The sequence below is a fragment of the Ruegeria sp. C9 genome (assembly GCF_056537585.1).
The window spans coordinates 173,015-285,368 of record NZ_JBQFRU010000003.1 but is presented as its reverse complement, the minus strand read 5'-3'; the positions used below and the strand labels follow the sequence as shown (position 1 = coordinate 285,368).

General features: G+C 55.7%; 117 protein-coding genes and 2 pseudogenes (2 of these 119 cut by a window edge). 53 read left to right on the top strand and 66 right to left on the bottom strand.

Annotation, left to right across the window (positions count from 1 at the left end; genetic code table 11):
- The 3 genes from ACR0NE_RS09680 to ACR0NE_RS09670 all read right to left on the bottom strand — a co-directional run.
- Positions 1-160: the 5' portion of a DUF6455 family protein gene (locus ACR0NE_RS09680; protein ID WP_170420623.1), read on the bottom strand. The gene continues 92 nt to the left of window position 1, outside the view; only the first 160 of its 252 coding nucleotides appear in the window; it begins with the start codon at positions 158-160; its stop codon lies off the left edge, out of view.
- Positions 161-228: 68 nt separating this feature from the next.
- Complete coding sequence (locus ACR0NE_RS09675) at positions 229-597, bottom strand: YigZ family protein (RefSeq protein WP_170392333.1); 369 nt, start codon at positions 595-597, stop codon at positions 229-231.
- A complete protein-coding gene (locus ACR0NE_RS09670) occupies positions 597-1,298 on the bottom strand; it encodes a M48 family metallopeptidase (RefSeq protein WP_170594607.1) in 702 nt (233 codons plus the stop codon). Before ACR0NE_RS09670 ends, ACR0NE_RS09675 begins: the two co-directional genes overlap by 1 nt.
- 121 nt (positions 1,299-1,419) lie before the next feature.
- Here ACR0NE_RS09670 and ACR0NE_RS09665 point away from each other — a divergent pair, with 121 nt between their 5' ends.
- The 3 genes from ACR0NE_RS09665 (at position 1,420) to ACR0NE_RS09655 (ending at position 3,078) form a co-directional block, all read left to right on the top strand.
- The gene (locus ACR0NE_RS09665; RefSeq protein ID WP_170392337.1) at positions 1,420-1,668 is read left to right on the top strand and encodes a hypothetical protein; all 249 of its coding nucleotides are present in this window, start codon (positions 1,420-1,422) and stop codon (positions 1,666-1,668) included.
- A gap of 136 nt (positions 1,669-1,804) precedes the next feature.
- Positions 1,805-2,383: a nitroreductase family protein gene (locus ACR0NE_RS09660; protein WP_170594605.1), complete on the top strand. Its 579-nt coding sequence runs from the start codon at positions 1,805-1,807 to the stop codon at positions 2,381-2,383.
- The gene (locus ACR0NE_RS09655; protein WP_170401754.1) at positions 2,380-3,078 is read left to right on the top strand and encodes an EI24 domain-containing protein; all 699 of its coding nucleotides are present in this window, start codon (positions 2,380-2,382) and stop codon (positions 3,076-3,078) included. The genes ACR0NE_RS09660 and ACR0NE_RS09655 overlap by 4 nt, the downstream gene beginning before the upstream one ends.
- A 1-nt stretch (position 3,079) precedes the next feature.
- On the opposite strand, the gene ACR0NE_RS09650 is transcribed toward ACR0NE_RS09655, so the two are convergent.
- Positions 3,080-3,355, bottom strand: coding sequence for a DUF1467 family protein (locus ACR0NE_RS09650; protein ID WP_170392343.1), 276 nt, complete (start codon positions 3,353-3,355; stop codon positions 3,080-3,082).
- Between the two features lie 5 nt (positions 3,356-3,360).
- On the bottom strand, positions 3,361-3,765 hold the full coding sequence (mce, locus tag ACR0NE_RS09645; protein ID WP_170401757.1) for a methylmalonyl-CoA epimerase: 405 nt from the start codon (positions 3,763-3,765) through the stop codon (positions 3,361-3,363).
- A 134-nt stretch (positions 3,766-3,899) separates the two neighbouring features.
- Between mce and ACR0NE_RS09640 the strand changes: the two genes are divergently transcribed.
- Positions 3,900-4,616 (top strand): response regulator, encoded by a 717-nt coding sequence (locus ACR0NE_RS09640; protein ID WP_170401760.1) that lies wholly within the window; start codon positions 3,900-3,902, stop codon positions 4,614-4,616.
- Positions 4,617-4,848: 232 nt separating this feature from the next.
- Here the strand turns inward: ACR0NE_RS09640 and aspS are convergent, their stop codons facing one another.
- The 4 genes from aspS to ACR0NE_RS09620 all read right to left on the bottom strand — a co-directional run bounded on the left by aspS (position 4,849) and on the right by ACR0NE_RS09620 (position 9,101).
- Positions 4,849-6,624: an aspartate--tRNA ligase gene (gene aspS, locus ACR0NE_RS09635; protein ID WP_170594603.1), complete on the bottom strand. Its 1,776-nt coding sequence runs from the start codon at positions 6,622-6,624 to the stop codon at positions 4,849-4,851.
- Between the two features lie 79 nt (positions 6,625-6,703).
- Positions 6,704-7,375 carry a type II CAAX endopeptidase family protein gene (locus ACR0NE_RS09630; RefSeq protein WP_170594601.1) on the bottom strand — a complete coding sequence of 224 codons (672 nt, stop codon included), beginning with the start codon at positions 7,373-7,375 and terminating at the stop codon, positions 6,704-6,706.
- Positions 7,372-8,019: an aminotransferase class IV family protein gene (locus ACR0NE_RS09625; RefSeq protein ID WP_170392351.1), complete on the bottom strand. Its 648-nt coding sequence runs from the start codon at positions 8,017-8,019 to the stop codon at positions 7,372-7,374. Before ACR0NE_RS09625 ends, ACR0NE_RS09630 begins: the two co-directional genes overlap by 4 nt.
- The gene (locus tag ACR0NE_RS09620; protein WP_170595292.1) at positions 7,974-9,101 is read right to left on the bottom strand and encodes an aminodeoxychorismate synthase component I; all 1,128 of its coding nucleotides are present in this window, start codon (positions 9,099-9,101) and stop codon (positions 7,974-7,976) included. Before ACR0NE_RS09620 ends, ACR0NE_RS09625 begins: the two co-directional genes overlap by 46 nt.
- Positions 9,102-9,278: 177 nt before the next feature.
- Between ACR0NE_RS09620 and carB the strand changes: the two genes are divergently transcribed.
- The gene (gene carB / locus ACR0NE_RS09615) at positions 9,279-12,623 is read left to right on the top strand and encodes a carbamoyl-phosphate synthase large subunit (RefSeq protein ID WP_170594599.1); all 3,345 of its coding nucleotides are present in this window, start codon (positions 9,279-9,281) and stop codon (positions 12,621-12,623) included.
- 102 nt (positions 12,624-12,725) lie between these two features.
- Positions 12,726-13,136 (top strand): VOC family protein, encoded by a 411-nt coding sequence (locus ACR0NE_RS09610; RefSeq protein WP_170512511.1) that lies wholly within the window; start codon positions 12,726-12,728, stop codon positions 13,134-13,136.
- On the opposite strand, the gene ACR0NE_RS09605 is transcribed toward ACR0NE_RS09610, so the two are convergent.
- The 3 genes from ACR0NE_RS09605 to ACR0NE_RS09595 are packed head-to-tail and all read right to left on the bottom strand — an operon-like array spanning position 13,137 to position 17,690.
- Positions 13,137-16,178, bottom strand: coding sequence for an efflux RND transporter permease subunit (locus tag ACR0NE_RS09605; RefSeq protein WP_170594597.1), 3,042 nt, complete (start codon positions 16,176-16,178; stop codon positions 13,137-13,139).
- A gap of 10 nt (positions 16,179-16,188) precedes the next feature.
- Positions 16,189-17,226, bottom strand: a complete 1,038-nt coding sequence (locus tag ACR0NE_RS09600) for an efflux RND transporter periplasmic adaptor subunit (RefSeq protein ID WP_170392359.1) — start codon at positions 17,224-17,226, stop codon at positions 16,189-16,191.
- Positions 17,223-17,690 (bottom strand): MarR family transcriptional regulator, encoded by a 468-nt coding sequence (locus ACR0NE_RS09595; RefSeq protein WP_170564090.1) that lies wholly within the window; start codon positions 17,688-17,690, stop codon positions 17,223-17,225. The genes ACR0NE_RS09600 and ACR0NE_RS09595 overlap by 4 nt, the downstream gene beginning before the upstream one ends.
- Before the next feature lie 154 nt (positions 17,691-17,844).
- On the opposite strand from ACR0NE_RS09595, the gene ACR0NE_RS09590 reads away from it, so the two are divergent.
- Complete coding sequence (locus ACR0NE_RS09590) at positions 17,845-18,969, top strand: beta-ketoacyl-ACP synthase III (RefSeq protein WP_170594595.1); 1,125 nt, start codon at positions 17,845-17,847, stop codon at positions 18,967-18,969.
- Between the two features lie 157 nt (positions 18,970-19,126).
- A complete protein-coding gene (locus tag ACR0NE_RS09585; protein WP_170594593.1) occupies positions 19,127-19,738 on the top strand; it encodes a hypothetical protein in 612 nt (203 codons plus the stop codon).
- A 121-nt stretch (positions 19,739-19,859) separates the two neighbouring features.
- On the opposite strand, the gene ACR0NE_RS09580 is transcribed toward ACR0NE_RS09585, so the two are convergent.
- Positions 19,860-20,321: a hypothetical protein gene (locus ACR0NE_RS09580; RefSeq protein ID WP_170564099.1), complete on the bottom strand. Its 462-nt coding sequence runs from the start codon at positions 20,319-20,321 to the stop codon at positions 19,860-19,862.
- A 355-nt stretch (positions 20,322-20,676) separates the two neighbouring features.
- Here ACR0NE_RS09580 and ACR0NE_RS09575 point away from each other — a divergent pair, with 355 nt between their 5' ends.
- Positions 20,677-21,255: a thymidine kinase gene (locus tag ACR0NE_RS09575; protein WP_170594591.1), complete on the top strand. Its 579-nt coding sequence runs from the start codon at positions 20,677-20,679 to the stop codon at positions 21,253-21,255.
- Here the strand turns inward: ACR0NE_RS09575 and ACR0NE_RS09570 are convergent.
- The 5 genes from ACR0NE_RS09570 to ACR0NE_RS09550 form a co-directional block, all read right to left on the bottom strand.
- Complete coding sequence (locus tag ACR0NE_RS09570; protein ID WP_170594589.1) at positions 21,252-22,202, bottom strand: 2-hydroxyacid dehydrogenase; 951 nt, start codon at positions 22,200-22,202, stop codon at positions 21,252-21,254. The genes ACR0NE_RS09575 and ACR0NE_RS09570 overlap by 4 nt on opposite strands.
- The gene (locus ACR0NE_RS09565) at positions 22,202-22,540 is read right to left on the bottom strand and encodes a tRNA-binding protein (RefSeq protein ID WP_170392371.1); all 339 of its coding nucleotides are present in this window, start codon (positions 22,538-22,540) and stop codon (positions 22,202-22,204) included. The genes ACR0NE_RS09570 and ACR0NE_RS09565 overlap by 1 nt, the downstream gene beginning before the upstream one ends.
- Positions 22,533-23,348, bottom strand: a complete 816-nt coding sequence (gene proC / locus ACR0NE_RS09560; protein WP_170594587.1) for a pyrroline-5-carboxylate reductase — start codon at positions 23,346-23,348, stop codon at positions 22,533-22,535. The genes ACR0NE_RS09565 and proC overlap by 8 nt, the downstream gene beginning before the upstream one ends.
- Before the next feature lie 33 nt (positions 23,349-23,381).
- Positions 23,382-23,882, bottom strand: coding sequence for a type III secretion system chaperone family protein (locus ACR0NE_RS09555; RefSeq protein WP_010441802.1), 501 nt, complete (start codon positions 23,880-23,882; stop codon positions 23,382-23,384).
- A 314-nt stretch (positions 23,883-24,196) separates the two neighbouring features.
- On the bottom strand, positions 24,197-24,445 hold the full coding sequence (locus tag ACR0NE_RS09550) for an accessory factor UbiK family protein (RefSeq protein WP_170512483.1): 249 nt from the start codon (positions 24,443-24,445) through the stop codon (positions 24,197-24,199).
- A gap of 97 nt (positions 24,446-24,542) precedes the next feature.
- Between ACR0NE_RS09550 and lgt the strand changes: the two genes are divergently transcribed.
- The 4 genes from lgt to ACR0NE_RS09530 all read left to right on the top strand — a co-directional run bounded on the left by lgt (position 24,543) and on the right by ACR0NE_RS09530 (position 28,755).
- The gene (gene lgt, locus ACR0NE_RS09545) at positions 24,543-25,430 is read left to right on the top strand and encodes a prolipoprotein diacylglyceryl transferase (protein ID WP_170594585.1); all 888 of its coding nucleotides are present in this window, start codon (positions 24,543-24,545) and stop codon (positions 25,428-25,430) included.
- Complete coding sequence (locus ACR0NE_RS09540) at positions 25,427-26,494, top strand: SAM-dependent methyltransferase (RefSeq protein WP_170594582.1); 1,068 nt, start codon at positions 25,427-25,429, stop codon at positions 26,492-26,494. Before lgt ends, ACR0NE_RS09540 begins: the two co-directional genes overlap by 4 nt.
- On the top strand, positions 26,491-27,249 hold the full coding sequence (gene pgeF, locus ACR0NE_RS09535; RefSeq protein WP_170401812.1) for a peptidoglycan editing factor PgeF: 759 nt from the start codon (positions 26,491-26,493) through the stop codon (positions 27,247-27,249). Before ACR0NE_RS09540 ends, pgeF begins: the two co-directional genes overlap by 4 nt.
- Positions 27,250-27,972: 723 nt before the next feature.
- Complete coding sequence (locus tag ACR0NE_RS09530; protein ID WP_170594580.1) at positions 27,973-28,755, top strand: Hint domain-containing protein; 783 nt, start codon at positions 27,973-27,975, stop codon at positions 28,753-28,755.
- Between the two features lie 118 nt (positions 28,756-28,873).
- Here ACR0NE_RS09530 and ACR0NE_RS09525 read toward each other — a convergent pair whose 3' ends face one another.
- The gene (locus tag ACR0NE_RS09525; RefSeq protein WP_170392385.1) at positions 28,874-29,374 is read right to left on the bottom strand and encodes an Lrp/AsnC family transcriptional regulator; all 501 of its coding nucleotides are present in this window, start codon (positions 29,372-29,374) and stop codon (positions 28,874-28,876) included.
- A 227-nt stretch (positions 29,375-29,601) separates the two neighbouring features.
- On the opposite strand from ACR0NE_RS09525, the gene trxB reads away from it, so the two are divergent.
- The 4 genes from trxB (at position 29,602) to ACR0NE_RS09505 (ending at position 34,680) form a co-directional block, all read left to right on the top strand.
- Entirely contained in the window at positions 29,602-30,543 is a 942-nt protein-coding gene (trxB, locus tag ACR0NE_RS09520) for a thioredoxin-disulfide reductase (RefSeq protein ID WP_170594579.1), read from the top strand.
- Between the two features lies 1 nt (position 30,544).
- A complete protein-coding gene (locus ACR0NE_RS09515) occupies positions 30,545-31,003 on the top strand; it encodes an RES family NAD+ phosphorylase (RefSeq protein ID WP_170594577.1) in 459 nt (152 codons plus the stop codon).
- A 102-nt stretch (positions 31,004-31,105) separates the two neighbouring features.
- A complete protein-coding gene (locus ACR0NE_RS09510; protein ID WP_480459607.1) occupies positions 31,106-32,761 on the top strand; it encodes an adenylate/guanylate cyclase domain-containing protein in 1,656 nt (551 codons plus the stop codon).
- 200 nt (positions 32,762-32,961) lie between these two features.
- The gene (locus ACR0NE_RS09505) at positions 32,962-34,680 is read left to right on the top strand and encodes a bifunctional sulfate adenylyltransferase/adenylylsulfate kinase (RefSeq protein ID WP_170392393.1); all 1,719 of its coding nucleotides are present in this window, start codon (positions 32,962-32,964) and stop codon (positions 34,678-34,680) included.
- 72 nt (positions 34,681-34,752) lie between these two features.
- Here ACR0NE_RS09505 and ACR0NE_RS09500 read toward each other — a convergent pair whose 3' ends face one another.
- The 3 genes from ACR0NE_RS09500 to ACR0NE_RS09490 form a co-directional block, all read right to left on the bottom strand.
- Positions 34,753-35,631 (bottom strand): PhzF family phenazine biosynthesis protein, encoded by an 879-nt coding sequence (locus tag ACR0NE_RS09500; RefSeq protein ID WP_170594573.1) that lies wholly within the window; start codon positions 35,629-35,631, stop codon positions 34,753-34,755.
- Positions 35,632-35,714: 83 nt separating this feature from the next.
- A complete protein-coding gene (locus ACR0NE_RS09495) occupies positions 35,715-35,939 on the bottom strand; it encodes a DUF1150 family protein (RefSeq protein WP_170392397.1) in 225 nt (74 codons plus the stop codon).
- A gap of 5 nt (positions 35,940-35,944) precedes the next feature.
- On the bottom strand, positions 35,945-36,358 hold the full coding sequence (locus ACR0NE_RS09490) for an Hsp20 family protein (protein WP_010441788.1): 414 nt from the start codon (positions 36,356-36,358) through the stop codon (positions 35,945-35,947).
- Positions 36,359-36,523: 165 nt separating this feature from the next.
- On the opposite strand from ACR0NE_RS09490, the gene ACR0NE_RS09485 reads away from it, so the two are divergent.
- From ACR0NE_RS09485 to ACR0NE_RS09470, 4 genes are all read left to right on the top strand, one after another.
- Positions 36,524-36,748 carry a YdcH family protein gene (locus ACR0NE_RS09485; RefSeq protein ID WP_010441787.1) on the top strand — a complete coding sequence of 75 codons (225 nt, stop codon included), beginning with the start codon at positions 36,524-36,526 and terminating at the stop codon, positions 36,746-36,748.
- Positions 36,749-36,824: 76 nt separating this feature from the next.
- Positions 36,825-37,310: a 5-(carboxyamino)imidazole ribonucleotide mutase gene (gene purE, locus ACR0NE_RS09480; RefSeq protein ID WP_170594571.1), complete on the top strand. Its 486-nt coding sequence runs from the start codon at positions 36,825-36,827 to the stop codon at positions 37,308-37,310.
- On the top strand, positions 37,307-38,062 hold the full coding sequence (locus ACR0NE_RS09475; protein ID WP_170512502.1) for an NAD(P)-binding domain-containing protein: 756 nt from the start codon (positions 37,307-37,309) through the stop codon (positions 38,060-38,062). The genes purE and ACR0NE_RS09475 overlap by 4 nt, the downstream gene beginning before the upstream one ends.
- A 2-nt stretch (positions 38,063-38,064) precedes the next feature.
- Positions 38,065-39,132: a 5-(carboxyamino)imidazole ribonucleotide synthase gene (locus ACR0NE_RS09470; RefSeq protein WP_170594569.1), complete on the top strand. Its 1,068-nt coding sequence runs from the start codon at positions 38,065-38,067 to the stop codon at positions 39,130-39,132.
- 61 nt (positions 39,133-39,193) lie between these two features.
- Here the strand turns inward: ACR0NE_RS09470 and ACR0NE_RS09465 are convergent, their stop codons facing one another.
- The 6 genes from ACR0NE_RS09465 to ACR0NE_RS09440 form a co-directional block, all read right to left on the bottom strand.
- The gene (locus tag ACR0NE_RS09465) at positions 39,194-40,345 is read right to left on the bottom strand and encodes an alpha-D-ribose 1-methylphosphonate 5-triphosphate diphosphatase (RefSeq protein ID WP_170594567.1); all 1,152 of its coding nucleotides are present in this window, start codon (positions 40,343-40,345) and stop codon (positions 39,194-39,196) included.
- Positions 40,342-41,115: an alpha/beta fold hydrolase gene (locus ACR0NE_RS09460; RefSeq protein WP_170594565.1), complete on the bottom strand. Its 774-nt coding sequence runs from the start codon at positions 41,113-41,115 to the stop codon at positions 40,342-40,344. The genes ACR0NE_RS09465 and ACR0NE_RS09460 overlap by 4 nt, the downstream gene beginning before the upstream one ends.
- Before the next feature lie 38 nt (positions 41,116-41,153).
- Positions 41,154-41,996, bottom strand: coding sequence for a DMT family transporter (locus ACR0NE_RS09455; RefSeq protein WP_170594563.1), 843 nt, complete (start codon positions 41,994-41,996; stop codon positions 41,154-41,156).
- 182 nt (positions 41,997-42,178) lie between these two features.
- Positions 42,179-43,822: a chaperonin GroEL gene (groL, locus tag ACR0NE_RS09450; RefSeq protein WP_170392413.1), complete on the bottom strand. Its 1,644-nt coding sequence runs from the start codon at positions 43,820-43,822 to the stop codon at positions 42,179-42,181.
- Positions 43,823-43,877: 55 nt separating this feature from the next.
- Positions 43,878-44,165 (bottom strand): co-chaperone GroES, encoded by a 288-nt coding sequence (gene groES, locus ACR0NE_RS09445; RefSeq protein WP_010441779.1) that lies wholly within the window; start codon positions 44,163-44,165, stop codon positions 43,878-43,880.
- 174 nt (positions 44,166-44,339) lie between these two features.
- Entirely contained in the window at positions 44,340-45,014 is a 675-nt protein-coding gene (locus tag ACR0NE_RS09440; RefSeq protein ID WP_170594561.1) for a DUF2161 family putative PD-(D/E)XK-type phosphodiesterase, read from the bottom strand.
- A 121-nt stretch (positions 45,015-45,135) separates the two neighbouring features.
- Between ACR0NE_RS09440 and ACR0NE_RS09435 the strand changes: the two genes are divergently transcribed.
- The 7 genes from ACR0NE_RS09435 to ACR0NE_RS09405 all read left to right on the top strand — a co-directional run bounded on the left by ACR0NE_RS09435 (position 45,136) and on the right by ACR0NE_RS09405 (position 51,249).
- Positions 45,136-46,116 carry a TraB/GumN family protein gene (locus ACR0NE_RS09435; protein ID WP_170594559.1) on the top strand — a complete coding sequence of 327 codons (981 nt, stop codon included), beginning with the start codon at positions 45,136-45,138 and terminating at the stop codon, positions 46,114-46,116.
- 99 nt (positions 46,117-46,215) lie between these two features.
- The gene (locus ACR0NE_RS09430) at positions 46,216-47,136 is read left to right on the top strand and encodes a manganese-dependent inorganic pyrophosphatase (protein WP_170512514.1); all 921 of its coding nucleotides are present in this window, start codon (positions 46,216-46,218) and stop codon (positions 47,134-47,136) included.
- Between the two features lie 196 nt (positions 47,137-47,332).
- Positions 47,333-48,208: a TIGR01459 family HAD-type hydrolase gene (locus tag ACR0NE_RS09425; protein ID WP_170392423.1), complete on the top strand. Its 876-nt coding sequence runs from the start codon at positions 47,333-47,335 to the stop codon at positions 48,206-48,208.
- Positions 48,209-48,308: 100 nt separating this feature from the next.
- Positions 48,309-48,752 carry a MaoC family dehydratase gene (locus tag ACR0NE_RS09420; protein ID WP_074736482.1) on the top strand — a complete coding sequence of 148 codons (444 nt, stop codon included), beginning with the start codon at positions 48,309-48,311 and terminating at the stop codon, positions 48,750-48,752.
- 60 nt (positions 48,753-48,812) lie between these two features.
- Positions 48,813-49,745: a bifunctional riboflavin kinase/FAD synthetase gene (locus ACR0NE_RS09415; protein WP_170392424.1), complete on the top strand. Its 933-nt coding sequence runs from the start codon at positions 48,813-48,815 to the stop codon at positions 49,743-49,745.
- Positions 49,742-50,215 carry a YcgN family cysteine cluster protein gene (locus ACR0NE_RS09410; RefSeq protein WP_170512517.1) on the top strand — a complete coding sequence of 158 codons (474 nt, stop codon included), beginning with the start codon at positions 49,742-49,744 and terminating at the stop codon, positions 50,213-50,215. The genes ACR0NE_RS09415 and ACR0NE_RS09410 overlap by 4 nt, the downstream gene beginning before the upstream one ends.
- Positions 50,215-51,249, top strand: a complete 1,035-nt coding sequence (locus ACR0NE_RS09405; RefSeq protein ID WP_170512519.1) for a threonine aldolase family protein — start codon at positions 50,215-50,217, stop codon at positions 51,247-51,249. The genes ACR0NE_RS09410 and ACR0NE_RS09405 overlap by 1 nt, the downstream gene beginning before the upstream one ends.
- Before the next feature lie 19 nt (positions 51,250-51,268).
- Here the strand turns inward: ACR0NE_RS09405 and ACR0NE_RS09400 are convergent, their stop codons facing one another.
- Entirely contained in the window at positions 51,269-51,868 is a 600-nt protein-coding gene (locus tag ACR0NE_RS09400) for a 2-hydroxychromene-2-carboxylate isomerase (protein WP_170512521.1), read from the bottom strand.
- Positions 51,869-51,976: 108 nt separating this feature from the next.
- Here ACR0NE_RS09400 and ACR0NE_RS09395 point away from each other — a divergent pair, with 108 nt between their 5' ends.
- Positions 51,977-52,996: a ribose-phosphate pyrophosphokinase gene (locus ACR0NE_RS09395; RefSeq protein ID WP_170392433.1), complete on the top strand. Its 1,020-nt coding sequence runs from the start codon at positions 51,977-51,979 to the stop codon at positions 52,994-52,996.
- Between the two features lie 52 nt (positions 52,997-53,048).
- Here the strand turns inward: ACR0NE_RS09395 and ACR0NE_RS09390 are convergent, their stop codons facing one another.
- The 8 genes from ACR0NE_RS09390 to ACR0NE_RS09355 all read right to left on the bottom strand — a co-directional run bounded on the left by ACR0NE_RS09390 (position 53,049) and on the right by ACR0NE_RS09355 (position 60,208).
- Positions 53,049-53,741: a nitroreductase family protein gene (locus tag ACR0NE_RS09390; RefSeq protein WP_170594557.1), complete on the bottom strand. Its 693-nt coding sequence runs from the start codon at positions 53,739-53,741 to the stop codon at positions 53,049-53,051.
- A 103-nt stretch (positions 53,742-53,844) separates the two neighbouring features.
- The gene (locus ACR0NE_RS09385) at positions 53,845-54,195 is read right to left on the bottom strand and encodes an H-type lectin domain-containing protein (protein WP_170594556.1); all 351 of its coding nucleotides are present in this window, start codon (positions 54,193-54,195) and stop codon (positions 53,845-53,847) included.
- A 117-nt stretch (positions 54,196-54,312) separates the two neighbouring features.
- On the bottom strand, positions 54,313-54,723 hold the full coding sequence (locus ACR0NE_RS09380; protein ID WP_170420547.1) for a F0F1 ATP synthase subunit epsilon: 411 nt from the start codon (positions 54,721-54,723) through the stop codon (positions 54,313-54,315).
- Positions 54,724-54,735: 12 nt separating this feature from the next.
- Positions 54,736-56,160, bottom strand: coding sequence for a F0F1 ATP synthase subunit beta (gene atpD, locus ACR0NE_RS09375; protein WP_010441763.1), 1,425 nt, complete (start codon positions 56,158-56,160; stop codon positions 54,736-54,738).
- Positions 56,161-56,180: 20 nt separating this feature from the next.
- Positions 56,181-57,059 carry a F0F1 ATP synthase subunit gamma gene (locus tag ACR0NE_RS09370; RefSeq protein ID WP_170594555.1) on the bottom strand — a complete coding sequence of 293 codons (879 nt, stop codon included), beginning with the start codon at positions 57,057-57,059 and terminating at the stop codon, positions 56,181-56,183.
- Between the two features lie 12 nt (positions 57,060-57,071).
- Positions 57,072-58,610: a F0F1 ATP synthase subunit alpha gene (atpA, locus tag ACR0NE_RS09365; RefSeq protein WP_170594553.1), complete on the bottom strand. Its 1,539-nt coding sequence runs from the start codon at positions 58,608-58,610 to the stop codon at positions 57,072-57,074.
- Positions 58,611-59,171 carry a F0F1 ATP synthase subunit delta gene (locus tag ACR0NE_RS09360; protein ID WP_170594551.1) on the bottom strand — a complete coding sequence of 187 codons (561 nt, stop codon included), beginning with the start codon at positions 59,169-59,171 and terminating at the stop codon, positions 58,611-58,613.
- 302 nt (positions 59,172-59,473) lie between these two features.
- The gene (locus ACR0NE_RS09355) at positions 59,474-60,208 is read right to left on the bottom strand and encodes a methyltransferase domain-containing protein (protein WP_170401881.1); all 735 of its coding nucleotides are present in this window, start codon (positions 60,206-60,208) and stop codon (positions 59,474-59,476) included.
- 61 nt (positions 60,209-60,269) lie between these two features.
- Here ACR0NE_RS09355 and gloB point away from each other — a divergent pair, with 61 nt between their 5' ends.
- Both gloB and clpA read left to right on the top strand, forming a co-directional pair.
- Entirely contained in the window at positions 60,270-61,037 is a 768-nt protein-coding gene (gloB, locus tag ACR0NE_RS09350) for a hydroxyacylglutathione hydrolase (RefSeq protein ID WP_480459604.1), read from the top strand.
- Positions 61,038-61,211: 174 nt separating this feature from the next.
- Positions 61,212-63,536 (top strand): ATP-dependent Clp protease ATP-binding subunit ClpA, encoded by a 2,325-nt coding sequence (gene clpA, locus ACR0NE_RS09345; RefSeq protein WP_170401887.1) that lies wholly within the window; start codon positions 61,212-61,214, stop codon positions 63,534-63,536.
- A gap of 87 nt (positions 63,537-63,623) precedes the next feature.
- Here the strand turns inward: clpA and ACR0NE_RS09340 are convergent, their stop codons facing one another.
- The 3 genes from ACR0NE_RS09340 to ACR0NE_RS09330 all read right to left on the bottom strand — a co-directional run bounded on the left by ACR0NE_RS09340 (position 63,624) and on the right by ACR0NE_RS09330 (position 67,084).
- Positions 63,624-65,303, bottom strand: a complete 1,680-nt coding sequence (locus ACR0NE_RS09340; RefSeq protein ID WP_170594549.1) for a peptidoglycan -binding protein — start codon at positions 65,301-65,303, stop codon at positions 63,624-63,626.
- Between the two features lie 3 nt (positions 65,304-65,306).
- On the bottom strand, positions 65,307-66,485 hold the full coding sequence (locus tag ACR0NE_RS09335; RefSeq protein ID WP_170392455.1) for a biopolymer transporter ExbB: 1,179 nt from the start codon (positions 66,483-66,485) through the stop codon (positions 65,307-65,309).
- A 68-nt stretch (positions 66,486-66,553) separates the two neighbouring features.
- On the bottom strand, positions 66,554-67,084 hold the full coding sequence (locus ACR0NE_RS09330) for a gamma-glutamylcyclotransferase (RefSeq protein ID WP_170594547.1): 531 nt from the start codon (positions 67,082-67,084) through the stop codon (positions 66,554-66,556).
- Between the two features lie 67 nt (positions 67,085-67,151).
- Between ACR0NE_RS09330 and ACR0NE_RS09325 the strand changes: the two genes are divergently transcribed.
- Entirely contained in the window at positions 67,152-68,153 is a 1,002-nt protein-coding gene (locus tag ACR0NE_RS09325; RefSeq protein ID WP_170392459.1) for a DUF2125 domain-containing protein, read from the top strand.
- Here ACR0NE_RS09325 and ACR0NE_RS09320 read toward each other — a convergent pair.
- The 4 genes from ACR0NE_RS09320 to ACR0NE_RS09305 all read right to left on the bottom strand — a co-directional run bounded on the left by ACR0NE_RS09320 (position 68,150) and on the right by ACR0NE_RS09305 (position 72,450).
- The gene (locus ACR0NE_RS09320; RefSeq protein ID WP_170420536.1) at positions 68,150-68,971 is read right to left on the bottom strand and encodes an extensin family protein; all 822 of its coding nucleotides are present in this window, start codon (positions 68,969-68,971) and stop codon (positions 68,150-68,152) included. The genes ACR0NE_RS09325 and ACR0NE_RS09320 overlap by 4 nt on opposite strands.
- Complete coding sequence (locus ACR0NE_RS09315) at positions 68,968-69,888, bottom strand: prephenate/arogenate dehydrogenase family protein (protein WP_170594545.1); 921 nt, start codon at positions 69,886-69,888, stop codon at positions 68,968-68,970. The genes ACR0NE_RS09320 and ACR0NE_RS09315 overlap by 4 nt, the downstream gene beginning before the upstream one ends.
- Entirely contained in the window at positions 69,885-70,970 is a 1,086-nt protein-coding gene (gene hisC, locus ACR0NE_RS09310) for a histidinol-phosphate transaminase (RefSeq protein ID WP_170594543.1), read from the bottom strand. Before hisC ends, ACR0NE_RS09315 begins: the two co-directional genes overlap by 4 nt.
- Positions 70,971-71,034: 64 nt before the next feature.
- Positions 71,035-72,450 carry an aminotransferase class V-fold PLP-dependent enzyme gene (locus ACR0NE_RS09305; protein ID WP_170594541.1) on the bottom strand — a complete coding sequence of 472 codons (1,416 nt, stop codon included), beginning with the start codon at positions 72,448-72,450 and terminating at the stop codon, positions 71,035-71,037.
- Between the two features lie 103 nt (positions 72,451-72,553).
- Between ACR0NE_RS09305 and ACR0NE_RS09300 the strand changes: the two genes are divergently transcribed.
- The gene (locus ACR0NE_RS09300) at positions 72,554-73,015 is read left to right on the top strand and encodes an Lrp/AsnC family transcriptional regulator (protein WP_170392465.1); all 462 of its coding nucleotides are present in this window, start codon (positions 72,554-72,556) and stop codon (positions 73,013-73,015) included.
- Positions 73,016-73,138: 123 nt separating this feature from the next.
- On the opposite strand, the gene rpsD is transcribed toward ACR0NE_RS09300, so the two are convergent.
- The 14 genes and pseudogenes from rpsD to ACR0NE_RS09230 form a co-directional block, all read right to left on the bottom strand.
- Entirely contained in the window at positions 73,139-73,759 is a 621-nt protein-coding gene (gene rpsD / locus ACR0NE_RS09295) for a 30S ribosomal protein S4 (protein ID WP_170392466.1), read from the bottom strand.
- A 212-nt stretch (positions 73,760-73,971) separates the two neighbouring features.
- Positions 73,972-74,286, bottom strand: coding sequence for a hypothetical protein (locus ACR0NE_RS09290; RefSeq protein ID WP_480439136.1), 315 nt, complete (start codon positions 74,284-74,286; stop codon positions 73,972-73,974).
- A gap of 395 nt (positions 74,287-74,681) precedes the next feature.
- Positions 74,682-75,312, bottom strand: a pseudogene (locus ACR0NE_RS09285) (IS5 family transposase); the annotation flags it as partial.
- Between the two features lie 108 nt (positions 75,313-75,420).
- Positions 75,421-75,897, bottom strand: coding sequence for a DUF411 domain-containing protein (locus ACR0NE_RS09280; RefSeq protein WP_170564198.1), 477 nt, complete (start codon positions 75,895-75,897; stop codon positions 75,421-75,423).
- Between the two features lie 283 nt (positions 75,898-76,180).
- Positions 76,181-76,570 carry a hypothetical protein gene (locus ACR0NE_RS09275; RefSeq protein ID WP_170594538.1) on the bottom strand — a complete coding sequence of 130 codons (390 nt, stop codon included), beginning with the start codon at positions 76,568-76,570 and terminating at the stop codon, positions 76,181-76,183.
- A 152-nt stretch (positions 76,571-76,722) separates the two neighbouring features.
- On the bottom strand, positions 76,723-77,109 hold the full coding sequence (cueR, locus tag ACR0NE_RS09270; protein WP_170392471.1) for a Cu(I)-responsive transcriptional regulator: 387 nt from the start codon (positions 77,107-77,109) through the stop codon (positions 76,723-76,725).
- Between the two features lie 15 nt (positions 77,110-77,124).
- On the bottom strand, positions 77,125-79,635 hold the full coding sequence (locus tag ACR0NE_RS09265; RefSeq protein WP_170594536.1) for a heavy metal translocating P-type ATPase: 2,511 nt from the start codon (positions 79,633-79,635) through the stop codon (positions 77,125-77,127).
- Positions 79,636-79,960: 325 nt separating this feature from the next.
- Positions 79,961-80,689 (bottom strand): DsbA family protein, encoded by a 729-nt coding sequence (locus tag ACR0NE_RS09260; protein WP_480459601.1) that lies wholly within the window; start codon positions 80,687-80,689, stop codon positions 79,961-79,963.
- A 1-nt stretch (position 80,690) separates the two neighbouring features.
- A complete protein-coding gene (locus ACR0NE_RS09255; RefSeq protein ID WP_170594534.1) occupies positions 80,691-81,164 on the bottom strand; it encodes a c-type cytochrome in 474 nt (157 codons plus the stop codon).
- Positions 81,164-82,534 carry a multicopper oxidase family protein gene (locus tag ACR0NE_RS09250; protein ID WP_170594532.1) on the bottom strand — a complete coding sequence of 457 codons (1,371 nt, stop codon included), beginning with the start codon at positions 82,532-82,534 and terminating at the stop codon, positions 81,164-81,166. The genes ACR0NE_RS09255 and ACR0NE_RS09250 overlap by 1 nt, the downstream gene beginning before the upstream one ends.
- 39 nt (positions 82,535-82,573) lie before the next feature.
- Entirely contained in the window at positions 82,574-83,473 is a 900-nt protein-coding gene (locus ACR0NE_RS09245; RefSeq protein WP_170594530.1) for a c-type cytochrome, read from the bottom strand.
- A gap of 9 nt (positions 83,474-83,482) precedes the next feature.
- Complete coding sequence (locus tag ACR0NE_RS09240; RefSeq protein ID WP_170594528.1) at positions 83,483-84,052, bottom strand: cytochrome c; 570 nt, start codon at positions 84,050-84,052, stop codon at positions 83,483-83,485.
- A 396-nt stretch (positions 84,053-84,448) separates the two neighbouring features.
- Positions 84,449-84,898, bottom strand: coding sequence for a c-type cytochrome (locus ACR0NE_RS09235; RefSeq protein ID WP_170405712.1), 450 nt, complete (start codon positions 84,896-84,898; stop codon positions 84,449-84,451).
- Between the two features lie 69 nt (positions 84,899-84,967).
- Positions 84,968-85,549, bottom strand: a complete 582-nt coding sequence (locus ACR0NE_RS09230) for a L,D-transpeptidase (protein ID WP_170594526.1) — start codon at positions 85,547-85,549, stop codon at positions 84,968-84,970.
- Positions 85,550-86,318: 769 nt separating this feature from the next.
- Here ACR0NE_RS09230 and ACR0NE_RS09225 point away from each other — a divergent pair.
- Complete coding sequence (locus ACR0NE_RS09225) at positions 86,319-86,540, top strand: helix-turn-helix domain-containing protein (RefSeq protein WP_170595286.1); 222 nt, start codon at positions 86,319-86,321, stop codon at positions 86,538-86,540.
- 485 nt (positions 86,541-87,025) lie between these two features.
- Here ACR0NE_RS09225 and ACR0NE_RS09220 read toward each other — a convergent pair whose 3' ends face one another.
- On the bottom strand, positions 87,026-87,778 hold the full coding sequence (locus tag ACR0NE_RS09220; RefSeq protein ID WP_170594524.1) for a hypothetical protein: 753 nt from the start codon (positions 87,776-87,778) through the stop codon (positions 87,026-87,028).
- Positions 87,779-88,008: 230 nt separating this feature from the next.
- Here ACR0NE_RS09220 and ACR0NE_RS09215 point away from each other — a divergent pair, with 230 nt between their 5' ends.
- A complete protein-coding gene (locus ACR0NE_RS09215) occupies positions 88,009-88,185 on the top strand; it encodes a hypothetical protein (protein ID WP_170594522.1) in 177 nt (58 codons plus the stop codon).
- 209 nt (positions 88,186-88,394) lie between these two features.
- Here the strand turns inward: ACR0NE_RS09215 and ACR0NE_RS09210 are convergent, their stop codons facing one another.
- Positions 88,395-89,732 (bottom strand): adenylate/guanylate cyclase domain-containing protein, encoded by a 1,338-nt coding sequence (locus ACR0NE_RS09210; RefSeq protein WP_170594520.1) that lies wholly within the window; start codon positions 89,730-89,732, stop codon positions 88,395-88,397.
- A gap of 312 nt (positions 89,733-90,044) precedes the next feature.
- Complete coding sequence (locus tag ACR0NE_RS09205) at positions 90,045-90,911, bottom strand: NAD(P)-binding domain-containing protein (RefSeq protein WP_170594518.1); 867 nt, start codon at positions 90,909-90,911, stop codon at positions 90,045-90,047.
- 102 nt (positions 90,912-91,013) lie between these two features.
- Here ACR0NE_RS09205 and ACR0NE_RS09200 point away from each other — a divergent pair, with 102 nt between their 5' ends.
- The 3 genes from ACR0NE_RS09200 (at position 91,014) to ACR0NE_RS09190 (ending at position 95,739) form a co-directional block, all read left to right on the top strand.
- Complete coding sequence (locus ACR0NE_RS09200; protein WP_480459598.1) at positions 91,014-91,931, top strand: LysR family transcriptional regulator; 918 nt, start codon at positions 91,014-91,016, stop codon at positions 91,929-91,931.
- 227 nt (positions 91,932-92,158) lie between these two features.
- On the top strand, positions 92,159-93,913 hold the full coding sequence (locus tag ACR0NE_RS09195) for an adenylate/guanylate cyclase domain-containing protein (RefSeq protein WP_170594514.1): 1,755 nt from the start codon (positions 92,159-92,161) through the stop codon (positions 93,911-93,913).
- 92 nt (positions 93,914-94,005) lie between these two features.
- Positions 94,006-95,739, top strand: a complete 1,734-nt coding sequence (locus tag ACR0NE_RS09190; protein ID WP_170594512.1) for an adenylate/guanylate cyclase domain-containing protein — start codon at positions 94,006-94,008, stop codon at positions 95,737-95,739.
- 298 nt (positions 95,740-96,037) lie between these two features.
- On the opposite strand, the gene ACR0NE_RS09185 is transcribed toward ACR0NE_RS09190, so the two are convergent.
- On the bottom strand, positions 96,038-96,799 hold the full coding sequence (locus ACR0NE_RS09185) for a VOC family protein (protein ID WP_170594509.1): 762 nt from the start codon (positions 96,797-96,799) through the stop codon (positions 96,038-96,040).
- Between the two features lie 301 nt (positions 96,800-97,100).
- On the opposite strand from ACR0NE_RS09185, the gene ACR0NE_RS09180 reads away from it, so the two are divergent.
- Positions 97,101-97,715: a LysE family translocator gene (locus ACR0NE_RS09180; protein WP_170594507.1), complete on the top strand. Its 615-nt coding sequence runs from the start codon at positions 97,101-97,103 to the stop codon at positions 97,713-97,715.
- Positions 97,716-97,938: 223 nt separating this feature from the next.
- Here ACR0NE_RS09180 and ACR0NE_RS09175 read toward each other — a convergent pair whose 3' ends face one another.
- Positions 97,939-98,733: an SDR family oxidoreductase gene (locus ACR0NE_RS09175; RefSeq protein ID WP_170594505.1), complete on the bottom strand. Its 795-nt coding sequence runs from the start codon at positions 98,731-98,733 to the stop codon at positions 97,939-97,941.
- Positions 98,734-98,904: 171 nt separating this feature from the next.
- Complete coding sequence (locus ACR0NE_RS09170; protein WP_170594503.1) at positions 98,905-99,303, bottom strand: hypothetical protein; 399 nt, start codon at positions 99,301-99,303, stop codon at positions 98,905-98,907.
- Between the two features lie 62 nt (positions 99,304-99,365).
- On the opposite strand from ACR0NE_RS09170, the gene ACR0NE_RS09165 reads away from it, so the two are divergent.
- The 10 genes from ACR0NE_RS09165 (at position 99,366) to ACR0NE_RS09120 (ending at position 106,040) form a co-directional block, all read left to right on the top strand.
- Entirely contained in the window at positions 99,366-100,130 is a 765-nt protein-coding gene (locus tag ACR0NE_RS09165; protein WP_170594501.1) for a TetR/AcrR family transcriptional regulator, read from the top strand.
- Positions 100,131-100,236: 106 nt separating this feature from the next.
- A complete protein-coding gene (locus tag ACR0NE_RS09160) occupies positions 100,237-100,860 on the top strand; it encodes a LysE family transporter (RefSeq protein ID WP_170594499.1) in 624 nt (207 codons plus the stop codon).
- Between the two features lie 306 nt (positions 100,861-101,166).
- Complete coding sequence (locus ACR0NE_RS09155) at positions 101,167-101,805, top strand: alpha/beta hydrolase family protein (protein ID WP_170594497.1); 639 nt, start codon at positions 101,167-101,169, stop codon at positions 101,803-101,805.
- Between the two features lie 58 nt (positions 101,806-101,863).
- On the top strand, positions 101,864-102,424 hold the full coding sequence (locus ACR0NE_RS09150) for a DUF6653 family protein (RefSeq protein ID WP_480459594.1): 561 nt from the start codon (positions 101,864-101,866) through the stop codon (positions 102,422-102,424).
- Between the two features lie 786 nt (positions 102,425-103,210).
- Complete coding sequence (locus ACR0NE_RS09145) at positions 103,211-103,549, top strand: metalloregulator ArsR/SmtB family transcription factor (RefSeq protein ID WP_170594495.1); 339 nt, start codon at positions 103,211-103,213, stop codon at positions 103,547-103,549.
- Entirely contained in the window at positions 103,542-104,033 is a 492-nt protein-coding gene (locus tag ACR0NE_RS09140; protein ID WP_170594493.1) for an SRPBCC family protein, read from the top strand. The genes ACR0NE_RS09145 and ACR0NE_RS09140 overlap by 8 nt, the downstream gene beginning before the upstream one ends.
- 11 nt (positions 104,034-104,044) lie before the next feature.
- Positions 104,045-104,653 (top strand): dihydrofolate reductase family protein, encoded by a 609-nt coding sequence (locus ACR0NE_RS09135; RefSeq protein WP_170594491.1) that lies wholly within the window; start codon positions 104,045-104,047, stop codon positions 104,651-104,653.
- Positions 104,654-104,868: 215 nt separating this feature from the next.
- Positions 104,869-105,195, top strand: coding sequence for a metalloregulator ArsR/SmtB family transcription factor (locus ACR0NE_RS09130; RefSeq protein ID WP_170595280.1), 327 nt, complete (start codon positions 104,869-104,871; stop codon positions 105,193-105,195).
- Positions 105,146-105,652 carry an SRPBCC family protein gene (locus ACR0NE_RS09125; RefSeq protein WP_480459593.1) on the top strand — a complete coding sequence of 169 codons (507 nt, stop codon included), beginning with the start codon at positions 105,146-105,148 and terminating at the stop codon, positions 105,650-105,652. The genes ACR0NE_RS09130 and ACR0NE_RS09125 overlap by 50 nt, the downstream gene beginning before the upstream one ends.
- Positions 105,645-106,040 (top strand): GFA family protein, encoded by a 396-nt coding sequence (locus ACR0NE_RS09120; protein ID WP_170594489.1) that lies wholly within the window; start codon positions 105,645-105,647, stop codon positions 106,038-106,040. Before ACR0NE_RS09125 ends, ACR0NE_RS09120 begins: the two co-directional genes overlap by 8 nt.
- A 202-nt stretch (positions 106,041-106,242) precedes the next feature.
- On the opposite strand, the gene ACR0NE_RS09115 is transcribed toward ACR0NE_RS09120, so the two are convergent.
- Together ACR0NE_RS09115 and ACR0NE_RS09110 are read right to left on the bottom strand one after the other, a co-directional pair.
- On the bottom strand, positions 106,243-107,028 hold the full coding sequence (locus ACR0NE_RS09115) for a DEAD/DEAH box helicase family protein (protein WP_170594487.1): 786 nt from the start codon (positions 107,026-107,028) through the stop codon (positions 106,243-106,245).
- Between the two features lie 191 nt (positions 107,029-107,219).
- Positions 107,220-109,061, bottom strand: coding sequence for an adenylate/guanylate cyclase domain-containing protein (locus tag ACR0NE_RS09110; RefSeq protein ID WP_170594485.1), 1,842 nt, complete (start codon positions 109,059-109,061; stop codon positions 107,220-107,222).
- A 212-nt stretch (positions 109,062-109,273) separates the two neighbouring features.
- Between ACR0NE_RS09110 and ACR0NE_RS09105 the strand changes: the two genes are divergently transcribed.
- From ACR0NE_RS09105 to ACR0NE_RS09090, 4 genes and pseudogenes are all read left to right on the top strand, one after another.
- Positions 109,274-110,128, top strand: coding sequence for an alpha/beta hydrolase family protein (locus tag ACR0NE_RS09105; RefSeq protein ID WP_170594483.1), 855 nt, complete (start codon positions 109,274-109,276; stop codon positions 110,126-110,128).
- 86 nt (positions 110,129-110,214) lie between these two features.
- Positions 110,215-110,463: a hypothetical protein gene (locus ACR0NE_RS09100; protein WP_170594480.1), complete on the top strand. Its 249-nt coding sequence runs from the start codon at positions 110,215-110,217 to the stop codon at positions 110,461-110,463.
- Positions 110,464-110,478: 15 nt separating this feature from the next.
- Positions 110,479-111,036, top strand: a pseudogene (locus tag ACR0NE_RS09095) (class I SAM-dependent methyltransferase); the annotation flags it as partial.
- 187 nt (positions 111,037-111,223) lie between these two features.
- Positions 111,224-112,354, top strand: the 5' portion of a protein-coding gene (locus tag ACR0NE_RS09090) for an adenylate/guanylate cyclase domain-containing protein (protein ID WP_480459592.1). 585 nt of this gene lie beyond the right edge of the window; 1,131 of the gene's 1,716 nt are visible here — the first part of the coding sequence; the start codon lies at positions 111,224-111,226; its stop codon lies off the right edge, out of view.

Sequence of the window (112,354 nt, the reverse complement as noted above, 5' to 3'; positions counted from 1 at the left end):
GGCCCGGATTCGGGCATTCCGTGCACCGCAATACCGCGTCCGAGATTTCGTCGAACTGTAAGGCCCCTTCGATGGCAACTTCTTGCAAATCTACGCCCAGCGTCGTGGCCATCCGATCTACAAGGTCGGCGTGACGTCGCAGCGTTTCACGATCAGACATGCGGTTTCCTTTTCCATTCACTCTATGGAAAGGGTAACGCATGCCCCGCACAGTGCCCTTGACTCAGGTCAATGCCCGGTTGCCAGCTGGTCCAGATAGGCCCGCGTGGCGTCCTGCACGCGGCGAAAGCGGTCCCCGCCCAGCTTCTTGCCACCGTACCAGCGTGTCACGATGATTACGTGATCCGTCAGCTCCGCCCGCTCCATCATCCGCAATATGACCATCGCCGCGCCAGACTCTCCGTCATCGGCCTTGAGCGCACCGTTTGGCAAGATGGCTGCCCAAGTGTTGTGAGTTGCCTTCGCATATGCCTTGTCGGATTTCAGTTCCGCCAGTACCGCATCGACATCAGCACGACTGGTGACCCCCGCGCCCGTCACAGCATATTTCGACCCGCGATCACTGAGAACGACGCCCAATCGGGTTAAGTTGACCATTATCGTAATCCCAGTTCCCGCGCCGTTTGCAACACAACTTCGACCCGCTGGGCATTGGGAGGGTGCGTGGCAAGGAAACGATCACCCGGATCAGGAATGCGTTGGAAGAAAGCCATCCCGACCAGCGGATTATACCCCGCCGCGTAAGTGATCTGTGTCCCCAGACGATCCGCTTCCAATTCGAACTCACGCGTGTAGTTCTGCACCCCGACCTCAGCACCCAGCGCCTGTGCGCGCTGAATCCCTGCATCGTCCGCGCCCTGATTGCGCGCAAGTTCACCGAATATCCGCGCGCTCTCTTTGGCGTTCTGCGCCTGCCGGGCGATGTGACCCAAAATATGGTGGGCGGCCTCATGACTCATGACAAAGGCCATCTCGTCCGCGTTCTGCGTTGCATCGATCATCGGCTGTGTAAAAACGACCAGCGGCCGCCCATCCTTGTCCAAGGTCTGAAACGCGTTCGCTGGGGCATTTGACGAGAGATCAACCAAAATCACGAAATCACAATTGGCAGTCCTCGATTGGCGGCGGCATTCCCGGCTTGCGGTCGTTCCGACAGCCCGGCTGACCTGCTCGAATACGCGCGCCCTGTCCTTTTGTTCTGATGACGATGGCTGCCATTGATCGGCCGGGATCGCGATAACAGGCGACATATCGCAAGCCGCCAACAGCATCACCAGCAACAGGGCAAGACGGCGCATTCACATTCCTTTCGGTCACTCTGTCGGCAGACAAGCATAGCGCGGCATTTAAGGCCGGGCCACAGCCGATTACAGCTTGCAACGGGTTGCATTGCGATCTTATGCCCTGCACTCTGCACATATGTTTTCAATTGAACACGAATTCGACTCGACGGTGATTACGCTGGTGGACGAAGGCGCAAAGCCTTTGCAAGAGGATGTCGTCATCAACAACTTCGCTGAATGCGTCACGCTTGAGCAGTTGGACCCGCGGACCGATCAGATCCAGAAGATTACCCTGTCACCAGAGCAGGTACGCGATCTGGCCGCTGCGCTGGATTTGCCCGAGGGCGTTTATCAGATACGTGAGTCCGAGAGCACCAAAGACTAATGGTTCCTTTTGGATCTTGCGTCTGATCACAAGCAGCAATTCAGATTGAATTTGTCGCCTTTTGATGAACGGTTTGCCCTTGAAAGAGAACAGTATGCCTCCGACATACAGACTGCCATGTGAAGGAAGTTAACATATGACCCTGAAGAACCAAGCTGCGCTGGATTTTCTGCACGCGCGCCGGTCTCGTCCGGCCAAAACGCTAGTATCCCCAGCCCCGACCCGGGAAGAGCTGAGGCCGCTGCTGACTGCTGCAGCGCGCAGCCCGGACCATGGAAAGCTGGAACCCTGGCGTTTTGTTGTTGTCGAGCATGGGGCCATGCAACGCCTTGCAGATCTTACAGAAACTTGTGGTCTCACCTTGGGAAAATCGCCCGAAGATATCGCCAAGGCGCGCAGCCAATTCGAAATGGGCCATTTGGCGGTTGCTGTTATTGAGGTGCAGAAACCTTCTGACAAGATACCGGCAATTGAACAGACCTATTCAGCGGGTGCGGTATGTCTGGCTCTGCTGAACGCAGCGCTGGCCGCAGGTTGGGGGGCCAATTGGTTGTCCGGCTGGCAATCGCATGATCGCGAGTTTTGCGAACAGGGGCTTGGCTTGGCCGAAAACGAGAAGATTGCAGGCTTTATCCATATCGCAACCGAAGGTACGACCCCTCCCGAACGACCGCGCCCCAATGTGGAGGCACTAACCCAATGGGTTTCCGAATGATCATCATCCAGTCGTTTCTACAGGCGCTGGGACAGATCGGCGACCCAAGATTCCGCAAGGTACTTCTGTTGGGTGTTGGCCTGACATTCGCGTTGTTGGTGGCTGCCTATGCCGGATTTTTGTGGCTGATCAACGCGCTGGTCGGCGATCAGGCCACCTTGCCAATACTGGGTGAGGTGACATGGTTGAACGACCTGCTCAGCGTGTCATCATTCCTGCTGATGATGGTGCTGTCGGTGTTTCTGATGGTCCCCGTTGCGTCAGCCATCACCTCGATGTTTCTGGATGAGGTCGCACAGGCGGTTGAGGATAAGCATTACCCCGGTCTGCCGCCGGCTCAGCGCATCCCCTTTGGCGATGCGCTAAGGGATACGCTCAGTTTTCTGGGTGTACTGATTGTTGCCAACCTGTTGGCATTGATCCTCTATGCACTCTTCACGCCATTCGCGTTGTTTATCTTTTGGGGTATGAACGGGTTTCTTCTGGGGAGAGAATATTTCACCCTGGCTGCGATGCGCCGACTGGGGCGCGAGGGGGCGCGAAAGCTGCGCGCGAAGCACGCGACAACCATTTGGGTCGCCGGTATTCTTATGGCGGTCCCGCTCTCTGTGCCATTGGTCAACCTGTTGATCCCGATCCTAGGAGCGGCGACCTTCACACACATTTATCACGGTCTGTCGGGTAGCCGAACCTGAGCTACTCGCGCGGCTCCAGTTGGTTCAGCCAATCGAAATCGCGCACGCTGATTACGCCGGAGATAATGATGCCTGCAATGATCGCCCACAGCACCACCGATATCCCGGTGGTAATCCACAGCTTCTTCTTCATGTGATGGACTTCCGGCGCACCCGCATGAGTGCCCGGAACAATATCCCCAAGATCCCCCTGCGTTTTGATGCGCACAGGCAGAACAATCAGCAAGGTCAGAAACCAAATTACAGCGAAAAGAACCAGAGCGGCGGTAATGGTCATCGACTTCAGACCTGCTCCAGCTCAACGAGGCATCCGTTGAAATCCTTCGGGTGCAGGAACAACACCGGTTTGCCATGCGCTCCGATCTTGGGTTCACCCGATCCCAGAACGCGCGCACCGGTCTCTTTCAGATGATCGCGGGCTGCGATGATATCCTCGACCTCATAGCAGACATGGTGGATGCCGCCTGATGGGTTCTTTTCCAGAAACCCGTTGATCGGGCTGTTCTCACCCAGCGGATACAGCAATTCGATCTTGGTGTTCGGTAGTTCAATAAAGACCACGGTGACCCCATGATCCGGCTCATCCTGTGGAGCGCCGACTTTAGCGCCAAGCGCATTGCGATACTGGGACGATGCGGCCTCCAGGTCGGGAACAGCAATGGCTACGTGGTTCAGGCGACCAATCATGGGACTCTCCTTCCTTCTGCGTTGCAGCGGTTATGGGGGCAGTATACCCAAAGGACAAGTGCGCCAAATCGTCGTTAACCCTGTATTAGCCAGAAGTTCCTAGCGTGAGGCATCTGCTAAACAGGAGTTCTGCCATGGACGATTCGGGACCTTTCGCCTCTCCAGCGCTGGCCACCAAGATGCGACCGCTGCTGGGCCAAACAATCCTTGTGGTCGAAGACAGCCGCTATGCATGCGATGCAATACGATTGATGTGCTTGCATAGCGGTGCGCGTATCCGTCGTGCGGATTGTCTGAAATCAGCGCGGCGCCATCTGCAAATCTATCGTCCCTCGGTCCTGATCGTCGATATGGGTCTTCCTGACGGGTCCGGCGCTGACCTGATAGCCGAAATGACCCACGCTGTACCCCGCATCGGTGTCATTCTCGGGCTGTCTGGCGATGACAGCATGCAGGTTATCGCCAGACGCGCAGGTGCAGATGGGTTTCTGGCCAAACCCCTGACCTCGGTCGCTTATTTCCAGACCTCCATACTTGAACTTCTGCCCGAAGATCGCCGCCCAGGAGGTCTGGATTCCGTCAGGGATAATATCGTTCAGCCCGATCCGCTGGCCTATCGGGACGACATGGCCCATATCGCCGACGTGCTTACCGGCCCCACTGATCAGCGCACGTTGGATTATGCGGTACAATTCCTGCAAAGCGTTGCGCGAGACGCCGAAGATACTGTGCTTGCCGAAGCAGCCCGGGACCTTGCCCAATCTCGTGCGCAGGGGACACCGGTCACCGCCCAGGCTGCACGGATTGCGGGTCTGGTTCAGGATCGGCTCGAGCGGCAAGAGGCGATCTGAGATGCTGACCGCGTACTTTATTACCGCATCGATCCTTTGCATCTGGGTCTACCGCCTGACACGACAGACGGCCAGGAGCATCCGCAATCGTCGGGATGCCGCAAATCCACTGGATTGAGTTGAGCTTGTTTTGAGACCACCACGCAACTCCGATTTGCGTGGCGCGGCGAATACACCGATTGTATTGCACTGCCCCAAACGTAAACCGCCCGCTCAGGGCGGGCGGCTAGATTTAGTCTTGCGGGATGATCCTGAGACCCAGTTCCATCAACTGATCCGAGGTCGGATCGGATGGCGCATCCATCATCAGGTCTTCGGCGCGCTGGTTCATCGGGAACATCATGACCTCGCGGATGTTGGCCTCATCCGCCAGCAGCATCACGATCCGGTCGATACCTGCGGCACAGCCGCCGTGCGGCGGGGCGCCGTAGTGGAAGGCATTGAACAGTGCGCCAAAGCGGGACTTCACTTCGTCTTCACCATAGCCCGCCAGTTCAAAGGCTTTCAGCATGATCTCGGGTTTGTGGTTCCGGATGGCACCCGAAACCAATTCGTAGCCGTTACAGGCCAGATCATATTGGTACCCGCGTACGTCCAGAGGGTTGCCCTGCAAAGCTTCCATCCCGCCCTGCGGCATCGAGAAGGGGTTGTGTTCGAAATCAATCGCACCGGTTTCTTCGTCCTGCTCGTAGATCGGGAAATCGACGATCCAGGCAAAGGCAAAGCGGTCTTTCTCGGTGAGATTCAGTTCATCTCCGATCACGTCACGGGCCTTTCCGGCCACCTTTTCAAAGACTTTTGGCTTACCACCCAGGAAGAACGCGGCATCACCGACGCCCAGACCCAATTGCTGACGGATCGCCTCGGTGCGTTCGGGGCCGATGTTCTTGGCCAGTGGACCTGCGGCCTCCATACCCTCGCCCTGATCACGCCAGAAGATGTAGCCCATGCCGGGTAGACCTTCTTTCTGGGCAAAGGCGTTCATACGGTCACAGAATTTGCGGCTGCCACCGCTCGGCGCTGGGATAGCGCGGATTTCGGTGCCTTCCTGCTCCAACAGCTTCGCGAAAATCGCGAAGCCAGAACCGCGGAAGTGGTCAGAGACCACTTGCATCTTAATGGGGTTCCGCAGGTCAGGCTTGTCGGTGCCGTACCACAGGGCTGAGTCCTTGTAGGAAATCTGCGGCCACTCCTGATCGACCTTGCGCCCGCCCCCGAACTCTTCGAACACACCGGTCAGCACGGGCTGGATGGTGTCGAACACATCCTGCTGCTCGACAAACGACATCTCTAGATCGAGTTGATAGAAATCGGTGGGCGATCGGTCTGCACGCGGGTCTTCATCGCGGAAGCAGGGTGCAATCTGGAAATACTTGTCGAAGCCCGACACCATGATCAGCTGTTTGAATTGCTGCGGGGCCTGCGGTAGGGCGTAGAACTTGCCCGGATGTAGTCGCGAGGGGACCAGAAAGTCGCGTGCGCCTTCGGGCGACGATGCGGTAATGATCGGTGTCTGATATTCACGGAATCCCTGATCCCACATCCGGCGGCGCATAGATGCGACAACGTCCGAGCGAAGGGTCATGTTTTGCTGCATCGCCTCGCGTCTTAGGTCGAGGTAGCGATAGCGCAGACGTGTTTCCTCGGGGTATTCCTGATCGCCGAACACCATCAACGGCAATTCGTCGGCAGCACCAAGAACCTCCAGCTCACGCACATAAACCTCGATCTCGCCTGTCGGCAATTTCGGGTTAATGAGATCAGCGTCGCGGGCTTTGACAGTGCCGTCGATGCGGATGCACCACTCGGACCGTACCTTTTCCAGTTCAGCAAATGCCGCACTATCGCCGTCGCACAAAACCTGGGTCACACCGAAATGGTCGCGCAGGTCGATGAACAGTACGCCGCCGTGATCTCGGACACGATGCACCCAACCGGACAGGCGGACGGTTTCACCGACATTGGCGGCGGTCAGAGCGGCGCAGGTGTGGCTGCGATAGGCGTGCATGGATCATATCCCTTCGGGCGCAGAATTCGTCGCGCCGATACACCCCGTCAGGCTTGGAAAGTCAAGGCGGGTCGCGCCGTCAAAACGGCCTTTGCACGTTGCCCGAGTAGAAATAGACGCCCAGCCCTGCCGCAAAGATAATATTACCGGCAATTGCGTGCAGAAGAACTGCATAAAAGAATGATCCGCGCTTGCGGTAGGCCCAGGTGAACAGGAGGCCTCCGACGAAAGTCATGATGGCTACGACCCAGCTCCAGTACATGAGGTGCGCAAGCGAAAACAGGCCAGCGTTCAAAAGGTATGCGGCCCGCCCTTCAGGTAGGATCGCGTGATAGCGTCGGAAAAAGAGAGAGCGGAAAAGCAGCTCTTGTGGCAGAGCGGACAGCAACGGGTAGCCGATACAGATGAATATCAACATCTCTGGCCGATGCAGCAGCAAAACAAAGGCTGCATCCGGTCGCGCCCACAGCACCAGGGCGGAACAGAAGGTAGCCATGAACAGGGTAAATGCAAAGACTTCGGTCCACGACCAGTTTCGCCAGCCATACCGAAGCTCCGCCCAGGAAAAACCGGGCGTATCCTGCAGCAGCAGTATCCCCAGTCCGGTAAACGCAAAAAGCGAGGGGAACATCCAGTTTGGCGGGAACAATGTCGCGATGGCTATGGGAACCGCCACAAAAAAGAGCACAAACTCAATCCTGAGGCGTGAGTTGGTAACAGGGGTCTCCACCCATTCGGTATTTTTGCTCAAGGTGCCACAAGCTCCGCACGGATCAGCCCCCGAAGGGAATTTCCACAGTGGATAGATTGCGCGTTTTTTAGATCGGTCAAGGTCAGAACGGATTCGGTAACTTCTTTATTATCCAACAATTCCTCGCGCAAAACCCCGGGAAGCAATCCGCATCGCAGTGAGGGCGTAAGTCGTCTGCCGTCGGGCATGGTCAGGAACAGGTTCGTGATAGTGCCCTCGCAAAGCTCATCCCGTTCGTTCAAAAACAAAAGCTCATCAACTCTTAGCGGCAAGCCCGCCCGCGCCATGTCATAGACGGCCCGTCGGGTCGTTTTGTAACCCAGCCAGATATCCGATGATGATAGTCTCTGTTTGGCCAAATCCACACGCCAGACCGACGGATTGGCAGCCAATTCTCCGGACGTCAGTTCAAATTTGCCATCCGCGTCCAAGGTCAAACGGCAGCGCAATGCAATCTCACCCAAACTCGCATCCAAAATCGTCCAAGCGGCGGTTCGGTCAAAATCAATGCCGAACTTCTGTGCTGTGCGCGCCATGCGGGCCAAATGACGATCAAGCCTGACGAACCCCTGCCCCGGCCTGTAGGCCAAAGTTTCGATCAGACGGAAATCAGGCTCAGTTGGTGGGCGAAGCGGGCTTTCCATAGCGCCTCCTCATATTCCGATGGCGCGGTGCTGTCCCAGACCAGCCCGCCGCCTACGTTAAGGGTCGCCTTGCCGCCTTCAACCATGAGGGTCCGGATGGCCACGTTGAATTCCGACCGACCGTCCGGGGCCGCCCAACCGATGGTTCCGCAGTAAACATCGCGAGGCCAAGGTTCCAGTTCGGACAGGATCTCCATCGCGCGAATCTTTGGCGCTCCGGTGATTGATCCGCACGGGAACAAGGCGGTCAGAACATCAGAAAGGCCTACGCCAAGGTGTAACTGCGCCTGCACAAGCGAGACCATCTGATGGACAGTCGCATAGGTCTCAACCTTGAACAGCTCGGGTACTTTCACCGATCCGGCCAGCGCGACCCGGCTAATATCGTTGCGCAGCAGATCGACGATCATCAGATTTTCGGCCCGGTTCTTTTCATCCGAAGACAGGAAAGCGCGTCGACGCTCGTCTTCGACTGGGTCCTCGCTGCGCGGTTGAGTTCCCTTCATCGGGCGCGTTTCGATCCGGCCCTCGGCGTCGGTTCGGAAAAACAGTTCGGGCGAGCGGCTCAGCAGATCAGGCAGCCCCTCCTGCTCAACCAAGGCGCCGTGGCCGACGGGTTGACCAGCCGCAAGCGCCGCATAAAGCGCGACGCTGTCTCCGGTTACATCGAGATCAATTGGGAAGGTCAGATTTGCCTGATAAATGTCACCCGCACCAATCGCCTCATGCACTGTACGAAAGGCCTGCGTATATCGCGCCTCGTCCCAGCGGGGCTGAAACGCAGTGACACTGCCCGACGCCTTTGGCAGTCCAACGCGATCCGGTGCGTCAAACACACCGAAACACAGTAGTGGCAGGCGTCGTCCTTCTGGCAGCCGGTCTGCCAGACGTGGTTCCAGCACGTAGCCCAGCTCATAACTTGCGTATCCTGCCAGCCAGGCCCCATCCGCGCGCGCCTGATCCAGCGCCGCCAGAGCCTGGGGCACCTCTGCCGCGTTATCCGCGCGGATAATCCGGGACGGACGCTCAAACCGGGTTCCGCGCCCAGCTGGTCCTTGATCGAAACGAATACGCAATTGCATCCTCATTTGCCGTGCTGCGCGGTATAGAGAATAGCGCGCCAAGGGAAAGAGGGGAAAGCGGCAATTTCAAACCCGTTTCCGATACCTCTTGCACCTTTTCGCGCGGTCCCTATAACGCAGGACAATTTGGGCGCTGGGGCGGTGCCCTGACTCGCGGACAATTGAAGGGGCCAAGCCATGCCGAGAAGAACCGACATCCAGTCGATCATGATCATCGGGGCAGGCCCCATTGTTATCGGTCAGGCCTGCGAGTTCGACTATTCCGGCGCTCAGGCATGTAAGGCGCTGCGCGAGGAAGGCTATCGGGTCATTCTGGTGAACTCGAACCCTGCAACGATCATGACCGACCCGGGGCTAGCCGATGCGACCTATATCGAGCCGATCACGCCCGAGGTTGTCGCCAAGATCATCGAAAAAGAACGCCCCGATGCCCTACTGCCCACTATGGGCGGACAGACCGGCCTGAACACCTCGCTGGCGCTGGAAGAGATGGGCGTGCTGGATAAGTTCAACGTCGAGATGATCGGCGCCAAGCGCGACGCGATCGAAATGGCCGAAGACCGCGCCCTGTTCCGCGAGGCGATGGATAGGTTGGGCATCGAAAACCCCAAGGCCGAGATCGTGACGGCCCCCAAGGATGAGAACGGCAAGAAAGATCTCGACGCCGGTGTGGCAGTGGCGCTTGAAACCCTCGAAACAGTTGGTCTGCCCGCCATCATCCGCCCCGCCTTTACGCTGGGCGGCACCGGCGGCGGTGTCGCATATAACCGCGAGGATTATATCCATATTTGCCGCTCGGGTATGGATGCGTCCCCCGTCGGTCAGATCCTGATCGATGAAAGTCTTCTGGGGTGGAAAGAATACGAGATGGAGGTGGTGCGCGACACCGCTGACAACGCCATCATCGTGTGTTCCATCGAAAACGTCGACCCGATGGGCGTGCATACCGGTGACTCGATCACCGTGGCCCCTGCCCTGACGCTGACCGACAAAGAATACCAGATCATGCGCAATCACTCGATTGCCGTGCTGCGCGAAATCGGCGTCGAAACCGGCGGGTCAAATGTGCAGTGGGCGATCAACCCGGTTGATGGTCGTATGGTCGTGATCGAGATGAACCCGCGTGTGTCCCGCTCTTCTGCGCTGGCCTCGAAGGCGACCGGTTTCCCGATTGCCAAGATCGCCGCAAAACTGGCCGTTGGGTACACGCTGGACGAGCTAGACAATGACATCACCAAGGTCACCCCGGCCTCGTTCGAGCCGACCATCGACTATGTTGTCACCAAGATCCCGAAATTTGCCTTTGAGAAATTCCCCGGTTCCGAACCCTACCTGACCACCGCGATGAAGTCGGTGGGTGAGGCCATGTCCATCGGCCGCACCATTCACGAATCGATGCAAAAGGCTCTGGCCTCGATGGAGTCGGGTCTGACAGGCTTTGATGAGATCGAAATCCCCGGTCTGAACGTCGGAGTCTGGGAAGAAGCCGACGACAAGGCCGCCGTGATCAAGGCGATCAGCCAGCAGACCCCCGATCGTCTGCGCACAATCGCGCAGGCCATGCGTCACGGCCTGACCGACGATGAAATCTTCGGTGTCACCAAGTTCGACCCGTGGTTCCTGGCCCGCATTCGTGAGATCATCGAGGCCGAGCGTCAGGTGCGCAAAGATGGTCTGCCGGTTACCGAGGACGGTATCCGCAAACTGAAAATGCTTGGATTCACCGACGCGCGTCTGGGCAATCTGACCGGCCGTGACGAAGACAACGTCCGCCGCACCCGCCGCAATCTGGGTGTGAATGCCGTCTTCAAACGCATCGATACCTGCGCTGCGGAATTTGAGGCGCAGACCCCCTATATGTACTCGACCTACGAAGCCCCGATGATGGGTGAGGTCGAATGCGAGGCGCGTCCAAGCGACCGCAAAAAGGTCGTCATCCTAGGCGGTGGCCCGAATAGGATCGGTCAAGGCATCGAATTCGACTACTGCTGCTGTCACGCCTGTTTCGCGCTGACCGAGGCGGGCTATGAAACGATCATGGTCAACTGCAACCCCGAAACGGTCTCAACGGACTATGACACCTCGGACCGTTTGTATTTCGAGCCGCTGACCTTCGAACACGTCATGGAAATCCTTACGAAGGAACAGGAAGCCGGTGCGCTGCATGGAGTGATCGTTCAGTTTGGCGGGCAGACCCCGCTGAAACTGGCCAATGCGTTGGAGGCTGAAGGTATCCCGATCCTCGGTACCACGCCCGACGCGATCGACCTCGCCGAAGATCGTGAGCGTTTCCAGGCGCTGGTCAATGAACTGGGCCTGAAGCAGCCCAAGAACGGCATCGCCTCGACCGACGAAAAGGCGCTGGAGATTGCCGAAGATATCGGCTTCCCGCTGGTCATCCGCCCCTCCTATGTTCTGGGCGGCCGCGCGATGGAAATCGTGCGCGACATGGATCAATTGCGGCGCTACATCAACGAGGCCGTGGTGGTTTCGGGCGATAGCCCGGTTCTTCTGGACAGCTATCTGGCCGGTGCGGTCGAACTGGACGTGGACGCGCTGTGCGACGGTAACGACGTGCATGTTGCAGGCATCATGCAGCACATCGAAGAGGCCGGCGTGCACTCGGGCGACTCGGCCTGTTCGCTGCCGCCTTATTCGCTGTCGAAAGAGATCATCGAACAGATTAAGGATCAGGCGTTCAAGCTGGCCAAGGCGCTGAATGTCGTCGGCCTGATGAACGTGCAGTTCGCCATCAAGGATGACGAGATTTACCTGATTGAGGTCAACCCTCGTGCCAGCCGCACCGTGCCTTTTGTGGCCAAAGCCACTGACAGCGCGATTGCGTCGATTGCGGCGCGGGTGATGGCGGGCGAGAAACTGGCGAATTTCCCGAAACGCCCCCCTTACAAAACGGTCGATGACACCAAAATCGCCGACCAGATGACGCTGGCCGATCCCGACATGCCGTGGTTCTCGGTGAAAGAAGCCGTTTTGCCTTTCGCCCGCTTCCCCGGCGTTGACACCATCCTGGGCCCTGAAATGCGTTCGACCGGAGAGGTCATGGGCTGGGATCGCGACTTCCCGCGCGCTTTCCTGAAAGCACAAATGGGGGCCGGTATGGTGCTGCCCAGCGCAGGTCGTGCGTTTATCTCGATCAAGGATGCTGACAAAGGGCCGGATATGCTCGAAGCAGCGCGTGTTCTGGTTGAGCAAGGCTTTGAGCTTGTTGCGACCCGCGGCACACAAGCCTGGCTGACTGAAGAAAGTGTGCCGTGCGGCGTGGTCAACAAAGTGTACGAAGGCCGCCCGGATGTGACCGACCTGATGAAGGACGGCGGCGTGCAGCTGGTCATGAACTCGACCGAAGGCGCACAGGCGGTGGAAGACAGCCGATCAATCCGGTCGATCGCGCTGTATGACAAGATCCCCTATTACACCACAGCCGCAGCAAGCTATGCCGCCGCGCTGGCGATCAAGGCGCAGGCCGAAGGCGATGTTGAGGTGAAATCGCTGCAGGGCTAAGCCCCGGCAACGGTATGAATGAATGGACCCCGGCCTCGGCCGGGGTCTTTTTTCTTCCCCTCCTTGCCCATCGCCCACATGATGGGCGGGGAAGGAGTGCTCATGGACCTCTACACCACATACGGAAGCAACGACCTGCCTCGGGCCATCCGCTTTTATGATGCGATCTTCGCAGTTCTTGGTCAGCCACGCCTGCCCGGATGGATCGACGGTTGGGCCGGATGGGGTACCGACCCCGACAGCGGGACCGGCTTTTGGATCTGCAGACCTTTTGATGGAGCCCCCGCCAGTACCGGCAATGGCACGATGATCGCCTTTCCTGCCAGAAGTGCCGATCAGGTTCGGCATTTCCATGCCACGGGTCTGGAAAACGGCGGCACGGATGAAGGCAAACCGGGCGTCCGACCTCATTACGAGCCCGGATTCTATGTGGCCTATCTGCGCGACCCCGATGGCAACAAGCTATCCTGTTTTTATTACCATTATGATCCAAAGGAGGATTCGGGCGGATGATCAACCAGCAGCCAGACGTCGCTTTTCTTCACGGTTGAAAAACAACATGTAGAAGACAGGTGCGGCAACCATGGTCAGGATCGTGGCAAAGGCCAGACCGCCCATGATCGTGACTGCCATGGACACAAAGAACGCATCCGTCAGAAGCGGTGCCATCCCCAGAATCGTCGTGATCGCCGCCAACATTACCGGGCGCAGACGCGAGACAGAGGCCTCAACAATCGCAGGACGCAGGGCTTTGCCAGTAGCGCGGACCAGATCGATTTCTTCCACCAGTACGATGCCGTTCTTGATCAGCATCCCTGACAGACTTAACAGCCCCAATAGCGCTGTGAAGGTGAAGGGCAGGCCTGTTCCAAGCAGACCGATAACCACGCCGTTTACGGACATCGGGACCAGTAGCCAGATAATGACCGGTTGCCGGATTGCATTGAACAGCAATACGGAAATCAACACCATAATCAGCAAGCTCAGCGGCAACTGCCGCCCAAGGCTGGCCTGCGCATCGCCTGAATCCTCGAACTCGCCCCCCCATTCCATACGATAGCCGATCGGCAGTTCCATCGCTTCAATGGCACTGCGTACTTCGGAGTGGACCTGCGCGGCGGTCATGTCAGGGGGGATGTCCGCTCCAACCGTGATGGTCAACACTCGGTCACGGCGGTGAACCAACGTATTGAGCGCCTTGTAGTCGAAGCCATCCACCATCTGCTCGATTGGAACGAAACGTTCCGACTGATCGGAGTAAACCACCTGATCGACGATCGAATAGTCCCCATCCGCCGGACGGCGCAAGATGATCGGGATCTGGCGGTCGCGCTCGCGCAAAACGCCGCCCGTGATGCCATCGGTCGAAAACTGCAACGTAGCCGCAATGTCTTCGCGCGATACGCCTGCTGTTTGGGCGCGCTCCGTGGCATAGATCGGCTGCACGGCCAATTCCTGCTCACGCCAGTCGTGATGCACATGTAGCGCATTCGGAGATGCGGCTGACATGCGCTGTACCGCTTCTTCGGCCAGTTGACGCAGAACAACCGGATCACTACCCGAGAACCGAGCCTGGATTGGATCGCCGCCACCGGGACCAAAAATCAGGCGTTTGGTGCGGAACTCGCCTTCGGGGAACTGGGCTGAACCGAACTCCTCAAGATCGGCTTGCAAGGCAGGAATGTCGTCCAAAGCCTCGGTGCGGATGATCATATGTCCATAGCTTGGGTTTGGCTTCTCGGCAGCATAGGTCAACATGAACCGCGTGGCCCCCTGCCCGACGAATGTGGCAACCGAGACGACGTCATCACGTTCGGCCAGCCAGCCCTCGAATACGGCCATATCTTCCGCCGTGCGGGCGATCGGCGTGCCTTGTGGCAGCTTGTAGTGCACGAAGAACAACGGCGTGTTCGAGTTTGGGAAGAATTGCTGTTTCATCAGTCCAAAGCCCGCAAAACAGACGACTGTGACCCCGATCAACCCGGCCACTACCAGCCATCGGAACCGAAGCGCCCAGTTCAGGATTGCACCGTAGACGCGGAACAGGATGCCGCCATAGGCATCCACCTCACCCTCTTTGCCCTGCTTGAAGAAATAGTGTCCGAGCAAAGGTGTCACCGTGATCGCCAGAACCCAGCTCAGCAGTAGTGAAATGCCGATCACGGCAAATAACGAGAACAGGAACTCCCCGGTCGCGTCAGGACTGAGCCCGATCCCGGCGAAAGCCATGATCCCGATCACCGTCGCGCCCAGAAGTGGGATCTGCGTTTTTGACGCAACCTCTTCCGCAGCATCGCGCGAGGATTTTCCCCGCAACATCGAAATCTGCATTCCTTCGGCCACCACGATGGCGTTGTCGACCAGCATCCCCATGGCGATGATCAGAGCGCCCAGCGAGATCCGTTCCATCTCGATCGAGAACATCGACATGAAGAGCAAAGTGCCCACAACGGTCAGCAACAGTGTGGAACCCACGACGATGGCCGCGCGCCAGCCCATGAAAATGCCCAGAACCGCGACCACGATGCTGACTGACATGGCGAGGTTCAGCAGGAAGGCGTTCGAGGCCTCATCGACAACAACATGCTGCTGATAGATGGGCAGGATTTCGACACCAAAGGGGATTTCGGAATCCAGTTCGGCCAGTTTGGCATCTGCACGCTGCCCGACTTCGACGATGTTTTCAGTGGCCAGCCCAGCGATACCTAGCGTGAAAGCTTCAGCGCCGTTGAATCGGATCATGATATCGGGATCATTCTGCCGCCCGCGATAGACATCTGACATATCAAACAGATTGATCACCTGCCCCTGCGATCCAACCGACAGGCCGGCGATCGCCGACACGCTGTCCGAGCCCTCGGCCGTCAAGATCGTGGTGCGGTCACTATTGGATCGCAGCGAACCCGAAGCGTTGACCGAGTCCGCGTTTGCGATAGCTTCGTTGATCGCCTGCAGCGGAACGTTCTGATTGACCGAGATCGACAGGTCCGGCTCAATAAAGATCGCCTCATCCGGCAAGCCCTGAACCTCGACATCTGCAACACCGCTTACCGTCAGCAATTCGCGGCGAAGGAAGGTCGCCAGTTCGTGCTTCTCGGCGTCAGAAAACCCTTCTGCCGTAACGGCATAGAACAGGCCGAACACATCCCCGAACCCGTCATTCACATAAGGCGCACCCACGCCCGAAGGCAGACCGCGTGCTGCATCGCGCACCTTGGCGCGCAGACGGGTCCAGATGTCGGGCAACTCACTGCCGTCATAGGTGGATTTAATCTCAACCTCGATCAGCGACTGTCCCGGCTGGTTGACCGAGGTGATGACATCCACCTCGCCCATCTGCTGAATGGCAGATTCCAGCGGTTCTGAAACCTCCAGCGCCACCTGTTCGGCAGTCGCACCGGGGTATTGCGTGGCGATCACCGCCTGTTTGATGGTGAAGGCCGGGTCTTCAAGGCGACCTAGCGACGTGAAACCCCAAATGCCGCCGAACAGGGCAATCAGGATGAACAGCCACGTATAGAGAGGCCGGTCGATCGAAGCGCGTGCGATGCTCATGAAACCGCCCTCAGTTCGAGAAGCCGACAAAGCGGCGGACAGTTTGACCATCGGACAATGCACCCCCACCGGCGACGACGATTTCGTCTCCATCCATCAGGCCGGTGAGCACGCGGACATCACCGCTCTGCGTAGGTTCAACAGTCACGGGAACCCGGCGGACGGTGCCTTCGTCGGCGCCAGCAGGCGAGAAGACCAGAACGCCCAGCGCGCCGCTGGCATCAGCAACTACAGCCGTTGGCGGGATGATGATACCGGTGCGTTCATCCTGCACCTGCACCGTGACGGTCACGGAGGAACCGGGAAGAATCTGCAATCCCTCGGGCGGTGTCAAACCGAACTGGATGCGAAAGGTCTGGCCCACGCTTGAGGATTCAGCATCGAATTCCCTTATTTCCAGCGGAAAGATCTCATCGCTGACAGGGAACTTGGCAGTAATCGTGATGTCGTCCTGCTGTCCGGACCGCTGAAATAGGATTTCGGGCACATCCACCTCGATACGCAGTTCAGACATATCGTGAATCCGCACGATCGGAGTACCCGCAGAAACAGTTGTAAACGCCTCAACTGCACGGCTTGAAACCAGCGCGTCGAACGGAGCGGTCAGCGTCGCATGCTCCAGTTCATATTCTGCATCTCGAACAGCAATCGCAGCCAATTGCGCAGCTGTTTCCGCATCATCGACGGCAACCTGGCTGGCTGCGGTGCCACGCAGACGCGACAGGCGGGCGAGTGTTCGATCCGCCTGATCTTTTTGCAAGCGCGTCCGGTCGCGCTGCAGTTCGAACGGTTCCTGATCGAGGCGGGCAATCAACTCACCCTTTGGGATTACAAAGCCTTCGGTCACAGGCATCTCAACGATCTGCCCTGCGACCTGAAACGCCAGATCAACGGTCTGACGAGCGGCGATCCGACCAAAGAATTGGCGCGAAAAGCCGGGAGAGGTTTCGCTTACCTGCATCAGTTTCACAGGCTTGGCAGGCTCTTGCGCCATGGCAGGCGCAGTCAACAAGGACAGTGCGAGGCAAACAGAGGTCAGGAGTTTCATTTCGTCAATCCCTCGGGAATTCCGGTTTTCAGAATGTTGTCACGGATTTTGTGAGCCAGCCGTGCGAACTCGGCGGTTTCTTCGGTGTTCAGACCCGATGCGTTGTGGAAAAGCTCACCCGCCACGGCCACCAGCATATTGCGGGCCTCTTCGCCCTGTTCGGTCAGCACCAAAAGCCAGGCGCGACGGTCTTCGGGATCACGCTGTCGGGTCAGGTGCCCCGCCAGTTCAAGTGCATCGGCGGTCGCCGTAATCGTTGACGGCACTGTCAACATATCTGCGGCCAGCACTCCCATACGTTTGGGCACATCGAGCTTGATTAGCATGTGGCATTCCTGATGGCTCAGGTCTGTTTCGATGCTGTCAAAGCTCTCTTCCAGTTTCCAATAAAGCGCGTAGACCCCCATCATCGCCTGAATCTCAGGGCTGAGGCGTCCTAACCGCATGCTGATATCGTCTGACATGAATCTTTTCCGTGCGAGTCGCAGCGAAATATACTTCGAATTTTGAACTATTCAAGTTATGAAGCGAGAGGCGATACATTCCCTTGGGTCAACACATCTTGATCAATACGAATAGGGACTGCATTTTGTGCAGATCATGAACTCAGGGCCAGCCATGTACACTCCTGCCATCACCGGGACTGGTGTCTATACACCAGAAAACATCATCACCAACGCCGAATTGGTGGAAGCGTTCAATGCCTATGCCGACCGGATGAACGTCGAAAACGCGGATGCGATTGCAGCGGGCGACATGGAACCGATGCAGCATTCCTCGGAAGAGTTCATCCTGAAGGCCTCAGGGATCGAAAACCGGTATGTGATGGACAAGACCGGTGTTTTGAACCCCGAGATCATGCATCCCGCGCTGCGCCAGCGTAGCGACGACGAGCCTGGGATCATGACCGAGATGGCGGTGGATGCGTGCCTTAAGGCGCTAGCACAAGCGGGGCGCAGCGCCGAGGATGTCGATTTGGTGATCTGCGCCGCCTCGAACCATGAACGTGCTTATCCTGCAATTGCCATCGAGATTCAGCAGGCATTGGGGATCAGCGGATTCGGGTTTGACATGAACGTGGCCTGTTCCTCGGCCACATTCGGCATTCAGGCGGCGGCGGATATGGTACGCTCGGGCTCGGTCCGGGCGGCGCTGGTCGTCAACCCCGAGATCTGCTCGGGTCATCTCGAGTGGCGCGACCGGGATTGCCATTTCATATTTGGCGATGTCGCGACCGCGACGCTGATCGAGCGGATCGAAGACGCCCAAGGCCCACATTTCGAGATTGTCTCGACCCGGTGCGCAACTGCGTTTTCCAACAATATCCGCAACAACAACGGCTTCCTCCGCCGATCGCGCCCCGATGGTCTGGTGGATCGCCGCGACATGCAGTTCATGCAGAATGGTCGCAAGGTGTTCAAAGAGGTCCTGCCCATGGTCAGCAAACATATCAGCGACCACATGGAGGCAGAGGGCATCAGTAGTGATGATCTAAAACGCCTCTGGCTGCATCAGGCCAACAAAACGATGAACGACTTCATCGGTAAGAAGGTTCTAGGGCGCGAGCCTGAACCGGGTGAGCAACCCAACATTCTGCAAGACTACGCCAATACCTCATCCGCCGGGTCGATTATCGCCTTCTCGAAACACTCAGACGATCTGGATGCGGGCGATGTGGGCCTGATTTGCTCGTTCGGGGCCGGGTATTCGGTGGGTTCTGTGATCGTCAAACGGTATCAATAAGCGCGCGCCTTAACTGCGCTGCTGGAATCGCTGCAAGACCAAACCGCTTTCTCAAGAATTATTCAGACGGGCTCAACCGCTCCTTCATCTCTGACCGACACATCGAAACCCGGATGCCCTGTGCATCCGAGTGATGTAGTTATGGGAGCCCGCTGTTATGGGAAATAATACTCGCGTTGGACTGGCCGCCTTGGTCGCCGCACCTTTCATTGGGGTCATGGCGACCGGCGCGGCAATCGCAGAACCGCAAACCTGTACAGTCAACACCGCGCGTGTTGCCGCCAATGAAGGCGATTTTGACACGCTCTGCAGCTGTTCGCAGGTAACGCGAGGGTTTGTATCACATCTGCAAAATCGTTCTGATTTTGCTTCGATCCTGCAGAACACTTCGGCGCAATGTCCCGGGCTGACCCAGCTATTGAGCGATCTGCCCACAGCATCGATCTCTAACACGAATGCCGGGGAAGATCGCAGCAGCGATCCATCCTCCAACTCGGGTGACGCAAACGGAAGCGGAAGTTCGGACAACAGTGGAGGTAGCCCAGGCAACAGCGGAGGAAACTCTGGCGGCAGTAGTGATCCGGGTGATGGCGGAAACAGTCCAGGCGACGGTGGAGGCAAAGGTGGCCACGGCGGCGGCGACAAACCTGGCAAAGGGGGCGGCAAAGGCGGTCACGGCGGAGGTGACAAACCCGGTAAAGGCGGTGGCAAAGGTGGTCACCACGGGGGTGACAAGCCCGGCAAAGGCGGGGGAAAGGGTAAAAAGTAACCCGAAACCAAGACAGAAATGAAAGGATCTGTGCCGCGCGAGTGGCTCAGGCCCCATTATTGGTCACGAATGGGGACGACGTACCGAGATAGCGCTCACCTATTTGCCCTGTGCGGGACAGTCAGCTAACGCTTTCTTCTTCCAGGTGTAGCTTCATCTCAATCAGCACCTGCTGCAGCATACTGGTTTCTTTCAACAGTCGCTTCGCCTCGTTCACCGTGATGATGCCATCTTCTATCGCCGACTGATATTCCGTCATCAGCATGGCAAACCGCTGGCTCAGCGCAATGACATCGGAATTAACCCCGCCCGTACGTGGGCTGTCCGAGTTTCGTCCATCGTAAGAAAGCGTGATATTCTTCAAATCCGCCAATGCCGCAGTCACGTGCGGATAGGCAGCCGCGTTTTCCAACCGGGCAACAGCATCCACCGGCATGAACCGGTCAGCATGTTCTGCGTTGTCTGAATAGTACCTGCCCAGCGTGGCTTTGGATTTCCCGGTAATCTCGCACGCGGCTTCGATTCCGACATCCTTAACCAATGCCTCGGTATGCTTTTTCAGATAGGCCCCGATATCTGCCATTTTGCTACCCTTGTTACCTGCGCCCTGCCCCCTCTGCCTGTCCATGCTGGGGGAAAGGGTAGGGAAATTTCCCATATTCGATTCATAATTGAAATGGCAATAATTGACTATCCCTCAGATATGCAGGGATTTTGTGAGTGAGTGGCGGCCGTTCGAGCCGGTAAAGAGTGTATGCGGGGCAGGATTTTAGCCTTGCATTGTATAGGCCACTTGTAGGCCGACGACGCCACTGTCGCGAAGGCGAGGTAATCCATCCCCAAGAGCATTTGCTCAACCTCAGCTGTAGCGATGGTGGCGTCGATTTACCCCCATGAGACGGCTTGCCCAAGCAGCACATGCGAATTAGACCCACGGCATGGCAAAGCTCTATTTCAACTATTCGACTATGAACGCGGGCAAATCGACCGTGTTGCTGCAGGCCTCGCATAACTATCGCGAACGCGGCATGGATACCTACCTGATGACAGCCGCCATTGACGGACGCGCCGGTGAGGGGCGGATCGCATCAAGAATCGGAATCTCGGAACGAGCGGACAGGTTTCGTCCCGACGACAATGTGTTTGCCATGATCGAAAACCGCCTGACACAAGGAGGCATCGCCTGCGTATTCATTGATGAAGCCCAGTTTCTTTCGGAAGAGCAGGTCTGGCAACTTGCGCGCGCCGTAGATGATCTGAAGGTCCCAGTGTTGACCTACGGGTTGCGGGTGGATTTTCAGGGTAAACTATTCCCCGGGTCGGCAGCATTGTTGGCTCTGGCCGATGAGATGCGCGAAGTACGCACCATCTGCGAATGCGGGCGCAAGGCGACGATGGTGATTCGTCAGGATGAAAACGGAAACACCATCACCGAAGGGGCGCAGGTCCAGATTGGCGGGAACGAGACTTATGTCTCGCTCTGCCGCAAACACTGGCGCGACGCGGTGGGTTCCTAAACCGGGTTGGGTAACGTTCGCCCGGCCACGAACGCCGCGACATTGTCCAACGCCATGTGACCCATATCGGTGCGTACCTCTTCGGTCGCGGTGCCGAGGTGGGGCAGCAGAGTCACATTTTCCATGTCACACAAGGCCTGCGGCACCTTGGGCTCGAACTCGTAGACATCCAGCCCAGCGCCAGCAATCTGACCCGCATGAAGCGCTTGGATTAAGGCGGCTTCGTCCACAACTTCACCGCGCGCAATGTTTATCACAATGCCCGAGGGCTTCATCGAAGCCAAAATCTGCGCGTTGACCAAGTGTCGTGTTTTAACTCCTCCGGGGACGGCTATGACAAGAAAATCCACTGCCGCAGCCAATGCATTGAGTTCAGGGATGTACTCTGCTTGGAAGTCCAGCTGTTTTGGACCGCGTGATTGATAGGCGACGGCCATTTCAAATCCGAAATGACACCTCCGAGCAATAGCCTGTCCTATGCGGCCCATTCCAACGATGCCCACCTTTTTGCCGGTCACGTGGTGGCCCAGCATCTGTGTAGGATGCCACCCCTGCCACTGGCCTGACCTGACCAACCTTTCCCCCTCACCTGAACGGCGGGCCGTAGTGAGCAAAAGTGTCATGGCAATATCGGCGGTGGCATCGGTGACGGCACCCGGCGTGTTGGTAACCGCGACTCCGGCAGCATGTGCGGCGTCCACGTCGATATGATTGTAACCAACGCCGAAATTTGCCAGCAGTTTACAGCGAGGCTCTGGCACCTTAGCAAAGATCTCTGCCGAAAACTGATCGCCCAACGTTGGGACCACAACGTCAAACTCAGTCAGCGCCCGCAACATTTCTTCATGCGTCATAGGCGTGGTTTCACTGCGGAATTCCACATCGAATTCGGCACGGGCGCGCACTTGGACAGCCGAAGTCATCGGTCGGGCAATCAGCAGTTTCATCAATGCATCCTTCCACCGATGGGCACAGCGCCATCGGGGCCTATCAACACGATCTCACCGTTTTCGTCAGGAAGACCCAACACCAAAACCTCGGACATGAATTTACCGATTTGGCGCGGGGGAAAGTTGACCACGGCCATCACCTGCTTGCCCACCAGCGTCGCCGGATCGTAGTGCGCGGTGATCTGGGCTGAAGTTTTGCGCTCACCGATCTCATCGCCAAAATCGACCCACAGCTTGATCGCGGGCTTGCGGGCCTCCGGGTACGGCTCGGCGCGTATCACCTCACCTACACGAATGTCGACTTTGAGAAATTCGTCGAATGAAATCTCACTCACGAGACAGCTCCTTGGATCGGTCGGTTGCAGCTTTGACGGCACGATGTAGCAGGCCTGGGAAACCCTCTTCTTCATGCATCAACACCTCCAGTGCGGCCTGAGTGGTGCCGTTGGGAGAGGTGACGTTAACTCGCAATTGCGAGGGGTGTTCGTCAGCGGCCATCGCCAGCACCCCTGCCCCGGCGACGGTTGATTTGGCCAACTTCATCGCCAGTTCCGGTGGCAGACCATGCGCTTCGCCAGCTTGCGCCAGTGTTTCGATCAGGTGGAATACATAGGCCGGGCCCGAACCGCTGACCCCGGTGACGGCATCCATCTGTGTCTCATCATCCAATCGAACCGTCTCACCAATGGCCGAAAGCAGGTCTTCAGCCAGTAGGATATCCGCGTCCGAGGTGTTGGCATTCCCAATCAGCGCCGTGATCCCCTGCCGAACCGCCGCAGGCGTATTTGGCATCGCACGGATGATCGGCGTATCTGCCCCAATGACGTTCTCGAAAGTGGCCAGCGATGTACCCGCTGCGACCGATATGAAAAGACTGTCACCATTGCCCAGCGCTTGAATGGCTGGCAGGGCTTCGCCCATCATCTGTGGTTTGACCGCTACGAGTACAACTGCGGGTGCCTCGGGGAGAGGAGTGTTGATGTTGACGCCCTGCGCCTTCAGCCAATCCGAGGGGTAAGGATCAATCACCCAAACAGATGCTGCGGGCAGGCCATGTTCCAACCAACCCGCAAGCATTGCTGAACCCATCTTGCCGCATCCCAGAAGCACCAACCCCTGTTCGGCGACGCGCGAGATATCCATGATTGCCCCTCCCCTATGGTTCGGGGCAAAGCTTTACGCGCGGCCGTAGGCCTCTGCAATGGCGACTTGCATCGCCTCTTCGGGGTCTCGGTTTCCCCAGGTCACCAGTTGGATCGCGGGGTAATAGCGCTCGGCGCTCAGTACCGCTGCGGTGATCATGGTATCGATCTGTTCTGGGCTGGCCGTCTGACCACCGGCCAGCACCAAGCCATAGCGATAGACCATCAATTTCTGGTTGGCCCAGTAGGTAAACGCCCCGGCCCAACACTGATCATTCATCTTGTTCAGTAGCTCATAAAGCTCGGTTTCGCGCTCGGCCGGAGGCTCCATCTCAAAGGAACACACCATGCGGAGCGTTTCATCGTAATTCGACCAGGCCAAAGTTATCGAATATGTGCGCCACTGTCCTTCGACAGCCATCGCAATCTGATCATCCCCGATCCGGTCAAAATCCCAGTCGTGATGTTCTGCAAGATGTTCAACAATGTCGATCGGATGAAGGTCTTCTTCGAGATACTGCTCGGAAAGGGCCATAATGCCACCTCACTAATCTCTAGCATTTTGGGGCTGGCAGCGCCCCAGCGCTAGTTGCCTGCTCTACAAGCCGGGCTTCCCCAGTCTGCCTGTACTAAATATGGTGCGATGTGAGCACTGCTCTGGCAACCCTATTTATTGGGGATAACAGCAATAAGTTGTGGACAGTTGGCAACGCCGATCAAAATATTGGCGTTGGATGCAGCTTTGTCTTGATAAATTTCTGCAGAGCGGCAAAATGCACAACACCGCACAATCCAAGTTCGGATTGCGCGGCGGATGCTTTTACCCAAAATCTTAAATTCCTGCGGACGTTACTTGTCCAGCTTCGCCTCGAGCGCGGCAATTCGCTGTTCAAGTGCACCGTTCTCTTCGCGCGCTTTCTGCGCCATGGCACGCACAGCATCAAATTCTTCACGGGTTACGAAATCCCGGTCGGCCAGCCAGCGGTCCATCATGGATTTCATCGCATTCTCGGCCTCTTCTCGTGCCCCCTGCGCCACACCCATGGCATTGGTCATCAGTTGAGACATATCGTCCAGAATCTTGTTACGGGTTTGCATGGGCTTTCTCCGATTTCGCGATTGCTCTCTATATGGGTAAAGATTGGCCCGGGCTCAAGGTTGACTTGCCACGCAAACCCCGGGCAATGAGACGCACATGCAGGCTGTTTTGAATTTCCCCGATCTGTCACCCGAAATTTTCTCGATCTCTCTGTTCGGGATGGAGTTTGCGCTCAGGTGGTATGCGCTGGCCTATATCGTCGGCATCCTGATTGCTTGGCGCATGGCGCTGATGGCGCTTAGGCGGCCTGTGCTTTGGGCTGATGACACACCACCGATGCAACCCGACCAGCTTGAGGATTTGGTCACCTGGATCATACTGGGTGTAATTCTTGGTGGTCGATTGGGGTTCGTCCTTTTCTATCAACCCGCATATTATTTTGCGTATCCACTGGAAATTCTGATGGTTTGGCAGGGTGGCATGGCATTCCATGGCGGCCTGTTGGGCGTGGTGATCGCCACGTATCTGTTCGGCAGGCGCCACGCTATACCGATTCTTTCGCTGGGTGATTTGGTTGCCTACACAGTGCCGCCCGGGTTGTTGCTGGGACGATTGGCGAATTTCACCAATGCCGAGCTTTGGGGTCGACCCAGCGAATTGCCATGGGCGGTGATCTTTCCCGGAACTGCGGCCCAGGATTGCCCCGGCGTTGTTGCGGGGATGTGCGCCCGCCACCCTTCGCAACTGTATGAGGCAGCACTTGAGGGTCTGATCCTCGGGGCGATTCTGATATGGCTGGCCTACCGGCGCGGCGCGTTTCAAAAACCAGGTCTGGTTATGGGCGTATTTCTGGCTGGCTACGGCGCATCGCGGTTTTTTGTCGAATTCTTCCGTCAACCCGATGCGCTATTTGTATCGCCCGGGAATCCGCTAGGGCTGGCGTGGCATGTTGGCGGATATGGATTGACGATGGGGCAAGTCTTGTCGCTACCAATGATTGCACTTGGCCTTTGGTTCGCAATTCGGGCACAACGCAGATCATGAACCTGAAGGATCGTCTGCTCCTGCGCATCCAGAATGATGGCCCTATGACCATCGCTGACTACATGACCGAGTGTCTGATGCATCCGGAACATGGATATTACACAACCCGCGATCCGCTGAGCGCTCAGGGCGATTTCATTACAGCGCCTGAAATCAGTCAGATGTTCGGAGAGCTTATCGGGTTGTGTTTGGCGCAATCTTGGCTGGAGCAAGGCAAACCTGAACGGATTGTTCTGGCCGAGCTTGGCCCTGGTCGTGGCACCCTGATGGCAGACATCCTGCGCGCCACTCAGAGGGTGCCTGGCTTTCACAAAGCGGCCGAGATCGTGTTGCTCGAAGCTTCACCTGTTTTGCGCGACGTACAAGCCAAGGCACTGCAAGGGTATGAACCTCAGTGGATCGAGGCAATTTCTGATTTTGAAGATCTTCCTCTGTTTCTGGTGGCAAACGAGTTCTTTGATGCCCTGCCCATCCGCCAGTTCCTGCGCGAAGGCGAAGGTTGGCGCGAGAGGTTAGTTGGCAAAAATGGTGCATCGCTTGCGTTCGGTCTTGGTGCGCAATCGGCACAAGCTGCGCTCAGCGAACGTGTCGAGGATACGCAGGACGGAGATCTGGTAGAACTGTGCGCTGCTGCCAGTTCCATTATGTACTCTGTTGCCGGGCAGATCGCTCGCAACGGCGGAGCCGCGCTGATCATCGATTATGGTGACTGGCGCTCGCTTGGCGACACATTGCAGGCGTTGCAAGCGCATGAACGTGTCGATCCCCTGGATCAGCCCGGTCAGGCGGATCTGACCACACATGTCGACTTTGAGGTCTTGGCGAAGGCGTCTCATGCTTCGGGCTGCGCATATACAAAACTGACCCCGCAGGGTGTGTTTCTTGAGCGGCTCGGGATCACCGCGCGCGCGCAATCGCTTGCCGCCCCTCTCAGCGGGTCACAGCTTGAGACGCTGGTCACTGCACATCGACGGTTGACGCACCCCGACGAAATGGGAAACCTGTTCAAAGTACTGGGCCTTTATCCGCCAAACGCCACGCCGCCACCGGGACTGGAACCATGACACTGGAAATCATTACCTCAGACATGCTGTCCCCCGTACGACACGGGTTCTTCAGCCGCCGCGGTGGCGCATCTTCTGGTATCTTCGAAGGACTCAACTGCGGAACCGGGTCGACAGATTTGACTGAGGCCGTAGCTTTGAACCGTCGGCGCGTCGCCGACGCGATGGAAGTGGCACCTGAGGCGATGATCGGTGTGCATCAAGTGCATTCTCCGACCGTGATTGCAGTCGATGGTCCGATGACTGGTGACAAACCCAAAGCTGACGCGGTTGTCACATCAACGCCGGGTTTGGCGCTTACAATCTTAACCGCTGATTGTCAGCCAGTGCTGTTCGCCGATCCTGACGCAAATGTGATCGGGGCCGCACATGCCGGTTGGCGCGGCGCGTTGGATGGTGTGCTGGAATCAACACTGGACGCGATGGAAGCGCTGGGAGCCAACCGGGATAACACAGTTGCCGTAATCGGCCCCACGATTTCACAACGCGCTTACGAGGTCGGCTCAGAGTTTCTGGACGACTTCCTTGCTGACACGCCAGAGAACGCGCGTTTTTTTGCAAATGGCAAAGGTGACCGGATGCATTTCGACCTGCCCGCCTTTGGCCTGCATCGTCTGCGCGAAGCTGGTATCGGCCAGGCCGAGTGGGTCCGTCACTGCACCTATTCCGACCCTGACAGGTTTTATTCATACCGGCGATCGACCCATGCCAACGAGGCCGACTACGGCAGATTGATTTCCGCTATCAGGTTGTAAATCTGGCCCAGATTAAGGCAGCTTTGCCCAGTTTCTGCCACATTTCTTGTGTTTATCAGAGTCAGAATCGTCTCAAATTTTCGCCAATGCACAGACGGTTACCCCAAGTGGGGTCGTCATGGCACGGGCGGAAGCAACTAAGAGGTACCTGAAACCTTCAATTTGTCCTCAATTCAACCCGGATCAGCCTTATAGGCGCCGCAAATCAGCGTCACATTGGCTTCATGAACGGGAACAGGGCGACCGCCCTATCGAAGCAGGACAATGGATATGAAATCGAAATCACGCTTTCTCAGCGCCGTTTTTGCGGCTGTCAGGGATCAAGAACCAGAAATGCCCTGGAAGCGGGTTTCAAGTCACTCAGTCAGAGTTGCACGCCGTTTGGCGGCGCGACGCTGACACAGCAACCCCAAGAGACCAGCTGCCGGTCTCGGAGGGCAAACGCATACCGGATGAAGCTCCGGTTCGGTGTGTGGGGTCGCAATCAGGACTGCGACCAGGGTTCGGAGCGTGTGTGTGCAGGCAATTGCAGCCTGCGGTTTACGAGTTTGTCTGGGGGGTCAAGAACTTGACCAAAACACTGGTGTTTTCTGATGCGGCGCTGTGCATTCGCGGCGACCGGCCTGTGTTTACCCATCTGATTACAGACAAAGAACAAGGTCGTCCGGCGATATTGCACGGGGGTTCAAGCCGTCGGACGGAATTTAGAGGGGACGGAATACCATGACTATTCCAAATTCTCTGGCCCGCGCTGCCAGAAACGCGGTCGAGACGTCAGCGCTATTGCGCGATGCGCCTCGACCCGCGACAAAGCAAAAAGCACAGCTTCGACGTTATGAAGTGTGCAGTCTGTTGAAAAACGGGGATATTTCACAGACGCGCCATATCGCGCCAGCTTTGCCGATGTTTGAAGATGCATTTTGTGCGTTCACGCGCGGATCGTTGGTCGAGACGCCGCAAGGCCAGATGGCGATCGAAGATCTGCTGCCGGGTGATGATGTCCTCACTCAAGACGGATCATCGGAAACCGTGCTTTGGAAAGGGTCTGTCACGCTGATACCCGGACGCGAGGATACGCGCGGGCGAACCCGGCCGCTGACACGGATCATGGCCGACACGTTCGGGATGCAAAAACCGATGTCGGGCGTCATCACGGGCCCCGCCGCACGTCTGCTGGGTACGCCTACGCACATGCGTCATTTGAACGGCGGGCAGCCCATGCTGACACCCGTCAGTGAGTTTCAGGATGGAATGGGTATCATTGAAACGCTGCCACCGACTCCGGTCGAGCTGTTTCATATCTGTGTCGCCCGGCATTCCGTGATTCGGGTCGATGGCCTGCAATTCGAGACCTATCATCCGGGCATCAACGCAGTCCGAATGATCAGTCACTCTTTGCGTTCGATCTATTTGAATCTATTCTCACATATCGAATCGTTGAATGATTTTGGGCCGTTGCTCTTGCCAAGAGCCGGAGATGGTGAAATTGACGCTATAACAGCGTGAACTGGTTAACTATTACTGCAAGCGTGGGGCATTATGCAGATTTTACTGAGTTGGGTTTTAACCCTTGCACTGGCAGCGATGCTGCCACCCTGTCCTGTGGATCAAACAAGAGGTAGGTTCAGGCCGTCCGGTTCATCCGGTCTTCCAGTACGTCAAATGGTACGCCTGGCTCGTCTTTTGCGCCTCGGATAACAAGCGAAGTCTTGACGCTGGCCACGTTTGGCGTGGTCAGCAACTCGCCTGTCAGAAATTGCTGAAAACTGCTGAGATCCGGTGCGACGCATTTCAGGATGAAATCAACCTCGCCATTCAGCATGTGGCATTCGCGAACCAATGGCCATTCCCGACACCGGTCTTCAAAAGCGCTGAGTTCGGATTCAGCCTGACTTTCAAGTCCGACCATGGCAAAGACCTGCACTTCGAACCCAAGCTCGCGGGCGTTCACCTCGGCATGATAGCCGCGAATGTACCCCGAATCTTCCAGCGTCCGCACCCGTCGCAGGCAAGGAGGAGCGGATATTCCTACGCGCTTGGCAAGCTCAACATTGGTCATACGGCCATCGGCCTGCAGTTCCGCAAGAATTTTGCGGTCGATTTCATCCAACCGGGTCGTGACCATCGAATGCTCCTGAGTTTTTCAGTTGTTATATCAGCAGCCCCAGGAGGCGCAATAATATTTCACAGCCACGCAATTTTCGTTATTTCAGATACATAATTGGCCGCAAAGCCAATCATTAGGCACATCACGGACCTGCAATATGAAGGGGCTTTAAGCCCTGCCCTGCGGTCGCTATATCGATCCGCACCGGACAACACGTCCGCCGAGGCAGTTTGAGTGAGGATACCATGGCCGAAACACGACACACCAAGGTTCTGATCATCGGGTCGGGACCTGCAGGATACACCGCGGGCGTTTATGCAAGCCGGGCCATGTTGGAACCGATCCTGGTGCAGGGTATCGAACCCGGTGGGCAGCTGACCACCACAACCGAGGTGGAAAACTGGCCGGGTGACACCGAGGTTCAGGGGCCAGACCTGATGGTTCGGATGCAGGATCACGCCAAGGCAATGGGATGCGAAGTGATCGGCGATATCATCAGCGATCTCGATCTAAGCCAGCGTCCCTTCACAGCCAAAGGCGACAGTGGCACCGTCTACACCGCCGACGCGGTGATTCTGGCAACGGGCGCACGAGCCAAGTGGTTAGGCATTCCCTCGGAAGAGAAATTTAAAGGGTTTGGCGTATCAGCCTGTGCCACCTGTGACGGCTTCTTCTATCGCGGTCAGGAAATCGTTGTGATCGGCGGCGGAAATACTGCCGTAGAAGAAGCGCTGTTCCTGACCAACTTCGCAAGCAAAGTCACTCTGATCCACCGCCGCGATGAGTTGCGAGCTGAAAAGATCCTTCAGGATCGGCTGTTCAAGAACGAAAAGATCGAGCCGCTTTGGTTTCACGAACTGGATGAGGTGATCGGAACCGATGCCCCACTGGGTGTGGAAGGCGTCAAGGTCAAGAATGTAAAGACCGGCGAAATCACAGAGATTCCGTGCAAAGGCGTATTTGTCGCTATCGGCCACGCCCCGGCAAATGAGCTGGTCAAAGATACGCTGGAAACCCACATGGGTGGCTACGTCGTGACCAAGCCGGGCACGACGAAAACTTCGGTTCCGGGAGTTTTTGCTGCCGGAGACCTGACCGACCACGTATACCGTCAGGCTGTGACAAGCGCCGGTATGGGCTGCATGGCCGCGCTGGATGCAGAACGATTCTTGGCGGAGAACGACTAAGATGATTACAGAATTCTCCGGCCTCGTCTGGAGAATTCTGCTCCGCACCCAATCGGGTGACCCGCTTTCATCGGCCCGTGCCCCCGAAGGACGGTTTCATCATTCTGGCCAATTCGCGCTTTATGCGTCGCTTAGCGCTGAAGGGGCCGGGATCGCCATTCGGCGCTATGTCTCGCAGTGCGACCCTCCACGGACGATCCATCGCTTGAAAATATCCAAGGCGCAAGTATTGGATTTGCGGGGGCAACCTTCTGCCTCGATCGTCTGGCAAGACATGCGGGCAACCGGCATACCCTCTCCAACATGGCGATTTTCGGACAAGGCCCGCACATACGGCGCGGATGGACTGCTATACAGTTCGCGCTCGCGTCCTAAACTGAGCCATTTGGTGTTGTTCAACGCAGAACACCAGATGATACAAACCGCAGGTGCCCCCTGCGACTGGTTCCCCGAAAGGTGACCGCGCCTATCTTGACCGGCACCCGGCACCGTATCAGGATCAACCATAGTAACGCGAAGAACAGGTGAGCTTTTGGAAAACGTTCTTTGGCGCGGCGGATGGATGAGCCGGCTCAGAATCGCAAGCGGCCTCGTGCTGTTTGTCTTTGCGTTCTTTCATTTCATCAATATCGGCCTTGGTCTGTTTCACACTGATTTGCTGCACGGGATGCAGGGCGGACGTAAAGCTGTCAGCCGTAATGAGATCGGCAGCGTCGTGATATATGGCGCATTGCTGATGCACATGGGACTGGCGCTTATCTCACTCGCGCAGCGCCGGACGCTCAGAATGCCTTTCAGCGTCGCGCTTCAGGTTATTCTTGGCCTGTTGATCCCGCTGCAGCTTATCTCACATTTGGTTCAGACCCGATACGCGCATGAGATTTTTGGGGTGAATGATGAAATGAGTTACATCATCATTCTGATGTGGCCCAGCACCGCGATCTGGTTCCAAAGCCTATTACTTCTGCTGGTGTGGGTCCACGGATGTATTGGGCTACACATGTGGTTACGGTTGACCACATGGTGGCGCGCGATGGTTCCATATCTGATCGGTCTCGCCGTCTTTGTACCGGGCTTCGCCTTCGCAGGCCTTCTGACCGAGGGGCGGCGTATCTGGGCCGATTTTGCCGACCCCGATCTACGAGAACAGTATGTCGAATACTATAACTGGCCTTCGCAAGAAGAGTTTCAGTCTTTGTTTTCCGTCACAGACTATGCGCAGTGGGTATTCTGGGCCGCGCTTGCACTAACAGGCTTGGTCTATCTCGGGCGCAAGCTTTGGCGGCGGCGGCATTCGGTGCGGGTGCGCTATGTCAACGGTCCAGAAGTTGTTTCGGAGAAAGGCATGACCCTTTTGGAGATGTCGCGCGCAAACGGCATCCCACATACCGCGCTGTGTGGCGGCAAGGGGCGCTGCACGACCTGTCGCGTTGTGGTTGAAGATGGCGCCGATCAGTTGCACCCACCAACCGAAGTTGAAGCCCGCAGCCTGAAAGCGATCAGCGCGCCAGAGGGGACCCGCCTGGCCTGCCAGATGCGGCCGTCCGACCCGCTCACTGTATTTCGTGTTTTCCGCCCCGACGGCGCGCGTGATCGTGCGCATGCGAGCCAGGGGCAAGAACGGCAGCTGGCGGTTCTGTTTCTGGACATGCGCGGGTTCACCGCCCGCACAACGGGGCAATTGCCGTATGATATCGTTTTTCTGTTGAATCGTTTCTTTGACGCAATTGTCCCAGCAATCACGGCACAAGGCGGGGTTGTCGACAAATACATGGGCGATGGGTTGCTGGCGATGTTCGAAACAGCCAACGCCGCAAGTTCGGCAAGTGCCGGTCTGAGGGCGGCGGCTGGGATCGGACACGCATTGGAGCGTTTCAACCAGCAGCTCCAAGCAGAAGGCAGCCAACCTGTGCGCATTGGTATGGGTCTACATCTTGGTGATCTTGTGCTGGGCGAAATCGGAGCGGCTAAACACGCGCCACGCACGATCATCGGAGACGCTGTAAATGTTGCCAGCCGTTTGGAGGCTGAAACCAAAGCACTGGGGGTTGAGCTCCTTGTATCGGACAAGGTTTTGGACGCGGCTGGGTTACAATGTGATCCCCGCGATCTGCGGGAATTCAGCCTGCGCGGTGTCTCTGAACCCGTCCCTGCCCTGCCCGTCAGGCACGCAGCCGACCTTGAGTCGCAAACCTCACCGCTGGAACAGATTGCCTGAGAATGCGCCTAATGAGCCTGAGCGGCGGGATTTTTTCAATAACATGAAACAAAAAACAGAAAACCGTTCCATTTCGAGAAAAAACCACGCATTTCATCCTTAGTTTTTGCAAGTCTATGGACTTCACCCTCAGGCCGAGGCACATGCCCTGCAAACACCCTTGAAACAAATGCAAACAGAACTGCGATAAGAGTTTTCCGATGACGATGTTAAGCAATCTGGCCCCTATCTCTGAACTGTATGTTTCCTACGAGTCTGCGCAGAAACTGAAGATAGAAGCCGCTGATCTGACCAGCTGGGATCTTAAGCCCCGGCAGATTTGCGATCTGGAACTGCTTATGAACGGCGGGTTCAATCCGCTCAAAGGTTTCCTGAGCGAAGCGGACTATGACAACGTGGTCGAAAACATGCGCCTCGCCGATGGAACACTTTGGCCAATGCCGATCACCTTGGATGTTGACGAGGATTTTGCCGCATCGATCGAGCTGGGGCAGGACATTGCCCTGCGCGATCAGGAAGGCGTGATCCTCGGCACCATGACCGTGACCGACCGCTGGACACCAGACAAGGCGCGTGAGGCGGAAAAGGTCTTTGGTGCTGATGATGATGCGCACCCGGCTGTGAATTACCTGCACAATGTAGCGGGCAAAGTTTATCTGGGCGGCCCGGTCACTGGCATCCAGCAGCCCGTGCATTACGATTTCAAAGCCCGCCGCGACACGCCGAACGAGTTGCGCGCCTATTTCCGCAAAGTGGGCTGGCGCCGTATCGTTGCGTTCCAGACCCGTAACCCTTTGCACCGTGCGCATCAGGAATTGACCTTCCGTGCCGCAAAAGAAGCACAGGCCAACTTGCTGATCCATCCCGTGGTTGGCATGACCAAACCGGGCGATGTGGATCATTTCACCCGCGTGCGTTGCTACGAAGCCGTGTTGGATAAATATCCGGCCTCGACTACGTCGATGTCGCTGCTGAACCTTGCGATGCGCATGGCTGGCCCGCGCGAGGCAGTCTGGCACGGTTTGATCCGCGCAAACCACGGCTGCACCCATTTCATCGTCGGTCGTGACCACGCAGGTCCAGGCAAAAACTCTGCCGGTGAGGATTTCTACGGCCCCTATGATGCGCAAGACTTGTTCCGAAAATATCAGGACGAGATCGGCGTCGAGATGGTCGATTTCAAACATATGGTCTACGTGCAGGAACGCGCGCAATACGAGCCGAATGACGAGATTCTGGACAAGGACAACGTCACGATCCTCAACATCTCGGGCACTGAACTGCGCCGCCGTCTGCGCGAAGGGCTGGAGATTCCGGAATGGTTTTCGTTCCCCGAAGTTGTTCAGGAACTGCGCAACCGCTTCCCGCCGCGCTCGCAACAGGGATTCACCGTGTTTTTCACCGGTTTTTCAGGCTCGGGCAAATCCACCATTGCCAACGCCTTGATGGTCAAGCTGATGGAGACCGGGGATCGTCCGGTTACCCTGCTGGACGGGGATATCGTGCGTAAGAACCTGTCTTCGGAACTGGGCTTTTCGAAGGAACATCGCGATCTGAACATCCGCCGCATCGGTTATGTCGCGTCTGAGATAACCAAGAACGGCGGTATTGCCATCTGTGCTCCTATCGCGCCTTACGCAACTACCCGTCGTGCTGTGCGTGAAGAGATCGAACAATTCGGTGCATTTTGCGAGGTGCATGTCGCGACCAGCATTGAAGAATGCGAGCGCCGAGACCGCAAGGGTCTGTACAAACTGGCACGTGAGGGCAAGATCAAAGAGTTCACGGGGATTTCCGACCCTTACGACGCCCCTGAAGACCCAGAGCTGCGCGTCGAGACCGAGAATGTCGAGGTTGACAACTGCGCACATCAGGTTCTGCTTAAGCTGGAAAGCATGGGGCTGATTGCAGCATCCTGATCACTTAAGACGAAAAAATACATCAAAGGCCCTCAGATTTCTGAGGGCCTTTTTCGCAGGTGCGGGTCTGGTTCAGTCGGGCAAATTCACCTGCCCGCGCATCAGGACATGGCCGCGCCCGGCAACTTTGATCCCCGTCATCGCATCCGAAGGTCCAACGCGTGTCACGGTCGCCTGACCGGGGCGGCCCATGTCATGGCCCTGTTCGGCGATGAATGTCTCTTTGTCCATCAGTCCGTGTTTCCAGAGATAGGCCGCCATCGCACCGGTGGCCGATCCGGTGAACGGGTCCTCGGGCGGGCTGGGGGGCGCCATCATCAGGCGCGAGAATGTGTCGCCCATAGTCGTTGCGCCTTTCAGTGTTACAAGAAACGGTTCAGCCATGTCCGACCCCGAGAAACCGGCCTTTTCGGTAATATGACTGAGCAAAGCAACATCCAGCTTGGCAGCGCGCAGCGCCTCGTGATCGCGCAGGACCGTAATGCAAAAGGGCAGACCGGTTGAAACGAACTGCGGTGGAGAAATTACCACCTCTTCCGGCAGGCTGATGGCGGCGGCAACCAGATCTGCGGGCACATGATCGCCGAATTGCGGGGCGACCTGCGTCATTTCGATGTCATCACCATTCAGTTTGATCGATACAATCCCTGCTCCGGTCTCAAGCGTCAGAGCATCACCCTGAACCAACCCCCGTGATCGCATCGCTGCAACGGTTGCTATGGTCGGGTGCCCGGCAAATGGGATTTCCCGGCTGGCCAGGAAGTACCGGACCCGGATATCAGCGATATCGGATGGCCCGGTAAAAGTGCATTCAACCAGAGAAGTCTCGCGCACATATGCCATGCAAACCGCGTCCGACAGCCCTGCACCCTCATGCACAACTGCGCAGCCGTTGCCACCAAAGGCCTGATCGCTGAACGCATCCACCCAATCGAAATCATACCAGCTCATCGCGCACTCCTGCGTTTCAATCAGCGGCACGATCACCGCTGAGGCAGAAAATGTCACGTCAATTCGGCGGAATGTTTGGTGGCCTAGTGAACGGCCACCGGGGACAGGTCATGTTCGCGTGCCAGTACAAAGGCCAGCTTGCGGTCGGCAACCAGTGCCAATTGCTGCCCATCGGAATCGTGGACAGCATACAGCTGATCCAGATCGCCTGCCTGCTCTCGCAGATCCTGCGGAAGGTCTGCCACATCAACGGCCTTTACATAGACAATCCGATTGCCTTCGGCGTTGATCTCAATCGGTGTATTCATTGCTCTTACCCCTTCTTGATGTTGATTGTCTGAACCACGGTTTCAGGCACGGCGCGGGTCAGGTCCACATGCAGCAGACCGTTTTCCATGATCGCCTCGCCCACCTCGACCCCGTCAGCCAGCACAAACATGCGCTGGAATTGACGCGCCGCGATGCCACGGTGCAGGAATATGCGCCCCTCGCTGTCGTCGCGCTGACGGCCCCGGATCACCAACTGGCGATCCTCGATTGTAATCGACAGGTCCTCTTCCGCGAAACCGGCCACCGCCAAGGTGATGCGATAGGAAAAATCCGAGGTCTGCTCGATATTATAGGGCGGGTATCCTTCATTTCCGGCCTTTGCAGACCGTTCCAGAAGGCGTTCCAACTGCTCGAACCCCAAAAGATGCGGGTATGAGCCTAAGGTAAGTTTCGACACGTATTTTCGTCCTTCATTGTCAAAGCGACGTATTCTGCGGTCCCGATGTCGGCAACCGCGTGATATAGAATATGGGAAGATACAGGGATGTCCACAAGGTCTGGCCGGATAAACCCTGACACACTATCTTGTGTTAGAAGCACCACTTGAAACACTGAGTCGTCCATGAACGCACCCACCGATCTTTCGATGAAAACCGATGAAGTCCTACGGGTGGAATTAGAGGTCTTTCGACGCCAGCACCGTGATTTGGACGAAGCGATCGAGGCCTTGCAGGCCAAGGGGACCTCGGACCAATTGACGATCAAGCGGCTAAAAAAGCAGAAACTGCGCCTGAAAGACATCATCCGTCTGATCGAAGACAGATTGACCCCCGATATCATCGCCTGAGAAGCGCGTACCGCATTGCCACATATGCGGATTTGGCTATAGTGCGCGCTCTTTCCGATGGCAGGGGCGTAAGCGGATGAGCGATGTGAAAGTAGGGATCATCATGGGCAGTCAGTCGGACTGGCCCACGATGAAAGAGGCCGCCGATATTCTGGATGAATTGGGCATCGCTTATGAGGCGCGGATCGTCTCGGCCCACCGCACGCCGGATCGCCTCTGGGATTATGGTAAAACCGCCGTGTCGCGCGGCTTGCAGGTCATTATCGCGGGCGCGGGTGGCGCGGCGCATTTGCCCGGAATGATGGCGTCGAAAACACGCGTGCCCGTGATTGGCGTTCCGGTGCAAACCCGCGCGTTGTCGGGCGTAGATTCGCTCTATTCCATTGTGCAGATGCCCAAAGGTTTTCCGGTTGCGACCATGGCTATCGGTTCGGCCGGCGGGGCCAATGCGGGTCTGATGGCCGCAGGCATTCTGGCGCTGCAGGATTCTGCGCTTGCGGAACGGCTGGATGCCTGGCGCGAGGCCCTCTCTGCTTCGATCCCGGAAGAACCTCAGCAATGAGCCGTATCGGTTTCATCGGCACAGGCCACATCGCTGCGCCAATCGCGCGGCTGATGGCCGCAAAAGGTCATGATCTTTACGTCACCGAGCGCAATGCCCAAGTCTCCTCGGCTCTGCAGGCCGAGCTTGGGGTCCGAGTTGGCACTCCGCAAGACGTGATTGATGCGTCCGAGATCGTGTTTCTCTGCCTGCGCCCCCATGTGGCCGAGGACGTTCTGGCCCCGCTAAGCTTTCACGCAGATCAGAAGATTGTTTCGGTGATGGCCGCCGTCTCTGAGGAGCAGCTATCCGGCCTGTGCGCGCCGGCATCGGATTTAGTGCAAACGATTCCGCTGGGTTTCCTTCAGACAGGAGGTTGCCCATTGGCCGCTTACGGCAAAGATCGCCTCTTGGCAGATTTGTTCGAGCCCGAAAATCCTGTGGTCAAAGTTGCCAATGAGGCCGCGTTGAACGCCCACTTTGCCATCTGCGCCATGGTGCCAGGTATCCTGGACCTTATGGCAACAGGCACCGACTGGTTGGCTGATCAGACCGGTGACAAAGACCGGGCCGAATTCTACACCACGCAGCTTGTGTCAGGGTTTCTGACATCAATGCACAAAGAGCATGCGGGCCAACTGGCAGCCGAGCGTGACGCGCTTGCGACCGAGGGCACACTGAGCCTTCAGATGACGGATATTTTGCAATCCGAGGGCGCGCATGATGCCTTGCGTGCTGCACTGAGTGCCATTGGCAAGAGATTGGAGACATGACGATGTCAGATATGCTTACGCCCGGTGCGACTATCGGGATATTGGGGGGCGGTCAGCTGGGCAGGATGCTCTCGATCGCAGCTGCACGGTTGGGGTTCAAGTCCCACATATTCGAGCCGGGCGCAAATCCTCCGGCCGGTCAAGTTGCAAATCAGGTCACGACCGCCGCCTATGATGACGCCGACGCATTGAAGGCCTTTGCGAAGTCGGTGGACGTGATCACCTACGAGTTTGAAAACATCCCCACCCAGGCGCTGGATCTGCTTGAGGCACACCGCCCCATTCACCCGGGTCGAGAGGCGTTGCGGGTCAGTCAGGACCGCTTGACCGAAAAGACATTTCTACAAGGCTTAGGCCTGCAAACCGCGCCCTTTGCAGACATCTCCGATTTGGACAGCCTGCGCGCCGCAATTGATGACATTGGCACCCCCGCTATCCTGAAAACCCGACGCTTCGGCTATGACGGCAAAGGTCAGGCCCGGCTGCGCGCACCCGAAGATGCCGGGGCGGCACTGGCCGATATGGCGGGCGCACCGTCCATACTGGAAGGGTTTGTGGACTTCAGCCACGAGGTTTCGGTCATCGCAGCACGCGGTCTGGACGGGCAAGTTGCCTGTTTCGATCCGGGCGAGAATGTCCATCGCGATGGCATATTGCACACGACCACAATACCGGCACGCCTGTCTCCGGCGCAGCGGACAGATGCGGTATTGCTGGCCGCCAACATTCTCAACGCGCTGGATTATGTCGGCGTCATGGGTGTCGAATTGTTTGTGACGCCACAAGGATTGATCGTGAATGAAATCGCGCCGCGCGTTCATAACTCGGGTCACTGGACCCAGAACGGCTGCGCCGTGGATCAGTTTGAACAACATATTCGCGCCGTGGCCGGTTGGCCTTTGGGCGACGGTCAGCGCCACTCGGACGTCGTGATGGAGAATTTGATCGGGCATGACATTGACCGCGTACCCGAGCTTTCACGCGAACGGGACGTAGCACTGCATCTCTATGGCAAGGCCGAGGTCAAGGCCGGCCGCAAGATGGGGCATTTCAACCGGATTTCGCGATGAGGTAATCGCGCTTACGCGCGATGCCTCCGGCGGAGGTATTTTTAGCCAGATGAAGCCGGGATCAGCTCAAGAAACGTGTTGCGATACTACCGGACATATAGCTGACACACCCGCCTGACAGTGTGGCAGCGACTTGATGGGTTACCGCATCCAGTATCACCAGATCAGCACGATTTCCGGGCTGTAGCGTTCCGCGATCATTCAGGCCTAAAACCCGCGCGGGACCGGACGAGACAAGTGCCCAGGCGCCCGCAATATCCAGCAGGCCAGATTTTACCAACATCAGCGCAGCGCGGCGCGGGCTGGGGTAGTGGTAATCCGATGCCAATGCATCACACAAACCCATCGAGATCAGAGCCACCGCGCTGGCATTTCCCTTATGTGAGCCGCCTCGCACAACATTGGGTGAGCCGAGGATGATGTGATCTCCGCCCGCCCGGGCACATTCGGCGGCTTCCAGCGTTTCCGGAAATTCCGAGATCATCACCCCGCGCTCGCGCCACTCAGCACGATCCTGCGGCGTTGTATCATCATGGCTGCCGAGCCGAATTCCTCGGTTCGCAAGGGCAGTGCAAAGGCTGTCCAGTGCTGCTGGCACCTCGGCGCTGCGGTTGTGCATTGCCTTCAGCATCTCAAAATGCACTTCGGGATTCCGTCCCGCCTTCAGTGCCTGCCCGGTCAAGCGGGGTGGTTTTCGCCCCTCAGCCAGCCGGTCATGAGGTAGATGATCATTCAGAACCACATAAGACACCTGCCAATCCGCGATACGTTCGGGCAGCCCCACATAGTCGTCCAGCATATGGGTTTCGAAGCGCAGTTGAGGGATCAGTTGGGTTACAACATCATCCCGAACCGCAGCGATGGCGTCAAAAACCTGACCAGCAAACTCGGGCCCGCGCACGCCGCCTTCCCAACTGTGGAACTGCGCCAGAACAGCTGTGGTTATTCCATTCGCGGCCAGTTCCGCCTCGACCGATAAAATGCCCTCTGCCATCTGCTTCATGGCACCGCGCCGGGGCGCGATGTGACGTTCAAAACCGTCGCCATGCAAATCAATGATGCCAGGCAGGATGAGGTATCCTGACAAATCAATCTGCCGCCCTGCCCTATCGGATTGAATGGTACCTTCGGCGATCGTCAGTTCAGCACGCGACACCCCTTCGCCGGGCAACAGAACATTCGCGCCGGTCAATGTCAGTTCCAATGAGTTCATTGAGTGGGCTCCGAGTCCGGTTCCGAGCAATCTTCCCCAAGACAGATCTGGTCGATGATATCCATCACCCCGTCAAGCCAGGTGATTTGTGGATCGAACTGTCCGAATTCGATGAAATGCAGGGTCTGCGCCATGACCCGCGGGTTGTTCATCATGAACGTATGCGTCACCGGCAAGACGATGTGATCAGCCATACCCTCAACCTTTGTGGTCTCTATCGATACCTTGCCGTCATCTGGACCATCGATCAGAGACGAGAACAATGGGTTCAATGAGTTCTCGCCTGCAATCACCCCCAAATCGAACTCCACGGGCGGCAGGCGGCGTGGAATACCCTCTGGTCCGGTTCCCAACGCAAGCCCTGCAGGGCCATTCAGAAAGCCGAAAACCTCCCAGGCGCCAAGCTCGTCTACCAGTTGGCTGCCCTGATTAGGAGGTCCGAGCATGACAACGCGTCCCAGATTCTCAGGGTCGTTGTCCTGCAACCAATAGCGCAGCAGAATGCCCCCCATCGAATGCGCTACAACGTTAACCGTATCCTCCCCGCAGGCGGCGAACGCAGCTGGTAAAGTCTGGTTGGCGAGGTCTGGTATTGGTAGGTCTGTCGAAGGGTAACCGGGACGAACCACAGTGTAACCATGCGCATGAAATAGCTGTTCCATGACGGTAAACGAGGCCTCTGTGCGCGCGAGGCCGTGCAGAAGGACCACGCATTTCGCATTGACCACCGCAGGCATAAGGCACAAGAGGAGAACAGCAAGAAATTTCATACACGCCAGATAAGGCCTAACCCAGGCCGAGGGAACCCCTAGCCACGGTTCCGGCGCAGCACCGCCAGTGCGATGCCGCCGAGTACAAATCCGGCGCCGAGCAGAAGCCTTAGACTTGCCATCTCGGCTAACAGGATGACCCCGGCAGCAATTGCGATAACTGGAACGCTGAGTTGCACGATCGCGGCCACCGCCGGTGAAAGCTGTGGCACGACACGGTACCATAGCGCATAGCCGAGACCGGACGTGACGCCTCCGGAAAGCGCAGCCAGCCCATAGCCAAGCGGAGACATTTGCCAATTGCTTCCCAGCAGGAACAGGGCAAGTCCCGTGACGGGCAACGCCATGATGAAATTTGCTGCAGTTCCCGACAATGCATCTGGTTCGGACCGGCCCGCGATGGAATATATGGCCCACCCGACCCCGGCAGCCGTCATTAAGCCGGCCCCCTTCGGGTCGACCTGAACCGTCCCAGCAGGCCAAAGAACAAAAGCCAGTCCACCAAGCGCAATACCGGCACCCAATATCTGTCTCAAAGTGGGTGCAGAACCGGTCATTGCACCAATCGCAAACATGGTAATTTGCACAACCCCGAACAGGATCAGCGCACCAAGCCCGGCATCAAGCGTCAGATACGCAACTGAAAACCCGATCATATAAAGCGACAGTGACCCGGCCCCAACAACACGTCGACGATTAAAAACAGGGATCGAGCTGCCCCGAAGCGCCACCAATACCGTTAAAACCAAGGCACCAGCCAAAACCCGGATAATGGCAAATCCCGCCGGATCACTTGCGCCACTGTCGATAGCAAGGCGGTTCAGGATCGAATTCGCGGCGAAGGCGCACATGGTTAAAACGGTCAGAAGAAACAGTCGCATATCAACCGCATAGCCGTTTCAAAGGGATTTGCACACTCACATTCCCGATTGCCGAGCCAATCCCGACCCTCCTCGGACCAGAGCCTACCAGCGCCAATGATACGAATGCGCAACAGACATTCCAAACAAAACCGGGGCCGCCCAAAGGCGACCCCGCTATCAAGCACTAAGGCTTAAGCAGCTTACATCATGCCGCCCATGCCGCCCATGTCGGGCATGCCGCCGGCAGGTGCCGCGCCTTCTTTGGCGGGCTTATCGGCAACCATTGCTTCGGTGGTGACCAGCAGGCCCGCAACCGATGCCGCATCTTCCAGAGCGGTACGGACAACTTTGGCCGGGTCGATCACACCGAACGAGAACATGTCGCCATATTCTTCGGTCTGAGCGTTGAAGCCGAATGCTGCGTCGTCGCTTTCGCGAACTTTGCCAGCAACAACCGCACCGTCGACACCAGCGTTCTCGGCGATCTGGCGCAGAGGCGCTTCGATTGCCTTACGAACGATGTTGATACCTGCGTTCTGGTCGGCGTTTGCACCTTCCAGAGTTTCCAGTGCTTTACCGGCCTGAACCAGAGCAACACCACCGCCCACAACAACGCCTTCTTGTACAGCAGCGCGGGTTGCGTTCAGAGCATCGTCCACACGGTCCTTACGCTCTTTCACTTCAACTTCGGTCATGCCGCCAACGCGGATAACGGCAACACCGCCTGCCAGTTTGGCAACGCGCTCTTGCAGCTTCTCACGGTCGTAATCCGACGAGGTTTCTTCGATCTGAGTGCGGATCTGAGCAACACGTGCTTCGATCTCGGCTTTCTCGCCAGCACCGTCGACGATGGTGGTTTCGTCTTTGGTGATCTCGATCTTCTTGGCGGTGCCCAGCATGTCCATGGTGACGGACTCGAGCTTCATGCCCAGATCTTCGGAGATCACCTGACCACCGGTCAGGATCGCGATGTCCTGCAGCATGGCTTTGCGGCGGTCGCCGAAGCCCGGTGCCTTGACAGCAGCAATTTTCAGGCCGCCGCGCAGTTTGTTGACCACGAGGGTCGCCAGTGCTTCGCCTTCAACGTCTTCCGCGATGATCAGCAGCGGCTTCTGCGACTGGATCACCTGCTCGAGCAGCGGAACCATCGGCTGCAGCGAGGACAGTTTCTTTTCGTGCAGCAGGATCATGCAGTCGTCGAGTTCTGCGATCATCTTGTCTGCGTTGGTGACGAAGTAAGGCGACAGGTAGCCACGGTCGAACTGCATACCTTCGACAACATCGGTCTCGGTTTCCAGACCTTTGTTTTCTTCGACGGTAATAACGCCTTCGTTGCCAACCTTCTGCATCGCGTCTGCGATCTGCTGGCCGATTTCGGCTTCGCCGTTGGCCGAGATGGTGCCAACCTGAGCAACTTCTGCCGAGTCTTTGACTTCACGCGAAGCGTCTTTGATGCCTTCGACAACCTTGGCAGTTGCCAGGTCGATGCCGCGCTTCAGGTCCATCGGGTTCAGGCCAGCAGCAACCTGCTTCAGACCTTCGCGAACGATGGCTTGGGCTAGAACGGTTGCGGTGGTGGTGCCGTCGCCGGCTTCGTCATTGGTGCGGCTGGCGACTTCTTTCACCATCTGCGCGCCCATGTTTTCGAACTTGTCTTCCAGTTCGATTTCCTTGGCAACCGAAACACCGTCTTTGGTGATGCGCGGCGCGCCAAAGGATTTGTCCAGAACCACGTTGCGGCCTTTCGGGCCCAGGGTCACTTTAACAGCATCGGCCAGAACATTTACACCGGCCAGCATGCGGTTACGGGCATCAGTGTCAAACTTGACGTCCTTTGCAGACATGTTGTCTCTCCTTGAGAATATCTGTTGAAATGAAGATCAGAGAAAGCGGGTGCGCTTACTCGATGATCCCCATGATGTCGCTTTCTTTCATCATCAGCAGCTCTTCGCCGTTGACCTGAACCTCGGTGCCCGACCATTTGCCGAACAGGATCTTGTCGCCAGCTTTTACAGCCATCGCGATCAGTTCGCCGCTGTCCTTGCGCGCGCCTTCGCCGGTTGCAACGACTTCGCCTTCGCTGGGCTTTTCTTTTGCGCTGTCGGGAATGATCAGTCCGCCTGCGGTTTTCTCTTCGCTTTCTACGCGACGAACCAGCACACGGTCATGAAGCGGTTTCAATGCCATCTTTGCAGCTCCTTGGGCTCAAAGTTTGTTATCCTCCCCTCGCCGACTGACGAGGCGTTAGCACTCGGGTCTCATGAGTGATAACGACGCATAGCTAGGGAGTTGCAGGAAGCGAGTCAACAATATGTGAAAGATTTTTTTGCCTGGCGCGATAAGCAGGCAAGAACAAGGCACCTAGTCTGGCTGATCCCAGCTGTACGCCCAGTGTTTCAGACCTTCTTGCCCTGCCTCAGACAGCGCGTAGACGCCCTTTTCCACTTTTTCGAACCAGCCGTAATGATTGTCGTACATCAAACGTGTCGCCGCACTTACGCCAGTGGCCTTTGCGACATCGGCCCCCTTGCCCGCTCCGTTCTCTGCCAGATGGGCCGCGCATTTTAGCGCATCTTGCCGATAGGCCGTTACGATCCCATGACGCGTGGCACCGCCCGCATTGGGATCGCCCTGCAACCTTTCAAACTCGCGCAGCAATCGCTTAGCCCTGACCTTATCCTTGCGCGGCGCATAGGGGCCGGGATCGCATTGAACCTCGACCGCTCCATCAGAGCGCACGGTGATCAGGCCCAATCCCAGGCGGCGGCACAGCGCCAGATTATCCTTCAACGCCCGTCGCGCTGCCCGGCCTTTTGGTTTACAGACCCCAATATAGACCTGATCGGTTATTTTCAGTCGTGTGATGGCCTGATGAAACAGCGCGAGACTGAAGCGCAGCTTGAGTTCCACGATCACCGGCTCCTGCCCATCCCGCAGAGCAACAATATCGGCGGCGCCAACCTCACCTTTCACGGTATATCCCTGACGTTCCAACAAGGCTTTGATGGGTGGATAGAGATCCTGCTCGAGCTTCATAACGCTATGCTATGTAGTTTCGCGCGGATTGCCAGCCACGGTTTGAAGACAAACTACATTGCAACTTACAAGAAGGCAGGAGTACGTCTTGGTCATATTCGCCATTTCCGGAAGGTTCCATATGCGCTTGCTCAGCTTTTGTCTCGGCCTTTTGCTTCCGATTACCGCCCATGCGGCCTGCGAAGGGAGAGATCTTAGGCTTGACCTGTCGGCCGAAAGTCAAGCTGATCTCGAGAAGACAATCAGTGACATTCCGTTTCCGGAGGGCAACCACTGGATCGCGACAAAAGACGGGACCGTCTTGCACCTGATCGGCACCCTCCACACCAGCGACCCCCGCATGGCACCCGTGGTCGAGCGCTTGGAGCCAGTTCTGAGTCAGGCCGACGCGTTTTTCTTCGAGGTCACACAGGACGAAATGGACGCGTTCGAAAAAGATCTGGCCGATGATTTCAGCCCGGTCCTGATTACGTCCGGCCCCACTTTGATTGACCTGATGTCGGAAGAAGATTGGACAGCGCTGTCCGCGACTCTGGCCGAGCGTGGCATTCCCGCCTGGATGGCCGCCAAGATGCGCCCTTGGTTTCTAAGCATGATGTTGGGCATTCCGCCTTGCCGGATGAATACCCCAGACTTTGATCGCGGCATGGACACGCGCCTGACGGAACTGGCCGAACAACACGGGATACCCCAGTATTCGCTAGAGCGGATCGAGGATCTGATCGCCATGTTCGACAGCCATCCTCTGGAGGAACAAGTGGCCTCACTGACCAGGCTGGCCGGGGCGCTGCAGGCCGGGGACGACCAAATGATCACCATGGCGAACGCCTATATCGAAGAGCAGCACGCCGCGATCATTGAGCTTGCGAAAATTCAGGGACTTGAAGCTTCAGGGATGACACCAGAAGAGTTTAACGCCGAATGGAAAGGGTTCGAGGATCAGCTTCTGGTGCAACGCAACGCCAACTGGATGGAAAAGATTCTGGACCTGAAGGATCAGACCGCGGTGATCGCTGTCGGGGCCGGACATCTGAGCAACGACTACGGCTTACTGAACCAGCTACAGCAAGCCGGATATACACTGGAACGCGCTGAATTCTAGGTTTTCAGACCAAGGGTCGCAGCAAGTTTGCTTCCGGGTGACAACCGTGTTTGACCACCCTATAAGGCGCGCAAATCCATATTCTTCAGGACACGAGACATGACAACGCTAGTTTTTGGCCACAAATCTCCCGACACCGATTCCACCGGCTCTCCGATCCTGTGGTCGTGGTATCTGAACGAAGTGAAAGGTGAACAGGCACAGCCCGTTTTGCTAGGCGAACCCAACACCGAAGCCGCCTTTATGCTTGAGCGTTGGGACCTGCCCAAGCCGCAAATCATCGAGGACGTGGCCGAGGATGCACCGGTTGTCATCGTCGACACCAACAATCCGGCCGAGCTGCCCGCCAGCATCAACAGCGCCGATATCCGCGCCATAATCGACCACCACAAACTGGTTGGCGGGCTTGAAACCAAAGGCCCCATCGACATCACCGTGCGCCCGCTGGCCTGCACGGCAACCATCATGGTCGATCTGATGGGTGACGACGCCGCCAAGATGCCCGACGCGATCAAAGGTGCCGCGCTGACCTGCATCCTGTCGGACACACTGGAATTCCGCTCACCCACAACCACCGCGCACGACCGCGCCGTGGCTGAGAAACTGGCGGCTGAACTTGGTCTGGATGTCTCGGCCTACGCCGCCGACATGTTTGCAGCAAAATCGGATGTATCGTCATTCTCGGACGCCGAACTGATCCGCATGGACAGCAAAGAATACGAAGTAGACGGCACCAAGTTCCGGGTCTCGGTTCTGGAAACCACAGCCCCCGGTGTCGTGCTGGATCGCAAGGACAGCATCGTAAGCTCGATGGCTGATGTGGCCAAGGAAGACGGCGTTGATCAGGTGTTGCTGTTCGTGGTCGACATTCTGAACGAAGAGGCAACGCTGCTGGTTCCAAATGATCTGGTCAAAGGTGTCGCTGAGAAGAGCTTTGGCGCAACCGTGGACGGTGACGCGGTTGTGTTGCCCGGCGTGATGAGCCGGAAAAAGCAGATCATTCCGAACCTCAAGGTTTGAATTTAGATTATCAAAGGCGCCCGAAACCGGGCGCTTTTTTTTGCGAGGCTCTGCCTCGCGCTCCGAGATATTTTTGGCCAGATGAACAAGGGGGGTTGATTTCGGCCGCTCCGCCTTGGGCTGCACCTCTGGCCAATTGCGCCACGCTCTGCCATAGGCTTTGACATCTCGCATTCCCTGCTGCACGAGGCGCGCCATGACCCAGATCGTTTCTTCACTCGCTGAAATCTCTGACCGCTACAAAGCGCTGTTTGTTGATTTGTGGGGTTGCGTTCATAATGGGATAACTGCCTACCCAGAGGCCGTCGCGGCACTGCAAGCTTATCGTCAACGTGGTGGCACGGTGGTTCTTGTAACCAATTCCCCCAAGCCTCGGGCCGGGGTTGCCGAGCAGCTTTTACATTTCAATGTGCCGGCAGATTCCTATGACACGATTGCAACCAGCGGTGATTCGGCGCGTTCAGCGATGTTTCGCGGGGCGATTGGCGAAAAAGTCTACTTCATGGGGGAATGGCAGCGGGATGCCGGTTTTTTTGAACCCCTGAAACTGCTGGATCATCCGATCCACATTGAACGCGTTCCGCTGGACGCGGCCGAAGGCATCGTGTGTTGCGGCCCGTTCGACCCGATGGCGGACCCAGATGTGAACCGGCCCGACTTTCTTTATGCCAAGCAGAAAGGGATGAAACTGCTCTGCGCAAATCCGGACATCGTGGTGGACCGAGGCGAAACGCGCGAATGGTGCGCAGGTGCTTTGGCCCGACTTTATACCGAGATGGGTGGTGAAAGCCTATATTTCGGTAAGCCACACCCGCCGATCTACGATCTGGCCCGGCGCAGGTTGCAGGCGATTGGGGTTGATGTGTCGGATTCTGAAATACTTGCCATAGGGGACGGGCCGCAAACAGATATCGCTGGAGGCATGGGGGAAGGCATTGATACCCTCTTCATCACCGGCGGTTTGGCAGCCGCAGAAACCAAAACATCACATCATCCAGACGAAGACGCGTTGAAAGCTCATAACGAGAAGGAACAGATCAATCCAACCTATTCGATTGGTCGCCTGAGATAGCAAAAAAGACTTGATTTTCTGCAACTGCGAAGTAATAAAGTTGCCGACGAGCGGCAGATGATGGTCTTTTGTTGCTCTTTCGATCTCGAATGAGGGCAGCATGTTGGACAACCTTCCGCGCGGAACGATTTGCATCGAAGACATCGAAATGGGCATGTCACGGCACTTGCGCAAAGTCGTGACCGATGAAGATATCGAGATGTTCGCTCAAGTATCGACCGACCGGAATCCGGTTCATCTGGATGATGACTATGCCCGCGATACGATTTTCGAAGGGCGCATTGCGCATGGCATGCTGACCGCCGGCCTGATCTCTGCCGTGATCGGAGAGCAGCTGCCCGGACATGGAACCGTGTACATGGGACAATCGCTTAAATTTCTGGCGCCGGTGCGTCCGGGCGACATGGTTTATGCCGAGGTCAAGGTGATCGATATCGATTTTGCCAAACGTCGGGTGAAACTGGATTGCCACTGCGCAGTTGACGGAAAGAAAGTGTTGGTGGGTGAGGCCATGGTGCTGGCTCCGAGCCGCAAGTTCGACTGATAATCCACCTTAACCGAACTGCGGCTTGAACCTGACGGGCAGTCCCGCTAGGCAAGCCGCATGCATATCATCCGGGACTTCCAGTTTGTTGAACCAGAAGACCGAGGCGCAAGTGTCGCCATCGGGAACTTTGACGGTGTTCATCTTGGCCATCAATCCGTCATCGAGTTGGCGCGCAATGCTGAATTGAACGCGCCGCTGGGGGTCATGACATTTGAGCCGCATCCGCGAGAGTATTTTTCCCCAGAGGCACCGCCCTTTCGTCTGATGCGCGGCAATGCACGCGCGCACCGGCTGGAAAAACTCGGCGTGCAGAAGCTTTATGAACTGCCTTTTAATTCAACGCTCGCGGGTATGACGCCCGAAGCTTTTGCGAGAAATGTCATATGCGATGGTCTGGGGCTTTCTCATGTTGTCGTGGGTGCCGATTTTTGTTTTGGCAAAGGGCGCAGCGGTAACCCTCAGGACCTGGTTCGCTTTGGCGAAGAGATGGGGTTCGGTGTGACAATCGCGCCCCTGTTGGAGCGCACCGAGAATGTGGTTTCGTCGACTGCGATCCGGACAGCTCTGTCAGAGGGGCGCCCGCGCGATGCGGCAACAATGCTGGGGCACTGGCACCGGATCGAGGGTGAGGTCGTCGGAGGCGAGCAACGCGGACGAGAGTTGGGGTACCCGACAGCCAATATGTCGATCGAAGGACTACACCCTCCGAGATTCGGCGTTTATGCAGTTTTGGTCGACGTCCTGGATGGCCCGCATCAGGGCAGCTATCACGGGGCGGCATCGGTCGGGACCCGGCCCATGTTCCAAGGCGAGGTTCCTAACATCGAGACATTTCTGTTCAATTTCTCAGGTGATCTTTACGGTGCCACGCTGTCCGTTGGTCTGGTCGACTATCTGCGGCCCGAAATGACATTCGACGGCCTTGACGGGTTGATCTCGCAGATGGATGCCGATTGCGCGCGCGCGAGAGAGATACTGGCCAGCACATGACTACGGATCCAATCGATCGAGCTGGCCTCGCGCCCCGATTCTGGGAACGCAAGCCGCTGCGCAAGATGAACCAGCGTGAGTGGGAGGCACTGTGTGATGGTTGCGGCAAATGCTGTCTGAACAAGCTGGAAGACGAAGATACGGGCGAGGTCGCATTGACCTGTGTTGCCTGTCGCCTGCTGGATGACGAAACTTGCCGGTGCACCCAATATGATATCCGCCACCAATTCGTGCCCGAATGCATCGTCATGACACCCGATAACATCGACAACCATGCCTATTGGCTGCCCCAGACTTGCGCCTATCGACTGCTCTGGGAAGGCAAACCGCTTTACGACTGGCACCCTTTGCTATCAGGTACGCCTGAAAGCGTTCACACCGCCGGAGTCTCCGTGCAGCGGCGAACCGTATCTGAATTCGAAACGCCCATGGAAGAGTGGGAAGACTACATCATCGAGGAGCCGAATTAATGCATTTTGCCTCTGATAATTCCGGGCCTGTTCATCCCGAAGTTCTGGCCGCATTGGCCGAAGCCAATCAGGGCTATCAGATGGCTTATGGCGCCGACACCTTGATGAACGAAGTGCGCGACCAAATCCGCGGCATTTTCGAAGCACCGGGTGCGGCAGTTTATCTGGTCGCTACGGGAACGGCAGCTAATTCACTGGCGTTGGCAACGCTGAGCAAGCCGTGGGAAACCGTGTTCTGTTCACCCGTTGCTCATATCCATGAGGATGAGTGCAATGCTCCCGAATTCTACACCGGCGCGAAACTGACTCTGGTGCCGGGTGGCGACAAGATGACCCCCGAAGCATTGACCAAGTCCATTGAGGGGGAAGAAACCCGCGGCGTGCATGGTCCGCAGCGCGGGCCTGTCTCGATCACTCAGGTGACCGAGCGTGGCTCGGTTTACTCGCTTGCCGAACTTCAAGCCTTGTGTGGCGTTGCCAAGAAGTATGGGTTGCCGGTGCATATGGATGGTGCACGCTTCACTAACGCTCTGGTCGCTTTGAATTGCTCACCGGCAGAGATGACGTGGAAATCTGGTGTTGACGCAGTCAGCTTTGGCGGCACCAAAAACGGGCTGATGGGTGTCGAGGCCGTAATCTTCTTCGACGAAAGCAAAGCTTGGGAGTTCGAGCTGCGGCGCAAGCGCGGGGCGCACCTGTTTTCCAAGCACCGTTATCTGTCGGCCCAGATGGCTGCTTATCTGCAGGATGACCTGTGGCTGAAATCAGCTCGCAAAGCGAATGCCAATTGCGCGCGATTGGCGGATGGTCTGCGGGCAGTCGGGGCAGAATTCCTGCATGAACCCCAGGCAAACATGATTTTCGCAAGCTTTCCCCGCAGTCAACACAAGCGCCTGCACGAGGCCGGCGCCGTCTATCACCTGTGGGGCGATACGTTGGACGGTGAGGACGAAGACGAGATGCTGGCCTGCCGCCTTGTCTGTGACTGGTCCATCGGAACCGAGCAGATCGATCGGTTTCTGAACCTCTTGTAGTCGTGCCTCCCTGCCCCGGCTATTTCATCTCAGCCAGATGCTTGTCCAGATCATCAAGACGGTCCTGTCCCCAGAACCTCTGATCGTCCGGTGTGATGTAAAATGGTGCCCCGAAAACACCCCGGTCCACGGCTTCTTCCAGATTTGCGGCGTAGGTTTCCGCACCTACCAACAGGCCACTATCAGCTAGATTTGGATTAAATCCTGCCTGTTCCAAGCAATCCCGGATCACGCCATCATCAGAGATGTCCTTTTCTTCTGCCCAGCAGGCACGCAAGAAGGAATGGCAAAGTTTACCCACATCACCTGATCCATCCTGTACTGCTGCGATCACAGCGTAAGAGGACGGTGCCATGTTCGTCGGCCAGTGCGCAGGCTGCAGGTTCAACGGCATATCCAGATTGCGCGCTTGGCGCACCAGTTCCTGCGCGCGGTATTCGATGCGAGAGATATGACGATCTTTTGGTGGCGTTCCACCTGTCCGGCCGAACAGGGCAACAATATCCAATGGTTTATAGTTGATCGTCGCACCGTGTTTTTCCGCGATCTCTTCAAGGCGCATTCCCGCCAGATAGGAATAGGGCGAGAGTGTCGCAAAAAAGTAGTCAATCTGGGCCATGTTCACTTTCTCCGCTGCGTTATCTTTGCGGGACGGTAGACCCATGCTAAGCGGTGTCAACATCACGAATCTGTCACATTGCCACTGCTGCCCGGGGAAAATCAGCCGATGCCGACACTTCACGAACCCAAGCTTATCGCTGGGAACGCCAATCTTCCGCTTGCCGAAACCATTGCACGTCGCATGAGCCTGCATCGCGGCGTTGACCAGGGGCTGGTCGATGCAAGGGTCGAACGGTTCAACGACGGAGAGATTTTCGTCGAGGTTTTCGAGAATGTGCGTGGTGAGGATATGTTTATCGTTCAACCAACCTCGAACCCCGCCAATGACAATCTGATGGAGCTGCTGATCATCGCAGATGCCCTGCGCCGTTCATCCGCAGCCCGGATCACCGCTGTCATTCCGTATTTCGGGTACGCCCGTCAGGACCGCCGCACCAAAGCGCGCACGCCAATCAGCGCCAAGCTGGTGGCAAACATGCTGACTGGTGCGGGTATCGAACGGATTCTAACCATGGATCTGCACGCAGCCCAGATTCAGGGCTTTTTCGACATGCCGGTGGACAACCTTTATGCCTCGCCGATCTTTGCCCTGGATGTGAAGAAGCAGTTCAAAGACCAAATGGACGACCTGATGGTGGTCTCGCCAGATGTCGGCGGTGTGGCCCGCGCCCGCGAACTGGCCAAACGCATCAATGCACCACTTTCGATCGTCGACAAACGCCGCGAGAAGGCAGGCGAAGTGGCCGAGATGACTGTCATTGGTGACGTGAAAGACAAAATCTGCCTGATCGTCGATGACATTTGCGATACCGCTGGCACTCTGTGCAAAGCTGCCCAGGTGCTGATGGATAACGGCGCCAAGGAAGTACACTCTTACATCACCCACGGTGTCATGAGTGGACCGGCGGTTGAACGTGTGACCAATTCGGTGATGAAATCTCTGGTCCTATCGGACACGATCCAGCCTACGGCTGAGATCAACAAGGCCGCCAATATCCGCATCGTGCCCACCGCGCCGATCTTTACGCAGGCGATCCTGAACATTTGGAATGGCACCAGCGTATCATCGCTGTTCGAAGACAAGACACTGACGCCGATCTACGAGTCACTTTATCATATGGATTGATCGAAAAAACTGCTGACTACTATTGATAATGTCTGAATTCATGACGGCCTGCCTATTCGGCGACCGTCATGATTTCTTCCAACGGTTTTTTCATCTTTGCAACTTTTGGCACCTTCGCGTCGTCTTGCGGGTGGCCTACAGCTACGATCATAATAGGCTTTTCATGATCAGGGCGGTTTAGCAGTTTATTCAGGAATTTCATCGGGTTGGGTGTGTGGGTCAGCGATACCAGCCCTGCATGGTGCAGCGCCGCCAACAAAAAGCCCGTGGCAATGCCCGTGCTTTCAGGCACGTAGTAGTTTTTGAACCGATCTCCATCATCGAAATGACCCCAACGTTGGGCGAAAATCACTATCAGCCACGGTGCGTCTTCCAGATGCGGCTTCTGATCGTTAGTCCCGATTGGTTCAAGCGCCTTCAGCCATTCATCTCCGGCACCGCCTTCATAAAACCTGCGCTCCTCAGCTTCTGCCTCTTCCCGAATACGGCGCTTCATCTCAGGGTTCGAGATGGCCACAAAGTGCCAGGGCTGATGATTGGCCCCTGAGGGCGCTGTTCCGGCTGCGCGAATGCACTCTTCGATGACCGTGCGCTCGACGGGCCGGTCCGAATAGTCACGCACGGTATGGCGGCGTTTCATCTTGTTGTAGAACGCTCGCGCTTCGGCCAGCATTTCTTCATCAGACAAGTCCATACGATCCGGAAGGTCCAGGGCCTCGTATTCGATATGATCTCGTGCAAACACCTATAAGATACTCCGGTTGCGTTAGCCGCTATTTGGGATGGCCAGTCTTCTTTATGGGACGACGCGCGAAGGTGCGCAATCTTATGTCACGAACAGGCCTGCTTCACGAGATATCCCAATCGTCTTCATGCGAAACATCTCCAATTGCGGTCCAACTCACCCGAATTCTGGCGATACGCGTATCGGACCAGGTGCGAAACACCGCATTGAATCCTTCCGGCGTTATATCTTCGGCCTGAACTTCAGCCCGTAAAGCGGAAGACGTATCCACATCCCAAAGTACCACGCCTATCTGGATGATTGGCACAGAGCGGAACACTTCTGAAAAACGGACGCTTACGCGACGCTCACGCGGGCCCTCACCAGTCCACATCACGCCACCATCGGCGAAATCGGAAAACAAGACCTCCTCGCCCTGATCAATGCCGATGGGATGGGTTTGAAACTTTTTCATATATCGTCTTTTATTGTTCAATTCCTGCAGCTTAACTTCAGCGAATGGCAAAATCACGACAAAAAAACGGCCCCGCGGATACGGGGCCGTTCCAAGTGATCAGAATGTCATGAACCCTTACAGGCTCATATGCGTTCCTAGAGCTTCCATGTCAGCCAGCAACTTTGCAGCATCGTCGACGATGGTCTGATCGTCACCGGCCTTGGCTGCCTCGTGCGAGGCGCGGGCGTCAGCGATCAGATCGTCCAGATGCGAGCGTGTTACTTCAGCAACCGGAATGGCCTTTTCGGCCAGAACCGACAGGCCATCACCATTGATCTGAGCAAACCCACCGGTGACCAGGTATTCGCTGGAGCCTTGGGGTGCTTCGACCTTCAGGATGCCCGGGCGCAGAGTTGTAATTGTGGGGGCATGATCGGGCATTGCCGTCATGTCCCCGTCCGCGCCGGGAATCTGGACCGCGGTGGCCTCGAGCGAAGCAAGGCTCCGCTCGGGGCTGACGAGGTCGAATTGCATCGTGTTTGCCATCAGGGATACTCCTTAGGCGGCTTCTGCGGCCATCTTCTCCGCTTTGGCGATCACTTCTTCGATGCCGCCAACCATCAGGAAGGCCGCTTCGGGCAGGTGATCGTATTCGCCAGCGACAACCGCTTTGAACGACGCGATGGTCACATCCAGAGGAACCTGAACGCCCGGCGAACCGGTGAAGACTTCGGCCACGTCGAACGGCTGCGACAGGAAGCGCTCGATCTTACGGGCACGTGCCACGGTCAGTTTGTCCTCTTCCGACAGTTCGTCCATGCCGAGGATGGCGATGATGTCCTGCAGTGACTTGTAGCGCTGGAGGATCTGCTGAACGTCGGTCGCAACCTTGTAGTGCTCTTCACCAACGATGGCCGGGTCGAGCAGACGCGATGTCGAGTCGAGCGGGTCAACCGCAGGGTAGATACCCTTTTCCGAGATCGCACGGTTAAGAACGGTGGTCGCGTCCAAGTGCGCAAACGAGGTTGCCGGCGCAGGGTCGGTAAGGTCGTCCGCAGGCACGTAGATCGCCTGCACGGACGTGATCGAGCCCGACTTGGTCGAGGTGATGCGTTCCTGCAGGGCACCCATGTCGGTGGCCAGGGTCGGCTGGTAGCCCACCGCCGAAGGAATACGACCCAGCAGAGCCGAAACCTCGGAACCCGCCTGCGTAAAGCGGAAGATGTTGTCGACGAAGAACAGAACGTCGGTACCGGACTGGTCGCGGAACTGCTCGGCCAGGGTCAGACCGGTCAGAGCAACACGCGCACGCGCTCCGGGAGGTTCGTTCATCTGACCGTAAACCAAGGCAACCTGCGATTCCGACAGGTTGTCCGGCTTGATCACGTTCGATTCGATCATCTCGTGGTACAGGTCGTTCCCTTCACGGGTCCGTTCACCAACACCCGCGAACACCGAGAAGCCCGAGTGCACCTTTGCGATGTTGTTGATCAGTTCCATGATCAGAACGGTTTTACCAACGCCGGCACCGCCGAAGAGGCCAATTTTACCGCCTTTGGCGTAAGGGGCCAGCAGGTCAACAACCTTGATGCCGGTCACCAGAACTTCCGACTCGGTCGACTGTTCGTCGAAGGTCGGTGCTGGCTGGTGGATCGCGCGGGCCTCAGATGCCTCAACCGGACCTTTTTCGTCGATCGGCTCGCCGACCACGTTCAGGATTCGGCCCAGGGTGGCGTTGCCAACCGGTACCGAGATCGGTGCGCCGGTGTCGGTCACGGCTTCGCCGCGGACCAGACCTTCGGTCGCGTCCATTGCGATGGTACGGACGGTGTTTTCACCCAGGTGCTGAGCAACTTCCAACACCAGTCGCTTGCCGTTGTTGGTGGTTTCCAGCGCGTTCAGAATTTCAGGCAGCTGATCTTCGAAGTGCACGTCGACGACGGCCCCGATGATCTGTGTGACTTTGCCTTTTGCATTCGCCATGTTTCGTCTCCGGTATGTCTCTACAGCGCTTCGGCGCCGGAAATAATTTCAATCAGCTCGTTGGTGATCACGGCCTGACGCGAGCGGTTGAACTGGATCGTCAGCTTGTCGATCATCTCACCCGCATTGCGTGTCGCGTTGTCCATTGCGGACATCCGTGCACCCTGTTCAGACGCTCCGTTTTCGAGCAGAGCCGAGAAGATCGCAGTCGCAACCCCCTTGGGCAGCAGGTCGGCCAGGATGGCCTCTTCGCTGGGCTCGTAGTCGAATACCGCACCGCTATCGTCACCCGTCGCTTCGTCTTCGAACGATGCGGGGATGACCTGCTGTGCCGTCGGGATCTGGGTCACAACGTTGACGAACTTCGAGTAGAAGATCGTGGCAACGTCGAACTCACCCCCGTCGAAACGTGACAGGACGTCCTTGGCGATGTCTTGCGCGTTGTTGTAGCCAATGCGCTTGACCTCGCTCAGGTCGATATGTCCAACGAACAGATCGCCAAAATCACGCTTGAGCGCATCGCGGCCTTTCTTGCCGACCGTCAAAACCTTGACCGTCTTGCCCTTGCCGCGCAGCTCGTCCGCTTTGGCGCGGGCAAGCTTGGCGATGTTCGCGTTGAAGCCGCCACACAGGCCGCGTTCAGCTGTCATCACAACCAGCAGATGGACATCATCGCTGCCCGTACCACGGAGCAACTTGGGAGCGCTGTCGCTGCCCCCGACCGACGCCGCCAGCCCCGCCATCACGGCATTGAACCGTTCGGCATAAGGGCGCGAGGCTTCGGCAGATTCCTGGGCGCGGCGCAGTTTTGCTGCCGCGACCATCTGCATGGCCTTGGTGATCTTGCGGGTCGATTTGACCGACTCGATCCTGTTTTTAAGGTCCTTCAGACTAGGCATCGGAACCCCCTATCAAGCGAAGGTCGCGGCGTATTCGTCGATCGCTGCCTTGAGTTTGTCCGCTGCATCACCTTTGATCTTCGGATCTTCGTCGGTGATCCACTTCAGAAGGTCAGCGTGCTTACCGCGCAGGTGTGACAGCAGACCGGCCTCATAGCGGCCAACGTCAGAAACTTCGATTTTGTCGAGGTAACCGTTGGTGCCTGCGAAGATGACGCAGACGATTTCCGCGTTGGTCAGCGGCGAGTACTGCGGCTGTTTCATCAGCTCGGTCAGACGCGCACCACGGTTCAGCAGCTGCTGAGTTGCGGCGTCGAGGTCCGAACCGAACTGCGCAAACGCAGCCATTTCGCGGTACTGAGCCAGTTCCAGTTTAACCGGACCAGCAACCGATTTCATCGCATCGGTCTGAGCCGAAGAGCCCACACGCGAAACCGACAGACCGGTGTTCACAGCAGGACGGATACCTTGGTAGAACAGTTCGGTTTCCAGGAAGATCTGGCCGTCGGTGATCGAGATCACGTTGGTCGGAATAAACGCCGAAACGTCACCACCCTGAGTTTCGATAACCGGCAGAGCAGTCAGCGACCCTGCACCGAAATCTTCGTTCAGCTTCGCCGAACGTTCCAGCAGACGGGAGTGAAGATAGAAAACGTCGCCAGGATAGGCTTCACGTCCAGGCGGACGACGCAGCAGCAGCGACATCTGACGATAGGACACAGCCTGCTTCGACAGGTCATCATAGATGATCAGCGCGTGGCGGCCGTTGTCACGGAAATATTCAGCCATTGCGGTTGCGGCGTAAGGTGCCAGGAACTGCATCGGTGCCGGATCGGATGCGGTCGCGGCCACAACGATCGAGTATTCAATCGCGCCGGACTCTTCCAGTTTCTTCACCAGCTGCGCAACGGTCGAACGCTTCTGACCAACCGCAACGTACACGCAGTACAGTTTCTTCGACTCGTCGTCGCCAGCTGCGTCGTTGTAAACTTTCTGGTTCAGGATGGTGTCCAGAGCAACGGCGGTTTTGCCGGTCTGACGGTCACCAATGATCAGTTCCCGCTGGCCACGGCCGATCGGGATCATCGCGTCAACCGATTTCAGGCCGGTTGCCATCGGCTCGTGCACCGATTTACGCGGGATGATGCCCGGTGCCTTAACGTCTGCAACGCCACGCTTGGTCGCGTTGATCGGGCCTTTGCCGTCCAGCGGGTTGCCCAGACCGTCAACAACACGGCCCAGCAGTTCGTCACCGATCGGAACGTCCACGATCGAGTTGGTGCGCTTAACAGTGTCACCTTCTTTGATGTCACGGTCAGAACCGAAGATAACGACACCAACGTTGTCGCTTTCCAAGTTCAGGGCCATGCCCATGATGCCACCGGGGAATTCGACCATTTCACCCGCTTGCACGTTGTCCAGGCCGTATACACGGGCAATCCCGTCACCGACGCTCAGCACGCGGCCGATCTCGGCCACTTCGGCTTCCTGACCAAAATTCTTGATCTGGTCCTTCAGGATTGCAGAAATCTCTGCAGCTTGGATTCCCATTTATCCGACCTCTTTCATTGCATTCTGTAGGGAGTTCAGCTTCGAACGGATCGAGCTATCGATCATTTTCGAGCCCACTTTAACGACAAGACCGCCGATGAGGCTTTCATCAACGGTCGCATTGATTGTCACGGTCTTGCCCACACGCTCGGACAGCGTCTTGGACAGTTTATCCATTTGGGTCTTGGTCAGCGCTTTGGCCGAAGCGACATCGGCGGTCACTTCGCCACGTTCGTCAGCCAGCATGTCGCGCAAGACCTGTACCAATTGAGGTACAACAAACAGGCGCCGCTTCTGCGCCATCAGACCCAGCGTGTTGCGCAGGATGGCGTGCAGGCCCATCTTGTCGGCAACCGCGGTGATTGCACCCTCTTGTTCGGCGCGCGAAACCAGAGGCGAAGCGATCAGGTCGCGCAGTTCGGCGCTTTCGCCCAATGCTGCTGCCAAATCGTTGATTCCGGTTTCCAGACCTGCGAGGTCATTATTCTCTTTCGCGATCTCGAAGATCGCTGTGGCATAGCGCTCGGCAATGCCTGTGGAAATCGAAGCTGGTTCGGACACGTCCACCCTTCCGATATTTGAGGCCCCGATTTTGAGTAGCGGCCGCTACCTTGGGGCGTGAGGAAACCCCGTCCATTTAGGGCGGGGATCAAAATCACCGGGGATGTAGCAGAGGTGTTCCAACCAAGCAATACGCTATAGCGGTAACAGTTTTATCCACAAATTATTATTTTTCATACACTTAACCCAACTGCGACCCTTTGGACCGATTGGGGCAGTTGAAAAATGTTACGAATATGCAGGTTTTTGCGATTCCTGTGACCTTTTTCCCGCATTTTTTCCGTTCAAAATGCACCGGACTGTCACGCAGGCTTTAACAAACCATCCAACGCTTTGATCGGGCGCTTCGCTGTGTCTTTAGTAACGCTCCCGCTAGGCGGGCGAATGAGTTTACTGGCCTCAACCATAAGCACGCCTCCGGCCATGACGGTTGGGATGCGTTGTCCAGTCTTCTCGATCAGGCTACCTGATTTTAGCCAGAACCGACGGAACGAAGGCGGCAGGTAAAGCGCCGAGCAATGGTTTTCAGGGACGAAGTGGTGCGCGCGCAATTGGTTTTCCAACTGGGTTGTTGAATAGGGCTGCCCAAAGCCAAACGGCGTCCGGTCTGAGCGCGACCAAAGCCCGGCCCGGTTCGGTACGACAAATAGCACACGCCCTCCGGGCCCCAGAACGCGCCAGCATTCTTCCAGCAATTGACTGGGTCGGTTTGAAGTTTCCAAACCATGCATCACCACGAGTTTATCCACATGGCCTGTTTCGATTGGCCACATCGTCTCTTCGGTCAGAACGGAAACATTGGGCATCCCCGCAGGCCATGGCATTACACCCTGCGGACCAGGCATAAGACCAATCACACGGCGCGCATCTTTGAGGTAAGGCCGCAATAAAGGTACGGCAAAACCAAATCCGACCACAGTTTGCCCCTTGGCTTCGGGCCAAAGATCCACCAACCGACCACGGATCGCTGCCTGGGCCGCGCGACCTAGGGTGCTGCGATAGTAGAAATTCCTCAGATCCTGCACATCAAGATGCATTGCGGACACCCGGTCAATCGGCTTAGCTGGGCGCAGTCTAGCAATGAAAGGGCAAAAGGCCATGCCTCTTGAGATCGTTACCATTCCTTGCCTCAGCGATAATTACGCCTTTCTCGCCCATGATCCGGCCAGCGGTGAGACTGCCTTGATCGATGCGCCAGAGGCAGCTCCGATTCTGGCCGAACTGGATTCGCGCGGCTGGCAGCTAAGCCATGTGTTGTTGACACATCATCATTGGGATCATGTGGACGGGCTGAGCGGCATTCTAGCGAAACAGCCCGCGCGTGTGATCGGCGCAAAAGCAGATGAGCATCGGTTGCCAAAACTCGATCAGGCGGTGGTTGAAGGTGACACATTTTATATCGGCGGTGAGCCGGTCGAGGTTCTTGATGTGTCCGGTCATACAATTGGGCACATTGCATTCTACATGCCCCAAACTGGCGTTGTATTCACCGCTGACAGCCTGATGGCGCTGGGATGTGGACGATTGTTCGAGGGCACGCCTGCGCAAATGTGGGCCTCTCTCAGCAAGTTGGCGGCCCTGCCCGATGAAACAATCGTGTGCTCAGGCCACGAATACACACAGGCAAACGCCAAGTTCGCCCTGACCATCGATCCCGACAACCCAGCCTTGCTTGACCGCGTGGCCGATATTAATCGCGCCCGCGCTGCTGGAGAACCTACTGTGCCTTCGCTTTTAGGCCTGGAAAAGGCGACAAATCCGTTTCTAAGGGCCACTGATCCGGCGATTCAGGCCCATCTGGGCATGGAAAACTCTGATCCCGTGTCCGTATTCGCCGAAATTCGAGCCCAAAAAGACAGCTTTTAACCCGTTTCAAGCCCCAATCACGGCCACGGTCACAACAAATGTGACTGTCAAGTGAAAGAAAACCCTTGAAGCCGGGGCGGGATCAACCAAACTCTAATAGTATGAGGACATGGTTGGGATGGGGATCCGGCCTGCAGCCCGCCCCCTTCCGGCCCAATACAGAGGAGCACCCGCGTGCCTTCATTCTCGAGCACACTTGAACAAGCCATCCACGCGGCCCTTGCGGCGGCGAATGAACGGCGACATGAATTCGCAACGCTAGAGCATCTGCTGCTGGCGCTGTTGGAAGAACCCGATGCGGTGCGCGTCATGAAAGCGTGCAGCGTCGATCTGGACGAGTTACGCAGCACCTTGGTCGAATTCATCGACGAAGATCTGTCAAACCTCGTCACTGATATCGACGGGTCCGAAGCAGTACCGACTGCAGCCTTCCAGCGTGTCATTCAGCGCGCCGCGATCCACGTTCAAAGCTCTGGCCGCACAGAGGTGACCGGGGCCAATGTACTGGTGGCCATCTTCGCCGAACGTGAAAGCAACGCAGCCTATTTCCTGCAAGAGCAGGACATGACCCGTTATGACGCGGTAAACTTCATCGCACATGGTGTGGCCAAAGACCCGGCCTATGGAGAGAATCGTCCTGTAACGGGTGCTGATGAAGCCGAAGAAGAGGCTCAGACGACCTCTGGTGACGCTGAGCAGAAAGAAAGCGCGCTTGGCAAATATTGCGTTGATCTGAACGCCAAATCACGCGCCGGTGATGTAGATCCGCTGATCGGACGCTCGGACGAGGTTGAACGCTGTATTCAGGTGCTGTGTCGCCGGCGCAAGAACAACCCGTTGCTGGTAGGTGACCCCGGTGTCGGCAAAACCGCCATCGCCGAAGGTCTGGCGCATAAGATCGTTGCGGGCGAGGCCCCGGACGTGTTGTCGGAAACCACCATCTACTCGCTCGATATGGGTGCCCTGCTTGCGGGAACTCGCTATCGCGGCGATTTCGAAGAGCGTCTGAAAGCGGTTGTGACCGAATTGGAAGAGCACCCTGATGCAGTTCTCTTCATCGACGAGATTCACACTGTGATCGGAGCGGGTGCAACCTCGGGCGGAGCGATGGATGCGTCGAACCTGCTGAAGCCAGCGCTTCAGGGTGGCAAACTGCGCACCATGGGCTCGACCACGTATAAAGAGTTCCGTCAGCATTTCGAAAAAGACCGCGCGCTGAGCCGCCGATTCCAGAAAATCGACGTGAACGAGCCGTCGGTCGAGGACAGTGTCAAAATTCTGCGCGGTCTGAAACCATATTTCGAAGAGCATCACTCGATCAAATATACTGCCGACGCGATCAAGACAGCTGTCGAATTGTCGGCGCGCTATATCAACGACCGCAAACTGCCCGACAAGGCGATCGACGTGATCGATGAGGCCGGGGCAGCGCAGCACCTGCTCGCCGAAAGCAAACGTCGCAAGACCATCGGCGTCAAAGAGATCGAGGCGGTGGTTGCCAAGATTGCGCGTATCCCACCCAAGAACGTCACCAAGGATGATGCCGAGGTTCTCAAAGATCTCGAAACCTCTCTGAAACGCGTGGTGTTTGGTCAAGATGAAGCGATCGAAGCGCTGTCCAGTGCGATCAAACTGGCGCGCGCCGGTCTGCGTGAGCCCGAAAAACCCATCGGCAACTATCTGTTCGCTGGCCCCACCGGTGTTGGCAAAACAGAGGTGGCGAAACAGTTGGCTGACACGCTTGGTGTTGAACTGCTGCGTTTCGACATGTCGGAATACATGGAGAAGCACGCGGTCAGCCGTCTGATCGGTGCGCCTCCGGGTTATGTCGGGTTTGATCAGGGTGGTTTGCTGACCGACGGTGTCGACCAGCACCCACATTGCGTCTTGTTGCTTGATGAGATCGAAAAAGCGCACCCGGACGTATTCAATATCCTGTTGCAGGTGATGGATCACGGCGAATTGACCGACCACAATGGCCGGACGGTGAATTTCCGCAACGTGGTCCTGATCATGACATCGAACGCAGGTGCGCAGGAGCAGGCGAAAGCCGCCATCGGCTTTGGCCGCGACCGGCGCGAAGGTGAGGATACCGCAGCGATCGAACGTATGTTCACGCCGGAGTTCCGCAACCGCCTGGACGCTGTGATCTCATTTGCACCACTACCGAAAGAGGTCATTTTGCAGGTCGTTGAGAAGTTTGTCCTGCAGCTGGAAGCACAGTTGCTGGATCGTGGCGTGACCATCGATCTGACACCGCGTGCCGCCGAATGGCTGGCCGACAAGGGCTATGATGACAAGATGGGTGCGCGACCTCTGGGTCGTGTTATTCAGGAACACATCAAGAAACCTCTGGCCGAGGAACTGCTATTCGGCAAACTGGCCAAAGGCGGCGTGGTCCGTGTCTCGATGAAGAAGGGCGAGCTGAATCTGGAAATCCTGGGCCCCGATCAGCCCCGCATTCCGGGCGACAAGCCCCCGCTCTTGACAGCGGACTAACCTACAGCCTCTATAACGAAAAACGCCCGCCTTTTCGGTGGGCGTTTTTCTTGTTTGGCAGGTGATCCAAGGTGGTTCGAACCAGCCTTACCGCTCTGTCAGCTTCAACTCGATCCGACGGTTTTGGGCGCGCGCCTCGGGTGTGTCGGCGGGATTAACGGGTTGGAATTCTCCGAACCCGTTTGCCGCCAAACGATCAGGTGGAATGCCCAGCGCATCAACCATGTAGCGCACCACAGAAAGGGCACGGCCCTGGCTGAGCTCCCAGTTGTCGCGATATCGTCCGCTGCCTGCAAGTGGCACATTATCGGTGTGACCATCGACACGGATGACCCAGTTCAACCCTTCGGGTATTTCTGCGGCAACGCTTCGCAGAATATTGGCAACTTTGGCAACCTCCTGACGACCTTCCGCAGACAGGTTTGCGGACCCGGTGGCAAACAACACCTCAGACGAGAACACGAAACGGTCACCTTCAATGCGCACGCCATCCTGATCACCCAGCACATCGCGCAGTCGCCCGAAGAATTCCGAGCGATAGCGCTGCAAATCCTCGGCCTGTGCGGCTAGTTCCTGATTTTGGCCCACCAGTTTCTCGGCCTCGGCTTCCAGCCGAATACGTTCAGCCTCTTCCAGCAGTCGGCGACGGCGTTCTTCCGAGGCTGCGCGCGCTAGAGCGGCATTCAGATCCTGGCCCAGCGTCTGTATCTGGATCTCGGCGGCGGTATTACGTTCTTCGTAATCGTCTAACAAAGCCTGCAGCGACCCCAACTGGCTGCGCAGGGCTGCCATCTGCTGATTAAGCAGCGCGGTCTGACGTTGCGCTTCGGTCGAGATTTCCTGTTCCGATGCAAGCGCCTCTCGGGCGAGCGCCAGCAGCGCCGCGCGCTCCTCGGCCAGCGACCTTTGTTCAGCTTCATTTGCTAGTGCTTGGGTTTGGGCATCCAGTGCCGCCTGCAGTTGTTCCCTCAGTTCTTCGGCATTGATCTCACCGAACTGACGCTCAAGCTCTGCCTTGGCAGCCTGTGCCGCAGCTAGCAAAGTCAGGGTATCCTCGGCTTCCTTTCGCTGCGCTTCCAGCGCCAAGGTCATCGCTGTCAGTTCAGCATCTGCATTCTGCAATCGATCACGCAACGCCTCAGCAGCGGCGGCTTCGGCCAGACGCGCGGCCTCTTCCTCGGTCAGTTGCTGTTCTAGCTCGGATATCTGAGCTGCCTGTGCATCTTCGCTGGTTTCAAGTTCGGCGACGAGAGCTTTAAGTGCTTCGCGTCGAGCCGCGGCAAGGCGGGCGGCTTCGGCCTGTGCGTCGATTTCTTGTCTGCTTTGAGCAAGTGCCAAATTCAAGGCATCTTGTTCATTTAGCAACTCATCGCGTTGCGTTTCTAGCGCGGCGATATCCCCCTGCGCACGCGCCTGATCAGCCAGCAAAGCCGCGACCTGTGCTTCAAAGTCGGTTATGCGGGTTTGTGCCTGCGCCAGATCGTCTTCGACCTGATTAAGCGTTGCATTCAAGTTCCCAAGACGCGCTTGAAGACGGCTGTTTTCCCGCTCTTCCAGCCCCAGCGCCCCGGCCAGAGCGGCGATTTCGTCGGACAGCGCAGTCAGTTCATCCTCTTGACCTGAAATGGTTTCGCGCAGCACAAATTGCACGACCATGAAGATGGTCAGCACAAAGGTCAGCACCATCAACAATCCCGTCATCGCATCCACGAAGCCGGGCCAGACCGAGCCCGAAAACCGTTGACCTGTGCGGCGGGACAGCGCCATGGGTTACTCTCCTTCCGGGGGGGTACGTACGGCGCCCCGTGGCAAAGTCAACGCTTTGACCAGCAGCTCAAAATCCTTGCGCAGTTCGTTCATGCTGTCCTGACGACCAGCGGAGATTTCTTCGAGTATACGCAGCAACTGAACATCCATCGACCGCAGGCGCATGCGGCTTTCCGCATCGATCCCCTCGCCCGCGCCATGTTCGCGCATGTGATCCAACAAAGCGTCCTGCCCCAGCGCCACACGTTCAAGCGCAGCCGTTACGCCTTCGGTCTGGGCCTGCCGCTGGTTCATTTCCCCGATGACATCGACCAAATGTCCCAGTTTGGTCGAGACGTTCGTGCGATCAACTTCTTGCGCCGAGAACATGTCCTGCAGTGCATCCATTTGTTCAGACATGGCGTCCAGTACTGGGGTCAGCACGGCCAGTTCCGCGCCGCCCTCATCGCCCGCAGCAAAGCCAACGCGGGTGATTGAGGACAACCATTCTTCCAATTCGCGATAGAACCGGTTCTGGCCATGGCCCGCGAATAGTTCCAGCAAACCGACGATCAAGGATCCGGCCAGACCCAGCAATGACGACCCAAAAGCAACGCCCATGCCCTGCAGCTGCGCTTCCAATCCTGTCATCAGACGGTTGAAGACGGCCAGACCTTCTTCACCTTCCTGCGGGTTCAGGCTGCGGATCGTATCAACGATGGCGGGGACAGTGGTGGCCAAACCAAAAAATGTCCCCAGTAGGCCAAGGTAGATCAGCACGTTGGTGATGTAGCGGGTGATCTCGCGCTCTTCTTCGACCCGTTCGGCGACGGAATCGAGGATCGATCGGGTAGAGCTAGAGCTGATCTGAGACCGCGCGCCGCGTTCCCTCAACAACGACGCCAGTGGGGCAAGCAGTTGCGGCGGGCGCACATCGTCACGTTCGACGCCTCCGGCAAAGGCTTCGATCCAACGAACCGATCCGATCAGCTGTGTGACCTGCAGAAAACAGGCAGCGACACCGATGACAAAGACCAGCAAAATGAACCCGTTAAGATACAGATTGGCCTGAATAACCGGCAGCACATATGGCAACGCCATGAACACGCCAAGTCCTGACAGCCCTATTGCGATCAGCATCATCAAAATCTGACGGATCGGTTGTGAGAAATGTGGTCTCACGCCCTGTTGTGCCTGCGCCATGCGCGTGGCTCCTGGTATTGTCTGCTCTGGGCTGAACCTATCGAAGTTCGCCCCGTGACGCCAAGAGTTTATGCGCTGATTGTCCGCACCCGTTGCGACAACCACTCAAGATCAGGGTCGTGCAGTCCGATCTCGGTCAAGTGCGAGGCAGTATTGTATAGATATTCGGTATTTGGCCCACGTCCGCCAACAGCGTGGGCGATGATCCGAGCCTGCTCTTCCAATGGAAGACCGCCGCAATACTGAACGTGGTGAGCATCGATGACGTAAGTCACTGCATTTACGATCTGCCCGCAGTCCAGATGCACGTCCAGCATCCGCTCCAGATAGGCTGACGAGATCAGCTCACGCTCACGCAATTCAGCCAAAGTGCGCTCTTCGTGACCTGCCTCGACAGCAAGCGCCAATCCAGTGCAATGCGCGTCTGGCTGTTCGTCCAGCGCCAATACCAAACCGGGGTCTTCTTCCGTGCCGCGATGGTGGATAGAGCGCATGCAAAACGACCGCGCATATCCGTGCAATTTAGCGCGTTCGCTGCGTGCCACCGGAAAGCCCGGGTTCCACAGCAGCGATCCATATCCGAATACCCACATCGTCATTGCACTGGTCCTTGCCCGTTTGGCCCTATAAACATCAAATCCGAGGCAGGAAAAAGGGCCATTCATCATGCGCCGTCTGATACGCGTTTTCGTATTTATCGCCCTCGCGTGGAGCGCCTACTGGTTTGTCGCCGGTTATGGTCTGCGAAACGCCCTGACCGGTTGGTTTGACCGGCAGCAAGAACTGGGCTGGCAGGCCGAATTCTCGGACGTGTCGACGGCAGGATATCCGTTTCAGCACATCACACGCCTGAATAATCCCGCTTTGGCCGATCCGGTCAACGGAACGGCGTGGAGTGCGGACTGGGTCGAGTTCCAAAGCCCAGCAATCTGGCCCGGCCGCCAGATGCTGCGCTTTGCCAGTACGCCGCAGCGCCTTTCCTATTTCGACCAGACCACGACCGTTCAGGCCGAAGCGCTACAAGCCGAATTGCAGCTCCAACCCGGTGTCGCGCTGGTGCTCGAGAAAATGGCGCTGACCTCAAAGCGCTGGCTGCTGACAACCGAAGGTGATCCGCAAGCCGGAGGCCAGTCGCTGAGCCTTGTGATGGAGCAATCTGGAGCGCCCGAAAGCTATGGGATTACCGCGAAGATCGACGGGTTCACCCCCGGCGACGATTTGCGACGCCTCATGCGTTCAGCCTCAACGCTGCCGCAATCATTCGAAACGCTGGAAATGGATATGTTTGTCACTTTCGACAAACCCTGGGACCGCACCGCACTTGAGCAGCGTCGCCCCCAACCCGTTGCGATTGATCTGCGTTTGGCAGAAATGAAATGGGGTGAGCTGCGTCTGTTCGCCACCGGCGAACTGGAAGTTGACGAACAGGGCATTCCAACGGGTGAAATTGCGATGAAAGCCGAAAACTGGCGCGACATGATCGCGATGGCAAACGCCGCAGGTGCGCTGCCGGATCAGGCAGTCGATCCTGTGACCCGCGCATTGGGCTTCATGGCTGGACTGGGTGGCAACCCAAATGCGCTGGATTTACAGCTGAATTTCAGAGATGGGTTCGTCGCCTTGGGTCCGTTGCCCCTTGGTCCTGCCCCGAGACTGGTACTGCGTTAACGGCAATAGGTGCCGCTGCGGTAGCGCGCGGTGTCTAGGTGGAAATGATCCCGATGGTAGCGATCAGAGTTTGGTCCGAGAACCGTGCCAAATGGCCCACACGCGCCGCGCCATACCTTGGTCAGTTGCTTCTTGGACGGATTTTTGCGCCAGCCATTCAGAACCGTCACCACCTCACCATCGGCCATCTTGAAGCCCGAAATGTCGATGGCGCGCCCTTTACCATGCTCAGAAATCCGCGCCCCTTTACGGTTGTTACGTGTTCTGCAGGCGTAATGCGCGGCGACCTGTAGCTCGACCACCGGACCTCGGCGTTTGAACGTGGGCTTTACAGTTTTGTCGACCCAATTATTCAGCGCCTGTGCAGTGCCGCAATCCATCGTCGCTGGGCGGCTCAGCCCGACCCCCGATACTGAGGTGATTTGCACTGCATCCTTAATCCCGCAGGCTTTGATCTTGCCCTTCACACGTCCAACCGGCTTACCCTGAATATCGATATCGCCACAGACTGAACCCTTACGCAGCTTGCGTTTCTTAAGAAAGACGCGTTGTTCCAATTCTTCCGGGCGCACAAACGGGCGGATCGAATTCTCGGGCCCGAGCAATGGTAATTCAGCGGGACGGGCTGCAGCGGCCGTTACCTGCGGCGAAGCGGGCCGTAGCACCGGCCGGATGTTGGGGGTGACGATTGCCACCATCGCTTGGGTGGTTTCCGGGCGCGTCAACGGCACAATAGAAGTTTCAGGCGCCGCCGCATTTGCAGTCGTTGCCGCCAAAGCAACGCAGAAAATCAAATGGCTGCAACCGATCTTTCTCATGTCGATGTTTTTCCCCGCCCGAAATCTGGCGCATCCGTATCCTGGCCCGCATCAATGATGCCGCGGCGGATCGCCCGTGTGCGCGTAAAGTAGTCGAACAATTGCTCTCCGTCACCTGTTCGGATGGCCCGCTGTAGCGCAAAGAGCTCTTCCGTAAACCGGCCCAGAATCTCCAGCGTTGCGTCTTTGTTGGTCAGAAACACATCACGCCACATCGTCGGGTCCGAAGCCGCGATGCGAGTGAAATCGCGGAAACCAGCTGCCGAATACTTGATGACTTCGGTGTCTGTAACCCGCCGGAGATCATCCGCAACTCCCACCATCGTATAGGCAATCAGGTGAGGTGCGTGCGAGGTGACCGCCAGCACCAAATCATGATGCGCGGCGTCCATCTCATCGACATTCGATCCCAGACCCTCCCACAAAGCCCGCAGGCGAGCGATTGCATCCGGGTCGGAATCTTCGACCGGCACCAACAGGCACCAACGGTTGTCGAACAGTTCGGCGAATCCCGATTCAGGCCCGGAATGCTCGGTCCCGGCCAGAGGGTGTGCCGGAATGAAATGAACGCTATCGGGTATGTGGGGTGAGACGGCGTCAATCACGTGACGCTTTACCGACCCCACGTCTGAAACGGTGGCACCGGATTTCAGAACCGGCGCAATCTGCTGCGCCACAGGTCCCATTGCACCTACGGGGACACACAGAACCACCAGATCAGCACCGTCGACCGCCTCTTGCGCGGTCTCGCAAACCCGGTCACAAAGGCCGATCTGGCGCGCCGTCTCGCGGGTTGCCTCGGATCGCGCATAGCCCGTCACTTCGCCCGCAAGCCCAGCCCGTTTGATTGCCCAAAACATGGACGAGGCGATCAGGCCCAACCCGATCAGCGCAACACGGTCGTAAATCTGGCTCATACAGCGCCCCCTTTGAACGCAGTAATCGCTGCAACCACGCGACCGCAGGCGATTTCGTCGCCTACGGTGATCCGCAGCGCGTTTGGCAGGTTGTAGCCCGCGACCCGCCGCACGATCAAACCCTGCGTTTTCAAATAATCATCGCAGGCTTCCGCCTCGGCCCTGTCAGCAAAGCGGGCGAGGATGAAATTCGTGCATGACACATCGGATGCGACGCCAACCTTCGCCAGTTCATCAGACAACCAAATCCGGAGGCGTGCATTTTCAGATAGGCAGAACCGCAGATATTCATCATCCCGCACGGCGGCCTCGGCCGCCGCAAGAGCCGTCAGCGACAGGTTGAACGGCTGACGAACGCGGTTCAGCACATCAATAATCTCTTTCGCCGCATAGCCCCAGCCAACGCGCATCCCACCTAGACCGTACACTTTCGAAAACGTCCGGGTCATGATGACATTGCTAAACCGGTCCACCAGCCCTGCGCCTCCATCGAAACCATCGACAAATTCGGCATACGCACCATCCAGCACCATCAGGCAATCGGCTGGCAATGCATCCGCCAACCTCTGCAATTCGGCGTCAGAGATCATGGTTGAAGTAGGATTTCCCGGATTGGTCACAAAGACAATCCGTGTCTGCCCAGTGACCGCAGCAAGGATGCTATCTACGTCTACACGGCGATCTCTCTCGGGCACCATGACCGGGGTCGCGCCAGCCATTCGCGCGATGATCGGATACATGGAGAATCCATGCTCGGTATATATCACCTCATCACCCGGACCAGCATAGGCCTGCGCTACGAACTGCAACACTTCATCACTGCCGACACCGCAGATGATCCGATTGGAATCCAGTCCGTGCCGTTCAGAAATTGCGGCGCGCAGGCTGGAATGATCGGTGCTGGGATAACGATGCAGCGAAACGGCACTTTCGCGCACCGCTTCGATCGCCTTGGGACTTGGCCCAAACGGGTTTTCGTTGGAACTCAGCTTGATGACATCCGCAACACCGTCAACATGCGACTGTCCGCCCTGATACAGCGCGATGTCCATTATGCCGGGTTGAGGTGTGATCTGGTTCATGAGGGGCTCCACTAGCTTGGCCCCTCATACCTTTCTCAACGGGTTGAGAAAAGCGGCAATTATCTTACGCCGCTTTGAAGCGCGCCGTCGCCGGATCGGCATTGTAGAATGGGACAAATTCCTCGGTCCGGCGCGACAGCTCGTTAACGCTGTCGATAATGAACTGAACGGTCTCTTCGCTCATGAGGTAAGAGAAATTCAACCGCACCCAACCCGGTTTCTTCATTTCCTCACCCTCCGACAGGGCCGCATGCAATTCTTCCGACGTTGCCCGATCAATGCCCAGCAAACGATGCGCATAGGGTCCGGCACAGGCACAGCCGCCACGTGCCTGGATGCCGTAGATATCGCTGAGCATCCGGGTAAACAGCTGCTGATGCACCGGCTGCCCATTCCTATCACACACGAGGAACGAGAATATCGGCAGGCGGTGTGCATTCTCGGCACCTAGCAATGTCAGATGTGGGTTGTCGGACCACCCATCCAACGCCATGCGGTTACACTGCGCTTCACGCTGCGCGATCTCATCCGCTCCAACCGCATCTTTCACGATGAAGGCCAAGGCCGCACGAATGTCTCCGATCACATTTGGTGTACCCGCCTCTTCCCGTGTCGCGAGATCGGCGCTGTAGTCGTGCCGCCAAGGCGAGACAAAGCTGACAGTCCCACCGCCGGGCCAACTCGGACACGTCCGCTTCACCGCGCATTGGTTAACGACCAGAACACCCGACGCCCCCGGCCCGCCCGGAAACTTATGCGGAGAGACAACAATCGCGTCCTTCCGCGCATCTTCCGGCCCCATGTCCATTGGCAAATAAGGTCCACCACCCGCATAGTCCCATACCGCAAGCGCACCATGTTCTTTCAGTAACCGCGTCACAGGATCAGGGTCGGTGATGATGCCTGTGACGTTTGACGCCGCTGAGAATGACCCAATCACAAGATCGGAATCTGCGTGTTCGATCAGCACTGCCTTTAGCGCCCGCATATCGGGACCGCCGTCAACGGCTTCTGGAATCTCGATCACCCGCGCCTTGCTTTCACGCCACGGCAGAATGTTCGAATGATGCTCATACGGACCGATCAAAACGACCGGCTGATTAGCCTCTTGCACTCCCAGCAGACTAACCAGCCGGTTGAGACCCGCTGTAGCGCCAGACCCGGTAAAGATCACCGCGTCCTCTTCCTTGGCGCCAACTATGCGGGCGATCTCGGCCCGCGCCTCGCGGCGCAAACGGGTTATATAGGAACCGCAATAGGAGGCTTCGGTGTGGCTGTTGGCATAGAACGGCAACACATGCTCAGCCACGAAGTTTTCGACCTGTCGCAACGCGCGACCCGAGGCAACGTAGTCCGCATACACAAGCGGCACGTCCCCATGCAGACCCGGGATGAGTACCCCCTCACCGATCAGCCCATCACGCAGAGTATTTCCGTGAGCAGCAGATTGAATTTCTGCGCGAAAGTTGGACAAGGTCATAACACAGGCTCCATATTGCTAACTCCAATATGATTGATCCATCCTGTGGAAACCTCACAATTTTATGCTTTATTTGTCCGAGTTTTGTGTCATATGAGTTTATATGGAGAAAAAATTAGATCAAATTGACACGCGTCTTCTGAAGGAACTGCAAAAAGACGCAACACTTTCCCAGCGAGAATTGGCAGATAGGGTCGGCCTGTCCCAAAATGCCTGCTGGCGAAGAATAAAGGCCTTGAACGACGCAGGTGTCCTGCAAGGTTCTACGGCGCGCATCGCGCGTGAAAAGCTTGGGCTGAATCTGGTGGTTTTCGTCATGCTACGCACGCGCCACCACTCTGCCCAATGGTTGCAGGCCTTTCGCAGTCATGTCCTGACCATTCCTGAAGTGGTCGATTTCCATCGCATTGGCGGCGACTATGACTATCAACTCAAGGTCGTTACAGAAGATATGGCCTCTTACGACAAAGTCTATCAACGCCTCATCGATAAGATCGAACTGGACAGCGTCACCTCCTATTTCGCAATGGAGGCCATTGCCGAAAGTCGCCCGCTTCCTATCTGATCCGCCTCTTCATCTGGCCAAATATATCTCGGGGGAGTCGCGCAGCGACTGGGGCAGAGCCCCATCAAAACAAAAAAGACCGCGCTGAAAGCGCGGCCCTTAAACTCAACAGGTCGGCGAAGATTAGTTCTTCGCGTAGAATTCAACGACCAGGTTCGGTTCCATCATAACCGGGTAAGGCACATCGCTCAGGCCCGGTGCACGCACGAATGTCGCGGTCATTTTCGAGTGGTCGGCGTCGATGTAGTCAGGCACATCACGCTCGGCCAAGCCGACAGCTTCCAGGACAACGGCCAATTGCTTGGACTTGTCACGCACTTCGATAACGTCGCCTTCTTTGACGCGGTAGGACGGGATGTTGACCCGCTTGCCGTTCACTTTAACGTGGCCGTGGTTCACGAACTGACGTGCGGCGAACACGGTCGGAACAAACTTGGCGCGGTAAACAACGGCGTCCAGACGACGCTCCAGCAGACCGATCAGGTTTTCACCGGTGTCGCCTTTGACACGCTCAGCTTCTGCATAGATGCGGCGGAACTGCTTCTCGGTCAGGTCGCCGTAGTAGCCTTTCAGCTTCTGCTTGGCACGCAGCTGCAGACCGAAGTCAGACAGTTTACCCTTGCGGCGCTGGCCATGCTGGCCGGGGCCGTATTCACGACGATTAACCGGGGATTTCGGACGACCCCAGATGTTTTCGCCCATCCGGCGGTCGATTTTGTACTTGGCAGACGTGCGTTTGGTCACGGCTGATCTCCTTCTTTAGATTGAGGCCCCGATGGGCCACTATGAAGGGCGTTGTCCTCTTGAGGTTTCCCCCATGACAGGCATCCCCTCGCGGGGGCCACCAACACCAATGAAGCCGCGCTTATATCCCTGCTTCGGCCAGAGTCAACACGCCACAGCAAGCAAAGGGTAGGATTTCTGCTTAGAGTTGGAATCTTTCTGAGAAGTATCCGTTATTCAGCGGCCCAACCGGCAGTATTTGATAGATTTACCGGCACTGAACTTGCATTTGCACGAGCCGCCGGGAACACGACAACCTTGTCGTCATAACCGCTGTCAATCTCAACAGGTTCAATATGCGAAGCTGCCGAACTGACCCAGAAATCTTGATCAGGCTCAGGGTATCCATCCTCAAACACAAGCACCAGAGACGCTTCGTTCACCTCACGCACCAGCTCGGCAACGAAAGTCTGAGCGCCGTTTGACAACTCGATCTTGGCACTTTCGTTGATCTCGCCGGGGTTGGTGAAACTGGCTCTGGCCGCCAATATAGATCCAAGACCGGTGGAGTCTGCGTGCAGCGCAACTTGTTCAGCACTTGCGGCGAGTTGGACTCCTCGCCCCCTCCAGGACCAAGAGCTACCAACGCGCAAGTGGGCCAAAGGCGCCGCCTCAAGCCCGTCAACTTCCGTCTGTGTCCAAAATATTGCTATCCGACCGTTATAACCGGTTCTCATCTGTCCGCCCGCACTTTTACTCATCCCACAAGTAACTGTGCTTGTGTATCAACGAAAAAATGGGCGGAAAAGAGACCGAAATGCAGCAATCAGGAAAATGTTGCTAAAGAACAGCCTCATATTGATACTTTTCGTCGAATGTTGGTGAACGTCTGGCGCACTGCGCTAGACCCTAGGCTCATTGAATTTCGGAGCCTGAAAATCTCTGCGAGTGCGATGGCTGATGGGAACACTTTCAGCCATCTTTCGTAGCGGGTTTCTACTCGGCCCTATTCATTCAAGCGACCGAATATGATCTTGATGCGGTTTCGGTGCTTGAACCTGTGTTTATCTTTTCGGACAGGCTTCTCGCGTGACTTTCTGCCGGGGAAGCATGGGCGTATCCCTTTGTCTTTCATAGCCTTTCGGAACCAGTCAGAATCGTAACCCCGATCAGCAATCATCCAATCGGCGGCTGGTAGGCTGCTTAGAAGTGCCCTGGCACCCGTGTAGTCACTGATCTGATCGACAGTTATGAAAGACCGGATTGGGTGGCCAGAAGCATCGCTGACGGCATGCAACTTGGCGCTCATTCCGCCGTTGGCACGCCCAATCAGGCACCAGCGCCCCTTTTTTCAACCGTAGGCTTGAAGCCATGCGATGTGCCTTCAGATACTTGCGCAGGCTCAATTGAACGCATGGCGTTCGCCTGCTCACTTTTATCATGATCGCCCTGTGATCGGAATGGTCCGAAGCCAGCCTTTCCATGATCCGTGCAAACACGCCGTTGTCGCTCTAACGTTTTTAGCAGTTGTAGAGCGTCTTGGGTGGGCCATACTCCTTCGGAGCATCGGACCAGCCCCGTATCGGACTAGCCGACCTTGAACTCGCTTTTCAATCGCTGCTACCGAAATTCACACTAAACGCTTGGCAATTCCGTTTGCGGTTGTTGCAAAAAATTGGCAATCACGCTGCCTTGTAATGGTTGAAAACTTCTGTGGTGCCATCCTTACCGATCAGGAAAACCGAATAGGCTTCCCGCTCACTCTCCGGCCCCATACCAGGTGAGCCATAGGGCATACCTGGCACTGTCAGCCCGACCGCATCAGGGCGTTCGGCCAACAAGCGCCGGATGTCCGCCGGGGGCACATGACCTTCTATGACATAGCCCTCGAGCAAGCCTGTGTGACAGGACGCCATCTCTTCTGGAATACCCTTGTTAGCTTTGTATTCAGACAAAGTCTCCCAGGAGGCATTCTGCACTTCCATCTCGAATCCTTCGCGTTGCATAATATCAATCCACGCGCCACAACACCCGCATGCGGGGTCCTTGAGAACCTGCACCAGCGGTTTGGTCGTTGCAAATGTAGGTGAAGCCAGGGCGATGCCGGAGGCGCTGAGGCCAGCCAGGAAAAGGCGTCGGTCAAGTTTCGTGGTGGTCATGTCATTTCCTTTCCGTGTTTACGCCTGCGCTGTGATATTCGGTCTTGTGACCGAAATCGCAGGCAAGTGCTATGATTTGTGTCAAGCGGGCGATCATGACCAGCCCTGTTTCTGTTCGCTTTCGGTGCATAGCGCACGCATGTCGCAACCGCTTGGATAAGATGAGCGCCAAGGCAAATACTGATAGTTTAGCCTCTCTTCCACGCATAATAATCTCCTGACGACCGCAGTGCATGCTCGAACAGAAACAATTTGAAAACCCGCACTTTCGGGACTTTGGATGTTAGGATATTTGTGGAGGAAGATTGGGCGTCAGAGGCGTTTGAGAATCATGGTTATCAGTGTCCATGTTACGGTTTCTCTGGCCATAAGCTTCCACCAAAACCACAGGTCCTAATTGGGTCGGGTTTTCACCTACGCAACAGGTTCCAGTGTGGCATGCCCCGCCACAACTCATGCAGTCGTCCGCGCAATCTTGATCGGTGGTAGAATGAAAACGGCGATTGTTGTGTTTGAATTCAGATGCTTTTGACGCGATCGAAACGCCATACTGTTTGTGGCTGTCTGCGATCTCAAAGTCGTTGTTTGCAAAAGCAACAGAGCCGATGATTGTCACAGTAAGACAGACGCACACTAAAAGCGTTTCTCTTAAAACAGGGATCAACTCATTCACCGTACTGCGGTCGTAGTGTGATCGTGGCAACGTGCTGACCCGAAGCCAACAAAACTACATTTGATAGTGCGGCACGCATTTGAGAAGAGCGGATTGCCACGCCTGAAGAAAAAGATTGCCAAACTTGGAGGCAGATCAAACAACAAGGTCAACTACGCTTGGCCCAAGTTTTTTAGAATTGGACAGTCTGGGCGGTGGTCGCCAGCGCATTCTTCGATCAGATGAGACAGTGTTTCATGCATCGCCTTCAGATCGGAAATCTTATCGTCGATCTCTTTCAGATTCTGTTTTGCAATTTCTTTCACGTCCGCGCTTGCGCGTTCTTTGTCCTCGTAAAGCGCCAGTAGCGAACGACAATCCTCAATGGTAAAGCCCAATGAACGGGCCCGCCCGATGAAGGCCAGCTTGTGCAGTTCCTTTTCGTCGAAATGGCGATACCCATTGAGGCTCCGCTTGGGTTTGATGAACCCGATATCCTCGTAATAGCGGATGGTTTTGGCAGGCAGACCGGAACGTTCTGCTACATCTCCGATATTCACAGCGGTTCTCCTATTCTATCCAGCAGGCGCTGAACGCAGCGTCTGCTCGGTGTTCTGCGAGATCTGTTCTCGCCCAACTTTGATCGGCTTTACCCAGCGCAACCGCAGCGCATTGGTCAGGACAAATACACTGGAGAGAGCCATGGCACCTGCGGCCAAAACCGGCGACAGCAGCGGGCCGCCAAACGGATAAAGCACCCCTGCCGCAACCGGTATGAGCAGTGTGTTGTAGCCGAACGCCCAGAACAGGTTTTGGCGGATGTTACGCATGGTGCGCTGACTAATATCGAAGGCATTGACCACGCCGGTCAGGTCGCCTGACATCAGAACGACATCAGCCGCTTCGATGGCAATGTCAGTGCCTGTCCCGATCGCAATTCCTACCTCAGCTGCCGCCAAAGCAGGCGCATCATTGATGCCATCACCCACAAAGGCCAGTTTTCCGCCATTTGAACGCAAATCCTGCAACGCTGATACTTTACCCTCGGGCAGAACTTCAGCCACGACATGATCGATGCCAAGCTGCGCCGCAATGGATTTGGCAGTAGCGGCATTGTCGCCGGTGATCATCGCTACTTTCAGGCCCAGCCCGTGCAGAGCTTCGATTGCGTCCGGCGTGGTGGTTTTGATTGGGTCCGCCACAGCGATTACGGCCGCGATAGCCCCGTCTACGGCAGCATAAAGTGGAGTCTTTCCGTTGATTGCGAGTTCAGCGCCCCGATCAGACAACGCGCCCATTTCTACCCCTTCGCGACTCATCAGGCGGTCGGCCCCGATCAGGATTTTATGGCCTTCGACTGAGGCGCTTACCCCGTAACCGGTGATCGACGTGAAGTCTTCTGGCTTGGAAAGCTCCAGACCACGGGTTTCTGCCGCGCGCACGATGGCTGTGGCGATTGGATGTTCGGAAGTGACCTCAACGGCAGCAACAAGGTGCAGAACCTCGTCTTCGGTCATTCCTTCGGCCACAATCAGGTCGGTCAGCTCCGGACGCCCTTCGGTCAGGGTGCCCGTCTTGTCCACCGCAACAACGGTGGTTTCCTGCAGCATTTGCAAGGCATCGCCCTTTCGGAACAGGACGCCCATCTCGGCAGCGCGGCCAGTGCCGACCATGATGGAAGTAGGTGTTGCCAACCCCATGGCGCAGGGGCAAGCAATGATCAGTACCGCTACCCCGGCCACCAACGCCAGGCTAAGCGCGGGATCGGGTCCGAACAACATCCATACCAGCACTGTCACAACGGCCACTGCGATCACTACCGGCACAAACCACAGCGTGATGCGGTCGACCAGGCCTTGAATCGGAAGCTTGGCACCCTGTGCTTGTTCGACCATCTGAATGATCTGGGCCAACATAGTGTCTGCGCCGATCTTTTCAGCACGGTACGTCAATGCACCTGCGCCATTTACGGTCCCCCCGACCACAGTTGCGCCCTCGGTTTTTTCGACGGGAACCGGCTCTCCGGTGATCATGCTTTCATCGACATATGACGCGCCGGTCATTACGGCACCATCCACCGCGATTTTTTCGCCCGGTCGAACGTGCACAATATCCCCTACAACGATCTGCTCAATCGGTAGCTCGACAACCGATCCGTCGCGCTCAACTCGTGCTGTTTTTGCCTGCAGACCGACCAGTTTTCGGATCGCTTCACCCGTTCGGCCCTTGGCGCGCGCCTCGAGGAACCGCCCAAGCAATATAAGAACCACGATTACCGCTGCGGCCTCGTAGTAGACATTTGCGGTTCCGGCAGGAAGAATATGCGGCGCAAAGGTCGAGATAAGCGAGAACCCATAGGCCGCCGAAGTGCCCAGGGCCACCAGAGAATTCATGTCCGGCGCGCCTTTGACCAAGGAAGGGAATCCCTTGGTGTAGAACTGCAAGCCTGGCCCCAAAAGAACGATCGTGGTCAGAAGGAATTGCAGGTAATAGCTGTTCTGGATGCCGATGGTGCTCGCTATCAGGTGGTGCATGCCCGGAATAACATGCGAGCCCATTTCGAGAATGAATACCGGCAAAGCGAGCAAAGCGGCGAAGCTTGTTCGCCGCGCCAGATGGCTGATCTCTGCCGCTTTGCGGTCTTGTGGTTCGGTCTGCGTTGCGGATCGCAGGCTCGCCGGATAGCCGGCAGATGCCGCAAGCGCCGCGATTGCTTCGGGTGTTGTGACTCCCTCAGCATAACGCACAGTTGCACTTTCAGTGGCCAGATTGACCGACGCGGACAAGACGCCGCCATCGGCTTCCAGGGCTCGTTCAACGCGCCCTACACAGGATGCGCAGGACATGTTCTGAATATCCAGAGTGACCTCTGCCGTCCGCGCCGGATATCCGGCGCGGTTTAACGCATCAGCAATGGCCGCTATATCGGCTGGATCGCGGAAATCGACCTGAACGCTTTCGCTGGCGAGATTAACCGAAGCGGCATCAACCCCTGGCACATCTTTCAATGCGCGCTCGACGCGCCCAACGCAGGAAGCACAGCTCATACCCTGAACCTGGAACCGCGCATGTGAATTTTCAGTCATATTGTCACCACGTATGTTCTGCTGACAGGCAACATAAGGGTTCCAGCAAGTGGAAGGTCAAGGGATGAGGCTGACTTTCTTTCTCATCATTCATGACGACGCTAAGTATCCCGGATATGAGCTGCGGGCACCGCAAGTCAGCTATAGACAAAGCCATTGACACAGTAAGTTCCTCCGCACCGTTGGACTTTGACATGAAAAACCGCAGGGTACGTGTCTTAAGCACCAATCAACTTGATCATATCCTTGCAGCTCAGAGTCCGAGGGATGCGAAGCCACGTTCGCAACAGAAGTTTAGGAGCGCAAATGCTGTCGTCCCTTAGTTCTATCTTGCGTCTCTGACTGCCTCGATTAGCCGGGTCATTTCATCTTCGGCGATCAGACCCGGGGCAAGCGCATCTCCAATCACAAACGAAGGGGTGCCACTGAAGCCAAGCTGCCGGGCCAATTCCATGGACACCTGAATATGCGCGTCGACTTCCGGCGCCTCCATGTCTGCGCGCAATTGATCCTCGTCCAGGCCGAGTTCCCGAACAACTTTTAGGACGCTGGCCTGAGTCGCACGACCGTTCAGCGCCATAAGCGCCCAATGGAATTCTTCATATTTTCCCTGGTTTCGTGAGGCAAGCGCGGCGCGTGCCGCAAAGTCGGAACCTTCTCCGAGTATGGGCCATTCTCTGTAAACAACTCGGACTTCGGAATCGCCTGCGATTACGTTTTTCACGACCGGGGCCGCACGTTTGCAATATGGGCAGTTATAGTCAAAAAACTCGACTACGGTTACTTCACCTTCCGGGTTTCCGATGACAGGCGCATTCGGATCCTGTTCCAGCAATTCACGCTGATTTTCCAAGACGTTTCCAATGGCTTCGGCTTTTGCCTGATCTTCGCGCTGTTGAAGCAATTGAATCGCCTGCATGATGATTTCGGGGTTTTCCATAATGGCTTCCAGAGCCAGCCGTTTTACATCGGAGTCAGACAATTCGTCAGCACTCGCCATAGCAGCACCAATCGACATAGTGATGGCAATTAAGCCTGCAAAAAATCGTTTCACGTCAGTTTCCTTCCGTTTGTTCTGTCTCGGTGCGCTGCTCTTGCAGCTTGCGTTCCCGATCCGGCCAACTCTCCTTGATGAAGGCAAGGATGTCCCAGATTTCCTGATCCGACAGAGTGTCCTCGAAACCTGGCATACCGCTTTTGACATCAGCGACGCCCATCTGTTTTAGTGTTTGGTACCCGCCAAGCTTTGTATAATCGAACAACAGCTTGTCGCCGTGATGCCAGGTGTGCCCTGTTCGGTCATGCGGGGGAGCTCGCAAGACGCCATCTGGATCAGGTGTCTGCCAATCTGGTTGACCCTCCAAATCTGCCCCGTGGCATGACGCGCAGTTTTCGGCATACAAAACTGCACCACGTGCTGAATCCGCTGATGAACTGTTCTGCGCACGCCCACCCAGGCCCCAGCCAGCGACCGCGACAATGATCACCACAGCAGCCAGTGACAGCCATTTCGCCGCGCTCTTGTTCATCACGCCACGCTCAGCCAGGTCTTCATTCCAGCGGCCTGATGCGACAGCATGTGGCAATGAAACAGCCAGTCCCCCGGGTTATCCGCAACGAACGCAATCTCCCGCGTTTCCATCCGGTCAACCAGTATTGTGTCTCGCAGCGGTCCCAGGCTCCCGTTCGGCAGAACTTCCTGAAAGTGCGTCCCGTGCAAGTGCATGGCATGCGCAAAGACAGTGTCGTTCTGCATCTGAATACGGACTATGTCGCCACGCGAAACAGAAGCGAGCGGGTCTTCGGGTAACCCTGCGACTCCGTTGAATGTCCAGATCTGTCCTTCCTGAACCAACTCATTAGCGCTCATGACTTGGCCGTTGTAAGTACCTTGACGCAGTCCGCCCATCGCCCCGCCTTCCATCACCAATGGAACCTTTAAGGCGTCAGAAACATCTTCAAGAAAAGAAACAGGGTTGGGTGGCAGAGCTTCGATCTCACCGCGGCTGGCAGATGTACCGCTTCCCGAAACCGGGATCTCAGCGATAACAAATGATTCATCGCGTTCGTGAAGAGTTATTTGAACGGCTTCGTTCGATTCCGCTGTGACGTCGACGATCAAGTCTGCTCGCTGTGCAGGTCCGAAAACAAGTGTTTCGAAATCTTCTGGCTGCCTTACAGGCATGCCATCATAAGCGACCAGTTTCCCGTTTGCGCCACCTACTGACACATACATGATCCGATCAGTTGCCACGTTGACCATTCGAATTCGCAATCGCTGGTTCGTCAAAACTTCGGTCATTGGCGATATGCGCGCGTGAACGTAGTTTCCCATCCGACCTGCATGGGTCCAATCATGCATTGCACCAAAATCATCTACTATTTGAGCGTCCTTACCCAACCGCCAATCATCCAGAAGGATCGTGATGTCATGGTCCGTGTCCGGCGGGTCTGTTTCGTCGACGATGAACGTGCCGTAAAGGCCCCTGGCCACTTGTTCCGTTGACTGGTTGTGAGAGTGATACCAGAAGGTCCCCGCGTCCTTCAGAGGCAAGTCATACTGAAATTTGCCGCCGGTTGGTACAGCCTCCTGCGTAAGGCCCGGCACCCCGTCCATATTGTTCGGAACCCGCAATCCGTGCCAATGGATTGCTGTAGGCTGAGGTAGCGAGTTCAGGAGTGTCCGGCGAACCGTTTCGCCTTGCCGGGCACGAAATTCAGGGCCCGGAACACCGCCATCATATCCCCATATCTCGGTTTCCGGATAGTTGTTTGGGGCAACGCGCGCCAATCCTGAACGCGCCTCGATTATTCGGGGGGCGGTAGCCGCCCTCCCGATAGTCGGCACTGCGATTAGTGCCGACGTGCCTTCAACAAATTGCCTGCGATTGAGCTTCATTAGGACTTCCTTCCAAAGAATACTTGATCTCGCACTGGATTATCCCCCGTCGTGCACATCCAGCAGATAGGTCGCCATTGCCTTCAGGTCTTCGTCTGTCAGAAAGCTGGTGCCATAGTTTACGACCTCTCCCATGGCGCCGCCGAAGACATCGCCATCAGGCATGACGCCGGTGCGCAACGCGTAGGCCAGATCATCAACTGTCCACCCACGCATTTGCAGGGTCTCAAAGTCGATGGCCGGTGCCTTGTCACCGCCCGGCAGAGAGTCACTTCCCTTGAAGTGTTCCGTGTCCGAATTTCTTGCGCCAGCCAGGTTCCTCCCGGTGTGACAGGCGGCACAATGCGTGGCACCTTCAACGAGTAACCGGCCCCGGTTCCATACATCATCATTGCCCGGCACGGGATCGGTCCGCGGCGGTTTCAAAAATGCCGCCCGCCACAGCTTCAGGCCCCATCTCTGATTGAAGGGGAACACCATTTCTTGCTCTTTTGACGGTTCCGCTACCGGTGCAACCGTTTTCCAGGCGGCCCAGAGATCGGCGATGTCCTGATCCGTGAAATTCGCATAAAACGGATAAGGAAAGGCCGGGTAGTAGGGCTGCCCGTCAGGCGACACACCCTGACGCACAGCGCGGGCAAATTCCTCGATGGTCCAATCACCGATCCCGTGATCGGGATCTGTGGTCAAGTTCGGCGAAAAGAGCGTGCCGAACGGGGTATCCAACTCCACCCCACCGGCCAAGGGCTCACCTCCTTTGGCAAAGTCTGTGTGGCAGGCGATACAGCCGCTTGCCCTTGCCAGATACGCCCCGCGGTTAACGTCACCTTGAATGTCGAGAGCTTGTAAGGGCTGGCCAATCGGCCAAGCCATCACAGCAACAAACCCTGCTGACGCCGCAACGGCGGCAGCAAGACCCAACCGTATTATCGGCTTCATGATGCATTCCTATTCCGACCGAAATCGCGTGTGACACGCCGAGCATGTCTGGCTCAGCATCATGAACACACCATCTGCCGGCATTTCAGACAGCTGTGCTAAGTTTGGACTGCCAGCCATCATCCCGCTGCCCATCATGGAACCACCTCCCATCATGGATTTGCCGCCCATCATGCCGGAACCATGACCCGATCCGGACGCCATCAGCCCGTTGTCTGCCGAAAGCGCAAGGCCTTCTGAGTAGATTTCCAACTGTCTGGCTATTTCTGTAAAGGAACCCCAATCCTGCCAGATTTGCGATTTGGCCTCCGAAGGTTTGCCATCAGATCCCTCTGGAAACAGCTTTGTCATGCTTTCACCGGCGTGGCTTCCGATTTTCTTGGCTTCGCTTCGTACCGTTTGCGCATTGTAGGGCGTTTTCCCCTGCATCATCGGTGTAAGGACCTTCATGCTGTCCTTCATCGCGGACATACCGTCCATGCGTTCTTTGACGACGCCGGTTGCGCCACCATGCGCCAAGGCGGCCGCCGCAAATAGAGAAACCAGGGCCACGCCTGTAGTCATTTTTAGAAAGTTCATTTCTTTGTCCTTTTCGTCTGCTTCGACGCGCCCATCTTGAGCGCAATTCGACTCGTCAGATCAGGACACGCGGCGGTGGTGGGTCAAACGCGATAATACTAAGAACCCGGTATTGAGCTCGAGGGATCGAGTATCTTCGTTCCGTGCCTTGGGGACCAGGCGGTGTTGGACCCATCAAAAATAGTCCAACAGCGTTGCAGATCGCTCCGCCATGACAATGCCCGGGATGACCCTGCTTGACATGTTCGACGTCCGCAGAGTCGGTTTGGTCAATCACATGCTGTGAATCACCGCCATGTGCATGAGCAGAATCGGCCGTCACAAGTAGCCCGCCAATAGCCAGCGCAATTGACAGGATGGAGTAACGAATTGCTGTGCTCACTAGACTCGTCACCTTCAGAAAATCCCGTTTTCTTGCTGCAACTCTCTTATGTACGTCACGATGCCTTTCACATCCGCGCGGGTTAAACCATCGACCGGCGGCATGTTACCGAACTTCCAATGGTGTGCCCGAACACCATTCTGGACGGCCACGTAAAATGCCTCGTCCGAATGGTGGCCAGGTTCATAGATTTTATGCACCAAAGGTGGTGCAAGGCCCTCCAGACCTGTTGCATTCCCGCCATGGCACGCCGAGCATTTTGCGTCGAATGCCACTTTGCCGACGGCCGCAAATTCGCTTAGCTGGTCCGGTAGATTGACGTTTTGGATTGGGTCTCCTGACGCCAGCGTCGACGTATCAGGTGTCGTCATCGAATGGCCAGCTGGTTGCTGATTTAGATTGTAGACGATTGCGACGGCACCTGCGATCGCCACACCGCCTATCATGAGTGTAAGTTTATCCATCTCACTATTTCACGTCGTTGTCAGTTACCGAGCTTAAGCGCCTGTCCAGAAAAGCCGACTTGACCATGGTCAGATCAATTTTACCTGCGTGCCCACGGTGGCCAGTTCGAACAAGTCCGCGATCTGCTCATTGTACAAGCCGATGCAGCCATTGGAGGATCTTCTTCCGATCTTGCGTGTGTCGTTGGTGCCGTGGATCCGGTAGTATTGCCAGCTCAAATAAAGTGCATGTGTCCCCAGAGGATTCTCCGGACCCGGGCCCACATAGTCGGGCCAAGCGGGGTTGCGCTTTTTCATTGCTGGTGTCGGTCGCCAAGATGGCCCCTCAACCTTGCGAGTTACTGTGGTGTAGCCCAGCCTTGTAAGGTCTTCCGTCAGCGGCACGCTGGTTGGATACATCCGATAGACGCTCTCGTCTTCTGACCAATATTGCAGGACCTTGGACTGTGTATCGGACAGGATCACACCATTCTTAAGCGTATCAAAGTGATCCTGCCATTTAGCAACGCGGAATGAAGAAACATTGCGGCGCGTCCCCTCGGTTGTCATCGATTGGGCCCAAACGGCCGGTGCTGGAAAAAGAGTTGTCGCAGCAAACGCGGCAATCACTCCGCGTCGCGTAACAGCCTTTCTATCCCTGCTCGGTTTCATGCCTGCCACCCCAAACGTGTATTCTTGCTTTTCGACTCATTTGGGCTGTATGCCCGGTTCCCGCGCTGGAAGGTCAACAAACAACAGGTTTTGCGTAAGGGAAATTTCGTCTGGAATACTGCTGCCGTAGGCACATGGGGCGGTTTCAAAGGTGGCTTCAGATCGTCAAGCCATTGTGAAAATCCAACTTTTCTTAGACATAATGCCAGTTCGCTTTCAGAAAGAGCTTTGTTTTCTGCACCGATCAAACACAATAAAAGCAACGTTAACAATCGCTTAGATTCTGGTGAATTGATTTGATCAGCTGCCGGTGCGAAGGTATCAGATACTAAGAATGACAATCATGCTGGTCGAAGCACGATTCTTGTAGGAACTTGGGGACAGCAACCGCTGGGTAAGTTCGGATCGAAATTCGCGCCGCATGAACTACGCACAATCAGAGTCTCCACTTCATTGGCAAGTGGTTGATCGAAATGCGCAAATAACGCTTCCATTGCTTCGTCAGTGGTCCTACCGGGCGCTACGCAAAGGATTTAGTAGATTGGCTCCATGTGCTCATATTCGTCTGAAGTTAGTGTGTGTGGCTCTCGGGCAAACGCAAAACAGGGGGAAAAAGCTGCGTTGATTATATGTTTAGCAATTTTCATCATCCGCTCTTAGATATTTAATCTGACTTTCTAAACACTCTGAAAATGAGATTAGGAAATGTCCGAAGCATTAAACGGACACCAAAGCGGCCAAATCTTTCCGCTCGTCCGGGCATCTCGCGCTGATCTCCGCGCCTATCGCCGCCGACAAAGCCCAACGATACTCGCGGGCGAAGCTCGCCAAGAAGTTAAAGTGTCATCCGTTATTTATTACCAGGATTGAGATCGGCCAAAGGCGCATAGATGTGCCGGAACTTGTTATACTATCGCGCACACTTAGCATTTCCCCGGAGCAGTTCTTAAAATTTGTCGCAGACGCAACGCCACTCGACGAACGAATTTAAAGTGCTGCTCTATTAAAGGTTCATGGTTTGAACCTGCACCTGACGCTTGAAGAACTGCGCGGTACTCCAAAGCAAATGTTTGGAACAAATGCCATACACTAGGTCGTACAGATATGCCGAAGCAACTCGCTGGAGGTGCTTCGGTCGACAAGGCCAGTAAATTTCCTTCAGACAAGAAACGTAAAAGAGCTAGCGCTTCTTAGGTTCCGTCAGCAGGTCGGCAGATCGCAGTTAGAGGTCATTTGGTGACAACAATGGCCGTGTCACCTGAAGCACCACAACATCAAGTGAAGCGCCAACCCATTAGAACCCAGGACACACGGGTGTTTCTCTGAAAATAACGGGAAATTCTTGCCGTAATAAAAGTACCGGCGGCCAAATCACCCATACGACAAGGTCATTTCCGCCCACCGAAATAAGTCACTTGCCACAAAAAAAGACCGCTCAAAAGAGCGGTCTAGGTCGAAAATCTGTAGGTTTTGTCGTCAGAGGTCGGAGACTCGATAGAACTCGGCACCAGCAATCTCTGGGTCCCAAACAGGTCTAAGACCCTTGGCGGCCAATTTGTTGCGTAGGCGTTCGGGCTCACGATTCCAATATCCGTCAATTGTTGAGAGTTTTCGGAAGCGGCTCTCAAACTTGCGCAGGCTTTTGTAGTCTACCAGTTCGCGCATGACCCCCATATGGCGAACTTGTCCACAGGCTTCCAAGGCGAGCTGGCCATCCGGATCCTTTGATTGCAATAAGAACCGTACGGTATCCGCGATGACCCCTAGCTTTAGCGCAGCCTGAGAGACGGTAAGCCCCGCCCGTCCGGACTTTGCCCCAATCAAGAGAGCGACTTCTTCGAGGTTGACGAGTACTGATTGAAACTTGAGCTGCTCTGGTAGAAGCTCTACTTTTTGAAGGTGTCCATCTAGTAGCAAAGACAAGACTTCCATAGTGGGTGCTTTCAGAGCACCTGCTGTATCACCAATGTTTGACATACCTTCGCTTGGTTTAGCGACTGAGCGACCAGACCGGCGCATCGCTGCGATTAGTTTACTAAGGTCATTCACGTCGACGCCCTTGTGACGCCCGCTGGCGTCGCCATCATCTTGAATGACCGATCTTAGAATACCGCTCTTTAGTAATAGGGCGGCCTGAGGGCGGGAACATCCGATATGATGTGGAATCTTAGCGACCGGAATGGCCCGGATCAGCTTTTCAATGAGAGGTTCAGCGAGCTCGGCGGGCAAGGTTCTCCGTTCATCATCGTCCTCGCAGGCAAGAGGCAGAAGACCTGACTTTCGTAGCGCTAGTGCCGTTGTTCCATGGTTTAATCTGTATTTGGCTGACAGCGATGCCACAGTATGCCGTCGGGGCCGATCCACTACCGTACCAAGCAGATTTGTTCCGGCCGGTACGTGGAAGTATTATGCAAAGTTAGCCAATTACCCGAAAGCATCAGATACAGAGGGGAATGGGAATGTCAGAAGAAAGGCCCAATGAAACGACCGAAGAATTCGAGAAACGCCGCGAGGTAGACGCCATCACGGCGGCCTTTCTCCTCGTCAAAGCAGCTCAGTTCGCCTCAGAGGACGGGCTAACGCGAAAAAACATGAGCGCTGATGAGTGGGGAGAACTCGCTCCAAAGCAGGTTTAACAAGGGTAAGTGTTGCGGTTTTTGAAGTTGTGCGATAGGCCGCTCGCAGCCCGAAGCAGACATTCAAAACTAGGCTTTGCAAATCCCGAGAAGCGGACTTTCCTGTCATTCAGAGCGTGTTGAAAAAGGTCAGCTTTACCCAGGAAGCTGCTAGGATTGAAAGTACCAAACTCAACCTAGCACTCATCAACTCATCTTCGCGATCAGCTTCAATGAAGTTCCTGATGGGCTTCATACAATGACCACTCTCCCGGCAGACCCTTGAGTGATTGCTTTTCGATGAATGCAAGCTCGAGCTTGGAGCCAACAACCAGATCTTTCACTGTACCTGAAACCCGTATCTGGCTCGGTAATGCAGTGTCCATAATTCGCGCTGCAATGTGAACTGCCAGCCCGCCAATATCACCGCCACGTCGTTCACATTCTCCTGTGTGGATACCGGCCTTCACTTTTAACTTGGTATTGGCCAAGTCAGAGTTAATTGCGTTAGCACACTGAATTGCACGTGTCGGTCCTGTGAAAGCGGTGATGAACCCATCCCCCGTAGTGTTGATTTCAGAGCCATCGTAGATTCCCAGCTGTCGACGCACGATCTCATCATGTTGGTCTAGCAAGGCACGCCATTGATCATCACCCAAACTGGCGGCCAGTTCTGTGGAACCTACGATATCTGTCATCAATATCGTCAGCAGCACCCGCTCGCTTGGAGTGACGGTTTTTTGGCCCGTCGCAAACTCTTCGATTTCGTTTATTACCCGGTCCTGATCTCCATACCAGACCAGGTGATCAATGCCGGGAACGAACTTCAAAACCGAATTGGGAATAAGGTCGGCCACGAATTGCGCCTCATCTTTTGGATGCCAGACATCATTTTCGCGATTAACTATGAGCGTAGGGGCATCGATCAGTGGTAAGATTTCACGAATGTCGAGCTCCGCGTTCAATCGGGTTATTAGCTCCGCAGTTTTTGGACTTGCCGAATTGCGCATGTAGCCGCCCCACCACTCACATGCCTCAGCATCTTTTGCCATACTTGGCGCGGCTTCATCGAGCCCAAATGCACTTCCCCAGTTTTCGCGGAGATAGCTGATCGTATTCTCAGTAGCCTGCTGTGTCGGCGCCCAAGGGTAGTCTGGAGCCCAACTACCTTTAGCTGATGTTCCACTCAAAATGACAGCTCGTGTACGCTCTGGGTAAGTAGCTGCGAATAATGCACTTATGTTGGCGCCTTCTGATACACCAAGTAACACTGCCTGATCCGAACCGATGGCATCGAGCACAGCGGTGATGTCCTCAATGCGTTGCTCCAGCGTTGGAAAGCCAACATTGCGCTCAGAAAGACCAGTCCCACGCTTGTCGTAGAAAATCAGTCGGCAAAACCGGCTGAGTTTGGATAGAAAATTCGCATAGTGCGGGCTTTGCCAAGCATATTCGATATTGGTCAGCCAACCTTGGCTATACACAACATCTATAGGTCCATCGCCAATCACCTGGTACGCGATGGCAATGTCGTCTGCGAATGCATACTGAGTTTGCGGTTGTTTCATTGTCCGATTGAATAGGCTCTCCGGGCGCAAACCAACGTCCGAGCCCACCAGCTCAATTCATGCCAGACAAGTCCAATCGGATCAACTTCCTGCTTCGGGCGCCTAGCTTTATCTGACTGATAGTGGACTTTTCGTTCAGTTCGCTGCTTCATACACTTTGGGCTCGATGCCTCCGTTCGCGACCAAATGCATTATTGGCAGGTCACAGCCCAAACTAGACATTGGCGCCGAAACTTCGCAATCCCGTGTATGCAGCTTTGCAGCCGTTTTTTGTCCAAGTCGAACTACCATTCTTACAGAAATCGCCCGACGTTATCCGGCGTCCGCCATGTGCTCGACCAACGAGGTCAATTGTTTGTCCCCATATCCATCCGCCCACGCCGCTTTTGTGCGGTCATGCATCATTCGGATAAAGTCAGCTGGTGCATTCAGAGAAACGCAGGTCTTTAGCGCGTCCTCTTGGGCCAATGCGTAGACTTTCAACGAGGCTTCGGCGTCGTCATAGTCCTCGGTTGGAACGGTATGGACAAAGAGATCGTGGTAGTCATTTACCAGCTTGATCGTCGCAGGAAGTTGATCGGCATAGACCTGCATAGGAACACCAGCTTTCTGGCAAACCAGTGCGCCGTATATCATCCCAAACATGAACCCTTGCCGGACAGTGAAGAGACCAGCAAAAAGTGCTGCAAGAGCTGCGGGTTTCTCACCGACTTGAGCGGACTTTCCCCCAAGAGACCTTATCACTTCGCCGTAGCGATCCCAAGTTCCGGCACTGCCCACGGTAAGGATGGTGGTGTCGCTGCTACCGATGCCGGAAGGGTATGCATTGATCATGCCCAGCATGTAGTCTGCGTTTTTTTCGCTGAGAAATGAGACCAGTGAATCAGCATCGGACGTGTCGCCGGTGCTCATGTCGCAGATTGTTTTCCCCTTCAACGATACACTTAGACCGCTGATCAAATCGACAGTTTCCTTGTGACTTTTGATACAGACGATGACGAAATCGGACGCGGCAACAGCATCTTCCGGCGATACGCAAATAACTGCACCTACCTTTGCAAACGGCTTTGTCTTTTCAGGTGTCCGATTCCAGACGCAGACGCTGTAACCTAATTTGAGCAGGCAATGCGCCAGCGCAGAACCCATGTTGCCCAATCCGAGTACCGCAAGCGTTTCCATGGTTCCCTCCTGTTCTGGTCATTGGTGTTTCACGTCAACATGCGTGAGAATTGAGAAATCGCGAAGTTGTAAATTTTTCTGTATTGTAAGATTTTCTGACTTATGGATTGGCACACGTTACCTTCGTTGACGTCTCTCAGAGCCTTTGCCGCCGCCGCAGAGTTTAGAAACTTGACCCGCGCAGCAGAGGCGCTGAATGTGACCCATTCCGCGGTCAGCCAACAAATCCGAGGCCTGGAGCAGCACCTAGGAACCCAGCTTGTTACTCGGACGCGACACGGTATCGCTCTGACTGCACAGGGAGAATTCTTAGCGGCAGGTCTGCATGAAGCATTCGCCTCAATGACGTCCCTGACTGAGAGCATATCAAGTGCAGAGGCGGTTCGCCCGCTGGTAGTCAGTGCGACACCGATGTTTTCAAGCGCATTCCTCATGCCGCGTCTATCGGCATTTGTTCAGGAGTTCCCGGATATTGAGCTTCGGATCGACTCAACAATCCAAGCTGTCGACCTCAAACCAGGGGGCATTGACATAGCCATTCGATACGGCACCGGGCGCTGGTCGGGACTGATCTCGCAAATGTTGCTACCTGGCTGTCTGACAGTGGTCGCTGCAAAAGAATTGATTGGGGAACGAGTGCTCAAAGACCCAATTGAATTGCTCGACTTTACTCTTCTTCAGGAGCAGGCTTCGGTCGAATTTGACCTGTGGTTGGAAAAGGTTGGAGTACCACCCGATGCCGATAGGAGAGTTGTTCGCCTGCCGGGCAACATGCTGCTTGATGGAATCCGCCGGGGTGATGGTGTTGGGGCGACGGTTCCGGCATTCATCTCTGATGAATTGAAGTCTGGAGATCTCGTGGCGCTATTCGATGATCCAATCCCGCAGATCGGATATCACCTCGTCACGCTGCCTGGACCAGTTCGCCCAGCGGCAAAGGTGTTTCAGAAGTGGCTTTCGAACTCAATTACCGAATATGAGAAAAGCCTTTTCAGATGGACGCCTGCTCACTTGATATAACTGTAATAGGTGTTCAACTCGAATGGATAGCAACTACCCAAACCGGCCATGACCTTTTGCAAGATGAGGTTAAAAAGGCCGTTTGCGGTGTGAGCTCTTCAAGCAGACGTATCGCAGCGCTTCCCAACGCTGAAGCCGACTTCAAGCAAAGTCAGAAGTCAGTCCTGTGCACTTTCGCATGGTCTAAACACGTAGCGACCAGTATGAAAAAGAAAAGAGGACAATACTTGGAGCGAAAGCTGGCGGCCATCCTGATTGCTGACCTTGTCGGCTTTACCGCCCGAATGGAGCGGGACGAGAAAGGCACGCTCGAAGTCCTCTCAGCGCACATTGACGAAACCTTTATTCCGCTTGTTGGTCGGCATCACGGTCGCATTGTCAAACAGATGGGTGACGGTCTGCTCGCCAAGTTCGACAGTGCTGTCGATGCCGTTTCATGCGCGGTTGAACTGCAAAATTCGCCAGTGGTGGGCTCCGACCCACTTCGCTTTCGCATCGGTGTCACTCTTGGCGACATTATCATGCGCGACGGAGATGTTTTTGGATCCGGTGTGAACCTTGCGTCTAGGTTGGAGCAGCTTGCCCCACCCGGCGGTGTGTTGGTGTCTGACGCTGTATATCGTGTGGTCGGGAACCGTATACCGGTCGCCTGGGAGGATGCTGGTCAGCACACGGTAAAGAACGTTGCCGAACCGGTACATGCTTGGCGCATTGGCGGGTTAAGCGCAGTATGTGCTGAACCGCCTCGGCCTGAATCATCAGGAAAAGCCACTATTGCGGTCCTGCCTCTACACAACATGAGCGATGACCCCGAGCAGGCCTTTTTTAGCGACGGGATTGCGGAAGACATTATTGTGGGCTTATCGCGTTTTCGAACGCTCAAGGTTGTTTCCAGAAATGCGTCTTTCAGGTTCCGGACACAGGACACAGATCCAGCCAAAATCGCGGAGGCTCTCGGCGCAGATTACCTGGTTGAAGGCAGCGTGCGGAAGGCTGGCAGCCGCGTGAGGATCTCGGTACAGCTCGCTGACGCCCGTACAGGTACTCAACTTTGGTCGGATCGATACGACCACGAACTGGAGGACGTTCTGGCGGTACAAGACGAGGTGGCCCGAAGTATCGTCGCAGTGTTGCCAGGCAGGGTCCAGCACGATGTTGTCGACCGTTCGACACAGAAACCAACGGATCAGATGAAGGCCTATGAGCTGATGCTAAAGGGCAAGGCACTACGCGACGGCTTGAACGCACGAGATACGGCCAAGGCGAGAGCGTTGTTGGAACGAGCGGTCGCGCTCGATCCGACCATCGCGCGATCTTACATGTATCTTTCGGACACGTATGTCATAGACTTGTGGCTTGGTCTGGCAGACGCTGACGCACCGGCCCACACGTTGAAGATCGCCCGAAAGGGCGTGGCACTGGATAACCGGGACGTCTACATTCAAGACCAGCTTGGGTTTGCTTATCTCTGTGCCGGGCTGTGGAGCGAGGCCGAAGCGCAATTCAACAAGACACTTTCCATGATAGAAAGCGAGGCGGAGTCGATGGCTTGGTGTGGCTATGCTTTCCTACTGCTCGGCCAGCACGAAAAGGCGCGCGACGTAGTTTCGGAAGCTATGGCGCTGGACCCGCTACATCCGCCTGCTATCGACTGGATTATGGGGCAGGTCGAATTTTTCAACGGTAACTATGAAGCAGTGCTTGGTTTTCTGATGGGGGCAGCGCGGCTTAACTCGCTGGCCACTGCCTTTGTCGCCGCGTCTTACGCGCAGCTCGGACGACAACGAGACGCCTCCGACGCGTTGCGAGAGTTCGTCACCGAACGTCACGATGAGTTCACAAGTCGAGGTATTGTGGTTGAGGATGACACGGTCAATAGCCTTGCCCGCGGGTTTCGGTCTATGTGGCGGCGACCGGATGATTTTGAACGTTTTGCCGATGGGTTAGCGGCGGCAGCCCGAATTCGCCAAGCGTTGCCTTAGTTTTTTGCCAAACGCGGCCGCTCTATCATCAACTGTACTGCATGGATTTTGCGCCCCATCGGGTCTAACGTTGCCCTGTGGAGGAACGGAAATTGGACCGCAAGCTGACCGCCATACTTTCCGCCGATGTTGTTGGCTTTTCCAAACTTATGGAAGACGACGAGGAAGGCACGCTGGGACGCTTGAAGTCACATCGACTGGAAACATTCGATCCGACGGTCAGCGAACATAACGGCCGTATTATCAAGCTGATGGGTGATGGTGCGCTGGTGGAGTTTGCCAGTGTTGTGGATGCTGTGAATTGTGCAATGGCCGTCCAGTCAGCGCTGGTGCAGTGCGGTGGCCCAATCCGCCTACGCATCGGGATCAATCTCGGTGATGTTATCATTGATGGGGACGACATCTATGGCGACGGTGTCAATATCGCTTCGCGGCTGGAGGCGTTGGCAGAACCCGGCGGCGTTTGTGTGTCCGATATTGTCCAACAAGCCGTGCGCATGAAAACCGGGCCGATCTTCAGAGATCTTGGTGAGCAAAATCTGAAAAACATTGCCCAATCGGTGAGAGCTTGGCATTGGTCCGCACCAAATGAGCAAGACGCAATCGAACCCACCGCCGACAGTACGCAATCGGCATCCGAAAAACCATCGATTGCTGTTTTGCCTTTTGACAATATGAGCGGCGATCCCGAGCAAGAGTATTTTGCAGACGGGGTCAGCGAGGACATAATCACCGCGCTATCACGCATTCGCTGGTTGTTTGTAATTGCCCGCAATTCAACGTTTGTTCACAAGGGCAAGGCGGTGGATGTGCGTCGGTTGGCACAAGAGCTTGGCGTTCGTTACGTGCTTGAAGGCAGTGTCCGAAAAGCCGGAAACCGGGTTCGCATCACCACACAGCTGATTGATGCCGAAAGTTCCAATCACCTTTGGGCCAACCGTTACGACCGGGAGCTCGATGACATTTTCGCACTGCAAGATGAGATTACTGAGACAATCGTTGGCAGTATCGATTCAGAACTGCGCGGCGCTGAGCAAGACCGGGCGAAGCATAAGCCAACTTCAGATCTCAACGCTTGGGACCTGTATCAACGGGGAAACTGGCATCTAAATCGCTTTACCAAGCAAGGCAATGAAAAGGCTCGTCAGTTGTTTGAGACGGCCACGCGGGCTGATCCGAATTTTGCCTTGGCTTACGCCGGCTGCGCTCTTGTAGGCGTCTCAGACGTCATAATGCGAATTGCCGACCAGTCTTCCGAGACTGTGAAGAATGCCATAAGATTGGCGGAAAAAGCGAAGGCTTTGGACGACCGTGAAGCTTTGACCCATTACGCACTCGGCCGGGCGTTCTGTCTTGCTGGGGACACGGATTCAGGGATCGCCAGCCTGGAAAAGGCCATCGCGCTCAATCCAAACTTTGCCCTAGCACATCACGGCATGGCCTTCGCGCTGAAAGCCGGAGGGCGTGCGGAGGACTCGCTGGCTCATGTGGCCATGGCCATTAAACTTAGTCCCAACGATCCCTTGTTATGGACGTTCTATGTCAACAACGCATCAGCTCACTATCAATTGAAAGACTACAAGCTTGCAGAACACTGGGCGGGCAAAGCCGTTAGAGAAAACGAGCGTGAGTATTGGCCAAACTTGTTCCGAGCAGCAGCACTGGCGCAACAAGACAATTTAGATGAAGCCCGCGCAGCCGTTACCAAAGCTCTTGCTCTCAACCCCGAATTCTCGCTGTCATTCGTCGCCCAAAGTTTGCCCGGCTACAATCAAGACTACTTTGAACATTTGGTAGAGGGGCTGCGAAAAGCCGGAGTGCCGTAGTGACCGGTTTGGAGTAGTCGACATTTTCTGCAACGAGCATGACTGACCGGTCGCAGCCCGAAGCAGCCATTCAAATCCGAGCCTTGCAATTCAAGGTTAGCGGACTTTGCAAACACGCGCCCCCAATGCCCATGTCATTACGGCGCCCTGTTGACGAGGTTCTCTGATCCTGATGAAGGGTCGTGGGGAAATGAGCGGCACTTCCTGCCGACCAATCAAATTGTCGAAGCAGACAAAACGAACAAGTGTTGATGAGCCGAAATGCGTTCAGGCGGGTCATCCTCGGGTTGGCCCCAAATCAGTCCTGTGACTGTACAAGAAAGAATAGCGCACCATTCGGATCGTAAAAGACCGGGCGGCGTGTGCGATCCGGATCATTCGTGTCGATCTTGGCTAGTTTTCCACCCAATCGTTCCACGTCACGACAAGCGGCAGTGACATCTTCAACTTTGATACTTGGAATCCAGCGAGCAACTTCTTGTTCCTGAGGCAGCCCATGCAACTGCTCGGCAATTTCATCGCCGGACAGTAGCGAAATGGTGGTTGTTCGTTTTAGTTCGCTGTCGTACCCGGAAACCCATCCGAACAACTCCGAATAGAATTCACTAGGGAAATCTGCGGAACTCGATAGATACCCGTCTACTCCAAATTGCCGCTCCTGCACCGGATAGGAGTGTCTGGACAGGCAGATACCGACTAATGCTCCAAAAGGGTCCCTCAAAAGACAGTTGCGACCAACGCCCGGCACCTCGAATGGCGGTCTCACAACGGTTCCGCCGAGTCTCTCGACTGCTGACGCGGATTGGTTCACATCATCGACCTCCACATAGGCAATCCATCCGTCGTCGTAGTGTTGCGGTGTCTCGGCAATGCCTGCGCCAACCTCTTCTTGTGCTAAGGCGAGCACAAAGTCCTTCTCACCGCCGCCCCAGGCAAAATCCATCGCGTGCTCGGTCAAAAAGCTCCAGGAGGCAAGGTCTCGATAGAAGTCCATTGAGCGTGATCGGTCGCCCGTGAAGAGATCATGCCAAACGAATCGACCGACCTTGTTGCATGTCATGGCGGTGAGCTCCTATGATCCCCGCAATTAATACAGTACTGGCCTATTGTCGATTTGACCCAGGTCAACAACCAAGATCGCGTTTTTCTGAAACCCATGCTACTGATGGAAAGCCCCCATTCACTGAGGCCTGGCTTTCTGTGGGATTAACCTTCAACAGCCCTTCGCCGCTTTTTGTGTTCTTTGTTGCTCGCGACCCGATCCAAGCCTAATATTCCGTGCTTTGCAGTTCCAGCTTTTCGGGTTGAAGTTGGCCTTTGGACAATGACCGCTAAAGCTGCTCTCAAAAAAGGAATGTTCGATGGAGCCGAGTCTGATATTCGCACTGGTTGGTGCTACCGCTCTCCTGGTCGCCATTCCTGGGCCGAACGTAGCATTGATTGTTGCAAACACACTGGCTTACGGATTTCGCTTCGGCGCAATGACAGTGTTTGGCACCACTATTGGCGTGGCTTTGCAACTTTTGGTCGTCGTCTTGGGTTTGGCCGCGCTCCTCGAATTTGCAGCCTACGCTTTTCTTTGGCTGAAATGGATCGGAGTGGCTTATCTGGTCTATCTCGGCGTGACCACATGGCGTATGGGCATCGTGGACATCGAAAAACAAAGCGCCAGCGGTGAGCCGCTGACAGCACTCTTTTGGCAGGGTCTCCTACTCGCCACGATCAATCCAAAGACTTTAATATTCAACGCGGCATTCCTGCCTCAGTTTGTGGCTATCGGATCAGGTTCTTCTGCTTTGCTTTTTACCGCCGTGATCTATGTAGCCATCATCATGCTCGGTGATCTTGTGTGGGCCGCTTCTGCGCAGATGGCGCGACCCGCAATAGTTAAACTCGGACGATGGCGTCACAGGCTAACTGGTGTTCTTTTTGTTGGGTCGGGTATCGGTCTCGCTTTGGCCCGTGTTGATCGGTAAACGAATCTTTGGAACAGAAGTCAATTGCTTTGCCTTGTCTAGAGATTAGCATGGGTTCAGAGGTGTCATTCTCTGCTTCGCTGGTCAGCGCTTGTTGGTGATCCGAACCGGACACTGGTCTAGCTGCCAGCATGCCTATCCGTCGCAGCAATACCAAAGCCCACCTGCGCCTCCGTGCTAAAAAGTCCAGATTACCGCTCGATGCGCTAACTCCTTCCTGCCTTCACTCGTCAGGAATGGCGACAGACCCTGCAAGGATACCTCCATCAATGTTAAGCTCAGCGCCGGTCATGTAAGGGGTTTCGTCGGATGCAAGCATAACAGCCAGTGCAGCTACTTCTGACGCCTCTCCAAATCGCTGCAACGGTGTATCAGCAACGATTGCTGCCTCTCGTTTTGCGCGGTCTGCACCTTCGCCTAACAGTGGCTCCCACATTGGCGTCATGATTGCCGCCGGATGGATAGAATTGCAGCGGATGGCAAGACCCTGACTTGCACAATACAGTGCGACCGATTTCGTGTGATTTCGGATAGCAGCCTTTGAAGCGGCATATGCTGCCGCCATAGGCACACCTATGATGCCAGAGCGTGAAGAGATATTGATGATAGATCCGGTTTTCGCTGGGCGCATGGCACGAATAGCGTAGCGGCATCCGAGAAATGTCCCGTCACTGTTGGTGGCATGAACCGCGCGCCAGTCTGAAAGTGTTGCGTTCTCGGGATCATGTGCAGGAGGTTGTCCGTCTATGGATCCTTCAAATCCGGTGATGCCCGCGTTGTTCACAAGCACATCCAGAACTGGAAATTGTGCTTCGATAGCCTCCCAGTCCATCTCGGAAGACACATCCAGCTTTGCAAACTCCGCGCCTATTTCTTTGGCTGTTTTTCGACCAAGATCGACGTCTTTGTCAGTCAGAATGACCTTCGCTCCCTCGTCACAAAAAGAACGCGCAATTGCGGCTCCAATGCCGCGCGCACCACCTGTCACAAGGGCTGTCTTACTGTGCAATCTGGGCATGTTTTTTTCCGATCATTTGTACTCAGGCCGGTCAGGCGCGCCTGCTCAAGACTACCAGTCTTCCAGGTTCATCGTCATGCTGTGCTCGTTTGCCCTCACGCTTTCAGCACATCTCGACAGGTATTTGGTCTCCTAAGTGGCTCGTCAAATTCCCAACAGCATAATGTTTGATCAGTGTGAGTGGGACCGACGCACCTCCTGTAACGACTTCCAGTATCCATACATACACAAGGCAAAAATCGACACGTTGCCAACAAAGTCGAGCAGCATCCAATGAGTGAACATCTCAACGACAAAGACAAAATAATAGTTGAAGATGAAGAACGGGATCGAGCCCACCAATCCAAATACCAGGAAGGTGGTAGGCGTAAACCGCGCAAGGGCCATAATGGTGCCTGCCAGAACGGCTTGCGCGCCAAAGCATGCCAACAATAGTCGGCTCGTTTCGTTGCCCACGAAGTAATTTGGTTTGAAAACAAGCTGCTCGACAGTGCCCGGGAACATCAATGCCCAACCACCCAGTCCCAGAAAAACACCCGCAAGCATGCGTTGAATGTTGAGAGCCGACATAATTCGTTTCCTACCTAGAGGGATGACAAAGCCAAAGACCTCACCATGCCCTGCTGCATTGATTGCGTGATGCAACTCCGGGCATCCTGGAAGTTCCAGCTAGCCCAAATTGCCGACAATACACGCTGTTCAGATTTTTAATGACACTTACGTCAGTAACTTGTAGTTGGCAACAGGAGGTAATTGAGATTTCGGAACACACAGCAAAAACCAAGCGCCGTCGTCGCAAAGAGCACCGACCCGGTGAGATACGCCAGGCTGCACTGGAAGAGCTTCGCGAAAAGGGTCTTGCGGGGAGCACTTTTCAGGGAATTGCGCGTCGTGCCGGGATTTCCCGGACAACGGTGTATCTATACTTCAATTCCAAGATGGACATCTTTGAGGCAGTCGCGCGCGACACCATGGAACGCGCACTTGACGAAGCGGCTCATGCCATCGTCGAGTTTGAAGGGCCCTATGAAGAACTCTTTGAGAAGGTCATCGACCGGTTATACGATCAGCTTGTTGCGGGTGACGCGCGCTACATTTTCAAGGTCATGGTGGCCGAAGGTCACGATCACTCTGAAATTGTTGCCTTCTACCATCGTGAGATTTTTTCAAAAGGTGACGCGACCTTGCGCCGCCTGATCAGCGCCGGGGTCGAGCGTGGCGAGCTCAGCCAACAGGCTTCAGGTTTGGATCCGCGGACCATTATTGCGCCTGTAATTTTTGCAGGTATCTGGAGCCTGATTTTCAGCGAAATTGATCCCATGGATGTGGAAAAATTCAAGCGAGACCATGCAAGCATTTTTATGCGGGGCTTGCTCAAGCGAGAGGGCGAAAAATGAATTCAGGCACATACCAGTGTGTATTGGTAAATCAAACGCCGAGGATACCGGTTGCGCGAGGCGATTGGCGAGAAAAAGGTCGCTTTGGCGGATTTGGAGGCATGAAATGACGTACGAACTATGGCTGGTTTATTTGGCTGCTGCGGTTGGATTATCCCTGACCCCTGGTCCGAATGGGTTGTTGTCCCTGACACATGGGGCCTGTTACGGCTTCCGCCCGACTGTTTCCACCGTTTTGGGCGGAGCGCTTGGGTTCTTCCTTCTCATCGCGATTTCTCTGGCTGGCTTTGGCACCTTGCTCGCTGCATCGGAGCGGGCTTTTCTCGTCGCGAAATGGATCGGTGCCGCATATCTCGTTTATCTTGGTATTCGGGTCTGGCGCTCCGCACCCCCCGACTTTGGTGCGGCGACCAGTTTGACAAGAACGAATGATCTTGGGTCATACAAGATGTTCCAGCAGGGATTTCTTGTCGCCGTTTCAAACCCAAAGGGCCTCTTGTTCTTTGCTGCGTTCCTTCCACAGTTCATGGTTGCAGGATCGCCTTTCCTGCTACAGCTCGCTGTATTTGGCGGAACGTTCGTACTCGTTGAGGTCGTCTACGAGTTGTTGCTCGCAGGATTTGCGCAACGCATTGCGCCCTGGCTTGCCCGAAGCGGACGGTGGTTCAACAGGATCACCGGCGGCGCGTTTGTCGGAATCGGAGCGGCGCTCGCTTCGGCGCCGAAGTAGGCCAAATGCCATTTGGGTTGGCAGTAGTGCCGTTAGAAAACTGATAAGCGCGGCTGCGAAATCAGCAGGGTTTTACCTATGAGATCAAACACCGGAATGCGCCAGTTTTTGGTGCCTGACCCAGCTGGGCCTGGACCGATACCAGTTGTTTTGTTCTACCCGTGCGACAGGAAAATGTCTCCGCAGAAGGTCGGGCCTTACGCGTTCACCGCAGCGCGGGATGCTGCGCCCACACTTGTCAAAGCTCCGCTGATCGTGATGTCGCATGGCAATGGTGGATCGCCCTGGGTTCACCGGGACTTGGCCATGGGGCTCGCAGCGTTGGGTGCTTTTGTCATTTTACCGGAGCATGTCGGAAACAGCCGATCTGACAATAGCCTGGAAGGCACTCAGGAGAACCTAATCAACCGTCCTCGACAGCTGAAACTGTGCGTGGAGCACGTTTACCGTTCCAAAGAGTTCGGGCCTTACATCACCGAGACGCATGGTATTGGGCATTCTATCGGCGGTTACACCGTGTTGGCGGCCGCCGGTGCCAAGCCATATGCCGGACCACATGAAACACAATCCGGCAAAGCAGAAGAAATTGGCGTTGAACGTACATGCTTTGCATCGCTTGTAGTACTTGCGCCGGCAACTCCGTGGTTTCAGGGCGCGGATTCACTTTCAGAATTTGATACCCTGACACTGATGCTCACGGCTGAACTGGACGAAGTCACCTCTGAGTTCCACGCAGGCGTTCTTTCCTCAGGCTTGCAGCGATCAGATCTTCTCACGCACAAAGTTATTCCGGGTGCCGGTCATTTCTCATTCCAGAGCCCATTTCCTCCGCAAATGACTCGCCCTCAGTTTCCGCCATCACAGGATCCGATTGGGTTTGATCGCGCTGCATTTCAGTTAGAGTTGCTTGCGATAGTTAGTCAATTCTTGAAGATTTGCCCGTAGCGGGAAATGAAACGCTCGCCAACTTTCAGAATTTGGCTGCGTACGAGTACTCTTTCGAATGGGTAGTCGTTCAATTACGGTTTCGGTGACTTTCGGAGATGCACAAATGGACATGGCCCGGTTTTCGGAACGACTAATGGGCATGAAGGATGCGGTATGGCTACGTCATGCCAATCCGTGGTCTGTTTGGACGCGCGTGCTGACGCCATTGCCGTTTTTGGCGCTGGCGATCTGGAGCCGGGCTTGGATCGCTGGCTGGGCTTGGGCAGCAGTAGCTTTCGTTCTGATCTGGATCTGGCTGAACCCGCGCGTCTTCCCGCAACCCAATCGTTTCGACAGCTGGTCGGCACAAGGTGTTCTCGGTGAACGTGTCTGGCTACACCATCGTGAGAAAGTTTCCGAGCATCACAAACGTGTCGCGAACGTGCTGGCAGTTGGAAGCAGCTTGGGACTATTACCTTTCGCTTACGGGCTTTGGACATTCGATATCGGCATCACATGCCTCGGAATCGTTTTGATTGCAGGTGGCAAAATGTGGTTTGTGGATCGAATGGTCTGGGTTTGGCGTGACTTCCAAAGTGCCGGAGGATCGATGGAAGACTTGGAAACGGAACGATGAGGAAACGGCCGTGAGGAATGATGCGTTCTGAAATTAAGGCTGTGTGTGAAACTCCCGTCGTCGGCAGCATAGTGCCACCTGGAAAAATTCAGTTCTTACTCCCCATCTTATGCGCCATTTCGCACGGTAGGCTGGATGCAGCTTCAAATGCGAGCTCTCATTGCTGAGCTAAACGAACTTCCCGATGCGGACATAGCGGGCATTGCGAAATACTCGTCGCACACCTCGACCACGGTCAGCTTCCGATCCTGGCACTTTATCCACACAAGCGTCTGCTGGAACCACGTGTGCGACGCTTCATCGACATGCTGAACGAGGATCTCCAGTAGCTTCCTTCTAGCAGAGGAAGTTAATCCAACCTTCCAACGTTCGTTGCGATGCCGAACTCTGGAAGCAAGAGCTCTGTGTCGCCGTTATTTACATTTGGCGTAAGTGACCGGTCGCAGCCCAAAGCGGACATCGTCTTCCGCCATGTCGCCGAGCTCCAACGTATCTCAATTCAATTCCCATTGATCTTCGCAAGCCGCGCTGAATAGTCGTTTGGAAACTTCCATACTGCGCGCCCTTTTGCTCTGACCAGCCCTCGCTCACTGGCGGAGAGCGGCGTGAGCAGGCTCATGAAGATATCGCGCTCGCCCATGGGGACGAACGAAAAAAGGAGTGACCATTGCCAACAAGTCAGGTTCTTCTGCCAAGTCCGTATCCCCATCGCACAGCCGCATGGTTGATTTTGTTGGCCCTAATTATACCAGTTGATTAATTAACTGTTTGGTTTAATATCATGTCATGTTTGGCGATGAACAACTCGATGCAACCTTCTCCGCATTGGCTCATCCAACGAGGCGCGCGATCCTGGCGCGTTTGGCGCGAGGCTCAGCCACGGTGAATGAACTGGCAGAACCGTTCGAAGCAACTCTGCCTGCAATTTCAAAGCACATCCGGGTGCTCGAGGCCGCCGGTCTGGTCACACGTGGCAAAGAAGCCCAGTTCCGGCCCTGTGCCTTGGACACAAAGCCTTTGGAGGCCGTAGCAAGCTGGACCGACCAATACCGCTTCATATGGGAGGCTCGCTTCGACGCCATGGAGAAGATTCTAAATGGAATGAAGGGAACGCCCAATGAATGAGGAATACAAATGGGTGAAGATCGAGCGCGAGTTTGATTCCCCGATTGAGACTATATGGGACATGTGGACTGACCCGGCTCTGTTTCGTGCGTGGTACGGACCCCGCGGTATGTCCGTTCCGGTAGCAGAAATGGATGTGGTTGTTGGCGGTACGCGTAAGGTCTGTATGGAAATGACCGCAGCCGAACGGCCTATGAAAATGTGGTTCACCGGCGTGTACAAGGAAGTCACCCGGCCAAATCGCCTCGTTTATACCGAGAGTATGTGTGACGAGGATGGCACCCTAATCACACCTCAGGCGATGGGTATGCCCGAAGACTTTCCTGACATCACGGAAATCATCGTCGAACTCTCGGAGGCGAACGGAAAAACGCTGATGGCTATGATCCATATCGGTGTCGAAGAGGGCACAGCCGGTGCCGGTGGCTGGAACCAGGCCTTTGACAAGCTTGGCGAGTATCTTGATTCAAAAAGTTCAGACTAACGGCGGACCACATGCGACAGCTTGCCGTTCTCACATTCGTGACGCTCGACGGAGTGATGCAATCCCCAATCATGCCGGAAGAAGACCCATCCGGTGGATTTCTACATGGTGGCTGGGCCGCGCCGTATTGGGGCAGCGTCATGGACCAGGTCGAGCACCACGCCATGTCTGATCCCTATGATATGGTTTTTGGCCGCAAGACCTATGACCTCTTTGCAGGCCATTGGCCAAACGCGCCGAAGTCCGCACTTTCCGACCGTATCAACAAGGCTCGAAAATACGTTGCGACCTCACAACCTAGCAGTTTGCGCTGGCAGAATGCGCACCCGGACAACGGTAACGTCGCAGACGAAATATCGGCTTTAAAGGCACAGGATGGGCCTCTATTGCAGGTGCATGGCAGCTCCCGACTAATACAAACCCTTCTTGCTCACAGTCTTGTCGACGAGTTCCGCTTGTGGGTCTTCCCGGTGGTTGTCGGCGGCGGCAAGCGCCTCTTCGAAAAAGACTGCCCATCATGCCAACTGAAGCTGATCAGATTTGAGCACTGCGGAAATGGTGCAACGATGCAATTCTATGGACCGGAAAGTGGTGACTCACGGCCGGCACAGCAGCCGTGATTGTGGATACTCTACCACAGCACTGTGCATTGAACGCAATTGGCTCTTCTTCTCATAGCCAAGCATTTACGAAACAAATTCACCACGCCCGAGCTGCGCGGGAAGCCTGAGTTTGGCGTGATCGGATTGCTCCTCTGCTTTCAATCGCAAGCTGCCACTTGACAATCATTCAGTATAATTTAGTTTTACCTAAACTATTTAGGTTTCTTCAAATCATGCCCCATGCTGATGTTGCTTTCTCAGCCCTAGCTCACCCCGTCAGACGACAGATGTTGGATCGGCTTTTGAGTGGCCCAACCACAGTGAACCAGTTGGGATCAGATCATAAGCTCTCACCGGGTGCGATTTCTCAACATCTAAAAGTGCTTGAGCACGCACACATGATCCGCAGGACGTTAAAAGGTCGACAACATCACATCGAGTTGGACGAGAGGGGATTTCAACCTGCGTTATCATGGACTGAAAAATACGCTGCCTTTTGGAGTGACAACCTTGAATCATTGGGTGCGTTCCTGGCTCGCGAGAAGACTGATGAACAGTGAAGCTGTATCTGCCGTTAATGAAGTGAGCGTTTCAGCCTGGTATGCTGTAGACGTTCATCAGGCATTTTGCGCATGGACCGAACCCACGAAAATCGCGCAATGGTTCGGCCCCAAAGGTTTTCGTGCTGAGGTGCTCGAAATGGATGTCAGGGTCGGCGGGACTTGGCGTTTCAAGATGATCTCGCAATCTGGCGAAGCCTCGCATCACCTGGGTCGCTACCGATCAGTTGAACCCGACAAGTTCCTTTCCTTCACTTGGGAAAGTGAAAAGGAAAAAGACCTGACAGAAGGGCGCGAGACGCTTGTAAGTGTCCGGTTTACCGCTGAGCACGGAGGTGCTCGGGTGACGTTGGTGCACAAAAAATTACCCACACGCCAAGCCAAGCAAGCCCTCGAATTCGGATGGTCGAGCGGGTTTGAAAAACTGAAGCGGCAATTTGGGGGGCAAGATGACTGACACAATCAACGGAGGCTGTGCCTGCGGTGCGGTTAGATATGAATGTCGCGCAAAGATCGAGTTTTCGTTCAATTGCCATTGCAGGAAGTGTCAGAGGGCCACAGGCGCCGGCCATTCTTCTGCGTTCGCGATCCCTAAGGCTGAGATCAAAGTCTCAGGTATAGTCAAGGAATTCGCTTCACCGAGCGACAATGGTGCGATCACCTACGCCGGTTTTTGCTCGGAGTGCGGTTCGCCATTAACCAGTCGAACCGAGAGATTTCCTGAACGCATCTACGTTCATGCGGCTACTTTGGACGACCCTTCCATATTCAGCCCGGCATTCGTTGTATATGGTGAAATGGCGCAGCCTTGGGATACACCCCACGAACACCTGACGGGTGCGTAGCGCTAGGCCGCACAGCTCGCACATTATTTCGCTTGCCTTCAACCAAACACTTACGATTGGGGAACGGACCAGGCTTCGCACTAGGGCTTACTCCCGCTGTTCTCTACTATGCGCAGCATCGGCGGGTCGCAGCCCAAAACGGACCTTCGCAACCAAGCTTTGCAAATTCCGAAATGCCAACCGAACAGACCTTTGTCCGAGACTACACCCGATACCAGTTTTCAACTTCTCGGGCGGCTGCTTCGGCTGTAAAAGTAGTCTCTACGTCTGCGATTGCGTACTTTACTTCGTCTGAGCTAGCACTGAGTTCTAAGACGTTCGCATTCAGGTCATGGGCTGACCCGGCATCTGAAAAAATCGTATCGACCGCAATTCTGACGACGTTTCGGTGTTGCAGCAGGTGCTCAAAAAACCGGACATAGATCGCCTCCTCATACGGAGAATGGATGTCCACCTCAGAGACTAAGCCCAACTCCGCAGCCTTGGCGCATGTCTGGCGCCAAGCCAGCTCCATTGTGGATGGTGGCGCGTCCCTAGCCTCATCAGGATGTCTGGGGTTCGCAAATGTAGATCTTCGAATAGCTTCGAGATTGGCACGCAAGCCCTTTGTAGGAACCGGATACATGAATGTGGTTTCCTCGGAAGCTAAGGCAGGCTCAATCTGATCGGGCTGCGTCTGGATGAACTCTGAAAACCTGTTTCCGATGATAGGGACTTCACCGACAATCATGCCTGTGGGGTCAGTATTCTCCGCCAGCCATCGCGTCAGTGCTCTCCGCCCCCACAGCCCGGCTGCCTTTCGGATCAACGGATGAGTTCCATCCGAAACATCCGGATACCTCGCGAGTATATCTTCGGTTTGAAACGCCGCGAGCCCCGTATCCCAACGCATGATATGCACACGACGTCCCAAGGAGATCGCAATGGATATCTGCTGACGCAACAGGAATGACTTTCCAGATGCCGGTAATCCAGTGAAGAAAACCATGCGGCAACGACGTGCAGCGTTCGCCAAGTGTCTTCCAATCTCTGTGTCCGCAAAACTGTCCTTAGAAATAACGAATCTCCTAATTCGGTGTCGGCAACAGCGTTAGGTAGCAAGCGCAACTTGGTTCCAGAACCGCTACAAACATTCTATGCCCGCCATTCTGAAGACGATGTTTGCAAGCAATCTCGGCGTTAGTTCTCTGAAACTTCAATACCGGCAATGCGAAGCCCACCCATAATCTTTTCGATCAGCTCCGTTGGCATTCCACGTGCTCGATACGGTGCGCGTGGATCGTCAAGAAACTCCGGGTGTTCGTTTTGCAAGCGTCGCGCCATCTCTTGCGCCTTTTGTTGCTCGCCGTCCAAAGCATAGCTTGCAGTCAGGCTTGCCATCGACATGGTGGATTTCGGCGTACCCCAGCTCAAGATGACTTTTTGTGCTTCATCATAATTGCCTTGCAAGATCGCGTGCAGCACCCAAGCGTTGTTGTAGCCAGGATGAAGTTTGGGGTTGAGGTCTTTTGCGCGGGAAATCCACTCTTTACCTTTTTCAAACTCGCCGGAGTAAGCAAGAAAGATACCCAGATCCGCTAGGATCCAGGAATCATTGGGACTAAGCTCCGTGGCGTTCTTTGCGTGTTCAAAGAAGACCGCCTTGTCTTCTCCCGTCATTCTGCTGAGGATTGCCAGGGCGTAGTGCGCATCCGCATTGTCCGGGTCTTCCTCAAGTGCACGTGTGGCGGCGTCTCGGGCCTTATTTGCCCAATCCGGATCGGTGTCGAATGATCGTTTCTTAGACTCGAGATAGTTAAAGGCTAATCGCGACCAAGCAAGAGAGTAACCAGGTTCTTCCTTCACGGTTCGCAGTAGACAGTCCCGAGCCTTGCGATGCGCTTCAATGCTGAAACTTTGATAAAACCAGAATCCCAACAGATAGCATTCATAGGCTTCCAGGTTTTCCGGTGCCTTGTCGCGGATAGCCTGCTGTACAGAAGCGTTGAACAACGGGGCATCGCTTGAGCCGATTTGCGAGGCGACCTTTCTTGCAATCTCAACCTGGATATCCAGGACATTTGCGATGCTTAGGTCCATATCAAAGGGGCCCGGCGGCGTGAGTTGACGGCAAGTCCTTGCATTGATGAACGTAGTTGTCACCCGCAGTTTCGAGTCAGACCGTTGGGCCGTGCCGCCAAGTATGTAATCGGCCCCTAACGCATCCCTGATCGCTTCGCAATCTTTCCGACTGCTGAAGTCGGCGCCAGCTTCGGGAGCTATAACAAACAGGTTTGAGAACTTCGCCAACAAGGCGTTAAGATCACGCGTCAAACCTTCAGCGAAATACTCGTCTTCCTTGTTTTCCCCGATTGTTTCAAAAGGTGTAATGACAATCCGCGCACCTGACGGAAGGTCGCGCGGATCATCTCTTCCAAAGACAAAAAAAGCTGAAATCGCGGTAACTGTGGCGACAACAGCCGTCGCGGCAGTCCATCGGATCGCTGCGCTGCGCTTGGGTTTGACCGCAAGTTCCGGAGGCCAGGTCCAAACCTCGACCTTATTGGCGATATTCTTCAATTCATGGGCGCCAGCATGCGCAAATTCCGCGTCCACCTTTCCCGAAAGTTGATCGGCAACTGCTTTGGAAACACAAATGCCTCCGGGCGGTGCGGTTGCTTCCAACCGAGAGGCAATGTTGATGCCGTCTCCCAGCAGATTATCGCCATCTGCCACGACGTCACCGAGATGTATTCCGATACGAAGGTTCATGCGCCCTTTTTCCGGCAGATCGAGGTTGCGAGCTTTCAGTTCTCTTTGAATTTCCAATGCACAGCGGGACGCGTCCGTTGCACTTGTGAATTCAGCGATGACGCTGTCACCCGCGCTGCCGAACACGCGACCACCATAGTTTGAGATGAGGTCATCAATGAGTTTTCGGTAGCTCTTTAGGGTGGTAATCGTGCCCTCTTCATCACGCCCGATCAGGCGTGAGAATCCCACAAAATCCGCAGCCAGAATGGCGGTTAGACGGCGTTCCATAAGTCCCCCCGTACCACTTTAATGAAAGTTACCTGGGTTCTCGAACAAAATCTAAGTTCTTACCCAAGCTCATAACTGCTCATTTGGAAAGAGATCGACCGGCCAACTTTGCCTAAACTTCAGATAGTTCACAAACGCTTGGCCGCTGCCTTCGGAGATGCGCAACGCTGTGCTATGATTTTCTGTGACCTAACCACAAAGGTACACTTTTGATGCGACCCGAAACGCGCAATCGCATTTTGACGCTCAGTATTGTCATTGCTGTTATTGCTGCAAGTCAGAAAGAGGCCTTTGCCTCGGACGGAGAGTGTGGCGCGCCAGATGCACCTTGCACACTGGAAGGCGGTGAGTACTACGTGGCCCTACCAGATGTTCCGGATGAACCGCCTTCCGTCATTTGGTTGCACGGTTATGGACGGTCTGGGAAAGGGATGATCCAGAACTCCGCCTATGTCGATCCTTTCATACGGCGCGGCTACGCTGTGATTATGCCGAGCGGGCAGCCCAGTATTAATAGCAAAGACCTCGATTGGGGTGTGGCTGACGGGTATGATCTGGCGCGCGATGATGTCTCCTTTGTCGGCGCAGTTCGCGCCGACGCGGTGGAGCGCTTCGGTATAGACCCGTCGAGAATACTGATCGCAGGTTTCTCCCGCGGTGGTTCGATGGTCTGGGACATTGCGTGCCAAGCGCCAGAGATGGCAAGAGGCTTTGCCGCTGCGGCTGGAGCATTCTGGGAGCCCATGACCACTGAGTGCGATGCGCCAGTTCACCTATTTCACGTACATGGCTTCAAAGACCGAATGGTGCCGTTCGAAGGCCGACTGCTGACATGGGAGGGTGTTGATTTTCACCAGGGTAACGTCATGAAGGGCTTGGATGTCTGGCGCCGCGAGAACGCCTGCTTCGGTAGCGCGGAAAACAGCTTTGGCGATGACGACTCGATGCAGAAGGACTGGATGGATTGTGAGGCAGGCTCGATCCGGCTGAAAGTCACCAAAGGTGGACACGGCGTGCCGGAGGGCTGGCGGGACGCGGTGCTCGATTGGTTCGAAGCTCTACCTTGAACATTTGAGTGCCCTTATACCCTTCGGTTGCTTTGGTCGTAGATGAATTCAGTAGCACCCGACTTGTTTGATGAAAGGGTGGGAAAATGAAAGAACAGGTTTCCGATCACTATGGTCGCAGCCGCAGACTGATCGACCAAATAGCTGATCGCCTGAAGGCCGCGGGCGTTGACCCGAAGAAACTGTGCGCCGCTGATTTTGAGCCTATCGATGAGTTCCATTTTCGAGGCAGACAGGCGACTTTGCAGTTGCTGGAGCAACTTGAGCTTACACCAGGCGCGAATGTGCTTGATATTGGTAGTGGACTGGGTGGGGTCAGTAGAACAATTGCCTAGGAAGCAAAGGCCAAGGTAACAGGCATAGATCTGACGCAAGAGTTTTGCGACGCAGCCAAAACTATTTCCGATTGGGTCGGTCTCAATGAACAAACCACGTTTATTCAGGGAGATGCGACAAAACTCTCATTTTCGGACAGCAGTTTTGATGGCGCGGTAACTGTCCACGTTGCAATGAACATCCCGGACAAGCTTGCGGTGTACAAAGAGGCCCACCGTGTCCTGAAGCCGGGAGCACGATTTGGAATTTATGACATTCTACAGGGCGAAGGTGGTGACGTCGTTTATCCGACGCCATGGGCTATGGACGCCTCGATCAGTTATCTCGCAACCCCGAAAGAAATGGTCGGCTTTCTGCAAGATGCGGGTTTTAAGGTATTGGATGAAGAAGACTCGACGACTGAAAGTTCTGAATGGCTTAAGGCGAGAATTTCGAAGCCCAAGTCTAAGAGCACCATGCCTGTTACGACACAGATTCTCTTTGGGGACATCGCCAGCGATATGGTTCAGAACCAACTTCTTGCTCTGGATGAACGTCGGTTATTGACATACCGCTTCATTTGCATGGCCTGATGCTATTGTTGCATCGACGCTCGAAATAGTCATTCTCTGCGGTGTGCGGATTGGCTGATGGCAGCCCGAAGCAGACATTCACAGTCACGCTTTTCAGTTTTGCACTAAGCCATTCACTAGGACATGCGCGACGTTCAGAAAATCATGTTGTCTTTTCCAAGCAGCGTAATTTGCGCTACCAATAGACATGAATGGAGACCGCAGACTTTCCGCAGTACTCTCGGCCGATGTAGTAAACTACTCAGGCCAGATTAAGGCAGATGAAAATAGGACTCTCAGCGAACTTCGTGTTCTACGTCGAGAGTTATTTGATCCTTTGGTTAGCGATCATCGAGGTAATGTCGTTAAGAGGATGGGTGATGGATGGATAGTCGAGTTTAACTCGGTATCTGATGCAGTACGATGCGCCCTTGATCTTCAAAGCCAGGTGTCAACTCAGTCCTCATTGAAACTACGAGTGGGCGTGCATCTTGGAGATGTCGTATTCGACGACGATGACATTTTCGGCGATGGCATCAATCTGTCTGCACGTCTACAAGAGGCTTCCAACGAAGGGGCTGTGTTAATTTCAGATGTCGTCCATCGCAGCCTTGACGAGCGCCTCGCTGAGCAATTTTATCGCGCTGGAGAGCGACAGTTTAAGAACGCGCCGTCACCAATAGAAGTTTTCCAATGGTCGCCGCCAGGTTCTGCCCCACCGCGAGTAACTCCGGCTAGCCATACAAAGTCTCTGCTAATCGGCGTCTTACCTTTCGATAATCTTTCTTCTGACCCCGATCAGGAGTTTTTTGCAGATGGAATTACCGAAGAGATCATCACCACTTTATCAAAACTCCCGAATTTACTGGTCGTCGCGCGTAACTCTACATTCGTCTACAAAGGTCGCTCCGTTGACGTGAAACAGGTCGGTCTGGAGCAGGGTGTCGATCTTGTTCTTGAGGGAAGTGTCCGTCAAAGCGGTAACCGGGTGAGGATCACAGCACAGCTAATCGATGCAAAGTCCGGCATGCATATTTGGGCAGACCGCTATGATCGCCTCATTGAAGATGTATTCGAAGTTCAGGATGAAATCGCACTTAGGATTGCAACCGAGCTTCAAGTCGAACTGTTGGCGGGAGAAATGGCTCGTTTCAGAGGATCCGGCACAAATAACCTAGGCGCGTGGACTGCTCAACTAAAGGCCGTTGAGGCTTCGCGCAGAATTACCAGGGAAGCTCAGGCCGACGCTCACCGATTTGCACAACAGGCAATTGCACTCGACCCGGGTTACTCGGCTCCGTATTGTACTTTGGGATTCATTTGCACTGTCGAAGCACGA

Bases quoted from the DNA above. Each gene is read 5' to 3' on its own strand.
- ACR0NE_RS09675 (WP_170392333.1), bottom strand. From the start codon at position 597: ATGGTCAACTTAACCCGATTGGGCGTCGTTCTCAGTGATCGCGGGTCG.
- ACR0NE_RS09670 (WP_170594607.1), bottom strand. From the start codon at position 1,298: ATGCGCCGTCTTGCCCTGTTGCTGGTGATGCTGTTGGCGGCTTGCGAT.
- ACR0NE_RS09665 (WP_170392337.1), top strand. From the start codon at position 1,420: ATGTTTTCAATTGAACACGAATTCGACTCGACGGTGATTACGCTGGTG.
- ACR0NE_RS09660 (WP_170594605.1), top strand. From the start codon at position 1,805: ATGACCCTGAAGAACCAAGCTGCGCTGGATTTTCTGCACGCGCGCCGG.
- ACR0NE_RS09655 (WP_170401754.1), top strand. From the start codon at position 2,380: ATGATCATCATCCAGTCGTTTCTACAGGCGCTGGGACAGATCGGCGAC.
- ACR0NE_RS09650 (WP_170392343.1), bottom strand. From the start codon at position 3,355: ATGACCATTACCGCCGCTCTGGTTCTTTTCGCTGTAATTTGGTTTCTG.
- mce (WP_170401757.1), bottom strand. From the start codon at position 3,765: ATGATTGGTCGCCTGAACCACGTAGCCATTGCTGTTCCCGACCTGGAG.
- ACR0NE_RS09640 (WP_170401760.1), top strand. From the start codon at position 3,900: ATGGACGATTCGGGACCTTTCGCCTCTCCAGCGCTGGCCACCAAGATG.
- aspS (WP_170594603.1), bottom strand. From the start codon at position 6,624: ATGCACGCCTATCGCAGCCACACCTGCGCCGCTCTGACCGCCGCCAAT.
- ACR0NE_RS09625 (WP_170392351.1), bottom strand. From the start codon at position 8,019: ATGGAAAGCCCGCTTCGCCCACCAACTGAGCCTGATTTCCGTCTGATC.
- ACR0NE_RS09620 (WP_170595292.1), bottom strand. From the start codon at position 9,101: ATGCAATTGCGTATTCGTTTCGATCAAGGACCAGCTGGGCGCGGAACC.
- carB (WP_170594599.1), top strand. From the start codon at position 9,279: ATGCCGAGAAGAACCGACATCCAGTCGATCATGATCATCGGGGCAGGC.
- ACR0NE_RS09610 (WP_170512511.1), top strand. From the start codon at position 12,726: ATGGACCTCTACACCACATACGGAAGCAACGACCTGCCTCGGGCCATC.
- ACR0NE_RS09605 (WP_170594597.1), bottom strand. From the start codon at position 16,178: ATGAGCATCGCACGCGCTTCGATCGACCGGCCTCTCTATACGTGGCTG.
- ACR0NE_RS09600 (WP_170392359.1), bottom strand. From the start codon at position 17,226: ATGAAACTCCTGACCTCTGTTTGCCTCGCACTGTCCTTGTTGACTGCG.
- ACR0NE_RS09595 (WP_170564090.1), bottom strand. From the start codon at position 17,690: ATGTCAGACGATATCAGCATGCGGTTAGGACGCCTCAGCCCTGAGATT.
- ACR0NE_RS09590 (WP_170594595.1), top strand. From the start codon at position 17,845: ATGTACACTCCTGCCATCACCGGGACTGGTGTCTATACACCAGAAAAC.
- ACR0NE_RS09585 (WP_170594593.1), top strand. From the start codon at position 19,127: ATGGGAAATAATACTCGCGTTGGACTGGCCGCCTTGGTCGCCGCACCT.
- ACR0NE_RS09580 (WP_170564099.1), bottom strand. From the start codon at position 20,321: ATGGCAGATATCGGGGCCTATCTGAAAAAGCATACCGAGGCATTGGTT.
- ACR0NE_RS09575 (WP_170594591.1), top strand. From the start codon at position 20,677: ATGGCAAAGCTCTATTTCAACTATTCGACTATGAACGCGGGCAAATCG.
- ACR0NE_RS09570 (WP_170594589.1), bottom strand. From the start codon at position 22,202: ATGAAACTGCTGATTGCCCGACCGATGACTTCGGCTGTCCAAGTGCGC.
- proC (WP_170594587.1), bottom strand. From the start codon at position 23,348: ATGGATATCTCGCGCGTCGCCGAACAGGGGTTGGTGCTTCTGGGATGC.
- ACR0NE_RS09555 (WP_010441802.1), bottom strand. From the start codon at position 23,882: ATGGCCCTTTCCGAGCAGTATCTCGAAGAAGACCTTCATCCGATCGAC.
- ACR0NE_RS09550 (WP_170512483.1), bottom strand. From the start codon at position 24,445: ATGCAAACCCGTAACAAGATTCTGGACGATATGTCTCAACTGATGACC.
- lgt (WP_170594585.1), top strand. From the start codon at position 24,543: ATGCAGGCTGTTTTGAATTTCCCCGATCTGTCACCCGAAATTTTCTCG.
- ACR0NE_RS09540 (WP_170594582.1), top strand. From the start codon at position 25,427: ATGAACCTGAAGGATCGTCTGCTCCTGCGCATCCAGAATGATGGCCCT.
- pgeF (WP_170401812.1), top strand. From the start codon at position 26,491: ATGACACTGGAAATCATTACCTCAGACATGCTGTCCCCCGTACGACAC.
- ACR0NE_RS09530 (WP_170594580.1), top strand. From the start codon at position 27,973: ATGACTATTCCAAATTCTCTGGCCCGCGCTGCCAGAAACGCGGTCGAG.
- ACR0NE_RS09525 (WP_170392385.1), bottom strand. From the start codon at position 29,374: ATGGTCACGACCCGGTTGGATGAAATCGACCGCAAAATTCTTGCGGAA.
- trxB (WP_170594579.1), top strand. From the start codon at position 29,602: ATGGCCGAAACACGACACACCAAGGTTCTGATCATCGGGTCGGGACCT.
- ACR0NE_RS09515 (WP_170594577.1), top strand. From the start codon at position 30,545: ATGATTACAGAATTCTCCGGCCTCGTCTGGAGAATTCTGCTCCGCACC.
- ACR0NE_RS09510 (WP_480459607.1), top strand. From the start codon at position 31,106: ATGAGCCGGCTCAGAATCGCAAGCGGCCTCGTGCTGTTTGTCTTTGCG.
- ACR0NE_RS09505 (WP_170392393.1), top strand. From the start codon at position 32,962: ATGACGATGTTAAGCAATCTGGCCCCTATCTCTGAACTGTATGTTTCC.
- ACR0NE_RS09500 (WP_170594573.1), bottom strand. From the start codon at position 35,631: ATGAGCTGGTATGATTTCGATTGGGTGGATGCGTTCAGCGATCAGGCC.
- ACR0NE_RS09495 (WP_170392397.1), bottom strand. From the start codon at position 35,939: ATGAATACACCGATTGAGATCAACGCCGAAGGCAATCGGATTGTCTAT.
- ACR0NE_RS09485 (WP_010441787.1), top strand. From the start codon at position 36,524: ATGAACGCACCCACCGATCTTTCGATGAAAACCGATGAAGTCCTACGG.
- purE (WP_170594571.1), top strand. From the start codon at position 36,825: ATGAGCGATGTGAAAGTAGGGATCATCATGGGCAGTCAGTCGGACTGG.
- ACR0NE_RS09475 (WP_170512502.1), top strand. From the start codon at position 37,307: ATGAGCCGTATCGGTTTCATCGGCACAGGCCACATCGCTGCGCCAATC.
- ACR0NE_RS09470 (WP_170594569.1), top strand. From the start codon at position 38,065: ATGTCAGATATGCTTACGCCCGGTGCGACTATCGGGATATTGGGGGGC.
- ACR0NE_RS09465 (WP_170594567.1), bottom strand. From the start codon at position 40,345: ATGAACTCATTGGAACTGACATTGACCGGCGCGAATGTTCTGTTGCCC.
- ACR0NE_RS09460 (WP_170594565.1), bottom strand. From the start codon at position 41,115: ATGAAATTTCTTGCTGTTCTCCTCTTGTGCCTTATGCCTGCGGTGGTC.
- ACR0NE_RS09455 (WP_170594563.1), bottom strand. From the start codon at position 41,996: ATGCGACTGTTTCTTCTGACCGTTTTAACCATGTGCGCCTTCGCCGCG.
- groL (WP_170392413.1), bottom strand. From the start codon at position 43,822: ATGTCTGCAAAGGACGTCAAGTTTGACACTGATGCCCGTAACCGCATG.
- groES (WP_010441779.1), bottom strand. From the start codon at position 44,165: ATGGCATTGAAACCGCTTCATGACCGTGTGCTGGTTCGTCGCGTAGAA.
- ACR0NE_RS09440 (WP_170594561.1), bottom strand. From the start codon at position 45,014: ATGAAGCTCGAGCAGGATCTCTATCCACCCATCAAAGCCTTGTTGGAA.
- ACR0NE_RS09435 (WP_170594559.1), top strand. From the start codon at position 45,136: ATGCGCTTGCTCAGCTTTTGTCTCGGCCTTTTGCTTCCGATTACCGCC.
- ACR0NE_RS09430 (WP_170512514.1), top strand. From the start codon at position 46,216: ATGACAACGCTAGTTTTTGGCCACAAATCTCCCGACACCGATTCCACC.
- ACR0NE_RS09425 (WP_170392423.1), top strand. From the start codon at position 47,333: ATGACCCAGATCGTTTCTTCACTCGCTGAAATCTCTGACCGCTACAAA.
- ACR0NE_RS09420 (WP_074736482.1), top strand. From the start codon at position 48,309: ATGTTGGACAACCTTCCGCGCGGAACGATTTGCATCGAAGACATCGAA.
- ACR0NE_RS09415 (WP_170392424.1), top strand. From the start codon at position 48,813: ATGCATATCATCCGGGACTTCCAGTTTGTTGAACCAGAAGACCGAGGC.
- ACR0NE_RS09410 (WP_170512517.1), top strand. From the start codon at position 49,742: ATGACTACGGATCCAATCGATCGAGCTGGCCTCGCGCCCCGATTCTGG.
- ACR0NE_RS09405 (WP_170512519.1), top strand. From the start codon at position 50,215: ATGCATTTTGCCTCTGATAATTCCGGGCCTGTTCATCCCGAAGTTCTG.
- ACR0NE_RS09400 (WP_170512521.1), bottom strand. From the start codon at position 51,868: ATGGCCCAGATTGACTACTTTTTTGCGACACTCTCGCCCTATTCCTAT.
- ACR0NE_RS09395 (WP_170392433.1), top strand. From the start codon at position 51,977: ATGCCGACACTTCACGAACCCAAGCTTATCGCTGGGAACGCCAATCTT.
- ACR0NE_RS09385 (WP_170594556.1), bottom strand. From the start codon at position 54,195: ATGAAAAAGTTTCAAACCCATCCCATCGGCATTGATCAGGGCGAGGAG.
- ACR0NE_RS09380 (WP_170420547.1), bottom strand. From the start codon at position 54,723: ATGGCAAACACGATGCAATTCGACCTCGTCAGCCCCGAGCGGAGCCTT.
- atpD (WP_010441763.1), bottom strand. From the start codon at position 56,160: ATGGCGAATGCAAAAGGCAAAGTCACACAGATCATCGGGGCCGTCGTC.
- ACR0NE_RS09370 (WP_170594555.1), bottom strand. From the start codon at position 57,059: ATGCCTAGTCTGAAGGACCTTAAAAACAGGATCGAGTCGGTCAAATCG.
- atpA (WP_170594553.1), bottom strand. From the start codon at position 58,610: ATGGGAATCCAAGCTGCAGAGATTTCTGCAATCCTGAAGGACCAGATC.
- ACR0NE_RS09355 (WP_170401881.1), bottom strand. From the start codon at position 60,208: ATGCATCTTGATGTGCAGGATCTGAGGAATTTCTACTATCGCAGCACC.
- gloB (WP_480459604.1), top strand. From the start codon at position 60,270: ATGCCTCTTGAGATCGTTACCATTCCTTGCCTCAGCGATAATTACGCC.
- ACR0NE_RS09340 (WP_170594549.1), bottom strand. From the start codon at position 65,303: ATGGCGCTGTCCCGCCGCACAGGTCAACGGTTTTCGGGCTCGGTCTGG.
- ACR0NE_RS09335 (WP_170392455.1), bottom strand. From the start codon at position 66,485: ATGGCGCAGGCACAACAGGGCGTGAGACCACATTTCTCACAACCGATC.
- ACR0NE_RS09330 (WP_170594547.1), bottom strand. From the start codon at position 67,084: ATGACGATGTGGGTATTCGGATATGGATCGCTGCTGTGGAACCCGGGC.
- ACR0NE_RS09325 (WP_170392459.1), top strand. From the start codon at position 67,152: ATGCGCCGTCTGATACGCGTTTTCGTATTTATCGCCCTCGCGTGGAGC.
- ACR0NE_RS09320 (WP_170420536.1), bottom strand. From the start codon at position 68,971: ATGAGAAAGATCGGTTGCAGCCATTTGATTTTCTGCGTTGCTTTGGCG.
- ACR0NE_RS09315 (WP_170594545.1), bottom strand. From the start codon at position 69,888: ATGAGCCAGATTTACGACCGTGTTGCGCTGATCGGGTTGGGCCTGATC.
- hisC (WP_170594543.1), bottom strand. From the start codon at position 70,970: ATGAACCAGATCACACCTCAACCCGGCATAATGGACATCGCGCTGTAT.
- ACR0NE_RS09305 (WP_170594541.1), bottom strand. From the start codon at position 72,450: ATGACCTTGTCCAACTTTCGCGCAGAAATTCAATCTGCTGCTCACGGA.
- ACR0NE_RS09300 (WP_170392465.1), top strand. From the start codon at position 72,554: ATGGAGAAAAAATTAGATCAAATTGACACGCGTCTTCTGAAGGAACTG.
- ACR0NE_RS09280 (WP_170564198.1), bottom strand. From the start codon at position 75,897: ATGACCACCACGAAACTTGACCGACGCCTTTTCCTGGCTGGCCTCAGC.
- ACR0NE_RS09265 (WP_170594536.1), bottom strand. From the start codon at position 79,635: ATGACTGAAAATTCACATGCGCGGTTCCAGGTTCAGGGTATGAGCTGT.
- ACR0NE_RS09255 (WP_170594534.1), bottom strand. From the start codon at position 81,164: ATGAACAAGAGCGCGGCGAAATGGCTGTCACTGGCTGCTGTGGTGATC.
- ACR0NE_RS09250 (WP_170594532.1), bottom strand. From the start codon at position 82,534: ATGAAGCTCAATCGCAGGCAATTTGTTGAAGGCACGTCGGCACTAATC.
- ACR0NE_RS09245 (WP_170594530.1), bottom strand. From the start codon at position 83,473: ATGAAGCCGATAATACGGTTGGGTCTTGCTGCCGCCGTTGCGGCGTCA.
- ACR0NE_RS09240 (WP_170594528.1), bottom strand. From the start codon at position 84,052: ATGAACTTTCTAAAAATGACTACAGGCGTGGCCCTGGTTTCTCTATTT.
- ACR0NE_RS09235 (WP_170405712.1), bottom strand. From the start codon at position 84,898: ATGGATAAACTTACACTCATGATAGGCGGTGTGGCGATCGCAGGTGCC.
- ACR0NE_RS09230 (WP_170594526.1), bottom strand. From the start codon at position 85,549: ATGAAACCGAGCAGGGATAGAAAGGCTGTTACGCGACGCGGAGTGATT.
- ACR0NE_RS09215 (WP_170594522.1), top strand. From the start codon at position 88,009: ATGTCAGAAGAAAGGCCCAATGAAACGACCGAAGAATTCGAGAAACGC.
- ACR0NE_RS09210 (WP_170594520.1), bottom strand. From the start codon at position 89,732: ATGAAACAACCGCAAACTCAGTATGCATTCGCAGACGACATTGCCATC.
- ACR0NE_RS09205 (WP_170594518.1), bottom strand. From the start codon at position 90,911: ATGGAAACGCTTGCGGTACTCGGATTGGGCAACATGGGTTCTGCGCTG.
- ACR0NE_RS09200 (WP_480459598.1), top strand. From the start codon at position 91,014: ATGGATTGGCACACGTTACCTTCGTTGACGTCTCTCAGAGCCTTTGCC.
- ACR0NE_RS09185 (WP_170594509.1), bottom strand. From the start codon at position 96,799: ATGACATGCAACAAGGTCGGTCGATTCGTTTGGCATGATCTCTTCACG.
- ACR0NE_RS09180 (WP_170594507.1), top strand. From the start codon at position 97,101: ATGGAGCCGAGTCTGATATTCGCACTGGTTGGTGCTACCGCTCTCCTG.
- ACR0NE_RS09175 (WP_170594505.1), bottom strand. From the start codon at position 98,733: ATGCCCAGATTGCACAGTAAGACAGCCCTTGTGACAGGTGGTGCGCGC.
- ACR0NE_RS09170 (WP_170594503.1), bottom strand. From the start codon at position 99,303: ATGTCGGCTCTCAACATTCAACGCATGCTTGCGGGTGTTTTTCTGGGA.
- ACR0NE_RS09160 (WP_170594499.1), top strand. From the start codon at position 100,237: ATGACGTACGAACTATGGCTGGTTTATTTGGCTGCTGCGGTTGGATTA.
- ACR0NE_RS09155 (WP_170594497.1), top strand. From the start codon at position 101,167: ATGGGGCTCGCAGCGTTGGGTGCTTTTGTCATTTTACCGGAGCATGTC.
- ACR0NE_RS09150 (WP_480459594.1), top strand. From the start codon at position 101,864: ATGGGTAGTCGTTCAATTACGGTTTCGGTGACTTTCGGAGATGCACAA.
- ACR0NE_RS09145 (WP_170594495.1), top strand. From the start codon at position 103,211: ATGTTTGGCGATGAACAACTCGATGCAACCTTCTCCGCATTGGCTCAT.
- ACR0NE_RS09140 (WP_170594493.1), top strand. From the start codon at position 103,542: ATGAATGAGGAATACAAATGGGTGAAGATCGAGCGCGAGTTTGATTCC.
- ACR0NE_RS09135 (WP_170594491.1), top strand. From the start codon at position 104,045: ATGCGACAGCTTGCCGTTCTCACATTCGTGACGCTCGACGGAGTGATG.
- ACR0NE_RS09130 (WP_170595280.1), top strand. From the start codon at position 104,869: ATGCCCCATGCTGATGTTGCTTTCTCAGCCCTAGCTCACCCCGTCAGA.
- ACR0NE_RS09120 (WP_170594489.1), top strand. From the start codon at position 105,645: ATGACTGACACAATCAACGGAGGCTGTGCCTGCGGTGCGGTTAGATAT.
- ACR0NE_RS09115 (WP_170594487.1), bottom strand. From the start codon at position 107,028: ATGGTTTTCTTCACTGGATTACCGGCATCTGGAAAGTCATTCCTGTTG.
- ACR0NE_RS09110 (WP_170594485.1), bottom strand. From the start codon at position 109,061: ATGGAACGCCGTCTAACCGCCATTCTGGCTGCGGATTTTGTGGGATTC.
- ACR0NE_RS09105 (WP_170594483.1), top strand. From the start codon at position 109,274: ATGCGACCCGAAACGCGCAATCGCATTTTGACGCTCAGTATTGTCATT.
- ACR0NE_RS09100 (WP_170594480.1), top strand. From the start codon at position 110,215: ATGAAAGAACAGGTTTCCGATCACTATGGTCGCAGCCGCAGACTGATC.